Source organism: Methylobacterium sp. WL1, assembly GCF_008000895.1.
Classification (GTDB): Bacteria; Pseudomonadota; Alphaproteobacteria; order Rhizobiales; family Beijerinckiaceae; genus Methylobacterium.
Genome location: NZ_CP042823.1, coordinates 5,454,572 through 5,567,101, shown reverse-complemented (window position 1 = coordinate 5,567,101; position 112,530 = coordinate 5,454,572). Strand labels below are relative to the sequence as shown.

At 70.4% G+C, this 112,530-nt stretch carries 96 protein-coding genes, 1 tRNA gene and 12 pseudogenes (2 of these 109 only partly in view); 53 read left to right on the top strand and 56 right to left on the bottom strand.

The features are described 5' to 3' along the window. From truB to FVA80_RS27130, 7 genes and pseudogenes are all read right to left on the bottom strand, one after another. Positions 1-84: the 5' portion of a tRNA pseudouridine(55) synthase TruB gene (truB, locus tag FVA80_RS27160; RefSeq protein WP_147910547.1), read on the bottom strand. It extends 948 nt beyond the left edge of the window; the window shows 84 of its 1,032 coding nt (coding positions 1-84); its start codon is at positions 82-84; the stop codon falls past the left edge of the window. A gap of 54 nt (positions 85-138) precedes the next feature. Next, positions 139-582 (bottom strand): 30S ribosome-binding factor RbfA, encoded by a 444-nt coding sequence (gene rbfA / locus FVA80_RS27155; RefSeq protein WP_147910546.1) that lies wholly within the window; start codon positions 580-582, stop codon positions 139-141. Positions 583-730: 148 nt separating this feature from the next. After that, positions 731-3,670 (bottom strand): annotated as a pseudogene (gene infB / locus FVA80_RS27150) (translation initiation factor IF-2). Positions 3,671-3,749: 79 nt separating this feature from the next. Continuing rightward, a complete protein-coding gene (locus FVA80_RS27145) occupies positions 3,750-4,484 on the bottom strand; it encodes an RNA-binding protein (RefSeq protein ID WP_147910733.1) in 735 nt (244 codons plus the stop codon). A gap of 24 nt (positions 4,485-4,508) precedes the next feature. After that, positions 4,509-6,146: a transcription termination factor NusA gene (nusA, locus tag FVA80_RS27140; protein WP_147910732.1), complete on the bottom strand. Its 1,638-nt coding sequence runs from the start codon at positions 6,144-6,146 to the stop codon at positions 4,509-4,511. A 75-nt stretch (positions 6,147-6,221) separates the two neighbouring features. Continuing rightward, positions 6,222-7,040: a ribosome maturation factor RimP gene (rimP, locus tag FVA80_RS27135; RefSeq protein WP_147910731.1), complete on the bottom strand. Its 819-nt coding sequence runs from the start codon at positions 7,038-7,040 to the stop codon at positions 6,222-6,224. Between the two features lie 372 nt (positions 7,041-7,412). Next, positions 7,413-8,423: an aldo/keto reductase gene (locus tag FVA80_RS27130; RefSeq protein WP_147910730.1), complete on the bottom strand. Its 1,011-nt coding sequence runs from the start codon at positions 8,421-8,423 to the stop codon at positions 7,413-7,415. Positions 8,424-8,620: 197 nt separating this feature from the next. Here FVA80_RS27130 and FVA80_RS27125 point away from each other — a divergent pair, with 197 nt between their 5' ends. Then, on the top strand, positions 8,621-9,610 hold the full coding sequence (locus FVA80_RS27125; RefSeq protein WP_246692164.1) for a protein-methionine-sulfoxide reductase heme-binding subunit MsrQ: 990 nt from the start codon (positions 8,621-8,623) through the stop codon (positions 9,608-9,610). Positions 9,611-9,800: 190 nt separating this feature from the next. After that, on the top strand, positions 9,801-10,007 hold the full coding sequence (locus FVA80_RS31730) for a hypothetical protein (RefSeq protein ID WP_246692163.1): 207 nt from the start codon (positions 9,801-9,803) through the stop codon (positions 10,005-10,007). Positions 10,008-10,518: 511 nt separating this feature from the next. On the opposite strand, the gene FVA80_RS30785 is transcribed toward FVA80_RS31730, so the two are convergent. Together FVA80_RS30785 and FVA80_RS27115 are read right to left on the bottom strand one after the other, a co-directional pair. Beyond that, positions 10,519-10,695, bottom strand: coding sequence for a hypothetical protein (locus FVA80_RS30785; RefSeq protein ID WP_007569379.1), 177 nt, complete (start codon positions 10,693-10,695; stop codon positions 10,519-10,521). Between the two features lie 149 nt (positions 10,696-10,844). After that, positions 10,845-11,241: pseudogene (locus FVA80_RS27115) on the bottom strand (DUF4174 domain-containing protein). 108 nt (positions 11,242-11,349) lie between these two features. Here FVA80_RS27115 and FVA80_RS27110 point away from each other — a divergent pair. The 4 genes and pseudogenes from FVA80_RS27110 (at position 11,350) to FVA80_RS27095 (ending at position 14,711) form a co-directional block, all read left to right on the top strand. Beyond that, positions 11,350-12,366, top strand: coding sequence for an NADP-dependent oxidoreductase (locus tag FVA80_RS27110; protein WP_147910716.1), 1,017 nt, complete (start codon positions 11,350-11,352; stop codon positions 12,364-12,366). A gap of 168 nt (positions 12,367-12,534) precedes the next feature. Continuing rightward, a pseudogene (gene ssb / locus FVA80_RS27105) lies at positions 12,535-13,112 on the top strand (single-stranded DNA-binding protein). Between the two features lie 732 nt (positions 13,113-13,844). Further along, positions 13,845-14,147, top strand: a complete 303-nt coding sequence (locus tag FVA80_RS27100; protein ID WP_147910718.1) for a hypothetical protein — start codon at positions 13,845-13,847, stop codon at positions 14,145-14,147. Positions 14,148-14,219: 72 nt separating this feature from the next. Further along, the gene (locus FVA80_RS27095; RefSeq protein WP_147910719.1) at positions 14,220-14,711 is read left to right on the top strand and encodes a cache domain-containing protein; all 492 of its coding nucleotides are present in this window, start codon (positions 14,220-14,222) and stop codon (positions 14,709-14,711) included. A gap of 10 nt (positions 14,712-14,721) precedes the next feature. Here the strand turns inward: FVA80_RS27095 and FVA80_RS27090 are convergent, their stop codons facing one another. From FVA80_RS27090 to FVA80_RS31720, 5 genes and pseudogenes are all read right to left on the bottom strand, one after another. Beyond that, a complete protein-coding gene (locus FVA80_RS27090) occupies positions 14,722-15,600 on the bottom strand; it encodes an SDR family oxidoreductase (protein WP_147910720.1) in 879 nt (292 codons plus the stop codon). 347 nt (positions 15,601-15,947) lie between these two features. After that, the gene (gene xth, locus FVA80_RS27085; protein ID WP_147910721.1) at positions 15,948-16,757 is read right to left on the bottom strand and encodes an exodeoxyribonuclease III; all 810 of its coding nucleotides are present in this window, start codon (positions 16,755-16,757) and stop codon (positions 15,948-15,950) included. 27 nt (positions 16,758-16,784) lie between these two features. Continuing rightward, positions 16,785-17,699, bottom strand: a complete 915-nt coding sequence (locus FVA80_RS27080) for an outer-membrane lipoprotein carrier protein LolA (protein ID WP_147957906.1) — start codon at positions 17,697-17,699, stop codon at positions 16,785-16,787. 198 nt (positions 17,700-17,897) lie between these two features. Beyond that, a pseudogene (locus tag FVA80_RS31725) lies at positions 17,898-19,769 on the bottom strand (DNA translocase FtsK); the annotation flags it as partial. A gap of 507 nt (positions 19,770-20,276) precedes the next feature. Continuing rightward, positions 20,277-20,891 carry a hypothetical protein gene (locus FVA80_RS31720; protein WP_246692161.1) on the bottom strand — a complete coding sequence of 205 codons (615 nt, stop codon included), beginning with the start codon at positions 20,889-20,891 and terminating at the stop codon, positions 20,277-20,279. A 62-nt stretch (positions 20,892-20,953) separates the two neighbouring features. On the opposite strand from FVA80_RS31720, the gene FVA80_RS31715 reads away from it, so the two are divergent. From FVA80_RS31715 to FVA80_RS27060, 4 genes are all read left to right on the top strand, one after another. After that, entirely contained in the window at positions 20,954-21,223 is a 270-nt protein-coding gene (locus FVA80_RS31715; RefSeq protein ID WP_246692160.1) for a hypothetical protein, read from the top strand. A gap of 413 nt (positions 21,224-21,636) precedes the next feature. After that, the gene (locus tag FVA80_RS27070) at positions 21,637-23,712 is read left to right on the top strand and encodes an NAD(+) synthase (protein WP_147910162.1); all 2,076 of its coding nucleotides are present in this window, start codon (positions 21,637-21,639) and stop codon (positions 23,710-23,712) included. A 116-nt stretch (positions 23,713-23,828) separates the two neighbouring features. Continuing rightward, entirely contained in the window at positions 23,829-24,059 is a 231-nt protein-coding gene (locus FVA80_RS27065; protein ID WP_147910161.1) for a hypothetical protein, read from the top strand. A 71-nt stretch (positions 24,060-24,130) separates the two neighbouring features. Further along, positions 24,131-24,490, top strand: coding sequence for a PilZ domain-containing protein (locus FVA80_RS27060; protein ID WP_147910160.1), 360 nt, complete (start codon positions 24,131-24,133; stop codon positions 24,488-24,490). A 117-nt stretch (positions 24,491-24,607) separates the two neighbouring features. Here the strand turns inward: FVA80_RS27060 and FVA80_RS27055 are convergent, their stop codons facing one another. Then, positions 24,608-25,045 carry an HIT family protein gene (locus FVA80_RS27055; protein ID WP_147910159.1) on the bottom strand — a complete coding sequence of 146 codons (438 nt, stop codon included), beginning with the start codon at positions 25,043-25,045 and terminating at the stop codon, positions 24,608-24,610. Positions 25,046-25,184: 139 nt separating this feature from the next. Between FVA80_RS27055 and FVA80_RS27050 the strand changes: the two genes are divergently transcribed. The 3 genes from FVA80_RS27050 (at position 25,185) to FVA80_RS27040 (ending at position 27,488) form a co-directional block, all read left to right on the top strand. Next, entirely contained in the window at positions 25,185-26,144 is a 960-nt protein-coding gene (locus FVA80_RS27050) for a cation diffusion facilitator family transporter (protein ID WP_147910158.1), read from the top strand. A 180-nt stretch (positions 26,145-26,324) separates the two neighbouring features. Next, positions 26,325-26,648, top strand: coding sequence for a hypothetical protein (locus FVA80_RS27045; protein WP_187193525.1), 324 nt, complete (start codon positions 26,325-26,327; stop codon positions 26,646-26,648). A 96-nt stretch (positions 26,649-26,744) separates the two neighbouring features. Further along, positions 26,745-27,488: a Crp/Fnr family transcriptional regulator gene (locus tag FVA80_RS27040; RefSeq protein WP_147910157.1), complete on the top strand. Its 744-nt coding sequence runs from the start codon at positions 26,745-26,747 to the stop codon at positions 27,486-27,488. 182 nt (positions 27,489-27,670) lie between these two features. On the opposite strand, the gene FVA80_RS27035 is transcribed toward FVA80_RS27040, so the two are convergent. From FVA80_RS27035 to FVA80_RS27020, 4 genes are all read right to left on the bottom strand, one after another. Continuing rightward, on the bottom strand, positions 27,671-28,525 hold the full coding sequence (locus FVA80_RS27035; protein ID WP_147910164.1) for an SDR family oxidoreductase: 855 nt from the start codon (positions 28,523-28,525) through the stop codon (positions 27,671-27,673). Between the two features lie 17 nt (positions 28,526-28,542). Beyond that, positions 28,543-28,722: a DUF1328 domain-containing protein gene (locus tag FVA80_RS27030; protein ID WP_007566531.1), complete on the bottom strand. Its 180-nt coding sequence runs from the start codon at positions 28,720-28,722 to the stop codon at positions 28,543-28,545. 123 nt (positions 28,723-28,845) lie between these two features. Continuing rightward, positions 28,846-30,219, bottom strand: coding sequence for a chloride channel protein (locus FVA80_RS27025; RefSeq protein ID WP_147910163.1), 1,374 nt, complete (start codon positions 30,217-30,219; stop codon positions 28,846-28,848). Between the two features lie 201 nt (positions 30,220-30,420). Beyond that, positions 30,421-31,809, bottom strand: a complete 1,389-nt coding sequence (locus tag FVA80_RS27020) for a deoxyribodipyrimidine photo-lyase (RefSeq protein ID WP_147910156.1) — start codon at positions 31,807-31,809, stop codon at positions 30,421-30,423. Positions 31,810-32,338: 529 nt separating this feature from the next. Between FVA80_RS27020 and FVA80_RS27015 the strand changes: the two genes are divergently transcribed. Both FVA80_RS27015 and FVA80_RS27010 read left to right on the top strand, forming a co-directional pair. Then, on the top strand, positions 32,339-33,469 hold the full coding sequence (locus FVA80_RS27015) for a hypothetical protein (protein ID WP_147910155.1): 1,131 nt from the start codon (positions 32,339-32,341) through the stop codon (positions 33,467-33,469). Continuing rightward, positions 33,466-34,450, top strand: a pseudogene (locus tag FVA80_RS27010) (NAD(P)H-binding protein). The gene FVA80_RS27015 and the pseudogene FVA80_RS27010 overlap by 4 nt, the downstream one beginning before the upstream one ends. A 20-nt stretch (positions 34,451-34,470) precedes the next feature. Here the strand turns inward: FVA80_RS27010 and FVA80_RS27005 are convergent. Both FVA80_RS27005 and dctP read right to left on the bottom strand, forming a co-directional pair. Beyond that, positions 34,471-35,883 carry a phosphatase PAP2 family protein gene (locus FVA80_RS27005; RefSeq protein ID WP_147910153.1) on the bottom strand — a complete coding sequence of 471 codons (1,413 nt, stop codon included), beginning with the start codon at positions 35,881-35,883 and terminating at the stop codon, positions 34,471-34,473. 160 nt (positions 35,884-36,043) lie between these two features. After that, a complete protein-coding gene (gene dctP, locus FVA80_RS27000) occupies positions 36,044-37,174 on the bottom strand; it encodes a TRAP transporter substrate-binding protein DctP (protein WP_147910152.1) in 1,131 nt (376 codons plus the stop codon). Positions 37,175-37,388: 214 nt separating this feature from the next. Between dctP and FVA80_RS26995 the strand changes: the two genes are divergently transcribed. The 3 genes from FVA80_RS26995 (at position 37,389) to FVA80_RS26985 (ending at position 38,841) form a co-directional block, all read left to right on the top strand. Continuing rightward, a complete protein-coding gene (locus FVA80_RS26995; protein WP_147910951.1) occupies positions 37,389-37,955 on the top strand; it encodes a protein-tyrosine-phosphatase in 567 nt (188 codons plus the stop codon). Between the two features lie 201 nt (positions 37,956-38,156). After that, positions 38,157-38,366 (top strand): type II toxin-antitoxin system HicA family toxin, encoded by a 210-nt coding sequence (locus FVA80_RS26990; RefSeq protein ID WP_147910952.1) that lies wholly within the window; start codon positions 38,157-38,159, stop codon positions 38,364-38,366. 70 nt (positions 38,367-38,436) lie between these two features. Then, positions 38,437-38,841: a type II toxin-antitoxin system HicB family antitoxin gene (locus tag FVA80_RS26985; protein WP_147910953.1), complete on the top strand. Its 405-nt coding sequence runs from the start codon at positions 38,437-38,439 to the stop codon at positions 38,839-38,841. Positions 38,842-38,851: 10 nt separating this feature from the next. On the opposite strand, the gene FVA80_RS26980 is transcribed toward FVA80_RS26985, so the two are convergent. The 4 genes from FVA80_RS26980 to FVA80_RS26965 all read right to left on the bottom strand — a co-directional run bounded on the left by FVA80_RS26980 (position 38,852) and on the right by FVA80_RS26965 (position 42,309). Then, the gene (locus FVA80_RS26980; RefSeq protein WP_147910954.1) at positions 38,852-39,988 is read right to left on the bottom strand and encodes a branched-chain amino acid ABC transporter substrate-binding protein; all 1,137 of its coding nucleotides are present in this window, start codon (positions 39,986-39,988) and stop codon (positions 38,852-38,854) included. Between the two features lie 162 nt (positions 39,989-40,150). After that, positions 40,151-41,320 carry a polysaccharide biosynthesis/export family protein gene (locus FVA80_RS26975; protein WP_147957905.1) on the bottom strand — a complete coding sequence of 390 codons (1,170 nt, stop codon included), beginning with the start codon at positions 41,318-41,320 and terminating at the stop codon, positions 40,151-40,153. A gap of 179 nt (positions 41,321-41,499) precedes the next feature. After that, the gene (locus FVA80_RS26970) at positions 41,500-41,742 is read right to left on the bottom strand and encodes a hypothetical protein (protein WP_147910919.1); all 243 of its coding nucleotides are present in this window, start codon (positions 41,740-41,742) and stop codon (positions 41,500-41,502) included. Between the two features lie 315 nt (positions 41,743-42,057). Continuing rightward, a complete protein-coding gene (locus tag FVA80_RS26965; RefSeq protein ID WP_147910920.1) occupies positions 42,058-42,309 on the bottom strand; it encodes a DUF3072 domain-containing protein in 252 nt (83 codons plus the stop codon). A gap of 195 nt (positions 42,310-42,504) precedes the next feature. Between FVA80_RS26965 and FVA80_RS26960 the strand changes: the two genes are divergently transcribed. The 8 genes and pseudogenes from FVA80_RS26960 to FVA80_RS31710 all read left to right on the top strand — a co-directional run. After that, positions 42,505-43,062, top strand: coding sequence for a gluconokinase (locus FVA80_RS26960; RefSeq protein WP_147910921.1), 558 nt, complete (start codon positions 42,505-42,507; stop codon positions 43,060-43,062). A gap of 3 nt (positions 43,063-43,065) precedes the next feature. Next, positions 43,066-43,887 (top strand): Cof-type HAD-IIB family hydrolase, encoded by an 822-nt coding sequence (locus tag FVA80_RS26955; RefSeq protein WP_147910922.1) that lies wholly within the window; start codon positions 43,066-43,068, stop codon positions 43,885-43,887. A 183-nt stretch (positions 43,888-44,070) separates the two neighbouring features. Then, positions 44,071-45,036, top strand: a pseudogene (locus FVA80_RS26950) (transglycosylase SLT domain-containing protein). 338 nt (positions 45,037-45,374) lie between these two features. Continuing rightward, the gene (locus tag FVA80_RS26945) at positions 45,375-46,256 is read left to right on the top strand and encodes a helix-turn-helix transcriptional regulator (protein WP_147909244.1); all 882 of its coding nucleotides are present in this window, start codon (positions 45,375-45,377) and stop codon (positions 46,254-46,256) included. 337 nt (positions 46,257-46,593) lie between these two features. Next, positions 46,594-47,457: a serine O-acetyltransferase gene (cysE, locus tag FVA80_RS26940; protein ID WP_147909245.1), complete on the top strand. Its 864-nt coding sequence runs from the start codon at positions 46,594-46,596 to the stop codon at positions 47,455-47,457. Positions 47,458-47,561: 104 nt separating this feature from the next. Further along, positions 47,562-47,777 (top strand): DUF3126 family protein, encoded by a 216-nt coding sequence (locus FVA80_RS26935; protein ID WP_147909246.1) that lies wholly within the window; start codon positions 47,562-47,564, stop codon positions 47,775-47,777. Between the two features lie 129 nt (positions 47,778-47,906). After that, positions 47,907-48,236, top strand: a complete 330-nt coding sequence (locus FVA80_RS26930) for a hypothetical protein (protein WP_147909247.1) — start codon at positions 47,907-47,909, stop codon at positions 48,234-48,236. Positions 48,237-48,293: 57 nt separating this feature from the next. Next, a pseudogene (locus FVA80_RS31710) lies at positions 48,294-48,681 on the top strand (LysR family transcriptional regulator); the annotation flags it as partial. A 94-nt stretch (positions 48,682-48,775) separates the two neighbouring features. Here FVA80_RS31710 and FVA80_RS26920 read toward each other — a convergent pair. Next, positions 48,776-49,483 carry a transglutaminase-like cysteine peptidase gene (locus FVA80_RS26920; RefSeq protein WP_147909249.1) on the bottom strand — a complete coding sequence of 236 codons (708 nt, stop codon included), beginning with the start codon at positions 49,481-49,483 and terminating at the stop codon, positions 48,776-48,778. A gap of 299 nt (positions 49,484-49,782) precedes the next feature. Here FVA80_RS26920 and FVA80_RS26915 point away from each other — a divergent pair, with 299 nt between their 5' ends. After that, on the top strand, positions 49,783-50,061 hold the full coding sequence (locus tag FVA80_RS26915) for a hypothetical protein (RefSeq protein ID WP_246692158.1): 279 nt from the start codon (positions 49,783-49,785) through the stop codon (positions 50,059-50,061). Positions 50,062-50,450: 389 nt separating this feature from the next. Here the strand turns inward: FVA80_RS26915 and FVA80_RS26910 are convergent, their stop codons facing one another. The 8 genes from FVA80_RS26910 to FVA80_RS26875 form a co-directional block, all read right to left on the bottom strand. Then, entirely contained in the window at positions 50,451-51,083 is a 633-nt protein-coding gene (locus tag FVA80_RS26910; RefSeq protein WP_147909250.1) for a transglutaminase-like cysteine peptidase, read from the bottom strand. Between the two features lie 208 nt (positions 51,084-51,291). Next, positions 51,292-53,025, bottom strand: coding sequence for an AMP-binding protein (locus tag FVA80_RS26905; RefSeq protein ID WP_147909251.1), 1,734 nt, complete (start codon positions 53,023-53,025; stop codon positions 51,292-51,294). 54 nt (positions 53,026-53,079) lie between these two features. Next, positions 53,080-53,517 carry a hypothetical protein gene (locus tag FVA80_RS26900; protein ID WP_147909252.1) on the bottom strand — a complete coding sequence of 146 codons (438 nt, stop codon included), beginning with the start codon at positions 53,515-53,517 and terminating at the stop codon, positions 53,080-53,082. A gap of 13 nt (positions 53,518-53,530) precedes the next feature. After that, on the bottom strand, positions 53,531-54,307 hold the full coding sequence (locus tag FVA80_RS26895) for an enoyl-CoA hydratase (protein ID WP_187193524.1): 777 nt from the start codon (positions 54,305-54,307) through the stop codon (positions 53,531-53,533). Then, the gene (gene mmsB / locus FVA80_RS26890) at positions 54,307-55,200 is read right to left on the bottom strand and encodes a 3-hydroxyisobutyrate dehydrogenase (protein ID WP_147909254.1); all 894 of its coding nucleotides are present in this window, start codon (positions 55,198-55,200) and stop codon (positions 54,307-54,309) included. Before mmsB ends, FVA80_RS26895 begins: the two co-directional genes overlap by 1 nt. 189 nt (positions 55,201-55,389) lie before the next feature. Further along, positions 55,390-56,451: an enoyl-CoA hydratase/isomerase family protein gene (locus tag FVA80_RS26885; protein ID WP_147909255.1), complete on the bottom strand. Its 1,062-nt coding sequence runs from the start codon at positions 56,449-56,451 to the stop codon at positions 55,390-55,392. Then, a complete protein-coding gene (locus tag FVA80_RS26880) occupies positions 56,451-57,593 on the bottom strand; it encodes an isobutyryl-CoA dehydrogenase (protein ID WP_147909256.1) in 1,143 nt (380 codons plus the stop codon). The genes FVA80_RS26885 and FVA80_RS26880 overlap by 1 nt, the downstream gene beginning before the upstream one ends. Before the next feature lie 225 nt (positions 57,594-57,818). Then, positions 57,819-59,315 (bottom strand): CoA-acylating methylmalonate-semialdehyde dehydrogenase, encoded by a 1,497-nt coding sequence (locus FVA80_RS26875; RefSeq protein WP_147909257.1) that lies wholly within the window; start codon positions 59,313-59,315, stop codon positions 57,819-57,821. A gap of 119 nt (positions 59,316-59,434) precedes the next feature. On the opposite strand from FVA80_RS26875, the gene FVA80_RS26870 reads away from it, so the two are divergent. Beyond that, entirely contained in the window at positions 59,435-60,346 is a 912-nt protein-coding gene (locus FVA80_RS26870) for a LysR family transcriptional regulator (protein WP_246692157.1), read from the top strand. Positions 60,347-60,434: 88 nt separating this feature from the next. Beyond that, the gene (locus FVA80_RS26865) at positions 60,435-61,598 is read left to right on the top strand and encodes an iron-containing alcohol dehydrogenase (RefSeq protein ID WP_147909259.1); all 1,164 of its coding nucleotides are present in this window, start codon (positions 60,435-60,437) and stop codon (positions 61,596-61,598) included. A 412-nt stretch (positions 61,599-62,010) separates the two neighbouring features. Here FVA80_RS26865 and FVA80_RS26860 read toward each other — a convergent pair whose 3' ends face one another. Next, positions 62,011-63,246 (bottom strand): ABC transporter substrate-binding protein, encoded by a 1,236-nt coding sequence (locus FVA80_RS26860; RefSeq protein ID WP_147909260.1) that lies wholly within the window; start codon positions 63,244-63,246, stop codon positions 62,011-62,013. Positions 63,247-63,518: 272 nt separating this feature from the next. Between FVA80_RS26860 and cpaB the strand changes: the two genes are divergently transcribed. The 7 genes and pseudogenes from cpaB (at position 63,519) to FVA80_RS26825 (ending at position 71,467) form a co-directional block, all read left to right on the top strand. Beyond that, positions 63,519-64,349, top strand: coding sequence for a Flp pilus assembly protein CpaB (gene cpaB, locus FVA80_RS26855; protein ID WP_147909261.1), 831 nt, complete (start codon positions 63,519-63,521; stop codon positions 64,347-64,349). A 108-nt stretch (positions 64,350-64,457) separates the two neighbouring features. Continuing rightward, positions 64,458-65,900, top strand: a pseudogene (locus FVA80_RS26850) (type II and III secretion system protein family protein); the annotation flags it as partial. A 24-nt stretch (positions 65,901-65,924) separates the two neighbouring features. Continuing rightward, a complete protein-coding gene (locus tag FVA80_RS26845) occupies positions 65,925-66,671 on the top strand; it encodes a CpaD family pilus assembly protein (protein WP_147909262.1) in 747 nt (248 codons plus the stop codon). A 65-nt stretch (positions 66,672-66,736) separates the two neighbouring features. After that, positions 66,737-67,981: an AAA family ATPase gene (locus FVA80_RS26840; RefSeq protein ID WP_147909263.1), complete on the top strand. Its 1,245-nt coding sequence runs from the start codon at positions 66,737-66,739 to the stop codon at positions 67,979-67,981. Between the two features lie 54 nt (positions 67,982-68,035). Continuing rightward, positions 68,036-69,480, top strand: a pseudogene (locus FVA80_RS26835) (CpaF family protein). Positions 69,481-69,482: 2 nt separating this feature from the next. Then, positions 69,483-70,460 (top strand): type II secretion system F family protein, encoded by a 978-nt coding sequence (locus FVA80_RS26830; protein WP_147909265.1) that lies wholly within the window; start codon positions 69,483-69,485, stop codon positions 70,458-70,460. A 26-nt stretch (positions 70,461-70,486) separates the two neighbouring features. Next, entirely contained in the window at positions 70,487-71,467 is a 981-nt protein-coding gene (locus tag FVA80_RS26825) for a type II secretion system F family protein (protein ID WP_147909266.1), read from the top strand. A gap of 31 nt (positions 71,468-71,498) precedes the next feature. Here the strand turns inward: FVA80_RS26825 and FVA80_RS26820 are convergent, their stop codons facing one another. After that, a complete protein-coding gene (locus FVA80_RS26820) occupies positions 71,499-71,732 on the bottom strand; it encodes a GcrA family cell cycle regulator (protein ID WP_147856381.1) in 234 nt (77 codons plus the stop codon). Between the two features lie 418 nt (positions 71,733-72,150). Here FVA80_RS26820 and sseA point away from each other — a divergent pair, with 418 nt between their 5' ends. Then, positions 72,151-72,996 carry a 3-mercaptopyruvate sulfurtransferase gene (sseA, locus tag FVA80_RS26815; protein WP_147909267.1) on the top strand — a complete coding sequence of 282 codons (846 nt, stop codon included), beginning with the start codon at positions 72,151-72,153 and terminating at the stop codon, positions 72,994-72,996. A gap of 122 nt (positions 72,997-73,118) precedes the next feature. On the opposite strand, the gene FVA80_RS26810 is transcribed toward sseA, so the two are convergent. The 4 genes from FVA80_RS26810 to FVA80_RS26795 are packed head-to-tail and all read right to left on the bottom strand — an operon-like array spanning position 73,119 to position 76,345. Beyond that, positions 73,119-73,943, bottom strand: coding sequence for an FTR1 family protein (locus FVA80_RS26810; RefSeq protein WP_147854223.1), 825 nt, complete (start codon positions 73,941-73,943; stop codon positions 73,119-73,121). 30 nt (positions 73,944-73,973) lie between these two features. Next, on the bottom strand, positions 73,974-75,392 hold the full coding sequence (locus FVA80_RS26805) for a 4Fe-4S binding protein (protein ID WP_147909268.1): 1,419 nt from the start codon (positions 75,390-75,392) through the stop codon (positions 73,974-73,976). Positions 75,393-75,402: 10 nt separating this feature from the next. Continuing rightward, positions 75,403-75,747 carry a cupredoxin domain-containing protein gene (locus tag FVA80_RS26800; RefSeq protein ID WP_147909269.1) on the bottom strand — a complete coding sequence of 115 codons (345 nt, stop codon included), beginning with the start codon at positions 75,745-75,747 and terminating at the stop codon, positions 75,403-75,405. A 34-nt stretch (positions 75,748-75,781) separates the two neighbouring features. Next, positions 75,782-76,345, bottom strand: a complete 564-nt coding sequence (locus tag FVA80_RS26795; protein WP_210248937.1) for an iron transporter — start codon at positions 76,343-76,345, stop codon at positions 75,782-75,784. Positions 76,346-76,739: 394 nt separating this feature from the next. On the opposite strand from FVA80_RS26795, the gene FVA80_RS26790 reads away from it, so the two are divergent. Next, positions 76,740-78,821, top strand: coding sequence for a carbohydrate porin (locus FVA80_RS26790; protein WP_147910667.1), 2,082 nt, complete (start codon positions 76,740-76,742; stop codon positions 78,819-78,821). A gap of 10 nt (positions 78,822-78,831) precedes the next feature. Here FVA80_RS26790 and lipB read toward each other — a convergent pair whose 3' ends face one another. Continuing rightward, entirely contained in the window at positions 78,832-79,551 is a 720-nt protein-coding gene (gene lipB / locus FVA80_RS26785; protein ID WP_147910663.1) for a lipoyl(octanoyl) transferase LipB, read from the bottom strand. Positions 79,552-79,654: 103 nt separating this feature from the next. Between lipB and FVA80_RS26780 the strand changes: the two genes are divergently transcribed. Further along, positions 79,655-79,960, top strand: coding sequence for a FliM/FliN family flagellar motor switch protein (locus FVA80_RS26780; protein ID WP_147910664.1), 306 nt, complete (start codon positions 79,655-79,657; stop codon positions 79,958-79,960). A gap of 122 nt (positions 79,961-80,082) precedes the next feature. Further along, positions 80,083-80,167: transfer RNA gene (locus tag FVA80_RS26775), tRNA-Leu, on the top strand. A 128-nt stretch (positions 80,168-80,295) separates the two neighbouring features. Here FVA80_RS26775 and FVA80_RS26770 read toward each other — a convergent pair. Beyond that, positions 80,296-80,525: pseudogene (locus FVA80_RS26770) on the bottom strand (DUF6429 family protein). 257 nt (positions 80,526-80,782) lie between these two features. On the opposite strand from FVA80_RS26770, the gene FVA80_RS26765 reads away from it, so the two are divergent. From FVA80_RS26765 to FVA80_RS26745, 6 genes and pseudogenes are all read left to right on the top strand, one after another. After that, complete coding sequence (locus tag FVA80_RS26765; protein WP_147910665.1) at positions 80,783-82,729, top strand: oligopeptide transporter, OPT family; 1,947 nt, start codon at positions 80,783-80,785, stop codon at positions 82,727-82,729. Between the two features lie 370 nt (positions 82,730-83,099). Beyond that, positions 83,100-84,651: pseudogene (locus FVA80_RS26760) on the top strand (DEAD/DEAH box helicase). Positions 84,652-84,842: 191 nt separating this feature from the next. Next, on the top strand, positions 84,843-85,028 hold the full coding sequence (locus FVA80_RS26755) for a DUF1508 domain-containing protein (protein WP_147857947.1): 186 nt from the start codon (positions 84,843-84,845) through the stop codon (positions 85,026-85,028). Between the two features lie 208 nt (positions 85,029-85,236). Continuing rightward, positions 85,237-85,506 carry a hypothetical protein gene (locus FVA80_RS26750; protein ID WP_007566004.1) on the top strand — a complete coding sequence of 90 codons (270 nt, stop codon included), beginning with the start codon at positions 85,237-85,239 and terminating at the stop codon, positions 85,504-85,506. A 149-nt stretch (positions 85,507-85,655) separates the two neighbouring features. After that, positions 85,656-85,793 (top strand): hypothetical protein, encoded by a 138-nt coding sequence (locus FVA80_RS30780; protein ID WP_187193523.1) that lies wholly within the window; start codon positions 85,656-85,658, stop codon positions 85,791-85,793. A gap of 124 nt (positions 85,794-85,917) precedes the next feature. After that, the gene (locus FVA80_RS26745; protein ID WP_246692472.1) at positions 85,918-86,274 is read left to right on the top strand and encodes an acyl-CoA thioesterase; all 357 of its coding nucleotides are present in this window, start codon (positions 85,918-85,920) and stop codon (positions 86,272-86,274) included. A 58-nt stretch (positions 86,275-86,332) separates the two neighbouring features. Here FVA80_RS26745 and FVA80_RS26740 read toward each other — a convergent pair whose 3' ends face one another. Then, positions 86,333-86,866 carry a superoxide dismutase family protein gene (locus FVA80_RS26740; protein WP_147897397.1) on the bottom strand — a complete coding sequence of 178 codons (534 nt, stop codon included), beginning with the start codon at positions 86,864-86,866 and terminating at the stop codon, positions 86,333-86,335. A 110-nt stretch (positions 86,867-86,976) separates the two neighbouring features. On the opposite strand from FVA80_RS26740, the gene FVA80_RS26735 reads away from it, so the two are divergent. The 5 genes from FVA80_RS26735 (at position 86,977) to FVA80_RS26715 (ending at position 92,347) form a co-directional block, all read left to right on the top strand. Then, the gene (locus FVA80_RS26735) at positions 86,977-87,759 is read left to right on the top strand and encodes a TlyA family RNA methyltransferase (protein ID WP_246692156.1); all 783 of its coding nucleotides are present in this window, start codon (positions 86,977-86,979) and stop codon (positions 87,757-87,759) included. Beyond that, on the top strand, positions 87,756-88,994 hold the full coding sequence (locus FVA80_RS26730) for a class I SAM-dependent RNA methyltransferase (RefSeq protein ID WP_147908983.1): 1,239 nt from the start codon (positions 87,756-87,758) through the stop codon (positions 88,992-88,994). The genes FVA80_RS26735 and FVA80_RS26730 overlap by 4 nt, the downstream gene beginning before the upstream one ends. Positions 88,995-89,109: 115 nt before the next feature. After that, positions 89,110-89,397, top strand: coding sequence for a hypothetical protein (locus FVA80_RS26725; RefSeq protein WP_147908984.1), 288 nt, complete (start codon positions 89,110-89,112; stop codon positions 89,395-89,397). A gap of 164 nt (positions 89,398-89,561) precedes the next feature. Continuing rightward, on the top strand, positions 89,562-90,566 hold the full coding sequence (locus FVA80_RS26720) for a magnesium transporter CorA family protein (RefSeq protein ID WP_147853632.1): 1,005 nt from the start codon (positions 89,562-89,564) through the stop codon (positions 90,564-90,566). Between the two features lie 95 nt (positions 90,567-90,661). Next, positions 90,662-92,347 (top strand): methyl-accepting chemotaxis protein, encoded by a 1,686-nt coding sequence (locus tag FVA80_RS26715; protein WP_147908985.1) that lies wholly within the window; start codon positions 90,662-90,664, stop codon positions 92,345-92,347. Positions 92,348-92,362: 15 nt separating this feature from the next. On the opposite strand, the gene FVA80_RS26710 is transcribed toward FVA80_RS26715, so the two are convergent. From FVA80_RS26710 to FVA80_RS26695, 4 genes are all read right to left on the bottom strand, one after another. After that, complete coding sequence (locus FVA80_RS26710; protein WP_147908986.1) at positions 92,363-94,051, bottom strand: B12-binding domain-containing radical SAM protein; 1,689 nt, start codon at positions 94,049-94,051, stop codon at positions 92,363-92,365. 137 nt (positions 94,052-94,188) lie between these two features. After that, positions 94,189-95,034, bottom strand: a complete 846-nt coding sequence (locus tag FVA80_RS26705; protein ID WP_187193521.1) for an SDR family NAD(P)-dependent oxidoreductase — start codon at positions 95,032-95,034, stop codon at positions 94,189-94,191. Next, positions 95,031-95,798, bottom strand: a complete 768-nt coding sequence (locus FVA80_RS26700) for an enoyl-CoA hydratase-related protein (protein ID WP_147908987.1) — start codon at positions 95,796-95,798, stop codon at positions 95,031-95,033. Before FVA80_RS26700 ends, FVA80_RS26705 begins: the two co-directional genes overlap by 4 nt. A 10-nt stretch (positions 95,799-95,808) precedes the next feature. Further along, positions 95,809-97,548, bottom strand: a complete 1,740-nt coding sequence (locus FVA80_RS26695) for an acyl-CoA dehydrogenase (protein ID WP_147908988.1) — start codon at positions 97,546-97,548, stop codon at positions 95,809-95,811. 135 nt (positions 97,549-97,683) lie between these two features. Here FVA80_RS26695 and FVA80_RS26690 point away from each other — a divergent pair, with 135 nt between their 5' ends. After that, a complete protein-coding gene (locus FVA80_RS26690; protein WP_147908989.1) occupies positions 97,684-98,682 on the top strand; it encodes an L-threonylcarbamoyladenylate synthase in 999 nt (332 codons plus the stop codon). 142 nt (positions 98,683-98,824) lie between these two features. Here the strand turns inward: FVA80_RS26690 and wrbA are convergent, their stop codons facing one another. Further along, a complete protein-coding gene (gene wrbA, locus FVA80_RS26685; RefSeq protein ID WP_147908990.1) occupies positions 98,825-99,421 on the bottom strand; it encodes an NAD(P)H:quinone oxidoreductase in 597 nt (198 codons plus the stop codon). 140 nt (positions 99,422-99,561) lie between these two features. On the opposite strand from wrbA, the gene FVA80_RS26680 reads away from it, so the two are divergent. Beyond that, positions 99,562-100,434 carry a LysR family transcriptional regulator gene (locus FVA80_RS26680; RefSeq protein WP_187193520.1) on the top strand — a complete coding sequence of 291 codons (873 nt, stop codon included), beginning with the start codon at positions 99,562-99,564 and terminating at the stop codon, positions 100,432-100,434. Positions 100,435-100,437: 3 nt separating this feature from the next. Here the strand turns inward: FVA80_RS26680 and greA are convergent, their stop codons facing one another. From greA to rpoB, 8 genes and pseudogenes are all read right to left on the bottom strand, one after another. Continuing rightward, positions 100,438-100,914, bottom strand: a complete 477-nt coding sequence (gene greA, locus FVA80_RS26675) for a transcription elongation factor GreA (protein WP_147908992.1) — start codon at positions 100,912-100,914, stop codon at positions 100,438-100,440. Between the two features lie 45 nt (positions 100,915-100,959). Then, positions 100,960-101,946, bottom strand: coding sequence for an MDR family oxidoreductase (locus tag FVA80_RS26670; protein ID WP_147908993.1), 987 nt, complete (start codon positions 101,944-101,946; stop codon positions 100,960-100,962). Between the two features lie 121 nt (positions 101,947-102,067). Continuing rightward, positions 102,068-102,667, bottom strand: a complete 600-nt coding sequence (locus tag FVA80_RS26665) for a hypothetical protein (protein ID WP_147908994.1) — start codon at positions 102,665-102,667, stop codon at positions 102,068-102,070. 314 nt (positions 102,668-102,981) lie between these two features. Then, positions 102,982-104,082, bottom strand: coding sequence for a cell wall hydrolase (locus tag FVA80_RS26660; RefSeq protein ID WP_147909002.1), 1,101 nt, complete (start codon positions 104,080-104,082; stop codon positions 102,982-102,984). A 226-nt stretch (positions 104,083-104,308) separates the two neighbouring features. Beyond that, on the bottom strand, positions 104,309-104,536 hold the full coding sequence (locus tag FVA80_RS32075; protein ID WP_281407073.1) for a 3-alpha domain-containing protein: 228 nt from the start codon (positions 104,534-104,536) through the stop codon (positions 104,309-104,311). Beyond that, positions 104,525-104,851 (bottom strand): annotated as a pseudogene (locus tag FVA80_RS32070) (MOSC domain-containing protein); the annotation flags it as partial. The pseudogene FVA80_RS32070 and the gene FVA80_RS32075, both read right to left, overlap by 12 nt. Before the next feature lie 409 nt (positions 104,852-105,260). Then, positions 105,261-109,469, bottom strand: coding sequence for a DNA-directed RNA polymerase subunit beta' (gene rpoC, locus FVA80_RS26645; RefSeq protein ID WP_147908996.1), 4,209 nt, complete (start codon positions 109,467-109,469; stop codon positions 105,261-105,263). Between the two features lie 172 nt (positions 109,470-109,641). Further along, positions 109,642-112,530, bottom strand: partial view of a DNA-directed RNA polymerase subunit beta gene (gene rpoB, locus FVA80_RS26640; RefSeq protein WP_147908997.1) — the 3' portion only. It continues 1,236 nt past the right edge of the window; the window shows 2,889 of its 4,125 coding nt (coding positions 1,237-4,125); its start codon lies beyond the right edge, outside the window; its stop codon occupies positions 109,642-109,644.

Sequence of the window (112,530 nt, the reverse complement as noted above, 5' to 3'; positions counted from 1 at the left end):
GCGCTCCTCCGGGCCCCGGCGCTCGGCGCCGGGACCGGGTACCGCTCGCTCGGCCGGCGGATGATCTTCGATGGAAACGGTCATAGCCTCGTGTCCCCCGGGGTCGTTGCCCCGTTCCTGTCCGTGTGCCGTCGGGGATCAATGCCCCCGACCGGTCTCCGGTTCGTCGTCCTCATGCCCGTCGCCGTCCCGCTCCGGGACGAGGTCGCGCTGCACCCGCTCGTCGCGGAGCAGCTTGTCGATGCGTGCCGCCTCGTCGAAGGTCTCGTCGCGGAGGAAGCGCAGCTCGGGCGCGAATTTCAGGTTCACCCGGCGCGCCACCTCCTGGCGCAGCACCTTGCGGTGGCGGTCCAGGGCGGCGATCACCGGCGCCTCGTCGACACCGCCGAGCGGCATCACGTAGGCGGTGGCGAGCTTCAGGTCCGGCGACATCCGCACCTCCGGCACGGTCACGACATGCGTGTTGAGCACCGGATCCTGGATGTCGCCGCGCTGGAGCACCTCCGCGAGGGCGTGGCGCACGAGTTCGGCCACGCGCTGCTGGCGCTGCGAGGGGCCGCTGGAGGTTGGTTTCTGGGCCATTCTGTCTCGGGCCGGCGGCGCAGGGCAGCCGGTTCACGTCCAAGAGGGATCACGTCCAAGAGGGGCGCGGTGCGCGAAACGACGCGCGAAACGAAAAGACGGCCGCGGCTGACGCCGCGACCGCCCTGTCCGGATCGGGTCCGGGCTCTCAGAGCGTGCGGCGGATCTCTTCGACCCGGTAGCACTCGATCACATCGCCTGCGCGCATGTTCTCGAAGTTCTCGAAGGCCATGCCGCACTCCTGGCCGGAGGTGACTTCCTTCGCGTCGTCCTTGAACCGCTTCAGGGTCTTGAGCTTGCCCTCGTGGATCACGACGCTGTCGCGGATGAGGCGGACATGCGCGCCACGCTCCACGATGCCGTCCTGCACGCGGCAACCCGCGACCTTGCCGACCTTCGAGACCTCGAAGACCTCCTGGATGGTCGCCTCGCCGAGGCGCTCCTCCCGCAGGGTGGGCGGCAGCATCCCCGACAGCGTGGCTTTGATGTCGTCCACGAGGTCGTAGATGATGTTGTAGTAGCGGATATCGATCCCCGCCCGCTCGGCGGCCTCGCGGGCCTCCTTGAGGGCGCGCACGTTGAAGCCGATCACCACCGCCTTCGACGCCTGAGCCAGGGTGATGTCCGACTCGGTGATGCCGCCGACGCCCGACAGGAGGATGCGGGCCGCGACCTCGCCGTTGCCGAGCTTCTCGAGGGCGCCCGAGATCGCCTCGACCGAACCCTGCACGTCGCCCTTGATGACGACCGGCAGCTCCTTGCGGCCGGCGCCTTCCTTGAGGTCGCGCATCATGTCGACCAGCGAGCGGTTGGCACCGCCGGCGCGGGCATTCTGGCGCTCCCGCTTCTGGCGGGCGCGATACTCGGTGACCTCGCGGGCCCGGGCCTCGCTCGGCACCACGGTCACGCGGTCGCCGGCATCGGGGGTGCCGTTGAAGCCGAGGACCTCCACGGGCACCGACGGGCCGGCGTACTGCACGTTCTCGCCGAGGTCGTCGACCAGGGCGCGCACGCGGCCCCACTCGGCGCCGGCCACGACGATGTCGCCGGTGAACAGGGTGCCGCGCTGAACCAGCACGGTCGCCACCGGGCCGCGGCCGCGGTCGAGCTGCGCCTCGATGACCGTACCCTCGCCGTCGCGCTTCTCGTTGGCGCGCAGGTTCATGATCTCGGCCTGGATCTGGATGCCCTCCAGCAGCTCGGGCAGACCGTCGCCGGTCTTGGCCGAAACCTCGAACTCCAGGGTCTCGCCGCCCATCGACTCGACCTGGATGTCGTGCTGCAGCAGCTCCGTGCGGACCCGCTGGGGGTTCGCGTCCGGCTTGTCGATCTTGTTGACCGCGATGATCATCGGGACGCCCGCCGCCTTGGCGTGCTGGATCGCCTCGATGGTCTGCGGCATCACGCCGTCGTCGGCCGCCACCACGACCACCACGATGTCGGTGACCTTGGCGCCGCGGGCGCGCATCGACGTGAACGCCGCGTGGCCCGGGGTATCGATGAAGGTGATCATCTCGCCGGACGGCGAGGCGACCTGATAGGCGCCGATGTGCTGGGTGATGCCGCCGGCCTCGCCCTCCACCACGTTCGCCTTGCGGATCGCGTCGAGCAGCGAGGTCTTGCCGTGATCGACGTGGCCCATGATGGTGACCACCGGCGGACGGGGATCGAGATCCTCCTCCAGATCCGGCTCGTCGGAGGACAGGCCCTCTTCCACGTCGGACTCGGCGACGCGGCGCACGGTGTGGCCGAGCTCCTCGGCGATGAGCTGGGCGGTGTCCGAATCGATCACGTCGGTGATCTTGTGGATCTCGCCCTGCTTCATCAGCAGGCGGATCACGTCCACGGCCCGCTCCGACATGCGGTTGGCGAGTTCCTGGATGGTGATCGTCTCGGGGATCGTCACCTCGCGGGACAGCTTCTCCTTCTGCTCGACCTGCCCGCGGCCGCTCATGCGCTGCTGGCGGCGGCGGAACGAGGCGACCGAGCGGGTCCGCTCGTCCTCACCGGACGTCGCCGTCGCGATGGTGAGGCGGCCGCGGTTGCGGTCACCGCCCGGCGACTTCGGCGTCTTCGGGGGCGCGATGATCTTGAGCGGCATGCCGGGACGGCGGATGACCCGCTTGGTCTCGGACTCGTCCTCGTTGGTCTGGGCACCGCGGCCGGCGGGACGCGCCGCGGCGGTCGCGCCGGCGGGCGGGCGGCCGTGGTCGGCGTCGCGCTCTTTCGGGCTGGGGCGCCGGGCGGGCCGCGCCATGAAGTTGAGGTCGCGGGCTTGCGCGAATCCGCCGTGATGGTCTTGCGCGGCTCGCCGGTGGCGGACGGGCGGTCAGCGGCGGACGCGCCGCGGGGCGGCTGGCGCCGAGGCGGCCGGACGCGCGGGCGGCCGCCGGACGGGCACCCTCGGGCTGACGGCCTGAAACGGTGGTCGGACGTGCCGGCATCGGACGCGTCGCCCCGGCCGGACGGGCGGGGGCGGCAGCCGGAGCGGCGGCCGTGGGCGCAGCAGCGGCGGCGGGGGCATCCGGCGCGGCGGCCGGAGCCTCGGCGGCGGCAGCGGCGCTCGCGGCGGCGGCGGCCTTGGCGGCCTCCTCGGCGGCGCGGGCGGCCTCGGCGGCGGCGGCCTTGCGGGCCTCCTCCTCGCGACGGCGGGCCTCGGCCTCCTCGCGCGCTCGCGGCGGGCCTGCTCCTCGGCCTCCTTGCGGCGCGCCTCGGCTTCGGCCTCGACCTTCTGGCGGGCCTCGGCCTCGCGGCGCTTCGCGTCGGCGAGGGCAGCGGCGCGGGCCGCTTTCTCCTGCTCGCTCAGCGTCCGCAGCACAACGCCCGATGCCGAGCGCTGGGCCGGGCGGGGCGGCGGCGTGGTCGTGGCGGCCGGGGCCGGGCGGGGGCGGGCGCAGGCTCACGAGCAGGAGCGGCCGGCGCCGCGCCGACGCCACGGGCGCTTGACCGTCTCGACCACGACCTGCTTGGAGCGGCCATGGGAGAAGCTCTGACGTACGGTGCCCGCCTCGATGGGCCGCTTGAGGGAAAGCGGCTTCGGAGAAGTCCTGTTCAGAGTCTTGTCGCCCGGGTTGTTCGTGTCGCTCATTCAGCCTGAACCCTGAGGGTTTCCATCGTCCCGTGAACCGACGCCCGGTGGCGCCAGCCAAATTCGTCCTGGTGCGTCGTCAACGTGAGGCTTCGTCGATCCCGCCGATTCGGGCTGGATCGGGCTCCTCGGTCGCCGCGGCGGCGCCCTCGAAGGAGCGTAGCCGACGCCAACGCGACAGGCAGCCGGCAGCTCCGGCTCCTGCGACGAGCGCAGCGTGTATCACATGATCCCGACCTAAGGCCATGTCCAATTCATCTTCGGACAGGTCGTCGATGATTGGTATCCTTGACATGGCCTCACCGTGCCGTCGGTACAAGGCCGCGGCGATCTTGCGCCGGCCGTCCGGACTGGCTTCCGCGGCGTGGATCAGGGCCACCGCGCCGGGCTGGCCGCCGATCGCCGCCTCGACCTTCGAGAAGCCCGCGACCACGCAGCCCGCCTTGTTGGCCATGGCGATCGCCTGCCGCAGGTCGTCGCGCAGGCCTGCGACGATCCGGTCCGGGAGGTCGGCGCCGGCCTGGGCCGGTCCCTTGAACGCCCGCGCGAACAGGTTCTTGCGGACCGCCGTCGCGACGGCATCCCGCTTCGCACTGATCCAAGCGCCGCGCCCGGGGAGCTTGGCCCGCAGGTCCGGCACCACGGCGCCATCCGGGCCGCGCACGAACCGGATCATCGCCTCGGGCGGCTGGACGACGCGCGTGACGATGCAGGTCCGCTGCGGCACGCGCCGGCCGGGGCCACTGTCGAGCCCCCCGGCTTCCAGCGCGTCCTGCGGCCCCTCGTCGGGCAGAGTCTCGCCGACCTCGGCCATGAGCGCGTCCGCCGCGGCCTCCGCTCAGGCCTCGGCCGGGGTGGCGGCGGTCGGCTCGGGCGCCTCGTCGCCCTCGGCAGCCTCTGCATCCTCCTCGGCCTCCGGCTCGGGCAGCGCCTCGATCCAGCCGGCCTTCAGGCGGGCGGCCATGATCAGGCCCTCGGCCTCGGTGCGGGACAGCTCGAAGCCGTCGAGATAGCCTGCGTGGCGCACGGCGTCGGGTCCGCGGCCCTCGGTGTAGCCGACCAGATCGTCGGTGGCGCAGCCCGCCAAGTCCTCGACGGTCTTCACGTCGTTCTCGCCGAGCGCGACCATCATGGGCGTGGTGATGCCCTCGATCTCGCGCAGCTCGTCGGCGACGCCGAGTTCGGTGCGGCGGGTGTCGTGCTCCTGCTCGATCCGGGCGAGGTGATCCTGGGCGCGGGCCTGGATCTCGGCGCCGGTCTCGTCGTCGAGCCCCTGGATGCCGGACAGCTCCTGGATGTCGACGTAGGCGATCTCCTCGACGTTGCGGAAGCCTTCGGCCGCCAGCAGCTGGCCGACGGTCTCGTCGACGTCGAGGGCTTCCATGAACACCTGGGTCCGCTCGGCGAACTCCTTCTGGCGCCGCTCGGATTCCTCGGCCTCGGTCAGGATGTCGATGTCCCAGCCGGTGAGCTGCGAGGCGAGCCGCACGTTCTGGCCGCGGCGGCCGATGGCCAGCGACAGCTGGTCGTCGGGCACCACCACCTCGATGCGGTCGGCCTCCTCGTCGAGCACGACCTTCACGACCTCGGCCGGCTGGAGCGCGTTGACGATGAACGTCGCCTCGTCCTCGGACCACGGGATGATGTCGATCTTCTCGCCCTGGAGCTCTCCGACCACGGCCTGGACGCGCGAGCCGCGCATGCCGACGCAGGCGCCGACCGGGTCGATGCTGCCGTCGCGGGAGATCACGGCGATCTTGGCGCGCGAGCCCGGATCGCGGGCCACGGCCTTCACCTCGACGATGCCGTCATAGATCTCGGGCACTTCCTGGCCGAACAGCTTGGCCATGAATTGCGGGTGCGAGCGCGACAGGAAGATCTGCGGCCCGCGCACTTCCGAGCGCACGTCGAACAGGTAGGAGCGGATCCGGTCGCCCGGCCGGAAGGTCTCGCGCGGGATCATCTCGTCCCGGCGCACGATGCCCTCGCCCCGGCCCAGATCGACGATGACGTTGCCGTACTCGACCCGCTTGACGATGCCGTTGAGGATCTCGCCGATGCGGTCCTTGTACTCGTCGAACTGCCGGGCGCGCTCGGCGTCGCGCACCTTCTGGACGATGACCTGCTTGGCCGACTGGGCGGCGACGCGACCGAAATCGAACGGCGGCAGGGTGTCGGAGATCACGTCGCCCACGAGCGCGCCGGGATTGTAGCGGCGGGCCTGGTCCAGGGTGATCTCGCGGGCGTCGTTCTCGACCTGATCGACCACCAGGAGGTGCCGCGATAGGCGCAGCGCCCCGGTCTTGTTGTCGATCTCGGCGTGCACGTCCGTCTCCGCGCCGTAGCGGGAGCGGGCCGCCTTGGCGATCGCCTCCTCCATCGCGTCGATCACGATGGAGCGATCGATCACCTTCTCGCGGGCGACCGCGTCGGCGATCTGGAGGAGTTCGAGCCTGTTGGCGCTGACGACGGCCATCGGTGTCGGTCCTTCTCTTCCGTCAAGTCCTGGTGCCGGGCGCCCGGAGGCGGCCGGCCCAAACCTCAATTCACGTCAATGCAGGTCGTCGCGGCTCTTGAGCCGGGACGCCTTGGACACGACCGGCTTCTTGGGGCCGGTGCGCGGCGGTTTCTTGTCTTTCGCGGCCTTCGGGGCCGGCTTGCCGCCGACCTTGGCGGCCTTGACGGCCTTGGCCTTCGGACCCTGCGGCCGGGGCGCCGGCCGGGCCGGGACCGCCGGCGCGTCGTCCGCGTCCTCGTCCTCAGCCGCGTCGTCCTCATCCAGCGCGTCCGCATCCGCGTCGTCGGCGGGCGGGCCGCCGCGGCGGAGGGATTCGCGAATCAGCTCGTCGGTGAGGACGAGATGCGCCTCGGCCAGATCCCGCAGCGGCAGGTCGACCCGGCTCGGCAGGCCTTCCTTCACGTCGGGCAGATCGATCGGGACGGTCAGCGCCTCCGGGTCCGGAGCGCCGAGGATCCCGCGAAACCGCTTGCGGCCGTCGAGCGGCGGGCTCAGTTCGACCTTGACCTCGTAGCCGATCCAGCGGGCGAAATCCGAGACCCGCACCAGCGGCCGGTCGATCCCCGGGGAGGAGATCTCCAGGTTGTAGGCGGTGCCGACCGGATCATCGACGTCGAGGACCGGCGAGATCGCGCGGCTGACCGCCTCGCAATCGTCGATCGAGAAGGTGCCGTCGGGCCGCTCCGCCATGATCTGGACGGTGCAGCCGTTGGTGTTGGTGACCTTGACCCGGACCAGCCGGAACCCGAGGCCCTGGACCGGCCCCTCGATCACCTGCACCACGCGCGCGGCGACCCCGGTCTCTCGGACCAGGCGCTTCTCGGACAGATCCGCTTCGATCTCGGACGACATGGATGGGGGCGTAATACCTTCGCGGCGTCCCGGGTGGCACGTCCCGGCCTGCGGCCTCGCGCATCGAACCCGATGCGGCGAAAAAAAAGAGCGGACCCGGTGGGGCCCACTCCCGAACCGCAGCCTTGCGACTGCCATCAGAACTGTTGGTTGGATAGATAGCCGCGGTCGGTCGCGAGCGCAAGGTGGATCGGGGCTTGTCGTGTCGGCACATCTGTTACGGGACGCCGGCCTCCGAGGTGGGCCCGTTCGTCGTGGGCGTGGCAGCACGACCACGGATCCAGATTGAAGTCCTTCCGCCCATCCCGTCATTCCGGGGCGCCGCAGGTGGGCCCGGGATGACGGGGTGGAAGCCTCAGCCCCAGTCGGGAATCAACGGCCGCGCGGCACCCGTCCCTCCAGCGGATAGGCCGGGTCGTTGTAGCCCGGGGTGGTCGGATGCCCGGCCGCCACGAAGCCGTCCACCAGCGCCTCGTCCTCCGGGGTGAAGGCGTAGTCGAGGGCGCCGAGATATTCCTGCCACTGCGCCTCGGTGCGCGGCCCGGCGATGACGCCGGTGATCAGGCGGTTGTTCAGAACCCAGGCGGTGGCGAATTGCCCGGCCGTGATGCCGCGGGCCTCGGCATGCTCCCTCAAGGTGCGGGCGATGCGCAGGGATTCCGGGCGCCACTCGGTCTGCATCATCCGGGTGTCCTGGCGGCCGGCGCGGGATTCGGCCGGCGGCGGGGCGTCCGGGTCGTACTTGCCGGTCAGCACGCCGCGGGCGAGCGGCGAGTACGGGACGACGCCGAGCCCGTAATGGGCGCAGGCCGGCAGGTGCTCGGTCTCGGGCATCCGGTTGAAGGCGTTGTAATAGGGCTGGCTCACCACCGGCCGGTCGATGCCGGCCTCGTCGCAGAGCCGGCAGATCTCGGCGACCCGCCAGGAGCGATGGTTCGAGACGCCGAAATGGCGAATCTTGCCCGCCCGCACCAGGTCGGCCATCGCCCGCACGGTCTCCGCGAGCGGCGTGTCGTGGTCCTCCTTGTGCAGGTAGTAGATGTCGATGAACGGCGTCCCGAGCCGGCGCAGGCTGTCCTCGGCGGCCTTCATCACGTGGACCCGCGACAGGCCGCGGTCGTTGACGCCGGGGCCGGTCGGGTTGGCGACCTTGGTGGCCAGGATCCAGGCGTCGCGCTCGCCCTTGATCGCCCGCCCGGTGATCTCCTCCGAGCGGCCGTCGGTATAGACGTTGGCCGTGTCGATGAAGTTGATGCCCGCCTCCCGGGCGCTGCCGACGATGCGGCCGGCCGTGGCCTCGTCGGTGGGGCCGCCGAACATCATCGTGCCGAGGCAGATCGGCGAGACCTTGAGGCCGGAGCGGCCGAGATTGCGGTACTGCATGGGATCCATCCGGTGTCCATCCGCCCGCAATTTCGGCGCTTGGGCGGCGAGGTCAACCGTGCCGGCGTAACACCGGAGACATCCGCGACGAACCGACCCGCGCGGGGAGCGATCCCCACGAGCGCCGGTTTCGCACCCTGAGACCCTGGCCCGAGGGCCACGCCGGTTCCGATATTCAGAACGCCGAGTCCGAAAGAATGATCGACCGCCTGGCTGTTCCCCTCGGTATCCCCCTCCCCTGGCTCGACCGGGCCGGACGCCTCTCGTGGCTGAAGCTCACGGTGTTCCTGGCCTGCATCGCGCCGGCCCTGTACCTGGCGGGCGCCTACCGGCTCGACGCGCTGGGCGCCAAGCCGATCACCGCGCTGATCCACGCCACCGGCGAGTGGGCGGTGCGCTTCCTGCTGTTCTCGCTCGCGATCTCGCCGCTGCGCCGGATCGCCGACTGGGCGAAGGTGCTGGTGGTCCGGCGCATGCTCGGGGTCACCGTGATGGCCTACGCGGTGGCGCACCTCACCCTCTACGCGGTCGACCAGAACCTGATCCTGACCAAGGTCGTCAGCGAGATCGCCCTGCGGCTCTACCTCACGATCGGCTTCGTGGCGCTGATCGGCCTGATCGCCCTGGGGCTGACCTCCACGGACGCGGCGATCCGCAACCTCGGCCCGAACTGGCACCGGCTGCACCGGCTGGTCTACACGATCGCGGTGCTGGCGCTCGTCCACTATTTTCTGCAATCGAAGATCGACGTCAGCGATCCGGTCTTCTCGGCCGGGCTGTTCCTGCTGCTGATGGGCTGGCGGGCGATGCGGCGGTTCAAGCTGCCGGAGCGGCCGTGGTCGCTGCTGCTGCTCGCGATCCTCGGCGGCCTCGCCACCGCGGGGCTCGAGGCGGCCTGGTACGGGCTGGCCAGCGGCGTCCCGGCGAACCTCGTGCTGGCGGCCAACCTGGATTTCTCCGGCCCGATCCGGCCCGCCTGGTGGGTCGTGGCGACCGGGCTGCTGATGCCCGCGATCGCGCTCCTGCGCGGCGGGCGCACCGCCGGCAAAGCCGCCAAACCGGGGGCCGGCCGGGACCGCGTGGCCGCGCCGCGGGACGGGCCCCGATGCGAGTGCCGCGCAACCCTTGTCGCCGCCCGCCTGATGCCGCAGAACCCGCGGCCGGCGGATCTCGCCGCAGCGGAGTGACCTGGGCTATGCGCGGCACGCTTCTCCTCATCGCGGGTCTGCTCGCCCCGGCCGTCGCCTTGGCTGCGCCCGCCTGCCCGCACCCACCAAGCCGACCCGGACAAGGCCGCGCCGGCCGCCGCCGGCCCGACGGTCACCGCCTGCAAGCCCCCCGGAGGCGCCGCCGGCGGCTTTGCGCCCGACCAAGCCCGTGCTCCCCGAGAAGCCGGCCTGCCTCGACGCCAAGGGCGGCTGCCCCGGCTGGGAGGCCTACAGCTTCAACGACGCGGTGAAGGCCTACAATCTGCAGGCGCAGGCGTTCCGGCCGATCGCCGAGTCCTACGCGCAGAAGCTCAACGCCTACGTCAAGGCGAGCGCGGATTACGCGCAGTGCGAGATCAACGCGATGCAGAACTGAGGTGCGACGCTGAAAGAGGCCGGCTGAACGGCGGCCAACCGGGGACGCGGCGGGGGGTCAGCCGGCGCGGCGCAGTCTCCGGCATCGATGGCTGCGATCCCCGCCGCCGCTTCCTGCCGAGGCCGACCAGTGCCCTTCCGTCATACCATCGGGCGCGCCGGATTCTGCGCCCTGCTGTTCGCCGCCGGACCGGCGCTGGCCGCCGACTTCGACGGCCCGCCTCCACCGCACGACTATGGCGGCCCGGCCGGGGGCTACGAGCAGCGCGACCGGCGGCCCCCGCCTCCGCCCCCGCCGCCGGAACCGGAGTTCCGAAGGCCCCGCTTCGGCGGCGCCGCCCGAGGCGTGCCGGGAGTTCGTCCGGCGCCAGTTCGATCCGGACGGCGCGCCGGTGCTGCGCCGGGTCCGGGTTTGCGACGAGCCCGCCTTCGACCGCGGGCCGCCCCGCCCCCGCCGGAGGACGTTCCGCCCGCCGCTGGGGCGGGCCCCGCTGGTAGGGCGGCGACCCGGATCAGATCCGGGCCGGGGCCTTCTTGAGGGCGGCCGCGAAGGCCTTGAGCTGGCGGTTCAGATCCGCCAGCTCGTTCAGCGCGATGGTCTTGTGACCGTCGCGGACCGCGCGCTCGATGTCCTCGACCTGGAGGCTGACGACGCGGCGGATGGCAGTGGCGACTTGTTCTCGGGTCATCGATGCGAGGGTCTCGTTCGCGCGTCCTGGCGGGCCACAACGGACGGCCGGACCACGGCCGCCGACACCGCCCGGTGATAGGCCGGTAGGCTTAACCGTTGGTGTCCGGAGGCCCCGCCATCCCCGGAAACCGGGTCCGCCGCAGCCCGTCAGCGGCCTCGGATCTCGCCCCGCCGCATCGGCATCGCGTCGATCGTGGCGAACAGTTTTTGGGGCGGGATCGGCGCCGCCTCCGTGAGCTTGGCGCCGCCGTCCTTGCCGACCAGGACCGCCCGGAATTCGCCCGCCGGCAGGGACAGGTGCGCGCGCAAGGCCCGGGCCTCGGCACCGTCCCCGACCGCCTCCAGCGCCACGAGGTCGCGCTCGGCCGCCCCGCCCCGCATCGGGCCGAGCGCCGCCCGTTGCGCCCGCAGGGGCCGCGTCGTCCGGATCGGGGGCCGACAGTACCAGCACCCGGGAGCGCCAGCGATAGGCGTCGAGCGGTCCGGCCGTCGCGGCGCCCGCCGTCAGGGCGGCCAAGCCTAAGCCGATCAGGGTCGCGCGCATCGAGCCTCCTTGCCCGCCGATCCCGGTCAACGCGCGGGGCGCCCCATTGGCCGCCGCCGCCTCGCGCCCCAGATCGGGGGTCGCAGGCAGAACACCCGGGAGCCTTTCATGAACGCCGTGAACCGCCGCATCGTCCTGGCGTCGCGCCCGCACGGGGAGCCGAAACCCGAAAACTTCCGCCTGGACGAGGGGCCGGTGCCGGAGATCGGGCCGGGCCAGATCCTGCTGCGCACGCGCTGGCTGTCGCTCGACCCGTACATGCGCGGCCGGATGAGCGACGCGAAATCCTACGCGACCCCGGTGCAGATCGGCGAGCCGATCACCGCCGAGGTGGTCGGCGAGGTCGTCGCGTCGAAGCATCCGGACATCCCGGTCGGGGAGCTGCGAACGGCCTTCGCGGGCTGGCAAGAATTTTTTGCCAGCGACGGTAAGGGCACCCGCCGGGTCGATCCCGACGCCGCTCCGCCCTCGACGGCGGTCGGCGTCCTCGGGATGCCGGGCATGACCGCCTATACCGGCCTGCTCAACATCGGCCGGCCCAAGCCCGGCGAGACCGTGGTGGTGGCCGCCGCCGCCGGGCCGGTGGGCTCGCTGGTCGGGCAGATCGCCCGGCTGAAGGGGGCCCGCGCTGTCGGGATCGCGGGCGGGCCGGACAAGTGCCGCTACCTCACGGAGGAGCTCGGGTTCGACGCGGCGGTGGACCATCGCGGGGCCGACCTGCCGGGGGCGCTGGCGGAAGCCTGTCCCAAGGGCATCGACGTCTACTTCGAGAATGTCGGAGGCGCCGTGTTCGCCGCCGTGATGCCGCTGCTCAACCCGTTTGCCCGGATCCCGGTCTGCGGCCTGGTCTCCGCCTACAACGCCACCGAGGCGCCCGCCGGGCCGGACCGGCTGCCCGGCCTGATGCGCTCGGTGCTCACCAACCGCCTGCACATCCAGGGCTTCATCGTCTGGGATTTCGCCGACCAGGCCGAGACCTTCCGGACCGAGGTCGGGGCATGGATCCGGGAGGGCAAGGTCCGCTACCGGGAGGACGTGGTCGAGGGCCTCGAGAACGCACCCGACGCGTTCATCGGCCTGCTGAAAGGTCGGAATTTCGGCAAGCTGGTCGTGCATATCCCGTGAGCGCGGCTTGCCGCCGGATTGGAACAGAGATAGAACATCGAGGTTCGACAGCATGCGGATAGCGGGCACAAGCCCGCACCGCAGGTTGCCGCCTCGACGGCCCGGGCGCATGAGTCCCCGGCCGCCGGGTGATGAGCCCAGTGAGATCCGTACGGTAAGGAGAGAGCGATGGCGGGCAGCGTCAACAAGGTGATTCTGGTGGGCAACCTCGGGCGCGACCCGGAGATGCGCCGCCTGGGCTCGGGCGACCCGGTCTGCAACCTGCGGCTGGCGACGTCCGAGTCGTGGAAGGACAAGGCCTCCGGCGAGCGCAAGGAGAAGACCGAGTGGCACTCGGTCGTGATCTACAACGACAACCTCGCCCGGGTGGCCGAGCAGTACCTGCGCAAGGGCTCGAAGGTCTACATCGAGGGCCAGCTCCAGACCCGGAAGTGGACCGACAATTCCGGCGTCGAGAAGTACACCACCGAGGTGGTGCTCCAGCGCTTCCGCGGCGAGATGACGATCCTCGACGGCCGCAGCGGCGGTGGCGGCGGCGACTTCGCGGGCGAGGACGAGGGCGGCGGCCAGATCAGCCGCGGCGGCGAGTCCGGCGGCGGCCGGGGCGGCGACCGCGGCGGTGATTTCGGCGGCGGCCGCGCCCAGGGCGGCGGCGGCGGACGTCCGGCCCCGGCTTCATCCGGCAGCGGTGGCGGCGGCGGTGGCGCCCGCGGCGGTACGACCTGGACGACGATATCCCGTTCTAGGGTTTTCGGGATTTCTTAGACCCGCCGCTCACCGCGGCGGGTTTTTCCTGCGTGATTGTGTAGTTTGCAAACCGACGCACGGTTGCTTGCTCTGGATTGCATCAGGTTCTCCACACGCCCACGACCCATCCAATCGAAGCCAACCAGGGAAACGCCTCGTCCCGAGATCGCACGCCGCCTTGGGTCGCTTCGCTGTGCTCGCAATGTCGGGTGAGCGGCCGACTGATGGCGATCTACGCCGCTCCCCGTATCGGCGCGCCGCCTGTGACCGGCGCCGCGGCCCCTGCCCTCCCGGGAGCTTCCGCCGCAGCGACGTGCCGTCGGTCCCGCCGACCGTCAGGACGACCGGGCGCGGGCCGGCATCGGGGTCGCCCCCATCCTCCAGCCAGGCCAGCCCCTGCCGGAAGGCCCGCCCGGGCGGCGCGCGCTTGGCAGCGCGACGAATTCCATCGGCCGCGGCATGCGACATGGATCTACTGTCGGCTACATGGTATATCCGTCCACTCAGCGCCGTTCGGCGGCGTTCGCGCTATTTGTTTCGCATGAATATTGAATATTATCCGGCCTATCGATTGCAAAATCGACGAAACCGGGATTAAAACTGGGTCCGGACAGGTCCTCGCTCTCGGAGAGGTACCTGCGACGCAAAAAGAACCGCGCGGGGAGACCCGTCGATGCCCGATGTCTAAGCCTGCCAGCGTCGATATCTCCATCGTATCCGGGAGCCGGAAGATGTCAGATCTCTGTGCGATCGAAGAATTCATCACCGAGGCCGAACACCACATCCGACATGCGGAAGCACTGCTGGCTGACCTTGAAGCGATGCAGTCGAGCGAGGGCCGGCGCCTGCGGGCTTGCATGTATCTCACCGCGCTGCAGCGGCTGAAGCGCATGATCGAAACCCACCATCCCGCGGAGGCGGCGGACGATGCCCCGCTTCCGGCCGCCATCCTGGCCGGGCCGAAGCGGCCGCGCTGGTGGCCGGTGCCGCGGATGGCGATCGAGACCGGTTTCTTCCGGCGCCGCGCCGGCTGATGCTCCGGTGATCGACGCCCCCGACCGGGACCGCGATCACCGGACCGAAGGGAGACCGTCAGGGGGGCGACCATGCCCAAGCGAGCGCTGATCGTCAGCCTGCCGATCCTGGTCCTGTTCGTGGTCCTGCCGCTGGGGCGGGTGGCCGGGCGGGATCAGCGCGGCCCCGTCCACCAGGCGGCGGAGATCGAGGCCCTCGTCAACAAAGCGGCCGACCTGATCGAGGGCGAGGGCCGCACCGCCTTCACGGCGTTCCGGCGCAACAACAGCCCGTGGCGCTACGGCGACGTCTACCTGTTCGTCGTCGACATGCACGGGACCGTGCTGTTCAACGCCGCCCATCCGAACCGCGAGGGCCGCGACCTGCTCCAGGAGCACGACGCGGCCGGCAAGCAGTTCCACAAGGACCTCATCGGGATCGTGCGGGAGTCCGGGTCCGGCTGGGTCGACTACATGTTCCCGCGGCCCCGGCGCAGCACGCCCGAGGTGAAGTGGAGCTACGTCTGCGCCACGACGGTCGAGGACGTCCCGGCGCTGGTGGGCGCGGGCGTCTACGTCGAGTGAGGCCCCGCCCTCACAGCATCGGGATGCCGCCGGTCACCGGCACGAGGGCGCCCGACATGAAGCTGCCCTCGCGCGAGGCGAGCAGGACGTAGGCGCCGGCGAGTTCCGCGGGCTGGCCGGCGCGGCCCAGCGGGGTCTGGGTGCCGAGCTCTTCCAGCTCCTCGGGGCTCTTCACGATCGGCTGAATCGGGGTCCAGACCGGGCCGGGCGCCACGCAATTCACCCGGATGCCCTGGGGCGCGAGCAGGTTCGACAGGCCGATGGTCAGGCTGGCGATGGCCCCCTTGGTGGCGGCGTAGATCAGCATGTTCGCGCCCGCGACCTTGGCCCGGACGCTGGTGCTGTTCACGATTGCGCCGCCTGGCTTCATGTGCGGCACCGCGGCCTGGGCGAGGTAGTACATCGCGAACACGTTGGCCCGGAACGAGCCCTCGATGTCGGCGGCCTTGAGGTCGTCGAGCCCTGCGTTCACCACCTGGGCGGCGGCGTTGTTGACCAGGATGTCGAGCCGCCCGAACGCCGCCATCGTTCGGTCCACCAGCGCCCGGCACTGGGCCTCGTCGCGGATGTCGCCCGGCAGGAGCAGGCAGCGGCGGCCGGCCTTCTCGACCCAGGCCTTGGTGTCCTCCGCGTCCGACTGCTCGACCTCCAGGTAGGAGATCGCCACGTCGGCGCCCTCACGGGCATACGCGATCGCCACGGCCCGGCCGATGCCGGAATCGCCGCCGGTGATCAGCGCCGCCTGCCCGGTGAGCATGCCCTTGCCGACGTAGCTCTCCTCGCCATGGTCGGGGCGCGGCGTCATCTTCGAGGTGAGGCCGGGCCGCTCCTGTTGCTGGTTGCCGGGAAAGGGCGGCCGGGGACCGGCCTCGCGGGGATCGTCGGTCATCGGGCGCGGAATCCTGAAGGGCGGGGGATCTCATGCGCGCTCCGCTCGGCCATGGCCGCCGGGCGGGCTGCGCAGCGCCGTCGCGAGCGCACGCAGAACAACCGCCCCTCGCCCTGATCCGAGCCGGATGAGGGGAGAGGTCGGTGCGCGTGGATTTGAAGGATGGTCGTGCGGGACGTCAGAACGCCCGGTCGCGGGCGGTGTGCGGGCCGCCGTAGCGGCGGCGCAGGAAGGAGACGACCTTGGGAAGCAGAAGGGCGATCAGGATCTTGCGCATCGGGCGGGCTCGCATCGCAGGTTCGTGATCCGCCAATGCGCCGTGGTCACCGCAGTTCCGTGACGCGCCGTCACAGCTCCAGGGTCAGGGTCACCGGGGCGTGGTCGGAGGGCCGCTCCCAGCCGCGGGCGTCGCGCAGGACCTCCACCGAGCGGACCGTGCCGGCCAGCTCCGGCGAGACCCAGGCATGGTCGAGGCGCCGGCCCTTGTTGGCCCCCGACCAGTCCGGGGAGCGGTAGCTCCACCAGGTGTAGATCTTCTCCGGCTCGGGGGTGAGATGCCGCGCCGCATCGATCCAGCCGGCCTCGCCGCGCAGCAGTTCCAGCGCCTCGGTCTCCACGGGGGTATGGCTCACCACGTCGAGGAGTTGCTTGTGCGACCAGACATCGTGCTCCAGCGGCGCCACGTTGAGGTCGCCGACCAGGATCGCCGGGCCGGAGACGCGCTTGCCGCCCCAGGCACGCAGCTCACCCAGGAAATCGAGCTTGTGGGCGAACTTCGGATTCAGCGCGCGGTCGGGCACGTCGCCGCCGGCCGGGACGTAGAAATCGTGCAGCACGATGCCGGCGGCGGCCCCCGCCTCCGGCCCGAGCACCGCCGAGATGTGCCGGGCATCCGGCTTCTCGCAGAAGCCCATCACGTCGCGGGTGTGCAGGGGGAAGCGCGACAGGATCGCGACGCCGTTATAGCCCTTCTGGCCGGCGAACATCACGTGCTCGTACCCTGAGCCGCGCAGGGCCTTGAGCGGAAACGCGTCGTCCGGGCACTTGGTCTCCTGGAGGCAGAGCACGTCCGGCTTGTGCTCGGACAGGAAGCGCAGGACCAGGTCGATGCGTAGCCGCACCGAGTTGATGTTCCAGGTGGTGACGGACAGGCGCACGGGCGAGGTCTCGGGTTACGTGTTCGATCAGTTGGGCTGCGATTGCTGGATCTGCTGCTGCATCGCCTTGTCCTCGGCGCGCCCGTAATTGATGAAGAACAGGCTCGCATCGACACTCTTGGGCCGCTGCAGGTTCGAGAGCTGCACCGTGGTGATGTAGCCCTGCGGGTCGGTGATCCGCCATTGCGACAGGGTCTTCATCTCGGCATCGAAGAACAGCTGGATCTTCGAGGTGCCACCCAAGGTCGCCCGGTCCTCCATGCTGATGCGCACGCCGCCCGGATCGTGGGCGACGTCGGTGACCGAGAGGTCGCGGGCGAGGTCGATCTTCTCGCGCAGCAGGAATTTCAGGGGCGTCTGGGCGATGAAGTAGAGGTCCTGGGTGGCGAGCTTGCGGTCGCGCACCGCCACGGAGGTGCCGTCGGCCACCACCTCCAGCGGCGAGGGCTGATCGTAGTCGAAGCGCAGGCGGCCGGGCTTGGCCAGCGTCAGCTTGCCGCCGATCCGGCGCCCGTCGGCGCCGATCTGCATGAAGCTGCCCGTCAGGGTGTTCATGGCGTTGAAGTAGGCGTTGGCTTGGGCCAGCACCGTCGCGGCGTCGGCCGGCTCGGACGGGGCGAGCACCGTGGGCGTGCCCACCGCGGCGACCTTGGGCTCGGCGGCCTTGTGGTCCGCCTTGTCGGACGTCTTGGTACCGGCCTTGGGGCTGCCGGCCTTCGGCGCCTCCTTGGCCGCGGACTCTTTGGCGGGCTTGGCCGCCGGCTTCCGGGGCGCGGGCGCGGGTGCCGCCGGGGCGGCTTCGGGGGCGGGTGCGGGCTCCTCCTTGCGGCCGAACAGGCTGTCGATGAACGCGCCGACCTGTGCCTGCGCCGGGGCGGCGGGGGCGAGCCACAGCCCGGCGGCGATCAGGGAGCCGGCTGTGCGGGTGCGGCGGCCGATCATCGGCAGAACCTCCTGGGCGCCCGGGCGGGCGATCCGGCAGAAACGGGATGGGCGGGCCCGGGATCCGGCCCGCGATGTGACGCGCGCTGACGCCGAACCGGCGTCTAATTCGGCGGCGCGCGCTTTAGACCTCCGCCCTGTGGCGAAGATGCGACGCGAAAGGGCCGCGACCGATCGGATCGCGGCCCTGCGTCGGCCTCACTCGTCGTCGTACATCCCGCTCGAGGCGTGGGGCGCCCCGGCGACCAGGATATCGCGCTTGCCGGCATGGTTGGCCGGGCCGACGATGCCCTCGATCTCCATCCGCTCCATGATCGAGGCGGCGCGGTTGTAGCCGATCTGCAGCCGGCGCTGGATGTAGCTGGTGGACGCCTTCTGGTCCCGCAGCACCACCTCGATCGCCTGCTTGTACAGGTCGTCCGACTCGCCGCCGGTCGCCGCCGCGAAGGCGCCGATGTCGAAGACCGGAGCCTCCTCGTCGGAATCCTCGGAACGCTCGACCTTCTCGGCCTTGGCGCCGCGACCGGACTTGCCCTCCTTGGCCGGCTCCTCCGGCGAGTCGTCGGTGGTGACGGCGTCGAGGTAGCTCGGGCGGCCCTGGCGCTTGAGGTGGGCGACCACGCTCTCGACCTCGCTGTCCGAGCAGAACGGCCCGTGCACCCGGGTCGTGCGCCCGCCGCCGGCCATGAACAGCATGTCGCCCTGGCCGAGCAGCTGCTCGGCGCCCATCTCGCCCAGGATCGTGCGGCTGTCGATCTTGCTGGTGACCTGGAAGGAGATCCGGGTCGGGAAGTTCGCCTTGATCGTGCCGGTGATCACGTCCACCGACGGGCGCTGCGTCGCCATGATCAGGTGGATGCCGGCCGCACGCGCCATCTGGGCGAGCCGCTGGATCGCCCCCTCGATGTCCTTGCCCGCCACCATCATCAGGTCGGCCATCTCGTCGACCACGATCACGATGTAGGGGAGCGCCGACAGGTCCATCGCCTCCTGCTCGAACACCGCCTCGCCGGTCTCGCGGTTGAACCCGGTCTGGACCGTGCGGGTGATGACCTCGCCGCGCTCGCGGGCCTCCTTCATCCGGGCGTTGTAGCCGTCGATGTTGCGGACCGCGATCTTGGACATCTTCTTGTAGCGCTCCTCCATCTCGCGCACGGCCCATTTGAGGGCGATCACCGCCTTCTTGGGGTCGGTCACGACCGGGGAGAGCAGGTGCGGGATGCCGTCGTAGACCGACAGCTCCAGCATCTTGGGATCGACCATGATCAGCCGGCACTCCTCCGGCTTCAGCCGGTAGAGCAGCGACAGGATCATGGTGTTGATCGCCACCGACTTGCCCGAGCCGGTGGTGCCGGCCACCAGCAGGTGCGGCATCCGGGCGAGGTCGGCGATGATCGGCTCGCCGCCGATGTTCTTGCCGAGGCAGAGGGCGAGCTTGTGCTTGCTCTCATAGAAATCCGGCACCGAGAGCAGCTCCCGGAGGTAGACCGTCTCGCGGGTCTCGTTCGGCAGTTCGATACCGATCACGTTGCGGCCGGGGACGACCGCCACGCGGGCCGAGACCGCCGACATCGAGCGGGCGATGTCGTCCGACAGGCCGATGACGCGGCTGGACTTGGTGCCGGGTGCGGGCTCCAGCTCGTAGAGCGTGACGACCGGGCCGGGGCGCACCGCCAGGATGTCGCCGCGCACGCCGAAATCCTGCACCGTCTGCTGGAGGTTGAGCGCGTTCTGCTCCAGCACGTCGGCGTCGACTTCCTCGGCGCCGCTCTCGTCCGGCAGGGCGAGCAGGCCGAGCGAGGGCAGCTCGTAATCGGCGTTCTCGACGCTGGCGATCTCCAGGTGACGGCCGGCCGGGATCAGGTGCGCCCGGGGCGCGACCAGCGGCAGGGCGGGGGCGGCGGGCACTGCGGCCAGCTGGGCGGCCGGCGCCTCGACCGGCTCCAGGGCGGCTTCGGCAGAGACGGGCTCGGCGTGAACCGGCTCGGGCTCGGCGGCAACGGGCTCGGCGGCTGGCTCGGCGGCGGGCTCGGGCTGCGGCGCCATCTTGCCGCGCAGCAGCACGGTGCGGGGTCATCGGGATCACCACCCGGTCGGCGTCCGAGGGAACCCGGACCGGATCGGCGGACGCAGGCGTCATCGTGTCCGAGACCGGCCGGTGCTCGGGCAGACGCTCGGGCAGATGCTCGGGCATGGCCACAGGGGCAGCCACGACCGGTTGTCCGGCGGCGCGGATCGCCGCCCGGGCCGCCATGGCGCAGAGCGCGGGGGCGCGGCGGGGCGCCTCGGTGGCGGCGCTGCCGGGACCGAACACCAGCGCGAGGGCGGGCTTGGCCGGCAGGAACGCGTCCCGGATCGCCGCCGTCTCCGCATTCTGCGGGTCGGCCGGCCGATCGTGATCCCGAACGGTGTCCTGCGTGCCCTCGCGCCCGTTGTCCTGGCCGTCCGCCGGACGCGGGGGCTGATCGAACCGCACCAGCCGGTCGAGAACGTAGACCGGGCGCGGCGGCTGCGGGTGCGCGGCCTCGTACAGCGGCTCGGCCACCGGCAGGTCGGGCACCGCGTGGACCGCCGCGATCACCGGAACGGCCGCGACCGCCGCGGCAGGCCGGCCGCCATGGGCTGGGTCGCCAGCGCGGCCCAGGCCTCCACGGACGACCCGTCGCCGGCATTCCAATCGCTGCCGTCGAACCAGGGCTGGACCTCGGACCAGTCCGGCAGGTCGGACCAGTCGCGCGCCGGCGCCTCGGCGGCAGCCGAGGGCATGGCCGGCTCCGGCACAAGAGCCTGGACCGGGACTGGGCCCTGGACCGGCATGGGTTCCAGGACGGGGGCGATCGCCGCCGTCGAGGTGGACAGCTCGACGCTCGGCCGAACCGGGCGCCGGTCGGGGGTACGGAAATAGCGGACGCCCGGGGGCGCCACGAAGGGCTGGCGCCACAGCGGCACCACACCGCCATCCTCGGCGAACTCGGTCGGCACGATCTCGGGCATGGCGGAAAGGGTCGCGACCCGCGCCTGCTCGGCCTGCTCCCGCTCGGCCTGCTCCCGCTCGGCCAGATCCCGGGCCTCCTGCTCGCGGGCTTTGCGCTCGGTCTCGACGGCCTGCGCGGCCGCATGGGCCTCGGCGCGGGCACGCTCCAGGGCGACCCGCTCGGCCTCCAGGGCCCGCTGGCGACGCTCCTGCAGCACCGAATCGGGCGTCCGGGTCCAGCGCGCCGCCGGGGCGGCGGCGGCCTGGACCGGAGACGCGGGTGCGAATCCTCCGGGCGATCGAGGCGGGCCGGCGCGGCTGGCGCACCAGCACGCCCGGGGTCGAGGCGCTGCGGTCGATCCGGCTCTCGAAGCGCGGCTCGTCGAGCGCGTCGAGGCTCGCCCGGTCGTCGAAGACCTGGTCCGGCCAGACGTGCTCGGGGGCGCCGAGGCGCCGGCGCGCGCGGCCGCGCTCGAAGCCGTCCCGTCCGACCATGGCGGCCGGGGCGGTCAGCCAGCTCGGCTCCGCGCGGCGGCCGGGGATACCGTAGGCCGGGCGGGCGGGCAGCCCGGCCGGAGTGCCGGACAGGCGGCGGGCGAGGCTCGCCCGCAAAGCCATCAGCCGGTGCGCCAGGGCGCCGAGCGACAGGCCCGAACGGTCGCCGCCGCGGACGGGGCGGGCAGGGTCACGGTGAGAGTACGGAGGCCGTCCCGATGCGCGCATGGGTTCTCGAACGATACTCGAAACAGGGATCCGCCGGTGGCCGGCGGGCTGCCCCGAGTTAGGCCAATTGTCGTTAACGGAGGCTTGTCGGCCCCCCTCGGGCCGGACACCACGATGGGATTTTCGGCCTGTGGCGCGGGGGCGAGCGAATGCGGCATTGCAGTGGAGGGATGCGCGTCGCCGGGGCGTGGCCGCGCTCCATATGATACCGGCAGCCACCCCTCACCCGGACAGGCGCCCGTGACCCAGCCGACTTCCGCCTCCCCCACCGATCCGACGGCGCGCTTCCGGTCCCTGTACCGCCACGGCTTCGCCCGGGTGGCGGCCTGCACCGGGCGCAGCCATCCCGGCGATCCCCCCCGCAACGCCGACACGGTGCTCGACCTCGCCCGGACCTGCCACGAGGCCGGGGCGGCGCTCGCGGTCTTCACCGAGCTCGGGCTTTCGGCCTACGCGATCGAGGACCTGCTGCTGCAGCAGACCCTGCTCGACGCGGTCGAGGCCGCCGCCGCCCGGGTGGTCGCCGGATCGGCCGCCTTACGCCCGCTGCTGCTGGTCGGCGCGCCCCTGCGCTGGCGCCACCGGATCTACAATTGCGCGCTGGCGATCCAGGGCGGCCGGCTGCTCGGCGTGATCCCGAAGACGTTCCTGCCGAACTACCGGGAGTTCTACGAGAAGCGCCACTTCGCCTCCGGCGCCGGGATCGTAGGGGAGACCATCCGGGTCGCGGGCCACGACGCGCCGTTCGGCACCGACCTGCTGTTCCCGGCCGAGGACCTGCCCGGCCTCGTGGTCGGGGTCGAGATCTGCGAGGACCTGTGGGTGCCGGAATCCCCCGGCATGCGGGCCGCGCTCGCGGGCGCCACGGTGCTCGCCAACCTCTCGGGCAGCCCGATCACCGTGGGCCGGGCCGAGTCGCGGGCGCTGCTGTCCCGCGCGGCCTCGATGCGGGGCGCCTGCGCCTACGTGTACGCCGCCGCCGGCCAGGGGGAATCCACCACCGACCTGTCCTGGGACGGCCAGACCAGCGTGGACGAGCTGGGGGTGCGGCTGGCCGAGGGCCAGCGCTTCCCCACCGGCCCGGTGGCGACGCTCGCCGACATCGACCTCGACCTGATCGCGCAGGACCGTCTCCAGGCCGGCAGCTTCGACGACAACGTGTCGGGCAGCCCCCTCCCCTATCGCCGCGTCGCGTTCCGGCTCGACCCGCCCGGACACGACCTCGGCCTGATCCGGCGGATCGAGCGCTTCCCGTTCGTGCCCACCGACCCGTCCCGGCTCGCCCAGGATTGCTACGAGGCCTACAATATCCAGGTCGCCGGGCTCGCCCAGCGGCTGGAGGCCACCGGCACCCGCAAGGCGGTGATCGGCGTCTCCGGCGGCCTCGATTCGACCCACGCGCTGATCGTGATCGCCAAGGCGTTCGACCGCTTGGGCTATCCCCGCTCGGACATCCTAGCCTACACGCTGCCGGGCTTCGCCACCTCGAACGCCACCAAGACCAACGCCCACGCGCTGATGAAGGCGCTCGGCTGCACCGCGGCCGAGATCGACATCCGGCCGGCGGCCAAGCAGATGCTCGCCGACATGGGCCACCCGTTCGCCCGGGGCGAGGCGGTCTACGACGTGACCTTCGAGAACGTGCAGGCGGGCTTGCGCACCGATTACCTGTTCCGTCTCGCCAACCAGGCGGGCGGGCTGGTGATCGGCACCGGCGACCTCTCGGAGCTGGCGCTCGGCTGGTGCACCTACGGCGTCGGCGACCAGATGAGCCACTACGCGGTCAACACCGGCGTGCCCAAGACCCTGATCCAGCACCTGATCCGCTGGGTGATCGGCAACGGCGAGGTCGATCCCGGGGCGAGCCACACCCTCCAGGCGATCCTCGACACCGAGATCTCCCCCGAGCTGGTGCCGGTGGACCAGGACGACAGCCCGCAGAGCACCGAGGCCACGATCGGCCCCTACGCGCTCCAGGACTTCAACCTGTTCTACACGCTGCGCTACGGGTTCCGGCCGTCGAAGATCGCCTTCCTGGCGCTGCACGCCTGGGGCGACAAGGCGCGCGGCCACTGGGCGCCGGACTTCCCCGAGACCAAGCGGGTCGCCTACGACCTGCCCGAGATCCGGCGCTGGCTCGGGGTGTTCCTGAAGCGGTTCTTCGGCTTCAGCCAGTTCAAGCGCTCGGCCCTGCCCAACGGCCCGAAGGTGTCGGCGGGGGGCTCGCTGTCGCCCCGGGGCGACTGGCGTGCGCCGTCCGACGGCTCGGCGCGGATCTGGATCGCGGAGCTGGAGCGAAACGTCCCTGAAACTTGACCGTCACAAACTCGACCGATTGTGCCATTATGAGCACGGTCAAGCCGAATCTATCCAGTCTTCGATCTGGTATTGGATGCATTCGGCAGGCGGGGCGGCCAAGCGGAGGGACTCCGATGCGAAGCTACAACCTGTTCCAGCTGAAGGCCGTCGAGGGCCTGTGCTGCGCGGTGCCGGAGGCCAGCACCGTGCCGCCGTTCATCGGTGCCGGCCGCTGGACCTTCGGAGGCAAGCTCGACGGCGCCAGCCGGCCGCCCCTGGATTTCGACGACCGGGCCGCCGACACCGCCGTGCGCTTCAACGGCTTCTACCTGTTCCAGACGGTGGACCGGCGCTTCATCGCGTGATCCTCGGGAATAGGCGCCAAGACCGTATTGCAGCCAGGAATCCTTAAGGGCTGGCCGGCAGACTGGCCCGCATGACGGATCATCGCAAAGAGACGCGCCAGCGGGTCTTCCTCAAGGGGCGCATCGTCTTCAACAACGGCTCGTCGAGCTTCGACTGCCTGGTGCGCGACCTCTCGGCCTCGGGCGCCCGGCTGGTCCTGAGCGACGCCACGACCCTGCCGCAGGTGTTCGACCTCTACATCCCGCAGCGGGACCGGACCTACCGGGCCAGCCTGTGCTGGCGCCGGGAGGACGGAATCGGCGTCGTGTTCGAGGAGCCAGCCCGGGCGGCCCCGTCCGCCCTCGATACCGAGGCCGCCCTACGGCAGCGGATCAGCGAACTCGAGGCCGAGAACGCCGCCCTGCGCCGGCTCATCGCCAGCGCGGCCTGAACCGGGTTCCCGAAGGGCAAGCCCTACGCCGGCGCCCTCGATCCATCGGGCGAAGCCCGGCGGCAGGACGCCACCCTGCACCCGCGAGAGGTCACGGACCTGTCGAACTCGGCGGTCTCAGCGACCGGCCTGCAACGCCGTCCGGATGCGCGCGGCGTACTCGGCCAGCACCGCGTTGTCGGCCATCCCGCCCTCGTGGCGCTTCAGCGGAACGCCCTCGAACCGGGGGATGACGTGGACGTGCAGGTGGAACACGGTCTGCCCGCCCGCCGGCTCGTTGAACTGGAACACCGTCAGGCCGTCCGCCTCGAACGCCGCCTTCACGGCCCGGGCCACCGTCTGGACGCTCGCCATCAGGGTCGCCAGGGCGGCCGGGTCGGCATCGAGCAACCCGCGGGACGGCGCCTTGGGGATCACCAGGGTGTGCCCCTCGCCCTGGGGCATCACGTCCATGAAGGCCAGCGTGTCCGCATCCTCGTGGACGCGGTGGCACGGGATCTCGCCCCGCAGGATCTTGGCGAAGATGTTGTCGGGATCGTACTGCGCGTCGGCCATGCGTGCTCCAAGGCGTCCTGATCGATCTCAGCTTGCACGGGGCACCGCCACGCGTCCACACGGGAACCGGTGCCGCACGGCAACGCTTGGGGGGCGAGGCTTGGGCGGCGAGGCTTGGGCGGCGGACACGGAGGCCGGGATGGCGCACGAGAGCACGGGAGCGATCTACGCGGCGGCGGGGGCGAACCTCGCCATCGCGGCGGCGAAGTTCGTCGGCGGCGCGCTCACCGGCTCGACCGCGATGCTCGCCGAGGGCGTGCACTCGGTGGTCGACACGGCCAACCAGGTGCTGCTGCTCGTCGGGATGAAGCGGGCCAAGCGGCCGGCCGATGCCCGGCACCCGTTCGGCTACGGGCGCGAGATCTATTTCTACGCCTTCGTGGTCGCGCTGATGATCTTTCTCGGTGGCGGCGTCTTCGCGGTCTACGAGGGCGTCGAGCGGATCCGCCACCCCTCGCCGGACGCGGACGCGCACCTGTTCGGCTACACCCTGCCGGGGATCTGGGTGAACGTCGCGATCCTCGGCTTCGCCATCGTGGCCGAGGGGATCTCGTGGTTCGTGGCGATGCGCCAGTTCTGGGCCGAGAAGGGCAAGCACTCGGCGATGCGGGCGATCCGGCGCAGCAAGGATCCGACCCTGTTCACGATCCTGGCCGAGGACACCGCGGCGCTGATCGGCCTGCTGATCGCCCTGGCGGGCGTCGTCCTGGCCCATTGGCTCGACAGGCCGAGCCTCGACGGCTGGGCCTCGGTGGGGATCGGCCTGGTGCTGGTCGGGATGGCGGTGTTCCTGATGATCGAGACCCACGGCCTGCTGATCGGCGAGGCCGCCGACCCCGCCGTGGTGGCGGCGATCTCGGACCTCGTGCGCGCCGAGCCCGGCGTGCTCCACCTCAACGAGGTGCTGACCCAGCATCTCGGGCCGACCGACATCCTGGTGAATGTCAGCATCGACATGGCCGACGACCTCAGCGCCGGGGAGGTCGAGGGCCTCGTCACCCGCCTCGACAAAGCTCTGAAGCAGCGCAACCCGCAGGTCACGCGGGTGTTCATCGAGATCCAGCCCCAGGCCGACCACGCGGTGCGGGCGGCGGCGTGACGCGGGCGTGACCGCCCAACCGACCCGCCTCGCCGTCGGGACCGAGCCCGCGAGTCGACGCGTTCATTGGCGCCGTCCCGGCATCTCCTTCGAAGATGGCGGCTCTAACGTGCGTTGTTGCGGGTAAATTCGCCCACCAGCAAAACGTTTACAGGCCTCGCTACTTCTTCGACATCTATAATGGCGGCTTGGCCCGCGCATTATGGCCGCGATGACGAAGGCACCGCGCTCGAGGACTTCCCGGCTGTCCGCCAGCACGTCTTGCGCCTGCTGCCGGACATCGCGCGCGACGAGGTGCCGGACGACGGCGACCGATGCGCGTTCTCGGTGGTCGTGACGGACGAGGACGGCAAGCCGATCTACACCGCCACCTTGAACTGGACTGGCCTGTGGCTGCTCCGCCGAAGCGGTCCCCGTTCTCGGGCACTGGCTGGCGCCGACCCGGTATCGGCGTCGGGCGCTCCAAGCCCGTGCGCAAAAATCGCTTTCACGGGGTCGAGTTGATCTATGTGAATTTCTCTCCCGAAGCTTCCGCTCAAGCTCAGACCTCGATGACTGGCAGAGGCGTGCGCTTCCGTCGAGCAGACGTGACGGGGCGAGATGCAGCTCACGACGACCCATCCGCTTGCGACGCTCGTGGCGCGGCTGTCCCGGGACATGCCGATCTCCGATGAGGCGCAGCGCGCCATCATGGCGCTGCCGGTCTCCGTGCAGGCGCTGGAGCCGAACACCGACCTTATCCATCCCGGCGATCGCTCGGCGAGCTGCTGCTTCGTCCTGAGCGGCTGGATGGGGCGCTTCAAGCTGCTGCAGAAAGGGGAGCGTCAGTTCCTGGCGTTCCACATCGCGGGCGACATCCCCGACCTGCAGAGCCTGCATCTGCCCACCGCCGACCTGGGCATCGGCGCCTTCACACAGGTGACCGTCGCCCTGATCCCGCACGGCGCCCTCCACGACCTGATAGTGCACTACCCCGATGTCACGGCGGCGCTCTGGCGCGAGGTGCTGGTGACCGCCTCGATCACCAACGAGTGGATGATCGGGCTCGGCCGCCGGTCCGGTCCCAGGCGCTTGGCGCACCTGTTCTGCGAACTGTACGTCCGGCAGAAGGCGGCTGGCCTGGTCAAGGAGGAAGGACGCTGCCCCCTCCCGATCACCCAGACGGTCATGGCCGACGCGCTGGGCCTCACCCCCGTGCACGTCAACCGAATCCTGAGGGACCTGCGTGCCGAGAAGATGATCCAGCATCGACAGCGCACGCTGACGATCCTGGACTGGGGGCGCTTGAAGGTCTTCGCGGAGTTCGATGCGCACTACCTGCACGTTGAGCCGCAGCTGATGTGAGGGACGCCCGTCGGAACCGCGCATCCCGACGATGCGGCGCCGGGCCATGTGCAGCACCGGAGCGCGAACCCCCGGATCCCCCGCCGCGCGCCGTCCCGCCATTTTGACCTTGGCGACGACCGAGGCGGCCGGCCTGACCCTGCAGAGCGGAGCACGCCCCCGGCCGGCGCCTCGAAGGCTGCTCAGCCGCCCCGCCCGACCTGCGCGAGGCTCAGCGCCCAGACGCGCTCCTGAACGGCTTCGTCGCGGCTCTCGGCCGACGACGCCTTTGGCCGGGACCGTGAAAAGTAGCGGCCGGTGACGCCGTCGAGTTCGGGGGCGGTCGCCACGTGGAGCGAGGTCTCGGCGCCCTTTTCGGGCCTGGCTAGGAACGGGCGCATCAGCGACCACGCGGTGCCGAACAGGCCGCCGGTGTTCTTGGCGAAGCCGGTGTCGATCACCCCGGGATGCAGGGCGTTGACCGTGATGCCGTCGGCCCGCACCCGCCGGGCCAGCGCGTAGGTGAACAGCACGTTGCCAAGCTTGGCCTGGGAATAGGCCCGCATCGCGCCGTAGCGCCGGGCGCCCTCGATGTCGGCGAAGTCGACATGCCCGCGTTCATGGGCCGCCGAGGCGACGTTGACGATGCGCGGGCCAGCCCCGGCGGACGCCGAGGCCTTCAGGGTGTCGAGGAGTTCCACCGTCAGCAGCACGTAGCCGAGATGGTCGAGCGCCCAGGTGCGCTCGATGCCGTCGACCGTGAGGACGCGCCGGTCGAAGATCGCACCGGCATTGTTCACCAGCACGTCGAGGCGGGGATACGTCGCGCGAAGGGACCCGGCGAGCCGCCGGATCTCCCCCTGGCTGGACAGGTCCGCGACGTGCGGGTCCACGACGGCGCCCGGGACCGCCGAACGGATCCGCTCCGCGCAGGCCCGCGTCTTGTCGGCATCGCGGCCGACGATGGCGACCCGGGCGCCATCGCGCGCGAGCCCCAGGGCCGTCTCGTAGCCGATGCCGTTGGTCGCCCCGGTGACGAGGCAGACCCTGTCCCGCATCGCGTCCGCCATGCGGCTTAGAACACCGCTTGGCCGACCGCGAAGGCGATGACCACGATCACGATGGCGACCAGCAGGAACAGGCCGAACAGGATGCGCGCCAGCGAGCCGGCGCCCGAGGCGATGCCGGTAAAGCCGAGGCCGCCCGCGATCAGCGAGATCACGAAGCAGATGAGGGCCCATTTCAGCAAGGTCATCGCGTCACTCCGGATGCGCCCGAGACACGGGCGAACTACAATCGATCCCTCAACCGGCCGCAAGCGAGACCGTTCCGCGCGCGCGCGATTCCGACAGCCTTTTAGTCTCAGGCTTTTTCAGCCTCACGCAGTCTTGGCCACCGGCTGGGCCGGTACGTCGGCACGCTCCAGCATCATCTCGGCCAGCGTGTGATAGAGCCCGCCCCGGCAGATCGCCTTCGAGGCGGCGTCGGCGATGACGGCCGCGATCATCAGCGGGATCATCATCGTGTGGTTCTGGGTCATCTCGGTGACGATGACGAAGCTGGTGATCGGCGCCTGCAGCACGCCGGTCAGGTAGGCGACCATCCCGATCAGCACGAGGGCGCCCACCGGCATGTCCGGCAGAAGGCCGTGCACCGTGCCGCCGATCCCGGCCCCGACCGCAAGCGAGGGCGCGAACAGGCCGCCCGGGATGCCGCTGATCGAGCTGAGCACCGTGGCGGCGAATTTCAGCGGCGCGTAGGTCCAGGACGTGGCCGCATCGCCGTGCAGGAACGCCCGGGCCTCCTCGTAGCCGGTGCCGTACGCGGTGCCGTTCGAGGCCAGCCCGCATAGGGCGACGCACAGGCCGCAGAGCGCCGCGAAGACCACCGGCCGCGCCTTGATCAGGCGCCCGGCCGCCCCCGGCAGGCCGCGGGCGAACAGGATGATCAGCCGGCTGAACACCCCACCCGCGAAGCCGCCCAACGCGGCCAGCAGCGGCACGATCCAGCTGGCCGCCAGGGGCAGATCCGCCTGGCTGGTCCCGAAATACGTGTAGTTGCCGAGCAGCCAGAGGGAGGTGAGGCCCGCGGCCACGATCCCGGCGACGATCAGGCCGGACGAGCGGGCCTCGTAGGCCCGGCCCAGCTCCTCGATGCCGAACACGATGCCGGCGAGCGGCGTGTTGAACGCCGCCGCGACCCCGGCCGCGCCGCCCGCGAGTAACAGCCCCGGCAGGCGGTCCGGCGTCAGGCGGCCGAAGGCGGCCATGATCGCGGCGCCGACCTGCACGGTCGGCCCCTCGCGGCCCGCGGAGGCGCCGCAGAGGAGGCCCAGGAACAGCACCAGCACCTTTCCGCACGCGACCCGGGGGGAGATCAGCGAGAACCGGAAGCGCGCGTCCCGGGCGTGCCGGGCCGCGATCACCTGCGGGATGCCCGAGCCTTGGGAGTTCGGGAACACCGTCCGGGCGAGCAGGGCCGCGAGCGCGAAGCCCGCCGGCGTGAGCACCAGCGCGATCAGCGGCGAGGGCGCGGTGAGCCGCCGGAACCCATCCTGCGCGAGGTCGGCGCCCTTGGCCATCAGCACCGCGGCCAGGCCGACGCAGATGCCGCCCGCGAGGAACAGCAGCCGCCCCCGCCAGAGCGGATAAGCCTCCCGCGACGCCGAGCGCAGGCGCGTGATCGAGCGGCGATACCGGGAGCGTTTCGGGCCCGACGCGGCCGGCTCCCTGGTCGTCGGTGCGTCCCGCATCTCGGTCATGAAAAGGCACTTCGTCCGCACAGCCGGAGCCTGCGGTATAGCGTGGCTTGCGGGGAATGGGGGATCGCCGAGCAGACACAGTCGATCGGCAGATGTCCAAATCGCCCCCTCATCCCGAGGTGCTGCGTATCAGCCTCGCTCAGACCTCAGGATGAGGCAGAGGATGGGACTGCACCGGAGCGAGCAGGCCCCTCACCCCTCGGCCTCGCACAGCCGCTCGACCGCCTTCACGTAGGCCTTCGCGTCGAACTTCTTCAGCGAGTTCTCGCTCTGGTAGCGGACCGTGCCGAAGATCGGGCGACGCTGCCAGGGGCGGTCATGGAGGCCGTACACCCAGGCGACGTTGGTGAAGGAGTTCGCGTCGCGCCCGTCCAAGAAATAACGGTTGTTGAGCCGCAGCGTCCGGGCAAAACCCTCCTTCGGCGAGGGCGACCATTCCAGGATCTTCTTGCCCCAGTACATGCGCAGCTGGTTGTGCATGTAGCCGGTCTCGCGCATCTCGCGCATGGCGGCGTTCCAATAGAGGTCGTGGGTCTCGCCGGCCGCGAGCTGGTCCTCCGAATAGAGGTTCGGTCGCTCGTCCTCGGCCTGCTCGGAGAGCGTCTTGCGCGCCCAGTCCGGCACCGCCGTGTCGTAGTCGTCGTAGCCCTCCGTGAAGAACACGTGGTTCATCGCGAGCTCGCGCCGGACGATCAGCTCCTCCAGGTAGGCGCCGCGGTCGTCGTCGTCGCCGGCCTTGGCCTCCCGCACCGCCAGGGCGATCTCCACGGGCGAGATCTGGCCGAAATGCAGGAACGGGCTCATGTGCGAGGCGGCCGCCGCCTCCGGCATGTTGCGCCCGGCGCCGTAGCCTTCGAACCCGTCCTTCAGGAACGCCTTGAGCCGCTTGCGCGCCTCGGTCTCGCCGCCGACGAAGCGCTTCACCGGGCCGACCTCCCGGTCGAGGCTCATGCTGGCGAGCACCGCCTCCGGATCCGAGACGTCGATCTCACCGTCGGGCGTCACGCCTTTGGCCGCATGCTTGGGCTTGCGCGGCTTCAGGTCGGCGATGAACGGGTCCCAGAGCCGGTTCAGCTTCGGCCGGAGCGTGCGGGCGGCGAATTCGTGCTTGTTCGAGGCCGTCTCGACGGGGACGACCACGTCGCCCTCGACCTGGACGATCCGGGTCTTCACCGCTTTCGTGATCTCCCGGTACCAGCCCTTCTGGATCGCGAGGTAACCCCGGTCCAGCACCAGCAGCGCGGCCTCGGCGGCCAGGTCGATGGCGATCCTGGCGGGCGAGCACTTGCGCATCACGAACCCGATGCCGCGCTTCTCCAGCCCGGCCTTCGCATCCGCGAGACCCTGGAGCAGGAAGGCGTAGTGCCGGGCGTTGGCCTCCGGGAAACCGCTGGCGCCGTCGAGCAGGCCGAAGCAGGCGACCACCGGCAGGCCCAGACGGTTCGCCTCCTCGATGGCGAGTTCCAGGGCCGGGTTGAACTGGGCGCGGTTGGCCTGCTGGAGGAGATACAGGACATAACGCCCGTCCTTGGCCGGCTCCACGTCGTTGAGAACCCGGATCCGCTCGTCCTGGATCGCCATACCCGCTCGCAGTCCTTCTTTGTCCGTCCCAATGGAGACTTGGCCGGACAGCTAGCGCGGGTAACGAATTCGTCCCTTCACGCGGCCGTCATGAATTGCCGCAGTGGAACGGGATCGCGGGGCCGCGGTTCCGCGCGGCGAAATCCGTGTTTCTCGACGGTTTACGGTGCGCTTTGCCGTCCGGCACCGCGGGAAGTCTGTCCCGCCGGGCCCCGATGCGAATGCGACATTTTCGACACAGCCGGATCGCGATGCGTGTGCGGCCGCACGAAAGGCCAGCCTTTCCGCCCCGACGGGCTTGTAATTTTTCGCGGCGCGCGCAGATTGTGCAGCGCGGGATGGCGATGGCGTCGCGATCCCGCTGCCCTTCTTGGGCGTTTCCTCCCTAGACTTCGGGCCGCTCCTTCGGGAGTGGCCTTTTTTCTGTTCGGTCCCCGGTGTCACCGAACCGGGGCGGGAGCGCTGGCCCCCAGCCGCGCGGGACGCCATGCTGCCTGCGAGCGCCGGGACAGGCGCCGGAGGACACGCCATGAGGATGCTTTCCACCGCGCTGCCGGCTTTGGCCTGCCTGCTCGCCCTCGCAGGGGCCGGGGCCGGGGCGGCCGCGGCGGCCGAGGCGCCGCAGTTCCAGGTCGACCCGTCCTGGCCGAAGCCGCTGCCGAACGACTGGATCCTGGGCCAGGCCGCGGGCGTCGCTGTCGACGCGCAGGACCATGTCTGGGTGGTCCAGCGACCCCGCACCCTCACCGACGACGAGAAGGCCGCAAGCCTCGATCCGCCGCGCAGCAAGTGCTGCAAGCCGGCCCCGCCGGTGCTGGAATTTTCCCAGGACGGAACCCTGCTGCGCAGCTGGGGCGGCCCCGGCGAGGGCTACGACTGGCCGACCAACGAGCACGGCATCCAGATCGACGGCCAGGGCTTCGTCTGGATCGCCGGCAACGGCGACCAGGACGGCCAGCTCCTCAAGTTCACGGCCGACGGCAAGTTCGTCCTGCAGATCGGCAAGTCCGGGCCGCAGACCGACAGCCAGGACACCAGCCGCCTGGGCAAGCCCGCCAACGTCGATTTCGACATGGCGGCCAACGAGGTCTACGTGGCGGACGGCTACTACAACCACCGCATCATCGTGTTCGACCGGGAGACCGGGGCGTTCAAGCGGATGTGGGGCGCCTACGGCAAGCCGCCCACCGACGACAAGCTCGGCCCCTACGACCCGGCCGCCGCCCCGCGCCAGCAATTCGCCAACCCGGTCCATTGCGTGCGCATCGCCCGGGACGGGCTGGTCTACGTCTGCGACCGCACCAACAACCGCATCCAGGTGTTCCGGAAGGACGGCAGCTTCGTGAAGGAGTTCGTCGTCGAGAAGAACACCCGGGCCAACGGCTCAGTCTGGGAGCTGGCCCTGTGGCCGGACGCCGACGAGACCTTTTTGCTCAACGCCGACGGCGCCAACAACGAGGTCCGCACCCTCGACCGTGCCACCGGCGCGACGGTGGGCGCCTTCGGCCGGAACGGCCGCATGGCGGGCCAGTTCCACTGGGTCCACAACCTCGCGGTCGATTCCAAGGGCAACGTGTTCACCACCGAGGTCGACACCGGCAAGCGGGCGCAGAAATTCCTGGCGGTGGGGAATTTCGTGCTGCGCAAGCGGGTGCCGTGACGGCGGATCGGCCGAACGGCCCGGTCCCGCGGCGCGTCCTCGTCCTCGGCGGCACCGGCACGATCGGCCGCGCGACGGTTCGGGCGTTGGTGTCGCGCGGGCACGCGGTCGTCGTCTGCCTGGTCAGGCGGCCCGCCCCCGTTGCCCGCGGGCGCCACCGCCCGGGTCGCGGCCGTGACCGACCCGGCCGCGCTCGCCCGCGACGGCATCCGGGGCGAGACGTTCGACGTCCTGGTCTCGTGCCTCGCCTCGCGCACCGGATTGCCCGACGATGCCTGGGCGATCGACTATCAGGCGCAGCTGAACGCGCTGGAGGCCGCAAAGGCGGCCGGCATCACGCAGGTCGTCCTGCTCTCGGCGATCTGCGTCCAGAAGCCGGTCCTCGCGTTCCAGCATGCCAAGCTGGCGTTCGAGCAGGCGCTGATCGGGTCGGGCCTCGCATACACGATCGTGCGGCCGACCGCCTTCTTCAAATCGCTCTCGGGGCAGATCGACCGCGTGAGGCGCGGCAAGCCGTTCCTGGTCTTCGGCGACGGCCTGCTGACCGCCTGCAAGCCGATCAGCGACGACGATCTCGGCCAGTACCTCGCCGACTGCATCGACGACGAAGGCCGGCGCAACCGCGTGCTCCCGATCGGGGGGCCGGGCTCGGCGATCACCCCCAGGGCGCAGGGCGAGCACCTGTTCGCGCTGCTCGGGCGCGAGCCACGCTTCCGGCACGTGCCGGTGGCGCTGCTGGACGCGATCATCGCCGTCCTGGCCACGCTCGGGCGCTGGGTCCCGGCGCTCGCCGCCAAGGCCGAGCTCGCCCGCATCGGGCGCTACTACGCCACGGAGTCGATGCTCGTCCTGGATCCGGCCACGGGCCGCTACGATGCGCAGGCCACGCCGTCGACGGGGTCGGAAACCCTGTTCGCCTACTATGGGCGTCTGGTCCGGGGCGAGGCCGTGGCCGAGCGCGGCGACCACGCCGTGTTCTGACGCCCCTCAGTCGCACCCCGTCAGCGCGTCGCGCTCGCCCCCGCCCGGCTCGCCGCCAGGGCCGCCGCCTTGCCGGAAGCCGCGTAGAGGTTGATCCGCGAATAGACCCCGAACTCCGAGCCGTCGTCGAGGAAGCCGCCGCCGGGGCCCTGCGTCTCGGTCAGGATCGCGTTCGCCTCCGCGAGCGTGAGCGTCGGGAAGGCCGCGGTCAGCAGGTGGCCGGCCTCCGGGGCGATCGTGCCGACATCCTCCCGGGCGTTGGCGGTGACGTCGTGCACGACCGGCAACCCGTAGGTCTGCGTCGCCTCGTAGAAGGCCGCGTTGGCGGCCGGGTCCTTGAACCGGCCGGTATCCTGCGCCGCGCAGGCCGCCACCGTGCCGCCGCAGCCGGCCGCGAGGGCTTCCGTCATCGCGGCGCGCGCCTCCGTCAGGAGCGCCCGGTAATCGGTGACGCCGACGCGCTTGTCCGCGTCGGCCGCGTTCGCGTCGATCACCGCCGGGTTCCTGCGGATCTGGCCGACATAGGCCGGATCGTTGGCGAGCAGATGCGCCACCGCGTGCAGCGAGGTCGTGCGCCCGCCGATCACGTCCATGGCGTAATGCGCGCCGACGATGATCCGGTCGTTGCCGTATTCGGCCGCGCGGGCGACCATCTGCTGGTAGCGCTCCGGCACCAGCAGGGCGAGGATCAGCGACTCGGTGTAGCCGTAGGTCGTGTGCCCGCTGGGATAGGACGGGCTGTCGACGAGATCCTGCTTGGGACCGCGCAGCCAGTCGAACGAGTGGGACGCCGCGCCGAAATAATCCGCGCCGCGATAGGCCTGGAGATGCGGCAGGGTCTGGAACGGGCGCGAATTGCCGAACCGGTCGGCCCCCGGGCTGCCCGCCGGCCGGCCGTAGGCCTTGCCGAACACGTCGGTGACGGTGCCGTCCGTGAGCAGCGCGGCGGCCTCGGCCGAGACCGCGTGCGTGCCGTGGATCGTGCCGTTGGCGAAGAAGTACTTGCCGGAATTCGAGTCCGACTTGGTGACGTTGTTGGTGTAGCCGATCAGGTCGGCCACCGGCTGCGCGACGCTGGTGAAGGTCTTGGAGTCGCTGTAGCGCGCCCGGCCCTGATAGGCGGTGGCGAGCGCCGTGCCGAGGCCGTCGGCGAGGCCCGAGGCGTTGCCGTCGGTGATGAAGCAGTCCCGCAGCGCCAGTTGCTGCTGCTCGGGGAACGGCAGCAGGGTCGGCTGCTTGAGGGCACCAGTCTGGATGTCCCCGGTCACCCGCAGGTTGGCGTCGAGCGCCGCCTTGCCGGCCGGGCTCCCCTGAAGCCGGGCCACCGGGGCCAGCCCGCGCAGGGCGGTGAGGTTGGCGGGCGATTGCGCCAGCGCCGGGAGCGGCAGCGCTGCCCCGAGCAGCGCCAGGCCGAGTCTCAAGGTCCCCATCATGCCGTCTCCTCCCCTGGTCGGCGCGCCCGGATAGCAACAGCAAAGGCCGGGTTTCCAAAGGGCTCAGCCCTTTGGCAGGGTTTGGGGCGGAGCCCCGAAGAAGGAAGGGCTGCGCCCTTCGCCCGCAAAAGGTCGACGACCTTTTGAAACCGAGATTTCGCTATCCTCTGGCCCGGGCCCGAATCATGAAGTTATCGTAGGTGTATTCGGCGACCTGGAACCAGAGATATTCTTCGTTCCGGAAGGTCCGCATCGCCTCGTAGACCCGGCGGAAATCGGCGTTCTTGGCGGCGATCTCGGCATAGACGTCGTTGGCGTTCTTGAGCGCGCCCTCCATCACGTCCTGCGGGAACGGCCGCAGCTGCGCGCCGCCGGCGACCAGCCGGCGCAGGGCCTGCGGGTTGCGCGCATCGTACTTGGCCTGGACCTCGGCCCCGACCTCGGCGGCGGCGGAGCGCAGGATCGCCTGATAGGCTTTCGGCAGGGCCTTCCACTTCTCGGCATTGAACCAGAAGTGCAGCATCGCACCGCCCTCCCAGAAGCCGGGATAATGGTAGACCGGGGCGACCTTCTGCAGTCCGAGCCGTTCGTCGTCGTAGGGGCCGATCCACTCGGCGGCGTCGAGCTTCTTGGTCTCGAGAGCCTGGTAGATCTCGGGGCCGGGGATCGCCTGCGGCTGGACGCCGAACTTCGTCAGCACCTGCCCACCCATGCCGCCGATGCGGAACTTGAGGCCCTGGAGGTCGGCCACGCTCTTGATCTCGCGCCGGAACCAGCCGCCCATCTGCGCGCCGGTATTGCCGCCGGGCAGGCAGACCAGGCCGGACTTCGCGAAGACCTCGGCGAACAGCTCCGCCGCGCCCCCCGCCAGCCACCAGGCGGCGGCGCCCCGTGCGTTGAGGCCGAACGGAATCGCGGTGGCGAGCGCGAAGGTCGGGTCCTTGGCCTGGCCGAGGGTCGCCGGTCCGTGGCCCATCTCGACCGTGCCGGCCGACACGGCATCGAGCAGGGTCTCGGCCGGGACCGGCTCGCCGGGGCCGAGCACCTGGATCTGGAACCGCCCGTCGGTGGCCTCGGCGACGATCCGGCTGAGCGCCTCGGGGGCGCCGAACAGGATGTCGAGGCTCTTGGCGTAGGCCGAGGACAGGCGCCAGCGCAGCTCGGGAGCGCCCTGGGCCAGGGCCGGCGCCGCCAGCGGCGCGGCGATCGCCGCGCCGAGGCCGGCGGTCAGGACCGCGCGGCGGGTTCCGGCGGTACGGGAGGGCGCATCATGGGGCTCGTCCAACGGCATCTCGTCTCAGCGTGTCCAATCCGGCCGGCGGAAGGTCGGCGCGCAGGTAGCACGTCCGCGGCCGTTCTCGAAAGCACCCGCGGCATGCGGAGCTGCCGCCGTGGCGCCATGGCGCCTCGAAACCGCACCGCCCCCGTGATAGGCGCCCGACCATGCGAGCCGATCCCGACATGCCACTCCCCGACATGCCACTCCCCGATATGCCCCTCCCGATATGCCCCTCCCCGACGTCACCCTGCACACCGTGTGCGGCCTGGAGGAGCTGGCCGGGCACGGCGCGAGCGGGGTCAGCCACGTCCTGTCGCTGCTCGATCCCGGCACGCCCGAGCCGGAGGCGTTCGCCGCCTACGGCGCCCATGCCCGCACGACCCTGCACTTCCACGATTGCCTCGGCCCCGGCGACGGCCTCGTGCCGCCCGAGCCCGAACATATCGCGGCGATCCTCGGCTTCGGGCGCGACCTCGACGGTGCCGGCCACCTCCTGGTCCATTGCCATTACGGCCTGTCGCGCTCCACCGCAGCGCTGCTGATGCTGTTCGCCCAGGCCGAACCCGACGTTTCCGCCGAGGCCCTGGTCGCCCGCCTGCACGCCCTGCGCGAGCCGGCCTGGCCCAACGCCCGGATGATCGGCTTCGCGGATGAGAGGCTCGGCCGCGAGGGCCGGCTCAGCGAGGCGGTCCGCCAGCTCCACGCGCTGCAGCTGCGGGTGCGGCCGCACCTGGCCGAGCTTCTGCGCGGGCTCGGGCGCGGTGCGGAGGTCGATGCCGCCGAGCGGGGGTAGGAGGCTCCCCACCTCGGATTGATCGCAGGCTGATGCCAATCGCTATCGTCACGTTCAGCCAGAACGGCTCAAACTCGTTGCGCACACATACACACGTCTGTTGCGCTGCGCGGTGCGTTGTGTAATCTTGTGCCTGTCGGAACTATGAGAGCCCCTCCTGTAGCAGCAAGCGCGGCGAGAGGGGCAGAGAGTGTTCCAGGCATGTCGAAGAAGGTGCGTGACCGCACAACACGCGGGGTGATCGCGGCGCTTCAGAGGGACGGTTGGTTCGTCGCTCGGAAGGGACCCGGCGATCACGTCCAGTTCAAGTATCCGAGAAAGCCCGGAAAAGTCACAGTCGATACCGGCGAGCCGGAAATACCGACTGGAACCCTACGTAGTATCTATCGGCAGGCTGGATGGACTTGGTGACAGATCAGGCCGCGACCTCTTGGGACTGCGGCCTGATCCCTCGATGGTGATAGCGACCGAGATGGCGGAAATGGCTCACGTTGTCATGCTGGTGCACCAGGAGGACGGCCGGTTCGGCGCCTCCTTCCCGGACTTCCCGGGAGCGACGACGGTCGCGGGCGATCTCGACACGCTCTATCGGAAGGCCGCCGAGATGTTGGCCTTCCACGTCGCCGGAATGGCGAAGGACGGTGAAGAGATCCCGCGCCTGCGGGCACTGGAGGAATTGCGCGGCGACCCGGGCTTTTGCGAGGACAGCGCCGACGCGATGGTCGCGCTCATGCAGGTCGAGCTTCCAGGCCGGGCCGTGCGCGTCAACATCTCAATGGAGGAAGGCCTCCTCCGACGGATCGACCGGGCCGCCGAGGCGACCGGCGAGAGCCGATCCGCCTTTCTGGCTCAAGCCGCGAAGGCGCGGCTATCGGCCGGGGCTTGAGAGCGAGAACTCACTTCCCGGCGGGCGTGAAGCTGCCGTCCTTCCAGACGTAGAGGACGTAGCCCTGGGCGGTGACGTCGCCCTTGGAATCGAACCCGACCGTGCCGAGCACGACGTCGAACCGCTCCGTGTGGAGCGCCTGGGCGATCGGCCTCGGCTCGACCGAATGGGCGAAGTTGCCGGCCGCGACCAGCGCCTGCAGGGCCGCGTAGCCGTAGACGGTCGAGCCGGTGGGATCGACGCCCTCGGCCTTGAACGCCTTCACGACGGCGGCGGCGGCGGGCTGGCGGCTCGGATCGAGGTAGAAGGTCATCAGCACGCCGTTGCTGGCCGAGCCCGCGACCTTGGCGAAGTCCGGCGTCGCGATCGCCGAGGTGCCGAACCATTGCGGGCGGTAGCCGCGATCGGCGGCGACCTTCACGAGGCGGCCCATCTCGGCGGCGTCGCCGCCGTAATACACCACCTCGATCCCCGCGCCCTTGAGCCGGTCCACCAGGGCGGCGTCGTCGGCGTCGCTCGGCGCGAACGACAGGGACAGGGCCTCGTTGATGCCGATCCGGTTGAGGTTGTCCTTAGTGGCGGCCGCCAGCGTCCGGGAGGCCGGGGTCTGGTCCTGGATCAGCGCGATCTTACGGTCGCGGAACCGCTCGGCGAGCACCGCGGCGGAGAGCCGGGCCTGGTCGTCGTCGCGCCCGCAGACCCGGAAGACGTTCGGCAGGCCCCGGTCCGTGAGCCGGGCCGAGACCGAGGCCGCGCTGATCATCACGATGCCGTTCTGGGCGTAGATGTCGGAGGCCGCGATCGAGGCGTTCGAGCAGACATGGCCGACCACGAGGCGCACGTTGGAGCGCACGAAGTGGTTGGCGACCGCGGTCGCGGTGTTCGAGTCGCAGGCATCGTCCTGCACGTCGAGGGTGACGGGCTGCCCATCGAGCCCGCCCATGGCGTTGGCATCCCGGGCCGCGGCCTCGACGCCGCGCAGCACCTGCTCGCCCACCGCCACGTAGGGGCCCGAGCGCGGAACCGCGACGCCGACCACGACATCGGCCGCCGCCGGCCCGGCCGACAGGAGCGCGAGACACAGGCTCAAGGGGAACAGCGTGGGCCGGAACAGCCCGCGGGCGGAGACGACGCGTCCGATCTTCATCGGGCTCTTCTAGGCATCCTTGCGCGAGGCAGCCACCGGCGCGGGTGGGTCGCGGCTTCGTCCGGGCGCTCCCGCGCCGCACCAAACCGCACGGGAAGCCCATACGCGAGGACGCAGCGGAACGCGATTGTTTTCCGCCGACGCGCGAAAGTCGTCCCGCGCTTACTTCGCGTAATAGTAGGCGGTCGCCACCGAGGAGACCGGGCCGGTAACGGAGGTGAAGACCGACAGCACCTTCGAGACCTCGGTGAACGGGGCGTTCGAGACGTAGATCAGGTCGCGGTTGCGCATGCGGAACGCCTGGGTGGTGAACAGGCTGTTGGGGTCGCGCATGTTGATCCGGTACACCACCGGCACCAGCGGGGTGCCGGTGAGCTTGGTGGCCGGGTTGAGGCGGCGCACCACGCTGGCGGGCTCGAACCGGAAGATGAAGGTGCCGGCCGGGTCGGCGGCGAAGTCCGAGAGGCCGCGCGCCTTGGCGAGCGCCTGGGCCAGGGTGATCCCGTCGGCCTGGAACGGCAGCTCGGTCGCCTGGCCGAGCGCGCCCACCGCCAGGAAGGTCTGCGGATCGCGCACCAGGGTCAGCACGTCGTTGGGCCGCAGGTAGATGTTCTCCTTAGGGTTCGACACCACCGTGGTCAGCGGCACCGTGGCGGTGACCGGCCCGCGCGACAGGCGCACGAAGGTCTCCGAGACCGGCGAGCGGTTGCCGCCCGCCGACGCGATGACGTCGAGGATGCGGTCGCCGTGGCCCGACAACGGCAGGCGCGCGCCGGCGGCGCCCTCGCCGGTGACGGTCACCGCCTGGCTGATCGGCCGGGTGACCGAGACCAGCACCTGCGGCTGGATCGCCTTGCCGGCGAGCTCGTTCTCGATCAGGCCCTGGACGTCCTGGGGCCGGCGGCCGGCGACCTTGATGCGCCCGGCATAGGGCACCGAGATCGCGCCGTCGCGGCCGACCGGCTGCTCGGGGATGAGGGCGGACTTGGAGCCGGCGGAGAAGCGGTCGGCCACCAGCGGGCCGGAGAACAGGCCGCCGGAGCCGGCCTCCCAGACCGAGACCGAGACCATGTCGCCGATGCCGATCACCGGCTCGGTGGAGGGGCGGTGGTCGCCGAAGGAGGCGAGCAGGCTGTCGAGGGGCCGGCCGCGCAGGGCCTCGACCACGGATGGGGTGACGTCGATGATTTCGTAGCGGGCGAGCACGCCGCCGTCGGCGGTGGCGACTTCCGCGCCGGCCTGGATCGCGCTCGCCGTCGGACCCGCCGAAGGCAGATACGAGCAGCCCGACATCGCCGTCGCGGCGAGCAGAGCGAGGGAAAGTTTGCGCATCCAGATGTTGCCCATCGGTTTTGCCGAGCCCGTGCCTAGCCCATAGCGGCCGGGGTGTCCGTAGCGGGTGGGCCACACTGCGCCCGCGACGGCCGAGCGGGCGGTTTCATCCTCACTAAGCACAGCTTTTTCGGGGCAGGCGGACGAAAACTTTACGGCCGGGGCGGGAACGGAGCCCCTCAATTGGCCTGGCTCACCGTCGTGCTGATGCGCTCGTAGATCGGGGTCATCCGGGAGCCGTAATACCGGATGCTGCCGGCCGCGACGATGAAGATCAGCGCGCCGATCAGGGCGTACTCCATGGCGGTGGACCCGCGCGCGTTCGCGGCAAAGCGCGACAACGCCTGCCGGGCGAGGTCGGCCCCACGGAGGCGGGATCGTCCGGAAGCCGCCCTCGATCCCTCGCAGCTCGGCTCCGCCATCCGTGACTCCGACTTCCGCTGCGCCTGGAACCGCACCCGATCGTATCACGATCGGGCCCGCCTCCAGGCCCCTGGTTCGACGTGCCTGCGCACGCATCCACCGGTATCCGCGCCGACGATGAGCGCTCTCGTCGCCCGGCGCGATGCGAACGTCTAACCGGGCTCCCATTGCCGCCGGCTTAATAGTGTCTTCGAAACATGCCTTCGAGACGTGGGTCCGAACGCCGAAAGGCCGGCGCCCGTGACGGCACCGACCTTTCGACATGTCCGATGACGCGGCCCGGCTTGGTCCAGGACGCGGTGTGCCCGGGTCGCTCAGGCGTGGCCGGCCTTGTGGCGCAGGTCGTCGATCCGCTTGGACGCCTCGGCCTTGTCGATGTCCGAGTCGAAGGCCTCCGGCTCCTTGGCCTCTTCCGACAAGGTCTTGAGATACGAAGCCTGCGCCCCGGTCATCGGCTCACCGCCGGTGGTCCACTGATCCGGATCCTTGATCTGGTTCGAGACGTCCTTCGGATCGGTCTTCGGGTTTTCCTGGGTCGCGTCGTGCTTGTCGGCTGCCTTGGCCATGGGACCCTCGTTCCTGAAATGTTCTGTCGTCGCCGGGGAGAACGTGCCGCCCCATCCGGGGTTCCACGGGATGTCGGCGCATTGCCCCCTGTTCCCCAGAAACCTTTCCTTCCCGCCCGCCGAGCCTATTGATGAAGCCCACGGCGCAGCGTTGCGCCCCGGAGCGGCATGGTCCGGATGAGCTCGGATGGGCGGATGCAGAACGAAGCCGGAGCGGCCGCGCGGGCGGCGCAGGTCCTGGTGGTCATGGGTGTCTCGGGCTCGGGCAAGAGCACCGTCGGCGCGCTGATCGCCGAGCGGCTCGGCTGGATCTTCGTGGACGGCGACAGCTTCCACACCCCCGAGCACGTGGCCAAGATGCATGCGGGCCACGCGCTGGACGACGAGGACCGCGCGCCGTGGCTCGCCCGGATCGCGGTCTGGATCCAGCATCGGCTGGAGGCCGGCGAATCCGGCGTGGTGGTCTGCTCGGCCCTGCGCCGGGCGTACCGGGACGTGCTCACCCGCGGGAGCCGGCGCGTCCGCATCGTCTACCTGGACGGCGACAGGGCCCTCGTGTCCGAGCGCCTCGCCGAGCGCCATGGCCACTTCATGTCGCCCCGGCTGCTGGACAGCCAGTTCGCCACCCTGGAAATCCCCGGCCCCGACGAGCACCCGGTCATCGTGGGGATCGACGCGGCGCCGGTGACCGTCGCCGACCGCGTCGTGGCGCAGCTCGCCGCGGAGCCCCCCCTCCCCGCCGGAAGGACCTGAGCGATGGCGTCCGACGCACCCAAGGCGAGCGGCATCGCCCTGGTGATCTCCGATGTCGATGGCACGCTGGTAACCGACGACAAGCAGCTCGCCCCCTCGACGATCGCGGCGGTGAAGCGCCTGCGCGCGGCCGGGATCGGATTCAGCATCGCGTCGGCCCGGCCGCCTTTGGGCCTGCGGGGCCTCGTCGACGCCCTCGGCCTCGACCTGCCGATGGGGGCGTTCAACGGCGCCAGCGTGGTCCGGCCCGATCTCTCGACCCTCGCGGAGCGGCTGATCCCGGAAGCCGCCGCGCGGGCGGCGCTGGAACGCCTTCAGGCCGAGGGTCTCGACGTCTGGGTCTTCGCCGAGGGGGCCTGGTGCCTGCGCGACCCGGAGGGCCCCTACACGGATCTCGAGCGCCGGACGATCGGCGCCGAGCCGCGCGTGGTGGCCGATCTTAGCAGCCTGATGGGGGCAGCCTCGAAGATCGTCGGGGTCAGCCGGGACCACGCGCACCTGGCCGATTGCGAGACCCGGATCGGGACCGCGCTGGCCGGGCGCGCCACGGTGCACCGCTCCCAGGCCTACTATCTCGACGTGACGCCGCCCGGGCTCGACAAGGGGCAGTTCGTGGCCTGGTTGAGCGCGCATCTGCGCATCCCGCCCGAGCGGATCGCCACCTTCGGGGATGCCGGGAACGACCAGCCGATGTTCGCCCGCAGCGGATTCTCGGTAGCGATGGGCAATGCCGACCCGGGTGTGAAGGCGGCCGCCAGCGCCGTGACGGACGGCAACGGCGCGGACGGGTTCGCCCACGGGGTGGCGCGCTTCATTTTGCCCTGACTGTCCAGGCCCGCACGCTGTGGATAACCGGGATGGTTAACCGACGGCGCCGCCCTGTGACCGACAAGGCACAGGGGTGCCCGACACTCCACGCGCCCACAGGCTGCCGGATCCGGGCCCCTTTACGGCCTCATTTCCCCGCGACCTAGCTTGACTACAGAACAAGCAGGACCGGGTCTCGGAATGCATCGCCTCTTCCTGGCTGCCGCTCTCGCGGTCGTGCCCGTGGCCGCCTTCGGGCAGGGCGCGCGCGACAACATCGATGCGCTGATCGAGCAGCAGGCCAAGGCGAACGGCGTCCCGGCGAGCTTCGTCCACGCGGTGGTGAAGCGCGAGAGCAATTACAACCCGAAGGCCAAGGGCGGCAGCGCCCTCGGGCTGATGCAGATCAAGCACGCGACGGCGCGCAGCCTCGGCTACACCGGCGACGCGGCGGGCCTCTACGATCCGGCGACCAACCTGCGCTACGGCGTCGCCTACCTGGCGGGCGCCTATCGCACCGCCCAAGGCAACGTCAGCCAAGCCTACCAGTACTACAACCGCGGCTATTACTACGCGGCCAAGCGCCAGGGCATCTCCACCGAGGTCGCCGCGGTGGTGGCCCCCGTCGCGGCCTCGGCCAGCGCGTTGGCGAGCCTGTTCGGCGGCGGCGTCACGGATCCCGGCGCCGCCTCGGGGGCCCTGGCCTACGCCCCCACCGCGGCCGCCGTCGCGGCGGTGCCGAGCGAGACGGTCGAGGTCCCGCTCCCGCCCCGGCGTCCGGACGCCCTCAGCGGCTCCGTCACGTATGCAAAGCCTGTCCGTCGAGCCCGCCGCCGCGGGTGCCGCGCCGGCCGCCGCCGTGCAGGTGGCCGCGGTCGAGACCGTGGAGGTTCCGCTTCCGCCGCGCCGCCCGGCAGGCCTTGGCAGCGCGGAGGCCGCGCCGGCCCAGCTCGCCGAATTGCGCCTCTCACCGCAGGCCGAGCCGGCCGGAGCGTTCCAGGGCGCCGCGATGACGCAAGCGGCGGCGACCAGCGGGGTGACCGAGACCGTCGACGTGCCGCTGCCGCCGCGCCGCCCGTCGATCCAGCTGCTGGCCGCCGCCCGTTGCGCCGCGCGCCGCCCGCGGCGGCACCCGTCCGCGAGGCCACGGCCATCCCGGTCGAGTGAGGCGGAGCCGGTCCGATCGGGGCCGGACAACCACTGCTTGTCCAAAATCTGCCCACACGAGGATCCTGCTCAAGGCTTGACCACTGGGCCGATCCGCAACACATAGACGATACGCCAGCAACAGGGTTGGGCCGGTGCGGCCATGGCCCGTGGACCGGTCGAAGCGGCCGGATACAGGCGGCGCAATACAGACTTCAGGGTAGGGTACGCCAGGCTTCGCACGAACGGTCGAGCAAGCACCCGCTCGATCCTAGGTTGCGAATCACAATGCATCTTGAAGTGGCAGACATGCAGGGCAAGCACTCTGCTTTCGGGCTGGCAGGAAAGCGGACGACGCCATGAGCGGCGTGTTGGAACAGGAATCGCTCTTTCTCACGGATCTCGGGCGCCGCGTCAGGCACGCGCGCACCGTGCGTGGCTTGTCGCGCAAGGTGCTGTCCCAGACCTCGGGCCTCTCCGAGCGCTACATCGCGCAGCTCGAGGGCGGACAGGGCAACGTCTCGATCATCCTGCTGCGGCGGGTCGCCAACGCCATGGGCGTGCGCCTCGACGATTTGATCACCGGCAATGACGGCCTGCCCGACTGGCCCGTGGTGCGCGACCTGCTCGGCCAGGCGAATCCGGCCCAGATCGCCGCCGCCAAGGAGGCGCTCTCCGGCGGCAGCCGCTCCGAATCGAGCGGGCGCCTGCGCGTCGCGGTGATCGGACTGCGCGGCGCCGGCAAGTCGACGCTCGGCAAGCTCGCGGCCGAGCGCCTGGGCTGGACTTTCGTGGAGTTGAACGCCGAGATCGAGCGGGAGAACGCGCTCTCGGTGCAGGAGATCTTCGCGATCTACGGCCAGGAGGGCTACCGCCGCCTGGAGCAGGCGGCCCTGCGCCGCCTCACCGAGCATCCCGGCCCGTTGATCCTGGCGACGAGCGGCGGCATCGTGGCCGAGCCGCTGACCTACGACCTGCTGCTCCAGGCGTTCTACACGGTCTGGCTCCGCGCCCGGCCGGAGGAGCACATGAGCCGCGTGCGCGAGCAGGGGCACCTCGCCACCACCGGCGACCATGCCTCGGCGATGCAGGAGCTGCGGGCGGTGCTGGCGAGCCGGGAGCCGCTATACGCCCGGGCCTCGGCCACGGTCGACACCTCCGACATCCCGCTCCAGACCATGGTCGACCGCCTCGTTTCGACGATCGAGGCGCGGTTCGGCGAAGTGGCCGTCGCCGGCTGAAACAAGCCCGCGCCCGCGACGGAACCGCTGACAGCGACAAAGGCGCGGCCTCTCCCGCACGCCTGCCACCCTTGATCGCTGCGCTGCGGCGCACCACGCTATGGTAGGCGCCGTCACGGGCGGCCACTTGCCGGAACGCACGATGCCCCAGACCAAGCGCCCCGCGCATAGCTCACCCTGTAGGACGACGTGCTAGGATGACCCGCAACGGCGCGGTCGTTCACCGCGTCGGCCGGGATGCCGGAGCTTCGCCGCAGCGCCCGGCTCCACCCGGCCATGAGGCCGGATCCGCGGCAGCGAAGCGCGCACCAGACACCTCGATCGCGAGCCACCGTTCATGAGTGCCAGTCCAGCCCTCAGCCCAGCCTTCGGCCGCGACGCAGGGGACCTCGCCGTCTGCGATCCGGTCTGGTCGCGGCTGCGCGCCGAGGCCGAGGACGTCTTGCGCACGGAGCCGCAGCTCGCCTCGTTCATCGTCGCGACCATCCTGAATCACGCCACCTTGGAGGGCGCGGTCGGCCACCGGGTCGCGGCCCGGCTCGGGCACCCGTCGCTGCCCGCCGAACTGGTCGCGCACGCGTTCCACGAGGCGATCGCGGCCGACTCCACCATCGGAGACGCGTTTCGCGCCGATATCGGGGCCGTGATCGACCGGGATCCCGCGACGCTGCGGGCCCTGGAGCCCGTCCTGTACTTCAAGGGCTTCCACGCGCTCCAGGCCTACCGCCTCGCCCACCACGTCTGGACCCGGGGGCGGCGCGACCTCGCGCTCTACCTGCAGAGCCGGGTCTCCGAGGTGTTCCAGTGCGACATCCACCCGGCCGCCCGCATCGGCCGGGGCGTGTTCCTCGACCACGCCACCGGCCTCGTGGTCGGCTCGACCGCGGTGGTCGAGGACGACGTCTCGATCCTCCACGGGGTGACGCTGGGCGGCACCGGCAAGCAGCGCGGCGACCGCCACCCCAAGATCCGCCGCGGCGTGATGATCGGCGCCGGCGCCAAGATCCTGGGCAATATCGAGGTCGGCGCCTGCGCCCGGGTCGCGGCCGGCTCCGTGGTCCTGCGGCCGGTCCCGGCCAACACCACGGTGGTGGGTGTGCCGGCCCGCGTCGTCGGCACCGCCGGCTGCGACGATCCGGCCCGGGCCATGGACCAGCTGGTCGCCCTCGATCAGTTCATCCACGTGGGCGACGGCATCTGACCCACCGCCGCCGCGCTCGGCCGATGCGCTTGCTGCTCCGCCGCGGGCGTGGCAAGCCCTCCGCCGATCCGGGGCGCCAACGCCGACAGGGGAGGCAAGACAGCGTGACCAAAGCCGAGACCGCGAAGCTGCAGGATTACCTGCGCCGCAAGTTCGCCAACAACAACATCCGCCTGACCGCGATGAAGACGGGCGATACCGCCGAGGTGTTCATCGGCGAGGAGTCGATCGGCGTGATCGCCGACGACAAGGAGGACGGCGACGATTCCTTCGTCTTCCGCATGGCGATCCTCGACATCGATCTCGAGGACGAGGCCTGAGGCACGGCCCGCGGGCCGGGTTCCACCGGCCCGCGCCTGTGCACAGGTTAACGCTAACCCGGGTGATTGCTTAACATCGGGTAAATCGTGTGGCTAAACTCCGCGCAACCTGTTTTAGGAGCGCGAATAATGGTCCTCACGCCCGCCGCCCTGGAGTCGATCCGGACGCTGTGCATCGGCCTGGCGCTGTCCGGGCTGATCGCCAGCGCCTTCGAGTTGTTCGCGGCGCGGCGGGCGAGTTTCAGCCTGCTGGAGCGGGGCGGCCTGCCCGCGGTGGCGGCCCTGCCGATGCTAGCCTTCTCGGCCCCCTTCATCATCCTGCGCAACACCGTGCGCGGCCGGAGGATCGAGGGCCGCCCGATGCCGTTCGTGATGCTGGCGACCGTGATCGCCTGCGGCTGGGGCCTGCTGTCGGGCCGGGTCGCCCTCGATCTGGCGGCGATGCTGGTCGGGGCGTGAGACCGCGGGCGACCGGGGCCGCACGTGGGCGTCCAGCCGCTTGAAAGCCCGGACGGGTCCGATGGCGGGCCCCTGTGGAACGGAGCGGGAGGCGAGCCGCTGCCGCTCATCGCCCTCGAGGCACCCTGCCTGCTGCGCACGCTCGCCTGCGAGCACCTGGACAGGCACGGATTGAGCTGGCGTATCCGCCTTCGTCAGTCCGAGCCTCGGAGGCCTCTGGGCGGCCACGGCGGCCGGCCTGGGAATCGCTGTGCGGACCCCGATCGGCCTGCCCTCCTCGGTCGGCATGCTCGAGGCCGCCGGGCATGGTCTTCCATCCTCGCCGTCCCTGGGCCTCATGCTCCGCCGGTCCGACCGGGGAGCCAGACCGCTCGTCGACGATCTCGCCGCCGCCATCCGGCAGGCCCTGCGCGAGGCTCGCGACGACGCCTGGCTGACGCCCTGACGCACCGGGGTCGGCCCCCATGTTCGGCGGTTTTCCCGATGGGTCGGGTCGACTCGATGGGGTGGACTGCCCTCCGCCTCGGCGAGCGCGCGGTTCACGGCTCCGCGGTGGCCACCTGGGCGGCGCCCTCCTTGCCCTCCAGCGAGACCCAGGCCTGACCGTCCTGGCCCGCGCGCTTGATGAAGCTGTAGCCGGTGCGCCGCCACGGGCGGATCGCGTCGGTCTTGTTGTCGAGGATGAAGTCGCCGTGGTCGGTGCGCACCGTCAGCACCGCGTGGCCGGCATTGGTCTCGTCGATCACGACGGTCATCAGCAGGGCCCGCCGCGAGAGGCCGCGCTCGGCCAGCATCCGGCGCTTCAACAGCTGGTAATCCTCGCAGTCGCCGAAGCCGTCGTCCGGGAAGTCCCAGCGATCGACGACGCCCCAATGCGCCTGATCGGTGATCGGCCGGATGCGCGCGTTGACCCGGCGGTTGACGCTCCGCAGGGTCCGCCACACCGCCACGGTGAGCGGGATTGCGGCGGGCTGCGCGACATCGAGGGTACATTCCTCCGGCAGGCGCCGGCAGAACTCCGTCCAGCCCGCGATCGCACCGACCGGGCCGCTGGCTTCGGGAGCCGGAGTGCCATCGGGGAGGTTCAAGCGGGCATGGGCGCGGGTGTTGGCGCCCCCGAGCATCAGGATCGTGCCCACCAGGGCGAGGCTCGCGGCCTGCCGGGCTCGGCGCAGCGGGGCGGACCATCCGCGCCAGTGGGGCGCCAGGAACGCGAGAGCCGGAATCCCACCATCCGCGTGCCGCATGGATCACGCCCCATCGCCCGATGATGACGGGAGGGTGACACGCGGGCGTGCAACGCACAATGGTTAAAGACGATGTGATCAACGCGCGAGCCTTCGGATCGGTTCCCATTGAGGGCTGTGTTGCATCCGCGTTGCTGTAGCCCAGAGCATGCGCTGGCGGAATGGCCGCCCTGCTCCCCTCTGGAAAGCCTTGATTCGACCGAGCTTTGCCGGCTTGAGACAGGGGTGGCCCGCTTCGAGATTCGCGGGCGGATCGATCACCTCGCAAGAACCCAGCCATCCCCCTGCGGGATCGCCCCATGCCAGAGAAGGATTTCACGATGCAGCCCGCCATCCAGCAGGTGATCAGAGCGCTCGCCGAGGATGGTCGGGCCGGTGCCATCGGCATCGCCGAGCACGCCGTGGAAGCCTACCTGGCCGGCTCGCCCACCGAGGGCGACCGTGCCTTGTCGCGCGACATCCTGGTCCGCGACCTCGCCAGCCTTCGGGGCATCGCCCCGCACCTCGCCGGCTTCATCGGCCGGATCGAGTCCTTCGTGGCCACCCTTGCTCAGCCGTCGCTGAGCCGCGCCGCCTGAACGGGCTCTTTCGAATCTAGGTTTCGAGGTCCGGGGCTCGGGTGTTCCGGGTCCCTAGGGCGGGCAGCGCACTGTCGGACACGCCTTACGGCGCGTAGCCGGTGCATGCAGGCCCTCGATACAATTCCGTCATCCCGGGGCCGCGAAGCGGAGCCCGGGACCCAGACCCGCCGCAACATCCGGATTTTTCGCCGTCGGCGGCTCTAAATCCTAGGCTCGCTTCCGGAGCCGCGGGATGACGGAGTGCTGTTTCGGCCTTGGACGTCGGGCAGCCGTGGCGGGACGGTCGCATTGCCACGCGTTTCCCGATCCCGCGTCCCCGCCCCTGAACCTCGCCACAGGGCCGAGCCTTCTGGGCAACCGCGACCGGCTGGAGATCGAAATCCCGATCAGCGGTTGGCGGTGGTGACCGGCGAGGTGACGCCGCCGAGCGAGACCCACGCGGTCGCATCCTGGCTCTCGCGCTTGATGAACACGTAGCCGGTCTTGTGCCAGGCCTCGATCACACTGGTCTTGTTGTCGAGGATCAGGTCGCCGCGGTCGGTGATCAGGGTCAGGACGGCGTGGCCCTCACCCTTCTCGTCGATCACCACGGTCATGCGCATCGCCCGGCGGGGCAGCCCGGCCTCGGCCAGCAGGTGGCGCTTGAGCAGCTGGAAGTCTTCGCAGTCGCCGATGCCGTCCTCGGCCAGGTCCCAGCGGTCGGCGACATGGAGATGATCCATGTCGGTCATCGGCTCGACCGTCCTGTTCACCCGGCGGTTGACCGAGACGATGGTGGCCCAGACCGCCGGGGTCAGGGTGATGCGCGCCGGCTCGCTCCGGTCCACGGCGCATTCCGCCGCGTAGGACTGGCAGAACGTCACCCAGGCCGCGATCGGCCGCGCGTCGCTGAGCACCTTCGCGCCGGATTCCACCGGGAGGCTCGCCAGGGTCTGGGCCTCCGCGGTGGCCGCGAGGCCGAGCAGCACCAGCGCGCCGGCGAGCGTCACCCGAACCGTCTTGAGAAGCCCCGCGCCCATCGAACCCGTCCTCGTTGTTGAGGACAGGATTGCGCCGCAGAGCCTCCGCGGCGCTGAAGCGGATCTGCGCAATTTTATCGATTCGCCCGCCGCGGCGGGTTCTAGCGCGACAACGTCGACGGGGGACTTGGGAACATCGGCAAATCCGTGGCTTCCGGTTCGGAAATCGGAAACCTTGAGGGCCCCTTACGGCCCCGGCACCCCCGAATCACCCCGCCGTCTGGTCGAGCTTGCGCTCCGTCTCGCCCTTCAGCTCGGGAAAATCCGCCTGCGTATAGGCCCGGCCCCGGTGCGGGTCCTCGGTGACGCCGTCATGCTCCAGCCGGCGCAGCTGAACCCGGCGGATCTTGCCCGAGATGGTCTTCGGCAGCTCGGTGACGAATTCGAGACCGCGCAGGCGCTTGAACGTCGCCAGCCGGGCATTGGTGAAGCGGAAGATGTCCAGCGCCGTCTCCGGGCCGGCCGAGGCGCCCGCCACCAGCGAGACGTAGGCCTTCGGGATCGTGTGGCGCATCGGATCGGGGATCGGCACCACCGCGGCCTCGGCCACGGCCGGATGCTCGATCAGCACGCTCTCCAGCTCGAACGGGCTGATGCGGTACCCCGACGACTTAAACACGTCGTCGGCCCGCCCCACGAACGTGTAGCAGCCCTGGTCGTCCACGAAGGCGACGTCGCCGGTGCGGTAGAGCGCGCCCTCGGCCCCCGACAGGGCGCCGGTGCCGTCGTCGTAGCCCTGCATCAGGCCGGCGGGGCGGTGCGTCCCGAGTTCGAGGCAGACCTCGCCCTCGCTGGCCGGCGCGCCGTCGGCGTCGAGCACGCGCACGCGATAGCCGGGCAGCGGCCGGCCGAGGGCGCCCGGCACCACCGGCTGACCGGGGGTGTTGGCCATCAGGGCCGTGGTCTCGGTCTGGCCGTAACCGTCGCGGATCGTGACGCCCCAGGCGTCCTTCACCCGCTCGATCACCTCGGGGTTCAGCGGCTCGCCGGCGGCGCAGACCTCGCGCAAAGCCAGCGTCCGGCCGGTCAGGTCCTCCTGGATGATCATCCGCCAGACGGTGGGCGGCGCGCAGAGCGTGGTGGCGCCGGTGCGCTCCAGCTGCGCGAGCAGGGCGGAGGCGTTGAACGGGGCCTGGTTGATCACCAGGATGGTCGCGCCGGCATTCCACGGTGCGAAGAACGACGACCACGCGTGCTTGGCCCAGCCGGGCGAGGACACGTTGCAATGCACGTCCCCGGGCTTGAGCCCGAGCCAGTACATCGTCGAGAGCGCTCCGACCGGATAGGAGCGGTGGCTGTGGCGGACCAGCTTCGGCTTCGCGGTGGTGCCGGAGGTGAAGTAGAGCAGCAGCGGGTCGTCGGCCGCGGTCGGCCCGTCGGGCGTGAAGGTCTCGGGTGCGCCGGACGCGTCGTCGAAGGCGCTCCAGCCCGCCGTCGCCGCGCCGGTGACGATGCGGATCGCCTCGCCGGTCTCCAGCCCGGCGAAGCGCCCGAGCTGCTCCGGCCCGGCCACGATCGCCCGGGGCCGGCCGCGGGCCAGGCGGTCGGCGAGTTCGTCCGCCGTGAGCAGGGTGGTGGCCGGGATGACCACGGCCCCGAGCTTCATCGCGGCCAGCATGGTCTCCCACAGGGCCGGGACGTTGCCGAGCAGCAGGAGCAGGTGGTCGCCGCGCTTCAGCCCGAGCCCGCGCAGGTGGTTGGCGACCTGGTTGGACCGGCGCGCCATCTGCCCGAAGGTCAGGCTCTGCTCGGCGCCGCTGGCGGCCTCGACGATGTGGAGCGCGGTGCGGTCGCGGCTCTCGGGGGCTGCGAGCTCGGCGTCGAACCAGTCGAGCGCCCAGTTGAACGGCACCGGGTCCGGCCAGGCGAAGGCCGAAACCGCCGCTGCGTAGTCGGTGCGATGGGCCAGCAACAGATCGCGGGCCTCCCGGAAGCTGGGCATGGTCGTTCCCCCCGTCGTTCTTGTTCGGCCGGCAGATCCGACCGCATCCCGCCCTCAGGCGGGAATCAGGTCCTCGCCGGCCTGGCCGCGCGCGAGGCGCTGCACCATGCCGGCGTGGAAATGGCGGATCTCCTCGGCGATCGCCTCCACCGCGCGGCCGTTGCGGGGAAAGTCGTCAGCGTTGAGCCCGATCAGGCCGGCCGTGTAGCCGGTCTCGTTGTTCTCGAACGGGTCGGCATAGAGCCAGGCCCACCAGTCCCGCGCCGGGACGAGGCTCGCGCCGGGCTTGACCCGCAGCGCCGCCAGGAACCGGAAGTGCCGGACCAGCTCCTTGCGCCAGACCGCCCGGGTCTCCGGAGCCACGTCGAAGGCCAACAGCGTCACGAGATGCTCGTTGATGGTCTCCTCGCGCCCGCGCGCCTTCTGGGCAACGATCGCGCGTGGGAACGCCATCTCGAAGCGCGCTTCGCTATCGCGGTCCAGGACGTCCATCGCCCATCCTCGCTCAGGTGTTCTCGAACCGGGCCGGCCGCTTCTCCACGAAGGCGGCCATGCCCTCCTTCTGGTCCTGGGTGGCGAACATCGCGTGGAAGACCCGGCGCTCGAAGCGCACGCCCTCGGTCAGCGTGGTCTCGTACGAGCGGTTGACCGCCTCCTTGGTCATCATGGCGATCGGCAGCGACATGGACGCGATGATCTCGGCCGCCTTGAGCGCCTCGTCGAGCAGCCGGTCCGCCGGGACCACCCGCGAGACCAGGCCGGCGCGCTCGGCCTCGGCGGAATCCATCATCCGGCCGGTCAGGCACATCTCCATGGCCTTCGACTTGCCGACGAACCGCGTGAGCCGCTGGCTGCCGCCGATCCCCGGCATGACGCCGAGCTTGATCTCGGGCTGGCCGAACTGCGCCGTGTCGGCGGCCAGGATGAAGTCGCACATCATGGCGAGTTCGCAGCCGCCGCCGAGCGCGTAGCCCGCCACCGCGGCGACGATCGGCGTGCGCACGGACGTGAACCGCTCCCAGTCGGCGAAGCGGTCTTGCGCATACATCTCGGCGTAGGTCGCGTGCTGCATCTCCTTGATGTCGGCGCCCGCCGCGAAGGCCTTGGCCGAACCGGTGATGACGATGCAGCCGACGCCCGGATCGGCATCCGCCTCGGTCGCGGCCCGGATCACCTCACGGGTGAGCTGCGCGTTGATGGCGTTGAGCGCCTTCGGGCGGTTGAGGGTGATGAGCAGGACCCGCCCGCGCGTCTCCGTCAGGATCGTCTCGTACGCGTCCATCACGACTCACTCCCCGATCCGCGAAGCATACGGATGATCGCGGAAAAGTCCTCTCCCCCGTGGCCGAGGCCCTCGAACAGACCGTAGATCTGTGCGGCCTCGGCGCCCAGCGGCGTCGCGGCCCCCGATGCGAGGGCGGCGGCCTGCGCCAGCCGGAGATCCTTGAGCATCAGCGCGGCGGCGAAGCCCGGCTTGTAGCCGGAATTCGCCGGCGAGGTCGGCACCGGGCCCGGGACCGGGCAATAGGTGGTCAGCGACCAGCACTGGCCGGAGGAGACCGAGGCGACGTCGTAGAGCGCCTGATGCGACAGCCCGAGCTTCTCGCCCAGCGCGAAAGCCTCGCTGACGCCGATCATCGAGATCCCGAGGATCATGTTGTTGCAGATCTTGGCCGCCTGCCCGGCGCCGGCCGCGCCGCAATGGAACACGTTCTTGCCCATGGCCTTGAGCAGCGGCTCGGCACGTCCGAAGGCGTCCTCGCTGCCGCCGGCCATGAAGGTCAGCGTCCCGGCCTTGGCGCCCCCGGTGCCGCCGGAGACCGGCGCATCCACGGAGAGGCAGCCGCGCGCCTCGGCGAGGCCGTGGGCCTTGCGCGAACTCTCGACGTCCACGGTCGAGGAATCGATCAGCAGGGTGCCGGCCGGCAGGGCGTCGGCGAGCTGGGTCCAGACCTCGACCACGTGACGCCCGGCGGGCAGCATGGTGACCACCACCTCCGCGCCCTCGGCGGCCTCCAGGGCCGAGCCCGCCACCGCGATCCCCGCGGCACGGGCCGCCTCCAGGGAGGCCGGCGCGAGGTCGAACCCGCGCACCGTGTGCCCCGCCTTCACGAGATTGGCCGCCATGGGGCCGCCCATGTTTCCGAGACCGATGAACCCGATGGTCTGTGCCATCATACCCCTCCCGTTCGCTTGTTACTGCCCCCCCCAACCATCCCCTCATCCTGAGGTGCGGCGAAGCCGCCTCGAAGGAGGGCTCCAGGGATCGCGCGGCGACTGGAGGGCTCCTTCGAGGCCCGGCGATCCTATGGATCGCTGGGCACCTTAAGGGTGAGGTGGGTGGTGGCAGAGGCCGCGCTCACATCACACCGGCCCCGTGCGCGAGCCCGGAAAAACCGGGTCCGCCCGCGTCTCCAGCCAGCGGGCGATGCAGGCCGGATCGACCGCGTCGAGGCGCGGCGGGTTCCAGCGTGGAGACTTGTCCTTGTCGATCACCGCCGCGCGGATGCCCTCGCGGAAATCGCCCTCCTCCAGCAGCGCCAGCGAGGCGTGGAACTCGCGCTCCAGACAGGCTTCGAGGTTGGGCGAGCGCCGGCCGAGGCGCAGCAGGCAGAGAGTCAGGACCAGGCTCGACGGGGACTTGGCCAGCAGGGTCTTCCGGGCCGCCGCCGCGAAATACGAGCCGTCCGCCGCCAGGGCAGACAGGATCTCGTCGACCATGTCGAAGGCGAAGCACCGGTCGATGAGTGCGCGATGCTGCGCCAGGGGCGGTTCGCCGGGGTCGCGCGCCAACCGGCCGAGCACGTCGCGCACGCCCGCGTCGCCGGCCTCGGGCTGCAGAGCCGACAGCGCGTCGATCAGGTCGGGCAGCGCCTGCACGGGCACCAGCAGGTCGGCGAGCCCGCAGTAAATCGCATCGGCGGCGCCGACCGGCTCTCCGGTCAGGCCGAGATAGGTGCCGACCTGTCCGGGCGCCCGGGGCAGCAGCCAAGTGCCGCCGACATCCGGCAGGTAGCCGATGCCGGTCTCCGGCATGGCCACGCGCGAGCGCTCGGTGACGATCCGGTGGGCGGCATGCCCCGCGAGGCCGACGCCGCCGCCCATGGTGATGCCGTCCATCACCGCCACGAACGGTTTTTCATAGGCGGCGATGCGGGAATCCAGCCGGTACTCGTCCCGCCAGAAGGCTTCGGCGAAGGCGGTGCCGGCGTTATCGTAGAGGCCGCGCAGGTCGCCGCCGGCACACAGACCGCGCTCGCCCTCGCCGGTGAGCAGCACCGCGGCGATGCCGGGATCGGCGGAGAACTGGTTCAAGGCGGCGTCGATCTCCAGGACCATGCCGTGGGTCAGGGCGTTCAGGGCCTTCGGCCGGTCGAGGCGCAGGCGCCCCAGCGCGCCGACGCGCTCGACGATCACATCGCTCATCAGCGTCCCCCGGTCAGCGCGCGGGCGATGATCACCCGCATGATCTCGTTGGTGCCTTCGAGGATCTGGTGCACCCGCAGGTCGCGGACGATCTTCTCGATGCCGTACTCGGCGAGATAGCCGTAACCGCCGTGGAGCTGCAGGGCCTGGTTCGCGACCTCGAAGGCGGCATCCGTCACGTGGCGCTTGGCCATGGCGCAGAGCTGCGTGGCGGCCGGATCCTTGGCGTCGAGCGCCGCGGCGGCGTGGCGCAGGAAGGTGCGCGAGACTTCCAGCGACGTGGCCATGTCGGCCAGCCGGAACTGGAGCGCCTGGAAGTCTGTGAGCTTCGCCCCGAAGGCGCGCCGGTCGGCCATGTAGGCCAGGCTCTTGTCGAGGGCCGACTGGGCGCCGCCCAGCGCGCAAGCCGCGATGTTGAGCCGGCCGCCGTCGAGGCCGCTCATGGCGATGCGGAAGCCCTGGCCCTCCGCGCCCAGGCGGTTGGCCACCGGGACCCGGCAGCCGTCGAACCGCACGGCCCGGGTCGGCTGGGCGTTCCAGCCCATCTTGCGCTCCTCCGCGCCGAAGGAGAGGCCGGGTGTCCCCTTCTCGACCACGATCGCCGAGATGCCCTTCGGCCCCGCCTCGCCGGTGCGGACCATGCAGACGTAGAGGTCGCTGACGCCGGCGCCCGAGATGAACTGCTTCTCGCCGGTCAGCACGTAATCGTCGCCGTCCCGCTCGGCGCGGGTGCGCAGCGCCGCCGCGTCCGAGCCCGAGCCCGGCTCGGTCAGGCAGTAGCTGGCGATCGTCTCCATGCCCATCAGGCCCGGAATCCAGCGCCGGCGCTGGTCCGCGTCGCCGTAGGCGTCGATCATCCAGGCGCACATGTTGTGGATCGACAGGAACGCCGCCACGGTCGGGCAGCCGGTGCTCAGCGCCTCGAAGATCAGGGCGGCGTCGAGCCGCGACAGGCCCGAGCCGCCGACATCCTCGCGGACGTAGATGCCGGCCATGCCGAGCGCCGCGGCGGCCCGCAGGGTCTCGACCGGGAAGGTCTTGTCCCTGTCCCAGTCCAGGGCATGCGGCGCGATGTGCTCGGCCGCGAAGCCGAGCGCCATCTCGCGGATCGCGGTCCGGTCCTCATCGAGCCCGAAACTCATGGGCATCACTCCAATAGGTCAGAACGGACGCTTCCCTCCTCCTCTGCGGGGGAGGGTGGCCCCTGCGTCAGCAGGGGTCGGGTCGGGACGAAGTCCCGCAAGAGGGGAGCGACGTTTCCGGACAGGTCGCGACGGGCGCGAGATCCTGCACCGTCGCGTTGCCCCTCTCCCGCCGCGCCTCCGCGCGGCACCCTCCCCCGCAGAGGGGGGAGGGTTGAAATGCCCCTACCGCATCGTCGGGATGGAGAACTCTGCCCCGCTCTTGATGCCGCTCGGCCAGCGCTGCGTGACGGTCTTGGTCTTGGTGTAGAAGCGGATCGAGTCCGGCCCGTGCTGGTTCAGGTCGCCGAAGCCCGAGCGCTTCCAGCCGCCGAAGGTGTGGTAGGCGATCGGGACCGGGATCGGCACGTTGACGCCGACCATGCCGACGTTGACCCGGGCGGTGAAGTCGCGCGCCGCGTCGCCGTCCTGGGTGAAGATCGCGACGCCGTTGCCGTACTGATGGGTCGAGGGCAGCGCCAGCGCCTCCTCGTAGTTCTGCGCCCGCACCACCGAGAGGACCGGACCGAAGATCTCCTCCTTGTAGATCGTCATGTCGGGGGTGACGCGGTCGAACAGCGAGCCGCCCATGTAGAAGCCGTTCTCGTAGCCCTGGAGCTTGAAGCCGCGGCCGTCGACGGCCAGATGCGCGCCCTCGGCGACGCCCTGGTCGATGTATCCCGCGACCTTCCGGACCGCCTCGGCTGTGACCAGCGGGCCGTAATCGGCCGAGCCGTCATGCGACGGGCCGATCTTGAGTGACTCGACCCGCGGGATCAGCTTCTCCATCAGGCGGTCGGCGGTGGCCTCGCCCACCGGCACCGCCACCGAGATCGCCATGCAGCGCTCGCCGGCCGAGCCGTAGCCGGCGCCGATCAGCGCATCGACCGCCTGCCCCATGTCGGCGTCCGGCATGATGATCATGTGGTTCTTGGCGCCGCCGAAGCACTGGGCGCGCTTCCCCGTCTGGGCGGAGCGGACGTAGATGTACTCGGCGATCTGCGAGGAGCCGACGAAGCCCACCGCGCGGATGTCCTCGTCGTCGAGGATCGCGTCGACCGCTTCCTTGTCGCCGTTGACGACGTTGAGGATGCCCGGCGGCAGCCCGGCCTCCAGGAAGATCTCGGCGATGCGCAGCGGCACGCTCGGGTCGCGCTCGGACGGCTTCAGGATGAAGGCGTTGCCGCACGCGATGGCGGGGGCGCATTTCCACAGCGGGATCATGGCCGGGAAATTGAACGGCGTGATGCCGGCCACGACGCCGAGCGGCTGGCGCAGGGAGTAGACGTCGATGCCGGGGCCGGCGCCCTCGGTGTACTCGCCCTTGAGCAGGTGCGGGATGCCGCAGGCGAACTCGACCACCTCGACGCCGCGCTGGATGTCGCCCTTGGCGTCGGGGACGGTCTTGCCGTGCTCGGAGGCGAGCAGCTCCGCCAGCGCGTCGTGCTCGCCGCGGATCAGCTCCAGGAAGCGCATCATTACCCGGGCGCGCTTCTGCGGGTTGGTGGCCGCCCAGGCCGGCTGAGCCGCCGCGGCGTTCTCGATGGCGGCCCGCATCTCGGCCTTACTGGCCAGCGCGACCTGGGCCTGGACCTCCCCGGTCGAGGGGTGGAACACGTCGGCGAATCGCCCGCTCTCGCCGCCCACGGTACGGCCGCCGATGAAGTGCCCGATCTTGCGCATGCGCGCCTCCCTGATGTCGTGTTGGGTTTGGTTTTGGCGCAGCCTAACAGGATCGCTTGAACGATAAAGCCGGATGCGCTTACATCCGTCGTGCATCGATGCACAGCGGGTTTGCGACCATGAGCCGGGCTGGACGCAACTGGGACGATCTGCGCTTCTTCCTGGCGGTGGCGCGCACCGGCACCCTGAGCGCCGCCGCGACCCGGACCGGCACCGAGCACACCACCGTGGGGCGTCGGATCCGCGCGCTGGAGGAAGGCCTCGGCGCCCGCCTGTTCCACCGCAGCAACGTCGGCTACGCGCTCACCGAGGACGGCGCCAACCTGATGGCCGTGGCCGAGGCCATGGAGAGCGCCTTCCTGTCCGCCAGCGCCGCCACGGAGGCCGGCGCGCAATCCGTCTCCGGCACCGTGCGGATCGGGGCCCCGGACGGGTTCGGCAGCGTGTTCCTGGCCTCGCGGATGCACCGGCTGACCGAGCGTCACCCGGGGCTGGAGGTCGAGATCATGGCCACAGCCCGGATCTTCAGCCTGTCGAAGCGCGAGGCTGACATCGTCATCGGGCTGTCGACCCCGCAGCAGGCCCGGGTGGTGGCGCGCCGCCTCACCGATTACCGGCTGTTCGTCTACGGATCCGAGGCTTACCTCGCGGCAGCGCCCGCGATCGCCGGCATCCCGGACCTCACGGCGCATCCGTTCGTCGGCTATATCGAGGACATGCTGTTCGCGCGCGAGCTGAACTATCTCGGCGCGCTCGAACCGGCTGTCTCGGCGCGGCTGCGCTCGACCAACCTGCTCGCCCAGGTCCACGCGACCCTGAACGGCGCCGGCTTGTGCATCCTGCCGGCCTTCATCGCGGCGGCCCATCCCGGGCTGGCGCCGGTCCTGCCCGGGGCGGTGTCGCTGACCCGCTCGTTCCACATGCACATCCACGAGGACCACCGGAAGGCGGCCCATATCCGGGCGGTGGCGGGCTTCATCGCCGGCGAGGTCGAGGCGGCGGGCGCGCTGTTCGCCGGGCCGTCCGTGTAAGCACCGGCGGTTTCGCGGCGGCGGCCCAAGTCCTAAGATCGACAGTTACCGGAAGGCCCGAACCGTCTCTAAGCCAAGGATCAATAACATGGTTGCCTCGATCGCCCTGCCGCGGCTGATGCGCATCGGCGCCGGCGCCTCGCGGCTGCTGCCGGAGATCCTGGGCCAGCTCGGCCTGTCCCGCCCCTTCGTGGTCACCGACCCCTATCTCGTCAGCAGCGGCCGCACCGACACGCTGCTCGAACGGCTCGCCAGCGCGGGGGCCCGCGGAACCATCTTCTCCGAGACCGTGCCGGACCCGACCGTGGCTTCCGTGGAGGCGGCGCTCGCCGCGCTCAAGGCCGGCGACTTCGACTGCGTGGTCGGCTTCGGCGGCGGCAGCCCGATGGACACCGCGAAGGCGGTGGCGGTGCTCGGCCGCCACGGGGGCCACATGCGCAACTACAAGGCGCCCCGCCTGCAGGACGAGCCCGGCCTGCCGATCGTGGCGATCCCCACCACGGCCGGCACCGGCTCGGAGGCGACCCGCTTCACCATCGTCACCGACGAGACCTCGGACGAGAAGATGCTCTGCATCGGGCTGGCCTACCTGCCGGTGGCCGCGCTGGTCGACTACGAACTGACCCTGACCAAGCCCAAGCGCCTCTCCGCCGATACCGGCATCGATGCGCTGACCCACGCCATCGAGGCCTACGTCTCGCGCAAATCCAACCTGTTCTCGGACGGGCTCGCGCTCCAGGCGATGCGCCTGATCGCGCCGAACCTGCGCCGGGTCTGGACCGACCCCAGCGACCGGGCGGCCCGGGAGGCGATGATGCTCGGCGCGACCCAGGCCGGCATCGCCTTCTCGAACGCGTCGGTGGCGCTGGTCCACGGCATGAGCCGGCCGATCGGCGCGCATTTCCACGTGGCGCACGGGCTCTCGAACGCGATGCTGCTGCCGGTGGTGACGGCCTTCTCGGCCCCCGCCGCGGTGGCGCGCTACGCCGCCTGCGCCCGGGCCATGGGCATCCCCGGCCTCGACGGCGATGACCGGGCCGCCGTCAACGCCCTGGTGGCGGAACTCGAGGCCCTCAACGACGACCTCGACGTGCCCGGACCCCGGGAATACGGGATCGACCCGGCCCGCTGGGAAGCCCTAATCCCGACCATGGCCGCGCAGGCGCTCGCCTCCGGGTCCCCCGCCAACAACCCGGTCGAGCCGAGCGCGGAGGAGATCCAGGCGCTGTACCGGCGGGTCTGGGCGGCCTAATCGTCGCTGGTGAAAAGCGCTGGTCTCCTCGCCCGTACGAGCTTGCGGATTCACACATCGGGTCGGCAGAACACACGGGAGACACCGCGGCTCTCCCTCCCCCCTTTGCGGGGGAGAGTGGCCCCCGAAGGGGGTCGGGAGAGGGGAGCGACGGTGCAGGAGAAAGCGCCGGCCTTCACCCCTGCGCGGCCTTCTTCCGGAAGCCGGGTTCCCCTCTCCCGACCCGGCCTGACGGCCGGCCCACCCTCCCCCGCGGAGGGGGGAGGGAGACGCGTCTGGGGTTAGCCTTGGCCCAAATCCGGCAGCGATGTGAGAATATCGTAGCCCGTGCGGGGAAGGGAGCGCGTCGCGTTCTGCAAGAGCAAGGGCCTTCAAATCCTTGACGGCCCTCGCCTCACGATAAGAGCGCCTATTACTTCGCCGCCGCCGTCAGCGGGCAGCCGCTCTCGGCCGGGCTCGCGTAGGCTTCCTTGCCCGGGATGGTCGCGAGTTGCTTGTAGAGGTCCCACGGGCCCTTCGACTCGGCCGGCTTCTTGACCTCGAACAGGTACATGTCGTGCACCATGCGGCCGTTCGGCTGCACCGTGCCGCCGTGGGCGAACACGTCGTCCACCGGGAGCGCCTTGAGCTTGGCGTTGACCGCCTCGGTCTCGTCGGTGCCGGCGGCCTTGACGGCCTTCAGGTAGGACAGCACGGCCGAGTAGGTGCCGGCCTGGATCATGTTGGGCATCCGGCCGGTGCGCTTCATGTAGCGCTGGCCGAAGGCGCGGGTCTCGTCGTTGGCATCCCAGTACCAGCCCTCGGTCAGGGTCAGGCCCTGCGCGACCTTGAGGCCGAGCCCCTCCACCTCCGAGAGGGTGAACAGCAGGGCCGCGAGCTTCTGGCCGCCCTCGACGATGCCGTACTCGGCCGCCTGCTTGATCGCGTTGGAGGTGTCCAGCCCAGCATTGGCGAGCCCGATCACCTTGGCCTTCGAGCCCTGCGCCTGAAGCAGGAACGAGGAGAAGTCCTGGTTCGAGAGCGGGTGGCGGACGCTGCCCAGCACCTTGCCGTTGTTGGCCAGCACGACGCGGCTGGTATCGGCCTCCAGCGCCGAGCCGAAGGCGTAGTCGGCGGTGAGGAAGAACCAGGTGTCGCCGCCGGCCCGGGTCAGCGCGCCGCCGGTGCCGACCGCCAGCGCGCGGGTGTCGTAGGCCCAGTGGTAGCCGTAGGGCGTGCACGCCTTGCCGGTGAGGTCGCTGGAGGCCGCCCCGGTGGTGATCGTGATCTTCTTCTTCTCGCGGGACAGGCCCTGGACCGCCAGCGCCACCGACGAGGTGGTCAATTCCATGATCGCGTCGACGCCGTCGCGGTCGTACCATTGCCGGGCGATGCCCGAGGCGATGTCCGGCTTGTTCTGGTGGTCGGCCGCGAGGATCTCGATCGGCACGCCGTCGACCTTGCCGCCGAAATCCTCCACCGCCATGCGGGCGGCCTCCACGGAGCCCTGGCCGCCGAACTGGGCATAGAGGCCGGACTGGTCGTTGAGCACGCCGATGCGCAGCGCGTTGCCCGAGAAGGCGCCGGCCGCGGCACCCTGGGCGGCCGCCGGGCCCGAGCCCAGAGCCAGGGCGGTGACCAGCACCGCACCGCCAAATGTCCTGATCATGTCACTCCCCGGCATGTTTTGCCCGGATGATCCGAGCACCCGATTCTGACGCGGGTTCGGGCGAAGACTATTGCAGCCGCGGATGCTGCGCCACGGCCAGGATTGGGCCGCAGGTGAGAGATCGCGCCGGTTGTGACAGGCCCTGCAACCGCCCCGTTTCCGGACCGTATCCGACCGGCGCAGTTATAATACCTTAACCATAAGTACACGAATGGCCCCCCAGGGTCCGGGGATGGACGGCAATTCGGCCGTCTCCGGCGCGTGGCGATGCGATGAATCCAGCCCGTCTCGCCGTCCTCGGCATCGCCCTCGCAGCGGGCAGCGGGGCGGCCTTCCTGATGAGCGGCGGCGACCCGCCTCCGCCGCCGCCGGCCCCGAAGGCCGAGCAACCGCCGCCGGCCCCGACGACCGAGGTGCTGGTGGCCGCCGCCGACATGCCCATGGGCCAGGTGCTACGGGCCGCGGACCTGCGCTGGCAGCCCTGGCCGGATGCCGCCATGACGGCGGGCTACATCAGCCGCAAGGACAACGCGAAGGCGCTGGACGAGACGGTCGGCGCCTCCGTGCGTTCGAGCTTCCTCGCCGGCGAGCCGATCCGGGCGCAGAAGCTGGTCCGGCCCGACAGCGGGTTCATGGCCGCGATCCTGCCCTCCGGGATGCGCGCGGTCGCCATCGTCACCGACAGCCGCGGCACCAACTCCGCCGGCGGCTTCATCCTGCCCAACGACCGCATCGACGTGATCCGCACCTTTCGCGACGACGCGAACTCGCGCGCCAACAACAGCGAGGTGCAGCTCTCCCAGACGATCCTGACCGATATCCGCGTCCTCGCGATCGGTCAGCTGATCCAGGAGAAGAACGGCACCAACGTCGTCACCGGCGAGACCGCCACGCTCGCCGTCACCCCCGCCCAGGCCGAGACGCTGACGCTCGCCCAGAAGGTCGGCACGCTGTCGCTGTCGCTGCGCAGCCTCGCGGATGCGGGACGCCCCCCCGAGGCCCAGCCGGTCGAAGCCCATCCGGGCGAGGCCGCGATGGCGCAGACGCCCGAACCCGGATTGACCGTCGTGCGCTTCGGCGTCGCGCGGCAGCAGACGCCGTGACCCCCATGACCGACCTGCCGACCCTCCTCCGCCCGGCGCGCGTCCTCGCGCTGCTCGCCCTGGTGGCCGGGGCCCCGCCCTCGGCAGGAACGGCCGACGCTCGGGCCCGCGCCGGTGCTCACCGTCGGCTCGGCGGAGGCCGCCTCGTCCCGCCGGGTCGAGCTGACCGCGGGCCGCTCGGTGATCGTCGACCTGCCGCGGGACGCCAAGGAGGTGTTCGTCGCCAACCCGGCGGTGGCCAACGCGGTGGTCCGCTCGACCCGGAAGGTGTTCGTGATCGGCATGGCCGACGGCGCGACCTCGATCTTCATCCTCGACGCCGAGGGCCGCCAGATCGCCGCCCTCGACGTGACCGTGGCCCGGGACCTGAACCTCGGGACTTTGCGCGAACTGCTCGGCCAGAGCATCCCGGGCGGTCGCTTCGACGTGCGCTCGTCGGGCGCCTCGGTGCTGCTGTCGGGCTCGGTCAACTCCTCCTCGGACGCCCAGCAGGCGATCGACATCGCCAACGCCTTCGTCGGCCTGGGCGGGGCCGCGGCCGCCACCGGTGCGCTGAGCGGCGGCGTCTCGGCCGGGGCGCGGGGCGCGGTGATCAACAACCTGACGATCCGCAACAAGGACCAGGTGATGCTGCGCGTCACCGTGGTCGAGGTGTCCCGCACCGTACTGAAGCAGTTCGGGATCAACATGACCGGCAATTGGTCGGCGTTGAATCCGCTGAGCGGTATCTACGATGTGGCGAGCGGCAAGCAGACCGGAGTGTCCAACCTCATCTCGAACTCGTTGCCGTTCCCGATCAACGGCAACATCGCCGGCACCAATCAGATCGCGGTATCGGCCCAAGGCGCAGGCTTCTCGCTGCAGGCGACGTTGAAAGCTTTCGAGCAAGCGGGCGTATCGCGCATTCTCGCCGAGCCGACACTGACAGCGATCTCCGGCGAAGCCGCAAAGTTCCTGGCCGGCGGCGAATTCCCGGTGCCGTCGTCGGCCACCTGCGCAGTCGGCGGCGTATGCACACCGGGAATCACCTTCAAGCCCTACGGCGTCGCCTTGTCCTTCACGCCCGTGGTTCTGGCCGACAATCGGATCTCGATCCGCGTCGCCACGGACGTAACTGAGATCGATCCGCAGCAGAGCTTCAACTACACGGTCGGCAACTCGACGGTAGCTGTCCCCGGCACTCGGGTGCGCCGCTCCGAGACCACGGTCGAGCTGCCGTCGGGCGGCGTGATGATGACCGCCGGCCTGATCCAGCAGGTCAACAAGCAGGCGATCACCGGCCTGCCCGGCCTGGTGAACTTGCCGATCCTCGGCGCGCTGTTCCGGTCCCGGGACTACCAGCGCATGGAGACCGAGCTGATGATCATGTGCACCCCGTTCATCGCCCGAGCGATGGAGCCCAAGCAGGTGACCCGGCCCGACGACAACTTCGTCGACGCCACCGACGGGCAGGCGGTGCTGCTCGGGCAGGTCAACCGCCTCTACGGCAAGGTCGGCGCCGCCCCGCTCGGGCGCACCTATCGTGGCCGCGTCGGCTTCATCGTCGAGTAGCGCCCCGCTTCCAGGACCGGATCCATGACCCGACGTTCCCTGCCCCGACGTTCCCTGCCCGCCCAGTCCAACCTCCTGGCCGCCTGCGCGCTCGGATTGCTGGCCGCCGCCTGCAAGGGCGAGCCCGCCACCACCGGGGGGATCGACCTGTCGGATTACCGGGCGCGCCACCCGATCGTCCTGGCCGACGGCACCCGCAGTCTCGACGTGTTCGCCACCGGGCCGGGCCATCTCGACCCGCGCCAGGCCGGCGACATCGACGCCTTCATGCTGGAATACCGCCGCTACGGCCGCGGCGGGATCCTGATCGAGGTGCCCCGGGGCCTGCCGCCGGCGCAGGCCGCCGCCGTGGAGCGCACGGCCGCGGCCTTGAGCCGGCGCGGCACCGAGGACGGCGTCGGCGCCCGCGAGGTCACCCTGTCGGCCTATCCGGTCGCGGCCCCCGGCCTCGCCGCGCCGATTCGCCTAAGCTTCCAGCGCATGCAGGCCAAGGTCGCCGACCAGTGCGGATTATGGCCCCAGGATCTCGGCACCTCGAACTTCGCGTCCGATTACGGCAACCGCCCGAGCTGGAATCTCGGTTGCGCCACCCAGGCCACGCTCGCCGCCCAGGTGGCCGATCCCGTCGACTTGGTGCGCGGCCGGCCGGAGGGCCGGATCGACACGGTCAAGCGCGTCCGGGACATCGGCCAGTTGCGGGAAGGCAAGGATCCGTCAACCACATGGCGGCAAGATGGGACCAACGCCGTCAAGTCCCAAGTCACCAACTAGGACGAACGGTGCGCGCCCCCTGGTCCCCGACGCCGCGACTCGACCACGAACCCGAAAGTGCCGTCATGGCGGACCCGTCCGAGACATCCGAGCGCACGATCGCCCCGGTGCCCCGGATCACGATCCAGGCCTTCTGCGAGACCGGCGAGACCGCCGCGATGATCGAGGGCGCAGCCCTCGACCGGCGCATGCAGAAGGCCCAGGTCAAGGTCCGCATGGGCGGCGGTGCCGCCGCGATCGAGGCCTACCGGCACGCGCCGACCCCCAACGTCGTCGTCATCGAGACGCAGGGCGTGCGCTCGAAGCCGGTCGAGTGCCTCGATGCCCTGGCCGAAGTCTGCGACGAGGGCACCCGCGTCCTGGTGATCGGCCACGTCAACGACGTGACCCTGTACCGGCAGCTGATCCAGCGCGGCGTCTCCGACTACCTGATGGCGCCGGTGGATCCGCTGACCCTGATCGCGGCGATCTCCGACCTGTTCACGGCGCCGGGCGTCAAACCGGTGGGCCGCACCGTGGCGGTCTACGGCGTCAAGGGCGGCATCGGGGCCTCCACGGTGGCGCACAACTTCGCCTGGTCGGTCGCCCGCAACCAGGGCGTCCAGACCGTGATCGCCGACCTCGACATCGCCTTCGGCACCGCCTCGCTCAACTTCAACCAGGACCCGCCGCAGGGCATCGCCGAGGCGGTATTCGCCCCCGAGCGCCTGGATTCAGCCCTGGTCGAGCGGCTGCTGTCGAAGTGCAGCGACAACCTGAGCCTGCTCTCGGCCCCGGCGAGCCTCGACCGGACCATCGACCTGTCCGAGCCGGCCTTCGATTCTCTGATCGAGTACCTGCGCGCCAGCGTGCCCTGCGTCGTCCTCGACATCCCGCACCAGTGGAACGCGTGGTCGAAGCGCGTGCTCACCGCGGCCGACGAGATCCTGATCGTCGCCGGGCCCGACCTCGCCTGCCTGCGCAACGCCAAGAACCTGCTCGGGGCGCTCAAGCACGGTCGCCCGAACGACCAGCCGCCCCGGATCCTGCTCAACGGCGTCGGCATGGCCAAGCGGCCGGAGATCGGCACGGCCGAGTTCGCCAAGGCCCTGGACGCGCCGATCGCGGCCACGATCCCGTTTGAGCCGACCCTGTTCGGCACCGCTGCCAACAACGGCCAGATGATCGCCGAGATCCAGGCCGGCTCGAAGGTGGCGGAGCTGTTCAACGACCTGGCGGCGGTCACCCTCGGGCGCCCGGAGACCCGGCGCAGCAAGTCGAGCCTGCTGGAGCCGCTGCTGGCCAAGCTCGCCGGCCGCAAGGCCTCGTGATGCGCGAGACCGTCGCCGGGACGATGCCACGCGCGGGCGCCTTGGAGCTGACCCATGTTTGGTAGGCGACAATCCGGAGCCGCCCCGACGGCGCCCGCACCGGTCCCGCACGCGCGGGCCGCCGTGCCGACGGCGCCGGTGCTGCGCGATTCCGCCCCGGCGCCCAAGCCGCCGCCAAGCCCGCCGCCCCGGTGGCGGTCGAGAACCCGCGCTCCGAGGATTATTACCGGACCAAGAGCCTGATCTTCGGCGCCCTGATCGAGGCGATCGACCTCACGCAGCTCTCGCGCCTCGACGCCGAGACCGCCCGTGAGGAGATCCGCGACATCGTCACGGAGATCATCGGGCTCAAGAACATCGTCCTGTCGATCGCCGAGCAGGAAGAGCTGCTCGACGACATCTGCAACGACGTGCTCGGCTACGGCCCGCTGGAGCCGCTGCTCGCCCGCGACGACATCGCCGACATCATGGTCAACGGCGCCAACCGGACCTTCATCGAGGTCGACGGCAAGATCCAGCTGACCAATGTCCGCTTCCGCGACAACCAGCAGCTGATGAACATCTGCCAGCGGATCGTCAGCCAAGTCGGCCGCCGGGTCGACGACGCCTCGCCGATCTGCGACGCGCGCCTGCCGGACGGCTCCCGCGTCAACGTCATCGCACCGCCGCTGTCCATCGACGGACCGGCGCTCACGATCCGCAAGTTCAAGAAGGACAAGCTGACCCTCGAACAGCTCGTGCGCTTCGGGGCGATCTCCCCGGAGGGTGCCGAGGTCCTGAAGATCATCGGCCAGTCGCGCTGCAACGTGGTCATCTCGGGCGGCACCGGCTCGGGCAAGACCACCCTGCTGAACTGCCTCACGGCCTTCATCGAGCACGACGAGCGGGTCATCACCTGCGAGGACGCGGCCGAATTGCAGCTCCAGCAGCCCCACGTCGTCCGCCTGGAGACGCGCCCGCCCAACATGGAGGGCCAGGGGCAGGTCACCATGCGCGACCTCGTCAAGAACTGCCTGCGCATGCGGCCCGAGCGGATCATCGTCGGCGAGGTCCGCGGCCCCGAGGCGTTCGACCTGCTGCAGGCGATGAACACCGGCCATGACGGCTCGATGGGCACGCTCCACGCCAACAGCCCGCGCGAATGCCTGTCGCGCATCGAGTCGATGATCTCGATGGGCGGGTTCACGCTGCCGTCGAAGACCCTGCGCGAGATGATCTGCGGCTCGATCGACGTGGTGATCCAGGCCATGCGCCTGCGCGACGGCTCCCGCCGCATCACCCACATCACCGAGGTGCTGGGGATGGAGGGCGACGTCATCACCACGCAGGACATCTTCCTCTACGACATCGTCGGCGAGGACCCGAACGGCAAGCTGATCGGGCGCCATCGCTCCACCGGCGTCGGCCGGCCGAAATTCTGGGAGCGCGCCCGCTACTACGGCCTCGACCGCCGGCTCGGCGAGGCGCTCGACGCCGCCGAGATCGTCGACGGGGCGTGACCATGGCGGATTCGTCCCAGCTCCCGCTCGCCGCCGGCCTGATCGGCATCGCCGTGGCGGCCGTGGCCTACGTGGCGGTGCTGCCGCTGCTCGGCGGTCAGCGCCGGGCGAGCAAGCGGTTGAAGTCGATCGGCGTCACGGCCTCCGGGGCGGCGGTGCGCGGGGTCGCGGTCAACCGGCGGGAGCAGGTCGCCAAGACGCTGAGCGAGATCGAGGCGAAGGCCAAGAACGCCAACACGGCGACGCTGGAGCTGAAGCTCGCCCGCGCCGGCCTGAGCTGGACCAAGCGGACCTTCTACACGGTCTCGGGGGCCAGCGCCGCGATCCTCGGCCTGCTGCTGTTCATCGTCACCGACAGCCCCGTGGCGGCGGCCGGCGCTGCCTTCGCGGGGGGCTTCGGCGTCCCCGCCTGGCTGCTGCGCCACCTGCGGCTCCGGCGCATCGCGAAGTTCAACAAGGAGCTGCCCAACGCGGTGGACGTGGTGGTGCGCGGCATCCGCACCGGCATCCCGGTGGGCGACTGCTTCCGCATGGTCTCGCGCGAGGCCGAGGAGCCGGTGCGCAGCGAGTTCCGGACGGTGATCGAGACCCAGGCGATGGGGCTCTCGCTCGGCGAGGCGGTCTCGCGCCTGTTCGAGCGGGTGCCGACCGCGGAGGTCAACTTCTTCGCGATCGTGATCAACATCCAGCAGCAATCGGGCGGCAACCTGTCGGAGGCGTTGAACAACCTCTCGGTGGTGCTGCGCGACCGGGCCAAGATGCGCGGCAAGGTCCAGGCGATGAGCATGGAAGCCAAGGCCTCGGCCTCGATCATCGCGTGCCTGCCCTTCGGCGTGGCGGGCATCACCACGCTCACCAGCCCGGATTACATCTCGCTGCTCTGGACGACGGATGTCGGCACGATCGCGCTGGTGGGGGCGGCGATCTGGATGTCGATCGGCGTCTTCACGATCAAGAAGATGATCGCCTTCGACTTCTGAGCCCCGTTGGATCCGGATCCCGTCCCATGATCGACGCCATCGCGGAGAAGCTGTTCGATCCCCGCTTCATGGGCACGCTGCTGACCGCCGTCGCGGCGGGCGCGACCGCCTTCGCGGTGGCACAGCCCTTCTTCGAGTCGGACAAGCTCGCCAAGCGGATGAAGATCGTCAGCGACGAGCGCGAGCTCATCCGGCGGCGGGAGCGCCAGGCGGACCGGGCCCGGCCGAACGACCGGGCGACCCTGCGCGTGGCGCCCAAGGCCTACATGAAGTCCATCGTCGACCGGTATCAGCTGCACCGCTGGCTCGGCACCGATACCGCCAAGCGCAAGCTGATGATGGCGGGCTATCGCGGCCAGGGCGCCGAGACGACGTTCCTGTTCTTCCGCCTGATCGTCCCGGTGGCCTCGGTGATCGCGGCCGTATTCTACCTGTTCGTGCTCGAGGCGATCGACGCCACCTACCTGATGCGGATCGGGATGGTGATCGGCGCGGCCTATATCGGCATCAAGGCGCCGGAGCTGTTCCTGGTCAACACCGCCAAGAAGCGGCAGGCCGAGATCAAGCGGGCCTGGCCGGATGCCCTCGACCTGACGCTGATCTGCGTCGAATCGGGGATGGCGGTCGAGAACGCGTTCCGGAAGGTCAGCACCGAGATCGCCACGTCCTCGGTGGTGCTGGCCGAAGAGCTGGCCCTGATGACGGCCGAGATGTCGTTCCTGCCCGACAGGCGGCAGGCCTACGAGAACCTGTCGCTGCGCACCGGGCTGGAGCCGGTCAAGTCGGTCGCGACCGCCCTGATCCAGGCCGAGCGCTACGGCACGCCGATCGGCCAAGCGCTCCGGGTGCTGAGCCAGGAGAGCCGCGACCAGCGCATGAACGACGCGGAGAAGAAGGCGGCCAGCCTGCCACCCAAGCTGACCGTGCCGATGATCCTGTTCTTCCTGCCGGTGCTGTTCGTCGTCATCATCACGCCCGCCGTCATCCAGGTCATGCGGACGCAGTGACGGCCGGCGCGGAGCCTGATCGATCAGACGCTCAGCGGATACGGCCGGGGCGGGTCGGCTCGAACACGATGCGCCGGTGGAACGCGCACCAGCTCTTGCCGTCGGAGACCGGCGCGCCGCAGCAGACGGCGCGGTCGTTCGGCTCGCCGATGATGTACTTGCACACGAAGGCACCGGATTGCGCGAAGGGCACGCGCAGGTCCGCCGACGGCTCCTGGACGCCCTCGGCATCACCGATCTGAGACATGCGGACGAGTTGATTCATGGGGGTGATCGGCTCAATAAGCAGGCTGCACGGTCGGCGCGGGCGCCTCGGCAGAGAGGGAGGATCGAACGCTCCTCCTTCAGGCGGCGGCCCCGTCTCGCGTGTCCGGGACTGGCGTCTCGCGGAACGGCATCGGGGGCGACCCGCCCGAGCCGGCCTCGACGGCTGGCGCGGTGAGCGTCATCGTGTTGTCGTAACTGGGGTTACAACGATTGAAAACAAGACCAGCGTGCATTCGCTGCATCGGACCACGGTGCCGGGTGCGTAGCTGGCCGCGGGATCGCGGCCCCGCGCCGGTCCGCCCGGGGGCCTGACGAAACCGCCCGACCGCGAAGTCTCCGGCCGGCGACCGGGCGTGCAACAGGCTCCGGCCTGTGGTTTGGTGGCCCCTCGCGCGAACAGAGCCGGATAGCGGATTATGGCCCACCCGCCCCTCGTCACCCCCGAATGGCTGCACGAGCGCCTCGCGGCGCCCGACATCGTGGTGCTCGACGCCTCGTGGTACCTGCCCGCCGCCGGTCGCGACGCCGCGGCCGAGTATCGGGCCGCGCACATCCCGGGGGCTCTGCGCTTCGACCTCGACGCCATGAGCGACACCGAATCGAGCCTGCCGCACATGCTGCCGCGCTCCGACGTGTTCGCCTCGCGGATGCGGGCGCTGGGCGTCGGCGACGGCATGCAGATCGTCGTCTATGACGGCCAGGGCCTGTTCTCGGCACCGCGGGTCTGGTGGATGCTCAAGACCTTCGGGGTGCGCGACGCGCTGGTGCTGGATGGCGGCCTGCCCGCCTGGACCGCCGCAGGCTACGCCACGGAGGACGGCGACCCGGCCCCGCGCGAGCGGCGCCACTTCACCGCCCGGCTCGACCACGGCGCCGTGGCGGACGCCAACGACGTCGCCCGGGCCCTGGAGTCCGGCTCGGCCCAAGTGGTCGACGCCCGCTCGGCCACCCGCTTCCGCGGCGAGGAGCCGGAGCCGCGGCCGGGGGTGCGGCCCGGGCACATGCCCGGCGCACACAACCTGCACTACGCGTCGCTTCAACGGGACGGCCGGCTGAAGAGCCCGGAAGAGTTGGAGACAGTGTTCGCAGAGGCCGGCATCGATCCCGACCGGCCGATCGTGACCACCTGCGGTTCCGGCGTGACCGCGGCGATCATCGCACTGGCACTGGAGACCCTGGGCCAGCCCGCCCGCGGCCTCTACGACGGTTCGTGGTCGGAATGGGGCGCGGACACCGCGCGCCCGGTCGCGACGGGCGGATAACGCCAAAGCCGGGTTTCAAAAGGTCGGCGATCTTTTGCGGGTCCAGGGCGGAGCCCTGGTCCATCATCAGGGCTCTGCCCTGACGACCCGCCAAAGGGCTGAGCCCTTTGGGAACCCGGACCTCAGGCGGTGCGCACCGTCCGGCGCTTGTCGGCGGAACTCCACTGCATCAGCCCGACCATCACCGCGATGGTGCCGAGATAGACCAGCCCCTGCAGGGCGGTCGGCCGGTCGGTGTAGCCGACCAGGGCGTGCAGCACCCGGCCCGGCCAGGAATTCTCCGCGATCACCCCGGAGCTGTTCCACAGGGTCTGGCCGAGGACATCCACCACACCGGCATTGGCCAGGAACTGTGCCGCCTGCGCGGCGAGCCCTGCGGCGAGGAAGATGATCAGCACGCTGGTGATCGAGAACACGTAGCGGCTCGGGATCGCGGCGAGGCCGAGATAGGTCACCGCGGAGAGGAGGATCCCGGCGCCGATGCCGGCGAAGGCGCCGAACTGGATGTCCGCGCCCGAGGTGCCCGACGCCACGAGGCCGTAGAGGAACAGCACGAGTTCGGCGCCCTCGCGCAGGATCGCGGCGCCGACGACGATCGAGAGCGCGGCCGCCTCGCGCTCGCCCGAGCGCACCGCAGCGCCGGCCGCCCGCAATTCGCCCGCGAGCTCCTTCCCGTGCTTGCTCATCCAGGTGTTGTGCCAGATCAGCAGCAGCACCGCGACGATCAGCACCGCGGCGTTGAGGATGTCCTGGCCGCTGCCCTCGAAGGCGTCGGAGATCTTTTCCGCGAACAGCGCCACGAGGCCGGCCCCGGCGAGGCCGCCGACGACGCCCAGCAGGACCCAGCGCATCCGCCCGGGGATGCCCCGCGTGGCCGCCAGCACGATCGAGATGATCAGGCCCGCCTCGATGACTTCGCGGAAGGCGATGATGAACGCGCCGATCATGGCGTTCTCCTCAGTTGAACGCGGACCGCGCTACCAGACCCAGAACAGAAGCACCCAGTTGGCGACCGAGAGGGTCACCGCGGAGGCGATGCAGGCCGTGGCCGCGGCCCGCTGAAGGCCACCCGCCCCGAGGCCGGCGACCCGCCAGGCGAGCCACACGCTCCAGAGGCCGGCCCCGATCAGCATGGCGGCCCGGATTTCCGACACGTACGGGATCACGATGCCGTCGCCGCGCAGGAACGTGACGGTCAGCGCCGAGAGGCCCAGGAAGACGCCGCAGCCCGCCACCGGGATCAGCGTCTGCGTCAGGTGATGGAAGCGCCGGAGCGACCATCCACCGAGCGCCACGGTCGCGAGCGCCACGATCCCCGACACCGCAAGCCCGAGAAACACGGTCGCGGCGCCGATGTAGGCCAGGAGCAACCCGCCGTCGAGGAGGGTCATCACGTCGCTGTGGTCGGGGTAGTTCGTCAGGATGAACCACGGCGCGGACATCTCCAGCGGCCATGTCGTCCCGTGCTCGATCAGCCAGGTGGCGGCCAGCTGCTTGGCCTCGACGAACCACGGGCTCGACGACCATTGGAACGCGCCCACCGCGAGGGCCAGCATGCCGAACAGGATCAGCACGGTCTGTTCCAGGCTCGGCTCGCTCCCGGCGACGTGGACGATCTCGTGGTTGGGCGAGCGCAGGGCCAAGCGCACCGCGCCGCGATGGCCGCTGCAGCGGCCGCACATGTGGCAGGAGCCCGCGCCGCGCATGACCTTGACCGGAACCAGCGGGGCGCAGTTGAACGTCTCGGCGCCCTGTGCGGGCTTGGGCGAGGCGGCCCAGGCGGCGCGGTCGACCTGGAAGCTCACCGGCGCCAGCTTCGAGAGCACGGCGAAGACGCCGTTGACCGGGCAGAGGTAGCGGCACCAGACCCGCTTGTTGCGGCCGTAGAGCAGGCCCACGATGATCGCCGCGACGGTCGAGCCGCCGAGCACGGCCAGCACCGGCTTCGGATAGCCGTAGACGCTGGTCATCTGCCCGTAGACCGTGGTGCCGGCGAACGCCAGGAACGGCCAGCCCTGCCACGTGATCCAGCGCGGCACGGCGTAGCCCCGGCTCCAGCGGCTGGCGAACTCGCTCAGGGCGCCCTCGGGGCAGAGCACGCCGCACCAGGCCCGGCCGACCAGCACCATGCTCAGGAGCACGAACGGCCACCAGATGCCCCAGAATGCGAACTGCGCGGCCAGCGTCAGGTTGGTCCAGATATGCGCGGTGTTGTCGGGCAGCGGCAGCAGCGCGGGCACGATCACCAGCACCCCGTAGACGCCGACGATCACCCACTGCACGGCCCGGATCATCCAACCGTGCTGCCGCAGCCAGTCGCCGAAGCGGGCGAGCCGCTCGTCGAGCAGGTCCCGGCGCGAGGGCACCTCGGCGAGGAGGGTCGGGGCAGTCACCATCGGGACCCGCTCACCTGGCCACCAGGGTGGCCTTCGCCTCGGGATGGAAGTCGTCGAACACCTGGTAGGTGCCGGGATCGAGGGTGCGGAACACGATCGACGAGGTCGAGCCGGCGGCCAGAGCCTTCTCGCGCTTGAGCTCCGTGCTCTCGAACTCCACCGGCGACTGCCCGGTATTCGAGATCTCCAGCTTGAACCGGGTGTTGGCCGGAACCTCGATGGTCGCCGGCAGGATCACGCCGTCGCGCATCTCCACCTTGATGACCGGCATGTCCTCGGCGCGCGCGGGGAGAGCCGCGCAGGAGACGGCGAGGAACGCGGCGGCGAAGCGGACGGGGCGCGACGAGTGTGACACGGATATCCTTACGGTTCAGGAGGCGCCCGCCTTGTCAGTAGGCGCCCTTCTTGCCGACGCCGGCGAAGGTGAAGTCCTGGGTCACGTCGAAGGGCTCGAACCAGGGGCCGACCCCGGTCTCCTTGTCGACGTGGCGGCCGAAGTGACTGTCCTTGCCGGGGGGGGCCACCGTGACCGTCAGGCGGTAGCGGCCGGGACCGAACAGCTTGACGTTGTCGCCGTAATGCGGGCCGTCGTTGGCGACCATCGGCATCAGCTGGCCCGCGACCTTCTGGTCCGTGGGCTTGTCGCCGTCGAGCTTCACCGCCTCGAACCGGACGTCGAGGGCCGGCACCCAATCGCCCTCCGCGAAACCGTTCCGGTTGTCCTTGGCGGCGCGGATGTCGGTCTCGAGATGCAGGTCCGACTGCGCGGCTTGGCGCATCATGCCGGGCGGGTCCATCTCGATCGGCTGCAGGTAGACGGCCGCGACCTCGAGGCCGTTCTTGGTCACGTGCGGACCGATCGGCACCTCCTTGGCCGCGGCGGCCCCCGCCGTCGCCAGGAGGGCACCCGCAGCCAGGCCGCGGAGAATCGGGAAGAGAGTCGGAGCGCGCATGCCGATGCACATAACGCTCCCACGAGGCATTTCAAAGAGGCAAACCGGCACAGATCAAATGATAACAATTCTAATCTGACGCCATTACAGCGCTGACGAGTGATAGTTCTTGGTCTTTACCTGTAGACGTATCAAGTTTCTGCGCGTGGAGCGAAGTTATTCCGCCGGCTGTGTCCGCGCGTATCTTGACCGCCGGAGAGACGTGGAGATCGTCACGGCACTGCCATGCACGGCATCGACAATACGACGCGGGACGAGAAACGATGTGGCCTGTGGTCGAGGCGACCCGAAACGGCTTGCATGTCCGCGAACCTCATTATAGCAAGTGCTATATCTTGTCTGCGAGTCCGATGTCGCCCCGTCCCGCGCCCTCCTCCGTGCCGCCGCCCTCGTCTTGGCCGCGCCCCTGATCGCGTCCGTTCCGGCGGCCGCGGCCGACCTCGCCGGGCGCCGCCCGGCGCCCGACCTGCCCGCCTATACCGACTGGTCGGGGGGCTATATCGGCCTCCAGGGCAGCGCGGGCGGGTCCTACGGAGCCTATAATTTCGGGCCGACGGCGATCGGGAACCGCGCTGTCCCGGCGTTCAAGAGCGGCGATTCCACCGGCCGCAGCGACCAGGGCCGCAACGCCACCACGGCGGTCGGGGGCCTGTTCGGCGGCTGGAACTGGCAGGCCGGCCCCTGGGTCTACGGAGCCGAGGCGACCCTCGACGTGGCGAACCTGAAGCGGCCGGTGCCCTCGACCATCACGGGCTTCGGGTACGAGGACGCCGACCAGCCCTTCAACATCGTGCGCGCCAAGACCGACCTGTACGGCACCCTCCGGGCCCGGATCGGCTACAGCTTCGACCGGTACCTCGTCTACGGGTCGTTCGGGCTCGCCGGCGCCAACGCGCGGTTCCTGGCGAACTACCCGGATCTCGACGCGGGCGGCCAGAACACGGCGCGTCGCGAACTCGGCTATCTCGGCTTCACCCTGGGCGCGGGCATCCAGTACGCGATCAGCGATTCGCTCGCCCTGGGGATCGACTACCGCTACATCGACCTCGGCGGCAGCCGGCGCTTCTCGCTGGGCAGCGTGCCGGGGGACGACGGCGGTCCGGTCACGTCCCGGGCGCGCTTCACCTCGAACCAGCTGTTCGCGCGGCTGATGTGGTTCCCGGGCGGCCTGAAGGCTCCGCCCGATCCGGACGAGACCGCACCGCACGATCCCGACAACGGCGAGACCGGGCGCTTCTCGCTGCACGGGCAGACGACGCTGATCGCCCAGGGGGTGCCGGGCTTCCGCTCGCCCTACGAGGGTGCGCAGAGCCTGATCCCGCACCAGGCCCGGCAGACCACCACGGCCACCATCTTCCTCGGGCTCAAGCTCACCGACAGCACCGAGCTCTACTACAACCCCGAGTTCAGCCAGGGCTTCGGCCTGTCGCGGACGCTGGGCGTCGCGGGCTTCGTCAACGGAGAGGCGCAGAAGGCCGGCGCCCCGTTCCCGAAGCTGCGCTCGAACCGCTATTACGTGAAGCAGACGATCGGCCTCGGCGGCGAGACCGTGGAGGTGCCGGACGGGCCGAACCAGGTCGCCACCCGGTACGATGCGGAGCGGATCACCCTGATCGCCGGCAAGTTCGCCCTGGGCGACTTCTTCGACGGCAACGTCTACGCCCACGACCCGCGGGTCGACTTCTTCAACTGGTCGCTGTGGGGGGCTTCGGCCTGGGACTTCCCGGCCAACCTCCCGGGTTTCACGCAAGGGGTCTACGCCGAATACAACCGGCCGGAGTTCGCGATCCGCGCCGCCTACACGCAGGTGCCCAAGGAGCCGTCGAGCGACGTGCTCGATCCGCGGGTGTTCCGGCGCGCCGGCCTGAACGCCGAGTTCGAGGAGCGCCACGTGCTCCCGTGGCTCGAGCAGCCCGGCAAGATCCGCATCGGCCTGTTCTCGAATGTCGGGGTTTCGGCCAACAACCGCGAGCTCGTCACCCTCACGCAACTCGGCCTGTTCGACAACGGCAGCGATGCCGCCCTCGCGACCCGCAAGCCGCGCCGGAAGACCGGCGGCTACATCAACCTCGAGCAGGCGCTGACGCCCGAACTCGGCCTGTTCGCCCGGGCCAGCCTGAACGACGGGCGCACGGAGAACATCTCCTTCACCGACATCGACCAGAGCTTCTCCGGCGGCCTGTCGCTGAAGGGCAAGGCCTGGGACCGGCCGGACGACACGGTCGCCATCGGCACGGCGATGAACCGGCTCTCGCCCTCTCACCGCGCCGCCTTCGCGGCCGGCTATTACGGCCTGCTGGTCGGGGACGGGCGGCTCAACTACGGCAGCGAGCGGGCGCTGGAGACCTACTACGCCCTGAACCTGACCAAGTTCGTGACCCTGACCTTCGACTACCAGTTCGTGAACAACCCCGGCTACAACCGCGACCGCGGGCCGGCGCACTTCTTCGCGTCGCGATTGCACGCGGATTTCTGATCGCCGGTAGCTACTCCGCCGCCTCGCTCACCGTGGCCCCGAAAATCTCTTCGAACGCGGCGCGCAGCTGCATGTCCACCTCCGCCAGGCTCAGGGGCAGGCCGAGATCGACCAGGCTCGTCACCCCGTGCTCGCGCACGCCGCACGGCACGATGCCGGCGAAGTGCGACAGGTCCGGCTCGACGTTCAGGCTGATCCCGTGGAAGCTGACCCAGCGGCGCACCCGGATGCCGATGGCCGCGATCTTGTCCTCCACCCCCGGCCCCTTCTCGGGGCGGCGCACCCAGACGCCGACCCGGTCCTCCCGGCGCTCGGCCCGGACGTTGAAGGCCGCCAGCGTCTCGATCAGCCAGCCCTCCAGGCTCGCCACGTAGGCGCGCAGATCCCGGCTCCGGCGGTCGAGGTCCAGCATCACGTAGGCGACCCGCTGGCCCGGGCCGTGATAGGTGTACTGGCCGCCCCGGCCCGTGACGTGGACCGGGAACCGATCGGGCGCCACGAGGTCCTCGGACCGCGCCGAGGTGCCCGCCGTGTAAAGCGGCGGGTGCTCGAGCAGCCAGACGCATTCGGGCGCCGCGCCCCGGGCGATCCGCTCGACGCGCGCCTCCATCCAGGCCACCGCGTCCGCGTAGCCCACGGGCGCGTCGCTCACGCGCCAGCCCACCGGATCCGAGCCGGGCCGCGTCGGGAAGGCATGGGGCGAGACCGTGAGACGGGGCGCGTTTACCAAGGGTTCACCATCCTGCGTCGATGGTCGAAGCCTTCAACATCCGCGGCCGGCGGTTGCAAGCTTTGGGTGCACCAGGTCGGCGGCGAGACGGGATGGGCGAGCGGTGGCGGTCTTCGAGACCCTGAAGGTCGATCTGACGGTGGTGCTGGGCCGGGCCCGGATGCCGCTGCACATGCTCCTGCGCATGGGCCGCGGCGCGGTGATCGAGCTGGAATCCAGCGACAGCGACATGGTGGAGATCCTGGCCAACGACCACCCGATCGCCCGCGGCCAGATCGTGGTCACCGGCGACCGCATCTCCGTCGAGGTGACCGAGCTGATCCGCAAGGCGGCGGCGATCATCGAGCCCGGCACCACGATCGGCGACAGCGCGACGCCGTTCCTGGACGACAACTACGCGTCCGTTTGAGCGCGGCGCTTGTCGGCGGCGGATCGATCTGTTATCCGCTGCGCCGCCCGACATGACGGCGACCCGAGGGTTTCCCCGGAGGTCGCATCGGTCGGGCGAACGGGCGGATCTTCGCGTCCGATGCGGCCATGGCGGAATTGGTAGACGCGCTAGCTTGAGGTGCTAGTCCCGCGAGGGGTGGAGGTTCGAGTCCTCTTGGCCGCACCACACGTTTGTTGTGGTGTTTTTTCTCCGATCGCTCGGCGCTCCGCCGGGTTCACGGCTTCAGCCGTTGATTGTGTCGGACCTTCGTTTTGCGGCCAGCAGCCCTGCGCTCGGCCGCAGAGGCGAACCGTTCAATCTTTGCGGGTGAACAGCGCTTCGGATCGGCGCAGGCCTTCCCCAGTCAGCACCACGCCAGCACCACGGACTTGGCCCGGCCGACCGGATCGGCGCTCGGCCCCTTCGCGTGCAGGCGGCCGAGCGACTCACAGTCGAACCCTTTCCAGGCCCGGCATCCGTGGTGGAACGTCAACCACAGACGGGCGGACACCGCCTCGGCAAGGCGCTCGTCATCGTCCGGCAGTCTCGATGCTCCCACACCGCTCCGACCACGCCCACGGTGCGGGGTGTTCGCGCGAGGCTAGATGTTCGATCGCATAAAATATCGATCGTCCAATATCGGAACCATAATTTTTGTCTTTCGGCGTATTTTTTGATTTTTCTGATATAATTAATTACATCGATATCGAATAAATGCTTACACGGACACGGGAAGAACGGTTGCATATCTCAGCCGCCTACCGATAAAATCGGGACCTTGGCTTCCGGAACCCGATTCGCATGTCCAGCGGCGCTCAACCGGCCGAACTGACCTGGCGCGGCCTCCTGCTCGGCGGCGCGCTGACGCTGCTGTTCACCGCCGCCAACGTCTATCTCGGCCTCAAAATCGGGCTCACCTTCGCCACATCGATCCCGGCCGCGGTCATCTCCATGGCGGTGCTGCGGCACCTGCCCGGCGCGACGGTGCTGGAGAACAACATCGTCCAGACTGTCGCCTCGGCGGCCGGCACGCTCTCGTGCATCATCTTCGTGCTGCCGGGCCTGGTGATGATCGGCTGGTGGCACGGGTTCCCGTGGCTCACCACTGCGGGGATCACCGCCACGGGCGGGATCCTGGGCGTGATGCTGTCCGTGCCGCTGCGCCGCGCCCTCGTGGTCGATTCGGACCTCCCCTACCCCGAGGGGCGAGCCGCCGCGGAGGTGCTGGCGCTCGGCACCCAGGGCGCCGCCGGGCAGGCGGACAGCGCGCTGGGCCTGCGCATCCTGGTCTGGAACAGCCTGGCCTCGGCCGGCTTCGCGGCGCTGGCGCAGACCCGGCTGGTGCTCGACAGCGCCGCGCTCTGGTTCCGCGTCGGCGCGGGCGCGACCGGGATCGCCGGCAACCTGTCCCTCGCGCTGCTGGGCGTCGGCCATTTGGTCGGCCTGTCGGTGGGGGCCGCGATGGCGCTCGGGCTGGCGATCGGCTGGGCCGTGCTGGTCCCGATCCTGACCGCGCAGCAGCCGATGCCGGACGTCAGTGTCGAGGCCTGGGTCGGCGCGGCGTTCCGGCAGGAGGTGCGGTTCTTCGGCGCCGGCGTGATGGGCGTGGCCGCGCTCTGGACGCTGATCCGGATCGCGCGCCCGGTGCTGGGCGGCATCCGCTCGGCCTTCGCGACCGGGCGGGCGCGCCACGCCGGCGCGACGCTGGCGCTCGAGGAGCGCGACCTGCCGATCGCGGTCGTCCTCGTGGTCTCGGCGAGCCTTCTGCTGCCGATCGGCTGGCTGCTGTGGGACGTCCTCGGCGGCACGAGCCTGGAGCGCTATGGCGTCCTGCTAGTCGCGGGCGGCCTGCTGTTCGTCCTGGTGATCGGGCTCGTGGTGGCCGCCGTGACCGGCTACATGGCCGGGCTGATCGGCTCGTCCAACTCGCCCCTCTCGGGGATCGGCATCCTGGCCGCGCTGGCGAGCTCGGCGATGCTGCTGGGGCTGCTCGGCCGCGACGGGGATGCGCAGAGCGGCGGGGCGCTCGTCGCCTACGTGCTGACCGTCACCGGCATCGTGTTCAGCATCTGCGCCATCGCGAACGACAACCTGCAGGATCTCAAGACCGGCCAATTGGTCGGGGCGACGCCGTGGAAGCAGCAGGCGGCGCTGGTCGTCGGGGTGGTGTTCGGGTCGGCGATCATCCCGCCGGTACTCAACGTGCTGGCGACGAGCTTCGGCTTCGTCGGGACGCCCGGGGCCGGGCCGAACGCGCTGGCCGCGCCGCAGGCCGGCCTGATCTCGACCCTGGCCAAGGGCGTGCTCTCGGGCGAGGGCAACTGGCGCATGCTGGGCTGGGGCGCGGCCGCCGGCCTGGGGCTGGTCGCGCTGGACGAGACCCTCGGCCGGCTGAAGCGTCTCCGCCTGCCCCCGCTGGCCACCGCCTTCGGGATCTACCTGCCCATGACGCTGGTCGTGCCCCTGGTGGCCGGCGCGGTGATCGGCACGGTCTACGAGCGCTGGGCGCGCCGCCGGGCCGATCCGGAGCGGGCGGTCCGGCTGGGCATCCTGACGGCGACCGGCCTGATCGTCGGCGAGAGCCTGTGGGGCGTCGCCTTCGCGCTGATCGTCTACATCGCGGGCAACGATGCCGTCCTGGCGCTGGCGGGCGATGGGTTCGCGGGCCCCGCGCTGATCGGCGGCCTGGTGCTGTTCGCGGGTCTGACGGCGGGCCTCTACCATCAGACGCGGCGCAAAGCGGCCTGAGCCTGCCCGGCATTGCGGGATCCGGCAGCGATCGCGCGAGCGATCCACCTCGGACAGGCCTAGCGGCGGCGCCGAGCCGTGCACCCAGGCGATCGGTGCCATGTCATCCCGCGCCAAGCGATGCATTGACTTCGCAGGCGCACACCCGCATATCGGCGGTGCAGCGTCAGCGGCCGTCATGGCCCGCTTGAGGGGGCTGCGTGACGGATCGGGCGCCTTCCGGCGTGATCCGGCCCCCCTCTTCATAACGTGCATGCACCCGGGCCGCCCCATCACGCGGGCTGCCCCCTGCCAACGGACCGACCAGATTTCTGCGCTGCTCGCACCGAACGCGAAGCGCCCGGCCGGCCCTGCTGCATCGGATATTTCTTTGACCCAATTCACCGATTTCGGCCTTGCCCAGCCCGTGCTGCGGGCGCTCGGCGAGGCTGGCTACGTCACGCCGACCCCGATCCAGGCCCAGGCGATCCCGCCGGCCATGGAGGGCCGCGACCTCTGCGGCATCGCCCAGACCGGCACCGGCAAGACCGCGGCCTTCGCGCTGCCGATCCTGCACCGCCTCTCGCTCTCGGACCGCCGGGCCCCGCGCCGCGGCTGCCGCGTGCTGGTGCTCTCGCCGACCCGCGAGCTCGCCAACCAGATCGCCGAGTCCTTCTCGGATTACGGGCGCCACCTGTCCTACACCACCACGGTGGTGTTCGGCGGCGTCACCATCAGCCGCCAGGAGCGGGCGCTGGCTCCGGGCGTCGACATCCTGGTCGCCACCCCGGGCCGCCTGATCGACCTGATCGAGCGCCGCTCCCTGACCCTCGAGGGCGTCGAGATCCTGGTCCTCGACGAGGCCGACCAGATGCTCGACCTCGGCTTCATCCACGCCCTCAAGCGCATCGTGAAGCTGCTGCCGGCCCAGCGCCAGAGCCTGTTCTTCTCGGCGACCATGCCGAAGAACATCGCCGGGCTCGCCAGCCAGTACCTGAAGGATCCGGTGCAGGTCGCCGTGACCCCGGTCGCCACCACGGCCGAGCGCGTCGAGCAGACGGTCATCTTCGCCCATACCGGCGCGAAGCAGGCGCTGCTCGCCCACATCCTGCGGGATCCGGCCATCGACCGCGTCCTGGTCTTCACCCGCACCAAGCATGGCGCGGATCGGGTCGTGCGCGGCCTCGACAAGGCCGGCATCGCCGGCGCCGCGATCCACGGCAACAAGAGCCAGCCGCAGCGCGAGCGGGCGCTCCAGGCCTTCCGGGACGGCGATTGCCGGGTTCTGGTGGCCACCGACATCGCGGCCCGCGGCATCGATGTCGACGGCGTCAGCCACGTAATCAACTTCGATCTGCCGAACGTGCCGGAGAGCTACGTCCACCGCATCGGCCGCACCGCGCGCGCCGGGGCGACCGGTCTGGCGATCTCGTTCTGCAACGACGAGGAGCGGGCCTACCTGCGCGACATCGAGCGGCTGACCCGCCAGAGCGTGCCGGTCGCCGGCTTCCCCGAGGGCTTCTCGCCGCCGTCCCGTCAGGAAGCGGCCGAGATCGCCCGCGAGGAGGAGCGTCGGCCCGAGCGCCAGCAGCAGCGTCCGGCCGGTGGCCGTCCGGGTCAGCGGTCCCGTCCGCAGCAGGGCCGTCCCAGCAGGGCCGTCCGGAAGGCGGCCGCGGCTTCGGCGGCGGCGGCCAGGGTCAGGGTGCGCCGCGCCAGGGCCGTCCGGAAGGCGGCCGCGGCGACGGTCGCGGTCCCGCCCGCAGGGACGCGAGGCCCGTTCGGACCGGCCCGCCCGTCCGCAGGGCGAGCGCCCGGCCCAGCAGCAGGCGCGCCCGGCGCGGGACAGCCGGCCCCAGCGGGCCGATGCCCGCCCGCGCAGCGCCGGCGGCGGCAACGGCGAAGGCCGCACCATCGGCTGGCTGGAGCGGTCGCCCCGCTCCTGACGACAGGGTTCCACGCCGGAACCACTGAGAGATCCGCAGGGCTCTGCCCTGCTCCCGCGAAAGGTCTCGACCTTTTGAGACCGGGATTCGTCTAGACCGGTACGGACGCCGCCTCGGGGAACCTCCCGGGGCGGCTTCTTTTTTGCGCGGGGCGTCCCATCTCACCGACACGTCGGACGAGAGGCTGCACCATGCGGTTCGAACTCTATCGGGATGCCAAGGGCGAGTGGCGCTGGCGCCTGCGCGCGCGCAACGGCGAGGTGATCGCGGATTCCGGAGAGGGCTACCTTCGCCGCGAGGATTGCGAGCACGGCATCGCCCTCGTCCGCCAGAGCACAGAGGCCCGCATCGAGGACATGACCACCAAGATCGCCTGATCGCGGGGTCGGCGCGGCACGCTGCGTCCCGGCGCAGCGTGCCGCCTACGGGGCCGGGATAAAAATAAACCCTGTCCGAATCTCCGTAGCGGTTACGCTGCAACGCTTCCCATCGCCCGTGCGTTGCAGCGTTTCGGACCGCCGACCGGGCTCTCGTCCCGCGTGCGGTTCGTCGTCGAAGACGCAATCACGCGAAGGGAGTCGAGACGTGCTGAGGAAATTCCTGCTCGCGGCCCTGCTGGTGCTGGGCTTTGCGGCCGCGGCGCCGCAGGGCGCATCGGCCGCGCCGGTCGGTCCGGGCATCGCCCTGCCCGCCGACGCCGCGCCGGCCGTAGCCCAGAAGGCCCAGTACTACTACCGCCGTCGGTTCTATGGCCCGCGCCCGTTCTACCGCCGTCCGTACTACCGCCGCCGGTTCTATTACGGCCCGCGCCCGTTCTACCGTCGCCCCTATTACCGTCGCCGGTTCTTCTACTGAGCGGTCCACGACGCTGACAGGCCCGGCGGCTCCCACGAGCCGCCGGGCTTTTCCATGCGCTGATTCGAGATGCGTAGCTGGTTTCCATGCCGTATAATGCAGGAACGGGACGCGCCGGCGACAGATCGGCCTGCCCGGGAGGAAACCCGATGAACGATATCGCGCAGCGCGCCGAGCCCACGGCCGCGACGCCGGACCTCTGGCAATCGATCCCGTTCGAATGCATCCTGGGCGCAGCCGCCATCTTGCTGGCGGCCGGGCTCAAGCTCGCCGGCATCCTTTCCTGACGGCGCGCGAGACAGGCGGATGGACGGCATGCAGCACGTCGCACGCGCGAAACTCGAGGTTGAGCAGGCGCCGCCCCCCGACGCGGACCTGCCGCGGGGGGACCTGACGGTCCGGACCATCGCGATGCCGGCCGACACCAACGCCAACGGCGACATCTTCGGCGGCTGGGTGCTGACCCAGATGGATCAGGCGGGCGGCATCGCCGGCGTGGACCGGGCCCAGGGCCGGGTCGTCACCGTGGCCCTCGACGCGATGACCTTCATCCGCCCGGTCCGGGTCGGCGACGTGCTGTGCGTCTACACCCGGGTCTCGCATGTCGGCCGCACCTCGATGAAGATCGAGGTCGAGGCCTGGGCGCGCCGGTTCTGCACCCAGGTCCGCGAGAGGGTGACGCAGGCCACCCTCACCTTCGTGGCGATCGACGAGGCCGGGCGCCCGCGCCCGATCCCGCCCCTGGTGCCCTCGCCGAACGCCGCCTGACCGGCGCTCGCGCATCGCCGCGTCCCGAAAGCCGAAATCCGCCGTTCTGGACGAGGCCCTACTTGATCACCGCGCAGGCGACCCGGTCGCCGGCGCCGCCGATCGGCTGGGTCGTGTGGTCGTCCTCGTTGGCGTGGATGATCAGCGCCGAGCCGTCGCCGTCCTTGAGGCCGCCCTCGCCGGTGAGCGGCGTCTCGCTGGTCACCTCGGCATTCCCCGAGCCGTCCTGCGCCACGTAGAGGTTCGGCAGGTCGCCCTCGTCGGGTCCATCCGGATTGAGCAGGCCGTGCTTGCTCTGGTCGTGGTTCACGTGGGCCTTCGAATTCAGGAATTTCGGATCCGAGCAATCGCCGACCGCGTGGAAATGCATGCCGTGCCAGCCGGGCGGCAATCCGCCGGGCTGGATGGCGACGCGCAACACGAGGCTGTTGGCGCCGTCGCGGATCGCGATCGTGCCGATCGGGTCGCCCTTGGCGTTCTTGACCGGCGCCTGGAACGTCTCGGTCGGCTTGGGGGCTGCCGGCTCCTGGGCGAAGGCGCCGCTCGCCGCGAAGGGTCCCAGCAGCGCGAGCAGCGGCAGGATGCGTGTCATACGGTGGCTCTCCTCTCCAGCCCGGTCTAGGTAGGGGGCACGCCGCCCCTTCGACAGGGCCGGCCCCCGAAACCTTTGCCGTAGCCCTGACGCGAGCCTGTAAAGCCCTGATGACCGGAGAACGGCCCATACCGGCAGGCGGAGCGCCCGCGCACCGCGCGCCTGCGCCAAAGCGGGCCGACCTGTTCCTGGTGGAGCACGGCCATTTCGAGAGCCGCGCGCGGGCGCAGGCCGCGATCCGGGCCGGGCTGGTGCGGGTGGACGGCCGGCCGCTGGCACGGCCCTCGGAGGCGATCCCCCCGGGGGCGCGGATCGAGGCCGCCCCCGAGCACCCTTACGCTTCCCGGGGCGGGCTGAAGCTCGCGGCGGCGCTGGACGCGTTCCGGCTGGATCCCGCGGGCCTCGTCTGCCTCGACGTCGGCGCCTCGACCGGCGGCTTCACGGACGTGCTGCTCGCCCGTGGCGCCGCCCATGTCCACGCGGTCGATGTCGGCCGCGGGCAGCTGCATCCGCGGCTGGCCGCGGATACCCGCGTCACCAGCCTGGAGGGCACCGATATCCGCGCGCTCGATCCGGCGCGGCTCGTGCCGCGGCCCGCAATGGCGAGCGTCGACGTGAGCTTCATCGGCCTGCGGCTGGTGCTGCCGGCCCTGCCGGCGCTGCTCGCTCCCGGCGCCACGATCGTCGCGCTGGTCAAGCCGCAATTCGAGGCCGGGCGCGAGCGCGTCGGGCGCGGCGGCCTCGTGCGCGATCCGGCCGTCCACGCGGAGGTCTGCGATGCCGTCCGCTTCGTGCTGGAGGGGCTCGGCGCGACGATTCTGGGCCTGATCGATTCGCCCGTGCCGGGTCGCGACGGCAATTCCGAATTTTTGATCGGCGCAAACCTGTCATGAGCGAAACGGTCACGATCCGGGAGCTCGGTGCCCGTGGCGACGGCATCGCGGAGGACGGGATCCTCGTCCCCTACACGCTGCCCGGCGAGCGGGTGACGATCCGCCGGGAGGGAAAGCGAGCCGAGCTGGTCGGCATCGTGCAGCCCTCCCCCGACCGGGTCGAGCCGTTCTGCCCCTATTACATGCGCTGCGGCGGCTGCCGGACGCAGCATCTCGCGCCCGCCGCGGAGCTGTCCTGGAAGCGCGGCCTCGTCGCGCAGGCCCTGTCGCAGGCCCGTCTCGGCGTCGAGCCGGGGGCCGCGATCGACGCGCACGGGGCCGGGCGCCGCCGCATCACGTTGCACGTCCGGGAGATCGACGGACAGGGCGAGGCCGGCCTGATGGCGGCGCGCAGCCACGCGCTCGTGCCGATCGACCATTGTCCGATCACGGTGCCGGCCCTGCATCCGGCCCCCGCGGTGGCGCGCCGGCTCGCCGGGCCGCTGGGCCACGGCCGTAAGCCCCTGGACGTCGCCGTGACCGCCACCGACCAGGGCCTCGACATCGACCTGCGTGGACACGGCCCGGTGACCGGCGGTGTTGCCTCCGCGCTGGTTCGGATCGCGGGCGAGCTGGGCTTGGCCCGGCTGTCGCTCCACGGCGAGCGCCTGATGGAGGCCGAGCCGGTCTCGGTCACGGATGCCGAAAGCCGCCTCTATCCGGCGCCCGGGGGCTTCCTGCAGGCGACTGCGGCCGGGCAGGCCATCCTCACCGCGCTGAGCGTGGCGGCCTTGGGGCGCCGTCCGCGGCGGGTCGCCGACCTGTTCTCGGGCTGCGGGCCCCTCGCCCTGGCGATGGCGCGGACAGCCGCGGTCCACGCCGTCGAGGCGGATGCGGCGGCGCTCGGCGGGCTCGACCGGTCGGCCCGGGTCGCGACGGGCCTGCGCCAGATCACCACCGAGCGCCGGGACCTGTTCCGCCGGCCGCTGCTGCCCACGGAACTCGACGGGTTCGACGCGGTCGTGTTCGACCCGCCCCGCGCCGGCGCCGAGGCCCAGGCCCGGCAGATCGCCGCCTCGCGGGTGCCGGTGGCGATCGGCGTGTCCTGCGATACCGGCACCTTCGCGAGGGACGCGGCGACGCTCACGGCCGGCGGGTTCCAGCTCGAATCGGTGACGCCGGTCGACCAGTTCCGGCATTCGGACCATGTCGAGATGGTCGGCGTGTTCCGGCGCGAGGCCCCGCGCCGTCGCTGAGGCGAGCAAGATCGAGAGGCTCACAAGATCGAGAAGCTTGCGGCGGGAAGGATTGCGGATTGCAGGCTTGCAACTTGCTGTAGATTCTGACCTTCTCACGATGACTGGAGGTGTCATGACCACAGCCTCGATCCGCCTGTTCGCCCTCGTCGTGCTGAGCCTCCCCGCGCTGAGCCTCGCCTTGCCGGCCACGCTGGCGGCTCAGCCGCGCGCCGCCGATGAGACCGGCATCGGCGGAGGGCCGCAATCGACGATCACGGCGCCGAACACCAACAGCCTCGGCGTGACGATGCCGCCCGGTACGTCGCTGGGCGCGGGCGAGGTTCCGTCGCGGCGGGAGCAGCGGCGCGAGCGCGCCCTGACCGACAAGATCGAGGGCAGCGTCTGCGAAGGCTGCAACTGAACGTCGGGCCTGACGGCACCGCTTCGTCGATGCAGGCCGCGATGTCACGGAAGCGTCAGAAAACAACGCCACACCCACGGCACAGCTTGCGCTTGGAGCCGCCGTGCCGGATGCGGATCGGACCCGGCGCCGCCCAGTGACCGTTTTGCACCCGAGACACCGTCGTGATTTTCATCCACCAGCCCTCAACCGGCGCCGGATCCTCGCTGCTTGAGCGCCGAATCGTCGATCTCCAGGACACGATCCCCGAGGACACCGTCTGGCTCGACCTGATTCGCCCGAGCCGCGAGGAGGAACTCAAGGTCGAGGCCTTCGCCGGCATCGAGGTGCCGACCCGCGAGGAGATGAAGGACATCGAGCCCTCGGAGCTGCTCTACGTCGAGGAGGGTGCCCGCTACATGACCGGGCGGGTGCTCTCGAAGGTCAGCGATGCCGAGGAGCCCGGGCTGGCCGGCATCACCTTCATCCTGCGCGGCAGCCGCCTCGTGACCGTGCGCCACGAGGAACCCCAGGCCTTCCGGATGTACACCCAGCGGGCCGGCCGCACGACCGGCAACGGCAGCGCCTCCGCGGTCTCCGGCGAGGCCATCCTGGCCGGGCTGATCGAGGCGGTGATCGACCGGGCCGCGGACGTGCTCCAGCTCCAGGGCGAGCGGATCGACCGGCTGTCGGGCAAGATCTTCGAAGTGCAGGACGACCCGTCCGCCCGCAACACCGCCCTTCAGGATACCCTGCGGGCGCTCGGACGCCATGGTGACCTGATCTCGAAGCAGCGCGAGAGCCTGGTCTCGATGGAGCGGATCCTGCTTTCGCTGTCGGCGACCTATCGGACCAACAAGGCACCCCGCGACCTTCGGGAGGATGTCCGCTCGACCCTGCGCGATCTTCAATCGCTGGAAGAGCACGCCACCTTCCTGTCCACGAAAATTCAATTCCTGCTTGATGCGACGCTCGGCCTAGTCAACCTCGAGCAGAATAACATCATCAAGCTGTTCTCGGTCATGGCCGTCGTATTCATGCCGCCGACGCTGATCGCCTCGATCTACGGCATGAACTTCAAGTCCATGCCGGAACTGGAACTGCCGTTCGGCTACCCCATGGCCGTGGTGATGATGTTCGTTGCCGCGATCCTGCCCTACGTTTTCTTTCGCTGGAAGAAGTGGCTTTAGTCGCGAATAGTTTCCGGCCGCAGATAAAACGTTAAGATATATCCCGGAGATCCTTGCACCCGGAAGCGCGGCTGGCCGCGACGACGGAAGCCCCGATGCGATTCTCTCTGAAGACCGTCCTTTGCGGAGCCATCGGCCTGCTGGCCCTCGCGGCTGCGGGCCAGGGGGTCGTCAGCGTCGTCCGCCTGTCCGAGATCGAACAGGACGCCAAGGAGGTCTCGCAGGTCTGGCTTCCGGCCCAGAACGAGGCCGAGGCCATCGGCATGGCGGTGCGCGACGTGCGGCTGAAGCTGTACCGGCTGGTCGCGGGATCGCCGGACTTCGCGACCCTCGACAAGAACCAGACGGCGCTGACCGACGGCCTCGGGGCGTTGTCCGAACTGCGCCAGGCCTACCAGGGCCGCCTCGCGACTCCGAAGGCGCGCGAGACCTACGAGCGGTTCACCGGCGCCTGGAACGCCTACCAGAACATCCAGCTCCAGGTTGTCGAGCTGATGATCGCCGGCGACCGGGACGGCGCCCTCAAGCTCGTCCTCGACCCGGAGACGGGCGCCCAGAACGATGCGGCGGTCGGCAGCCTCACCGAGGCGATCGCGCTGGCCCGGTCGCAGACCGACGGGAACGTCGCCGCCACCGCCGACAATGCGACCTCGGCCAAGCTCACCGCCCTGGTCGCGACCGCGGTGGCGCTGGCGGTCGCGGCGGCGGCGATGCTGTTCGCCCTGTTCGGCATCGCCCGCCCGATCCAGCGGATGACCGGCGCCATGGGCCGCCTGGCCGAGGGCGACGCCGCCGTGGCGATCCCCGGCACCGGCCGCCGGGACGAGATCGGCGCGATGGCGGCGGCCGTCCAGGTGTTCAAGGACAACCTGATTCACACCCGCGCCCTCGAGCAGGAGACGGCGCTCGCCCGGGCCGGCGCCGAGGCGCAGCGGCGGCGGGCCGTCCAGGAGATGGCCGATGGCTTCGAGGCCGCGATCGGTGGCGTCCTGGCGGCGGTGACGGAGGCGGCGCTCGATCTCCGCTCCAATGCCGAGGCCATGACCAGCACGGCGACCCGCACGGCCGAGCGCTCGGCCACGGTGGCGAGCGCCGCACAGGAGGCGACCGCCCATGTCGGCACGGTGGCGGTGGCGGCCGAGGAGCTCGGCGCCTCGGTGCAGGAGATCGGCCGCCAGGTCGACGGCTCCGCCGACCTGGCCCGGGGCGCGGTCGGTCAGGCCGGCCGGACCGCCGGCCTGGTTCAGGAGCTGAGGGAGGCCGCGGGCCGGATCGGCGACGTGGTGCGGCTGATCTCCGACATCGCCGGCCAGACCAACTTGCTGGCCCTGAACGCCACGATCGAGGCAGCCCGGGCCGGCGAGGCCGGGCGCGGCTTCGCGGTCGTGGCGTCCGAGGTGAAGGCGCTGGCCGCGCAGACCGCCAAGGCGACCGACGAGATCACCGCGCAGGTCGGCCGGATCCAGGGCGCGACCGGCCAGACCGTGGACGCCATCGACGGCATCACCGGCCGGATCCGCGAGATCGACGGGGTGGCGACGTCCATCGCGGCGGCGGTCGAGCAGCAGGGCGCGGCGACCCAGGAAATCGCCCGCAGCATCGCCGACGCGGCCGCCGGGACCGGTTCGGTCACCGGCACGATCGACGCGGTCGCCCGCGCCGCCGACGAGACCGGCACGGCCGCCACCCGGATGCTCGCCTCGGCCGAGAGCCTGTCGGCGCAATCCGAGGCCTTGCGCCGGGAGATCGGCGCCTTCCTGCAGACGGTGCGCGCCGCGTGAGGCCGGCGCGGCCGGTCAGGCCACCGCGGCGAGGTGCTTGACCTCGGCGCGGGCGACCACCTTGCCGACCGGGGCGGCCTTGGCGCCGCTGTCTTTTTCGGGGGCCAGGATCGGGGGCGACACCCAGCGGCCGGCTTCGAGTTCGGCGATCCGGCCGTTGATCTCGCGGATTACGTAGCGCGAGAACGGGTAGACGTGGAGGTAGATCACCATGTTGGTGACCACGGCCTCCAGGGCCGCCGGATTGTGGCGGGCGGTCTGCAGGAACACGCCCCAGAAGTGCTTGGCCAGCTCGGGCCGTCGCACGGTCATCCGCCAGCAGATCCGCAGCAGCGACCCCAGATCGCGCGCGATGTGGCGCCAGTCGAGCTTGTGGGCCGCGAATTTGGGCCGCTTCACCCGGCGGGAGATCTCGCGGACGCGCGCGAAGAAGTTCGGCGGGTCGTAGATCTCGGCCAGCACGTCCCGGTAATCGGCGAGCACGTCCTGCTGCGGGCGCAGGGTCACGAAGTTGAGCCCTTGCGTGCAGTGGTCGCCTTGCTCGGCGGTGGTGTAGGCGAAGTTCTCGAACAGGCGGCCTTCCTTGCGCAAGCGCCGCGAGAGCTGGGTGTTCGGCATCGCGTAGAGGAGGCCGACCATCGCGATCGGGATGCCGGTCTGGCTGATGCACAGCGACATCGCCTTGCTGATGCTGTCCTTCTCGGTGTCGAAGCCGACGATGAATCCGGCGGTGACGAACATGCCGTGCTCGTAGAGCTTGTGCACGCTGTCGGCGATCGACCGCTTGGTGTTCTGCTTCTTCTGGGTCTGGATCAGCGTCGCCTCGTCGGGCGTCTCGATCCCGGTGAACAGGGCGAAGAAGTTCGCGTCCCGCATCATCCCGAGCAGCTCGTCGTCGTCCGCGAGGTTCAGCGAGGCCTCGGTGGAGAACTTGAACGGGTAGCCGTGCGCCTCCTGCCATTTGATGAGGTGCGGCAGGAACAGCTTGATCGCCTTTTTGTTGCCGATCAGGTTGTCGTCCACGAAGTCGACATGGCCGCGATGGCCGAGGCTGTGGAGCCGGTCGAGTTCCGCCAGCATCTGCGGCGTGGTCTTGGTGCGCGGCGAGCGACCGTACAACTCGATGATGTCGCAGAACTCGCAGGTGAACGGGCAGCCGCGCGAGAACTGGACACCGATATACAGGTAGTGGCTGAAATTCAGGAGGTCGAAGCGCGGGATCGGGCTGGTCGTGACGTCCGCCTTGAACTTCTCCGCGGTGAACCGGCCGCGGCGGGCGCCAGATTCCCAGGCCTCCACGAAGGTGGCGAGGATGCCTTCGGCCTCGCCCAGCACCAGGAAGTCGGCCTTGTCGTAGATCTCCGGGGTCGAGGTCGGGGCCGGGCCGCCGACGCAGACCGGGACGCCGAGCGCCGCGCATTTGTCGATCACGACGAGGCAGTCCGGCTCCTGGGGGAGCATGCCGCCGGTCATCACCAGGTCGGCCGCCAGGATCTGCGCGTCGGTGAGGTCCTCGCAATTGCGGTTGACCAAGCTCACCTGCCAGGCCGGCGGCAGCATCGCGGCCAGTGTGATCAGGCCCAGCGGCGGCGCGGGTGCGCGGGCGCCCTGCAGCTCCATGGCCTCCTTGAAGTTCCACATCGAGTTTTCGTAGAACTTGGGGAATACCATCAGCACGCGCGGGGCTGTATTCGCATCCGACATGCTTGTTTTCCTCGTCGCACCGAAGTGAGCCGGCTCAAACACCGAAGTGCCGAAGCGGCCAATTACGGACGAGCGTGCCGGAGAATTAAGGCCGTTTTTCGCTCCCGCGGCGGGTCGAACCGGTTTCGGCGGGGCGGTCAGGGCCCGACGCGGAAGCGCTCCGGCTGGGTGCCGTCGGCATCGCTGAAGCCGTAGATCCGGGCGAGGTCGCCCGCGTGCAGCACGGCTCCGGCCCGGGTGGCGACGTCTGGGTCGGCGGCCAAGGCGGCGAGCGCCCGGCCGGCATAGAGCGGCCCCTCGGTGGCCCGCTCGTCCTGCCCGAGATCCCGGGCGCGCTCGGTGGCGACGAAGCCCGGCGAGAGGCCGAGCGCGGTCACGCCGTAGGGCGCGAGGTCCTGCCCGAAGGCGAGCGCCAGCCGGTTGGTCGCAGCCTTGGCGGAATCGTAGAACACGTCGCCGAGGTAATCCTCGGTCCCGAACGAGACCAGCGCGATCAAGCCGGACCGCGCCGCCACCATGGACGGGGCGACCGCCCGGGCGAGCAGCAGCGCCGGCAGCGGCCCGGCCTGGAGGAACCCCAGATACGGTTCGGCCGACCGGCGCCAGAACGGCGTGCCCCAGCCGGCCCCGTCCGGGTAGCGCTCGCCGTCGTAGCCCTCGTTGCCGCCCCAGACGCTGCAGGCCGCGACATCGATGCGCCCGAACCGGCGCAGCGCCCAATGAATCAGCTCATCCGTGGCTCGCTCCGAGCGGTGGTCGCAGAGGTAGTGATGGCCGCGCCCGCCGGCTGCATCGACCAGGCGGGCGGTGTCCTCGATCGATTCCGGCCGCATCTCGGTGCGCGGGCCGGTCTCGCTGGAGCGGGCGGTGACGATCACGGTGGCCCCGGCCTCGCCGAGGGCCCGGGCCAGGCCCCGCCCGACGCCCCGGGAGGCGCCGGCGACCAGGCAGATCTTGTGGGACAGATCGGGGGGCGTGCTCACGCCGACGCGGCGGGCTTGGCACGCGTCAGGAAGGCCGCGAGCCGCTCCTGGGATTCGGGCGAGCGCAGCTGCGCGTCGAAGGCCCGCGCCTCCGCCTCCAGGGCCGCTTCGACCTGCGCCTGGTCACCGCGGATCAGCGCCCGGGACGCCGCCAGCGCGCCGCGCGGCAGGGCCGCGAGCTTGGCCGCCTGGGCGATGGCCTGCTCCAGAAGCATGTCGGCCGGCAGCACCGCGTTGACGAGGCCCAGTGCCAGCGCCTCGTCGGCGTCGAGCGGGCTGGACAGGAGCAGCAGCTCCGTCGCCTTGAGGCGCCCGACCCGCCGGGGCAGCAGGTAGCTCGAGGCCGCCTCCGGCACGAGGCCGAGTTCCACGAACGGCATGCGCAGCCGCGCCGCCGGGCTGGCATAGACGAGGTCGCAATGCAGGCTGAGCGTCGCCCCGATGCCGACCGCAATCCCGTCGATCGCCGCCACCATCGGCGTGCGGGTGCGGGCGAGCTGGCGGATGAAGGCCAGGGCCGGCGAGGCGCTGAAACCGCCCGCGGCGCTGCCCATGAAGTCGGCAAGGTCGTTGCCGGCGCTGAACATCCCGGGTTGCCCGGCGAAGACCACGGCGCCGATGCCCTCGGACGCATCCGCCTCCGCCAGGGCCGCGCGCATCGCGTCGTACATCGCCCCCGTGAGGGCGTTCTTCTTCTCCGGCCGGTTCAGGGTGATCAGGCGGACGCCGCCTTCGAGGTCGGTGATCGCGATGGTGTCGGCCATGTCCGCCCCCTCAAACCGCCAGCGCCAGCGCGGCATCGTCGGTGAAGGTCCCGCCTTCGACGACGCTCTGCTCAAGCCCACCCGAGGCTACCAGAAGATTCTCGGCGTAGAACCGGGCCAGCGCGATCCGGGCGGCCAGGGCCGGGTCCGTCTCGCCGGCCTTCAGATCGGCGGCGGCCGCGAGCGCGCTGCGGGCGAGGCAGGCGCCGCCGAGGGCGAGGCCGAACAGGCGCAGATACGGGGTCGCGCCGGCGAGCGCCGCGTTCGGGCGGTTGGAGGTCAGCGCCGCGAGCTGGTGGCTGGTCGCCCGGTCGAGGCTGCCGATCCCGTCGCGCAGCCGCGCCGCCATGTGGCCGAAGGCGGGATCGCCCGCTTTAAGCAGCCCCTCCGCGGCCCGCCGCATCCAGGCGATCTGCGACCGGACTGTCGCGCCGCCGTTCAGAGGCAGCTTGCGGGCGGTGAGGTCGATGGCCTGGACACCGTTGGTACCCTCGTAGATGCCGAGGATGCGGGCGTCGCGCATCAGCTGGGCCGCGCCGGTCTCCTCGACGAAGCCCATGCCGCCATGGACCTGCACGCCGAGCGAGGTCACCTCGTTGGCGAGATCCGTCGAGAAGGCCTTGGCCACCGGGGTCAGCAGGGAGGCCCGGTCGAGGGCGGCCTGCCCCTCCGGGCCCCGGGAAGCGTCGAGCGCGGCGGCCGTGAGGTAGCAGATCCCGCGCGCCGCCGCCGTATAGGCCTTCATGGTCAGCAGCATCCGCTGCACGTCCGGATGCGCGACGATCGGGCTCGTCGGCTCGGCCGCGCCCACCGCCCGGCCCTGCCGGCGCTCCTGCGCGTAGGCGAGCGCCCGCTGGGTCGCGGCCTCGGCGACGCCGACGCCCTGCAGGCCGACATTGAGCCGGGCCGCGTTCATCATCGTGAACATGCAGGCCAGCCCCTTGTTCTCCTGCCCGATCAGCCAGCCGACTGCGCCGCCGGTGTCGCCGAAGGCCATCGAGCAGGTGGGCGAGGCGTGGATGCCGAGCTTGTGCTCGACGCCGGAGCAGCGCAGGTCGTTGACGGACCCGTCCGGCAGCACCTTGGGCACAAGGAACAACGAGATGCCGCGGGTGCCGGCCGGCGCGTCGGGCAGGCGGGCCAGCACGAGGTGGACGATGTTGTCCGCCAGGTCGTGCTCGCCGTAGGTGATGTAGATCTTGGCTCCGGTGATCCGGTAGGTGCCGTCGCCGGCGCGCTCGGCCCGGGTGCGCAGCAGGGCGAGGTCCGAGCCCGCCTGCGGCTCGGTCAGGTTCATGGTGGCGGGCCATTCGCCGGTGATGAGCTTTTCCAGGTAGCGCGCCTTCAGGTCCTCGGAGCCGTGGGCCGCGAGTGCCTCGATGCCGCCCTGGGTGAGCAGCGGGCAGAGGCCGAAGGCGAGGTTGGCGCCGTTCCACATCTCGGTGCAGGCGGCCTCGACCAGCTTCGGCAGGCCCTGGCCGCCATGGTCGGCCTCGGCCGAGAGGCCGTTCCAGCCCCCGTCCGTGAAGGTGCGGTAGGCCGCGCGCCAGCCGGGGGGCGTGGTGACGGATCCGTCGGCAAACGGGGTGCCGTGCCGGTCGCCGACCCGGTTCAGCGGCGCCAGCACCTGTCCGGCGATCCGCCCCGCCTCGGTGAGGATCGCCTCGGCGTCGGCCGGGTCGAATCCGTCCAGCCCGGCCACGTGCCGGAGGGTGAACAGCATCTCGGGAACGGGGGCGCGGTAGCTCATCGGGTCGTCGCTCCTCTCGGCCCGCCCGCTTCATATCCCGGGGCGGGTTTGACCGCGCCCGGGCACCGGGGCTACGGCGGCCCCAGGATAGGCGCGCGACGGGCGCGCCGCCATCACTTCGCCACGGCTTCCCGCATGAACGATCCCGGGTCAACGGTCCCGGCCGCGACCCGGCGGCTCGACCCCGACACCGCCGGCCTCGCCCAGGCCGCGGCGCTACTGCGGGCGGGCGAGCTCGTGGCCTTCCCCACCGAGACGGTCTACGGGCTCGGCGCCGACGCCACCGACGCCGCCGCGGTGGCGCGGATCTTCGCCGCCAAGGAGCGGCCGCGCTTCAACCCGTTGATCGCCCACCTGGCCGACATCGATGCGGCGCTCGCCGAGGGCCGCTTCGACGGATCCGCGCAGCGCCTCGCCGCGGCGTTCTGGCCGGGGCCCCTGACCCTCGTGGTTCCGGCCGGACCGGGTACGCGGGTCTGCGACCTCGCCCGGGCCGGCCTGTCCAGCGTCGCCCTGCGGGTCCCCGGACATCCGACCGCCCGCGCCCTGCTGGAGGCCGTCGGCCGTCCGGTGGCGGCGCCCTCGGCCAACCGCTCGGGCCGCGTCAGCCCGACCCGGGCCGATCACGTGCTCGACGACCTCGCCGGGCGGATCGCCGCCCTGCTCGATGGCGGGGACACGCAGGTGGGCGTCGAATCGACGGTCGTGGCGTGTCTCGACGGCATCCCGCGCCTGCTGCGCCCGGGCGGGATCACCCGGGCGGCGCTGCGCGCCGTGCTGGGCTTCGAGCCGGTGGGTCCCGTGATGGACGAGGCCGAGCGGCCGGCGGGCCCCGGCATGCTCGCCTCGCATTACGCGCCCCGGGCGCGGGTGCGCCTCGACGTGACGCGCGTGGAACCGGGTGAGGCCCTGCTGCTGTTCGGGGCCGGGCGGCCCGAGGGTCACGCGGAGGCCCGCGTGAGCCTGAACCTGAGCCCGGCAGGCGATCCGGCGGAGGCGGCATCCCGCCTCTTCGGGGCGCTGCGCACGCTCGATACCTCCGGGGCCGCCACCATCGCGGTGGTGCCGATCCCCCCGGACGGCCTGGGCGAGGCGATCCGCGACCGCCTTGCCCGCGCCGCCGCACCCCGTTGAGGGCGACGGTTATTTTTATCGGCGCCGTGGAACGGATGACGCCGCGACCCGTTCACTGCTCACGAAGGCCTTCTCAGCCCCCAAATGGCCTTTTTCCTTCAAGGCTCGGAGCAATCCGAGCCTTTTTTCTTGCGCTGTCCTGTCAGGCCAGCTTGGCCGCGATCCCGGCCACGTGGCGGCCCTGGAACCGGGCCCCGTCCAGCTCCACCGCGCTCGGCTGGCGCGAGCCGTCGCCGTCCGCGATCGTGCTGGCGCCGTAGGGCGTGTTGCCCTTGACCGCCTCGACGCCCACCTGGCCCGGGAACGCGTAGGGCAGGCCGACCACCACCATGCCGTGGTGGAACAGCACGGTGTGGAAGCTCGTCAGCGTCGTCTCCTGGCCGCCGTGCTGCGAGGCCGTGGAGGTGAAGACCGAGCCGACCTTGCCGACCAGCGCACCCTTCATCCACAGGCCGCCGGTCTGGTCGATGAACTGCTTCATCTGCGCGGCCATGTTGCCGTAGCGGGTCGGCGTCCCGAAGATGATCGCATCGTACTGGGGCAGCTCATCCACAGTGGCGATCGGCGCGGTCTGATCGAGCTTGAAGTGGTTCTGCCGGGCGACATCCTCGGGCACCAGCTCCGGCACGCGCTTCACAACCGCCTCGGCGCCGGCCTCCCGGGCGCCCTCGGCGACGGCATACGCCATCTGCTCCACGTGTCCGTAGGTCGAGTAGTACAGCACCAGGACCTTGGCCATCGAACGATCTCCCGTCTCGGGTTGCGGAGCGCCGCCGAGATCCTCCGGGCGGCGCGGTGGCATCTCCATCGCGCGTTTTGTGCTTTGCAAAAATGCCCCGCCACGCAAGAACGCCCTTGCAGGGATGCAAGGAGGCGGGCGTGTCGCTCGACTGGGACGAGTTCCGCTTCGTGAAAGCCGTCGCCGAGCGGGGCGGCCTGACCGCGGCCGCGATGCAGCTCGGGATCAATCATTCCACGGCGTTCCGGCGCCTCGGTTCGATCGAGGCCCGGCTCGACGTGCGCCTGTTCGAGCGCCTGCGCACCGGCTACGTGCCGACCCCGGCCGGCGTGGCGATGATCGAGGCGGCCGGCCGGATCGAGACCGACGTGACCCGGTTCTCCCGCACGGTCGCCGGCCAAGGGCAGACGCCCTCCGGGGAGTTGCGCGTGACGGCGCCGGTGAACTTCGCGACCGGGATCCTGATGCCGATCCTGGCGTCGTTCTGCGCACGCTACCCGGAGATCCGTATCGACCTGATCCTGGCCGAGGAAGCGCTGAACCTATCGCGCCGGGACGCCGACGTGGCGATCCGCGCGAGCCGGAGCCCGAGCGAGTCCCTGGTCGGGCGCCGTCTCACCGGTCTCGCTTGGGCCATCTACGGACGCGCCGGGCAGACCTATGGCGATCTCGCCGACGAAGCCTGGGTGGTTCCAGGTTCGACGGTGGGGGGCGGCCTGTTCGCATCCTTCCTCCAGACGCGGGCACCGCCGGAGAAAGTTCGCCTGCGGATCAACACGGTGACGGGGCTGAAGGAAGCGGTGACGACCGGACTGGGGATCGGGCCGCTGCCGTGTTTCGAGGCGGATACCGATCCCGCCCTGCGCCGGCTCTCCGGCCCACACCCGGAGATCGGGGCGGACCTCTGGGTTCTGACCCACCCCGACCTGCGCCATGCCGGACGGGTCCGGGCCTTCATGGAGCATCTCGCCGAGGCGATCCTGCCGCTCCGGGCCCGCTTCGAGGGCCGGTAAGGTTCAGGCGCGGATCTCGACGACCTCGACTTCGCTGCCGTTGACCTCGACCACGTCACCCACGCTCTTGCCGGTGATCGCCTGAGCGAGCGGGGCCACGTAGGAGATCGAGCCCTTGTGCGGGTCGGCCTCGTCCTCGCCGACGATGCGGAAGGTCTGCTTCGTCTCTTTCCCGGATTCGTCCTCGCGCAGGATCGTGACGGTAGCGCCGAAATGCACCGTCTGGCCGTCGATCGGCTCGACCACCTGCGCGGTGTTCTTGCGGGCGAGCCAGTACCGCAGATCCCGCCCGATCCGGGAATCCTCCGCCTTGTCGGCGTGATCCAGGGTGCCGAGTTCCCGCTCCAGACGCGCGACCTCGGCCTCGATCTGCGTCAGGCCGTCCGGCGTGACGAAGTTCGTGTGCGGCGAGATGGGACGGTCGGGCAGATTCTCGAAGGCTTCCCCGCCCTCGGGCTCTTTGACGAATGCTACGCTCATAAGAGATGCAATGCGGCGGGAACGGCAAGGGTTCCAGGCGAAGCTTCAGCCGACCTCCACCACGGTCCGCCCGCGGATCCGGCCGGCCAGGATCTCCGGCCCGAGCCGGCCGACCTCCTCCAGGCTGACCCGGCGCGTCATGCTGGCGAGCGTGTCGAGATCAAGGTCCCGGGCCAGGCGCGCCCAGGCCGCGCGGCGCTTCGCCTGCGGGGTGGTGACGCTGTTGATCCCGAGGAGCGAGACGCCGCGCAGGATGAACGGCGCCACGGAGGTCGGCAGGTCCATGCCTTGGGCCAGCCCGCAGGCCGCGACTGCGCCGTCGGAGCGGGTCTGGGCCAGCACGTTGGCCAGGGTGGTGGAGCCGACCGCGTCGATGCCGGCCGCCCACCGCTCCTTGCCCAGCGGCTTGCCGGGCTTGGACAGTTCCGTGCGGTCGAGGATCTCGGCGGCGCCGAGGCCCTTGAGGTAATCGGCCTCGCCGTCCCGCCCCGTGGAGGCGATCACGTGCCAGCCGGCCCGCGCCAGGAGCGCCACCGCCACCGATCCGACACCGCCCGACGCCCCGGTGACGATCGCCGGCCCGTGCGCCGGCGTCAGCCCGTGGGCGTCGAGGGCCATCCGGGCCAGCATCGCGGTGTAACCGGCCGTACCGATCGCCATGGCCTGTTCGGAGCTGAGCCCCTCGGGCAGCGGCACCAGCCAGTCGCCCTTGACCCGGGCACGCTGCGCATAGGCGCCGAGATGCGTCTCGCCGACACCCCAGCCGGTGAGGACCACGGCGTCGCCGGGCTTGTACTCCGGGTGATCCGAGGTCTCGACCACCCCGGAGAAATCGATCCCCGGGATCATGGGGAAGCGGCGCACCACCGGTGATGTCCCGGTGAGGGCGAGCCCGTCCTTGTAGTTGAGGGTCGAGTGGGTCACCCGGACGGTGACGTCACCGTCCATCAGCTCGGACTCGTCGACATCGCGGAACGCGAGGCTCTGCCCAGCCTCGCCCTTGTCGACCACCCAGGCCTTGAACGTCCCCATCGTCACCTCCCGTCTATCCACGGTTAGGTGTCGCCGGGATGCCCGGAATCAAGGCAGCCCCGTCAAACGCCGAGGCCTCGTCCCGGGGGCGCGCTCCAGGACGAGGGCGTCGATCGACCGATCAGTAGCCGTCGTAGCGGCTGCCCGTGGAGAAGCCGAGGCCGACGCCGATATCGGCGGAGCTCGCACCGGTGATGCCGACGGCATCCGGGATCGAGCCGACCAAGGGACCGCCATAGGCGGCTGAGCGGTAGCCACCCGCATAACCGCCGTACCCGCCGCCGGCCGGCACCCAGCCGGAGCGGGCCGGCGCCACCAGGACGCGCCGGCTGACGGTGGCGTATTCCGGCGGGATGGTCTCGGGGATCGACTGCGCGGGCCGCACGAGGACGGTCCGGCTGCGCACGGCGAAGCGCGGCGGCGTATCGATCCAGCAGCCGATCAGCTCGCCGCCGGGGCCGCGGCTCGTCTGCCAGACGCGGCCGCCGGGGGCGACCATCACGCGCTCGGACACGGTGTCGTAGACCGGCGGCGTGGTGCGATAGACCGTGCGTGGCGGCCGGACCAGCACGTTCTCCTGCACGGTATCGAAGACCGGCGGGGTCGTGACGTGGCGGTAGCATGCGGAGCCGTAGCAGCCGCCGGCCTGCGCGGGGGCTGCGAACAGCAGGCCGCCGAAGGCGGCGGCGAGAAGGGTGGAGCGTGCGACCGGCGCGGTCATGGAAGTCCTCTGGTACGCGGTACGGGCGAGATGCTGCGCAAAGGCGGCGCTGGTCTCGACGCACTACAGGCCAGAGTCGTTGCCCGACTCGCAAGCAGAGTTCGGAATGAAGGTAAAATTAACCCTCGGTTTGGACTGCTTAGCGATCCACTACCTAGGTAAGATGCGATCGAAGATCGGTGCTAATCCTTAACGCTGCCCCAGAAGCGGCGCCACGGGGTCCGGCAGCGGCTCGCCCCGAGCCTGATCAGCGCTCCACCAGCCCATTGCGCCTCAGTATGAGGGCGAGGACCGGCATTCCGGCCGACAGACCCTCACGTCTGCCCAGGCTTGAGCTGGTAAAAAATGTGCCGCCCGATGACGTCCATCTTGCGCAGGCGGCGCGCCCAGCCCGGCCGCACGTAGTCGGCGTGATAGTGGGTCGCCGCCCCGACCTCGGCGAGGTAGGTCCGGCCCTCGATCACCGAGCGGGCGATCCGGGTGGCGGATTCCCATGCGCCCGCGTCGGTGATGCGCAGGGACTTGCCCTCGCAGGCGAAGGAGAACTGGCAGCCCATGTAGTGGTGCCGGTTCTGGTAGACGACGCCGCAGACGCTGCTCGGATAGAGGCCGCTCTTCACGCGGTTCAACACCACCTGAGCCACGGCGGCCCGGCCGGCCTCGGATTCGCTTCGGGCCTCGAAATAGACCGCCTCCGACAGGCAGCGCTGCTCCTTGTCGAGGGATTCCGGGTCGATCAGGTCGGCGTAGCGCCGGCTGGCATCCTCAGGGACCGACTGAAGGATCCCGGGTCGCTCGGGGCGGATCGCGAAGTCGGGCAGCGCCAGGCTTGCGGCCGCCACCTCGATCGGGATCGCGTCCGCGGGCGCAGGTGTGGTCGACGACAGGGCGACCGCCCGGGGTACCGGCGGGGTCGAGCCGTCGTAGCGGCGCTCGGTTTCGCCATCCCCGGTCAGGTCGGCGCTGCTCTCGCCCGTGGAGGCGGCGCTGCCGGACCCCGTGGTCAAGCCGAGATCGGGCACCGGCACGAAGCCGGCCTCCGGCTCGGCCTCCGGATCCCAGACCGCCGAACCCGCGCTCAGCACGCCGCTGACGCTGCCGGTCACGTCGCCGAACACCAGGGCGGCCCCGGTCTCGCGCAAGGCGGCGGCGCGGCTGGCGAAACTCGCGGCCGGCGGCCGGAACGGGTCACCCTTGGTCTGGCGTTGCACAACCGGGAAGACGTGGGCGCCGGTCTTGAACACGCCCTGGAGTGGCTCGTCGGCGCTGCGCCGCAGGGCGGACCCGATCAGCGCGGTGCCGGGCGGCAGGGCCGGCACCGTGAAGGCGTCGATCGCCCCGAGCCGGCTCGAGCCGATGGCGTTCTCGGTTCCGGCATCGGCCGTGAACGAGACCAGCAGGCCGAGCCCCGCCATCCAGGGCGTCAGGGCGGCCGAGAGCCAGCGCAGGCTCGATTCCCGTCGTCCTCGTCTCACGCCCACGGCTACAGACCTGTCTTACTCAACCCCATCCGCGATCCCGCCCACCGATGACGGCGGTTCCGGTGCGGTCCGGGATTTATCCGCCGGCATGGTTGAGGTCGGGTTAAGCGCGACTTTGGACGCACACCCGAATGGGGACGGCATTCCGACCCGCGCCCCCTCAACCGCGGGGCGTTTCGATCCACCCCGTCCAATCCTCGGCCCTGCCGCTGTCGAGACGCCGCCGGGCCAGCTCCCGCCAAGACGGCGACAGCGCAGCGAGATCGGCGATGCCCACGAGGGCATCGCGATCCAGCCGGTCCACGTAGAAGACGCGCAGAAGCCGGGCGAGCGGCCAGACCGGATGCGGACGTTCGATCAGGCGCAGGCGATCACCCGGCACAATCATCCCCGGTTCGGCGATGCGGGAGTACCAGCCGGTCCGCCCGCTCGCCTGGACCCGGTGGGCCATGTCGGCGATGGCGAAGCGGTGATTGAGCTTCCAGCAGGGCTGCAGGGCCTGGCTGACTTGCAGCAGGGCCGAACCGGCGCGCCACAGGTCGCCGACGCAGATGTGGCGTTCGGTCAGGCCGGACGTCGACAGGTTCTCGCCAAAGGCACCGGGCCGCACGAGGAGCGACGGCTCCGCCTCCGGCAGTTCCAGCCGACAGCCGATGTAATGATCGAACGCGTACTGGTGCACGGCCTTCTCGGGACCGCCGTGATGGCGCCGGTCTGCTTGCTTGTCGCCGTCGCGCCTTCCGCCACCGCCGCGGTCTGACCCTCAAAGCGCTGGCGGCCGCCGCCGGCACCCACAAGGGGCACCCGTCCCGGATCGAGCGCGGCGAGAAAGCGCCCTCGGTCGGGACGCTGGAGGCGATCGCCCAGGCGCTCGGTACCCAGATGGCGGAACTGTTCGGGAAATCGGCCGCCGCCGACTTGGCGGTAGCCGACCGCCTCATCGCGCTGGGGGCGGGCGATTGCGCACCTACGATGGCAGCCTGCCCCATCGCTTGCGCGGAAACGGCGCGCAGGTGGCGTCCGTGCTGATCTTCGTGGCCGGCTGATCGAAGCCGGCAAAAGAAAGGGCGGCCTCTCGGCCGCCCCTCCTTGCGTCTGCGCTCCCGTACCGATCACTCGGCGGCGGGCGGCAGGCCTTCCATCGGATCCGCGGCGCTGCCGGCCTGCTTCTGCTGCAGGATCATCGCGTCGCGACGGCGCGCCACAGCGCGGATGTCGGCCACCATCGAGCCCGTGCCCGCCGGGATGAGCGAGCCGACGATGACGTTCTCCTTGAGGCCTTCCAGATGGTCGACCTTGCCGTTGACCGCCGCCTCGGTGAGCACCCGGGTCGTCTCCTGGAACGAGGCCGCCGAGATGAACGACTTCGTCTGTAGGGACGCCTTGGTGATGCCGAGCAGGACGGGGACGCCCTGGATCGGCTTCTTGCCCTCGGCGAGCAGCTTCTCGTTGAACTCGGTCAGCTCCGTGCGGTCGATCTGGTCGCCCGCCAGGATGTCCGAGTCGCCGCCGTCGGTCACTTCGACCTTCTGCAGCATCTGCCGGACGATCACCTCGATGTGCTTGTCGTTGATCGACACGCCCTGGAGCCGGTAGACCTCCTGGATCTCGTTGACGAGGTAGGCCGCGAGTTCCTCCACGCCCTTGATCGCCAGGATGTCGTGCGGCGCCGGGTTTCCGTCGACGATGTAGTCGCCGAGCTCCACCACGTCGCCGTCCTGCAGGTGGATGTGCTTGCCCTTCGGGATCAAGTATTCCACCGCCTCCGAGCCGTCATGCGGCGTCAGCGTGAGCCGGCGCTTGTTCTTGTAGTCGCGGCCGAACGCGATGGTGCCCGACTTCTCGGCGATGATCGCCGCGTCCTTCGGGCGCCGTGCCTCGAACAGCTCCGCCACCCGCGGCAGACCGCCGGTGATGTCGCGGGTCTTGGCCGAGTCGGTCGAGACGCGGGCCAGGATGTCGCCGGCCTGCACCTTGCCGCCCGGATCGAAGCCGATGATGGCGTCGACGGGCAGGAAGTAGCGGGCATCCGAGCCGCGCGGCAGCTTCACGGGCTTTCCGTCCCGGTCCACCACCACCATGGCGGGCTTCAAGTCCGAGGTCCGGGCAGAACCGCGCCAGTCGACGACGACGCGCTTGGCGATGCCGGTCGATTCGTCGGTTGTCTCGGTCATGGACTGGCCATCGACCAGATCCTCGTAGGCCACGATGCCGTCGACCTCGGTGAGGATCGGACGGGTGTAGGGGTCCCACTCGGCGATCCGCTGGCCGCGCTTGATCTTGTCGCCCTCGTCGACCCGGAGCTTGGCGCCGTACTGCAGGCGGTGGACCGCCCGCTCGACCCCGTCCGACCCGACGATCACGACCGCCACGTTCCGGCCGGTGGCGATCAAGTCGCCATCGGTGTTCTTGGCGATCGCGCGGTTGCGGATCTTGATCGTGCCCTCGAAGCTCGACTCGATGAACGACGAGTCGGCGATCTGCGCCGCACCACCGATGTGGAAGGTGCGCATGGTGAGCTGGGTGCCCGGCTCGCCGATCGACTGCGCCGCGATGACGCCGACTGCCTCGCCCATGTTGACGGGCGTGCCGCGGGCGAGATCGCGCCCGTAGCAGGTGGCGCAGACGCCGCTCCGTGTGGCGCAGACCAGCACGGAGCGGATTTTCACCTCCTGGATGCCCGCAGCCTGGATGGCCGGCAGGTGCCGCTCCTCGATGGTCTCGCCGGTCTTCACGATCACCGTGCCGTCGGCCGAGACCAGATCTTCGGCCGTGGCGCGGCCGAGGATGCGGGTCGCCAGCGTCGCCACGACCTGGCCGGCATCCACGATGGCGCGCATCTTGATGCCGTTGGTCGTGCCGCAATCGACCTCGCGGATGACCGCGTCCTGAGCCACGTCGACGAGGCGGCGGGTCAGGTAGCCGGAGTTGGCGGTCTTCAGGGCGGTGTCGGCGAGGCCCTTACGGGCACCATGCGTGGAGTTGAAGTACTCCAGCACGTCCAGACCTTCCTTGAAGTTCGAGATGATCGGCGTCTCGATGATCTCGCCCGACGGCTTGGCCATCAGGCCGCGCATGGCGGCGAGCTGCTTCATCTGGGCGGGCGAACCACGGGCGCCCGAGTGGCTCATCATGTAGATCGAGTTGACCTGCTTGTCGGCGCCGTTCTCGTCCTTCTGGACGCTCGAGATGCGGTTCATCATCTCGGCGGCCAGCTTGTCCGAGCACTTGGCCCAGGCATCCACGACCTTGTTGTACTTCTCGCCCTGGGTGATCAGGCCGTCGTTGTACTGCTGCTCGTAGTCCTTCACGAGCGTGCGCGTGGTGTCGACGATCGACCACTTGTTGTCCGGCACGACCATGTCGTCCTTGCCGAACGAGATGCCGGCCTTGAACGCGTGGTTGAAGCCGAGGCCCATGATCCGATCACAGAAGATCACCGACTCCTTCTGACCGCAGTGGCGGTAGACGGTGTCGATCATCGCCGAGATCTCCTTCTTGGTCATCAGCTTGTTGACGACGTCGTAGGGAACCTTGGCGTGCTTCGGCAGCGCGCCGGACAGGATCACCCGGCCGGGCGTGGTGTCGTAGGTCTTGGTCAGCGGCTCGCCGTCCGGGCCGATACCGGTCCAGCGCCACTTGATCTTGGTGTGCAGCGACACGGTCTTGGCCGCGAGCGCATGCTCCAGCTCGCCCATGTCCCCGAAGACGCCCTGCATCGGGTTCTTGGGATTGTCCGGATTGAACGCCCCCTTCGAGCCCTCGGCCACGATCGACAGGTAGTAGAGGCCGAGCACGATATCCTGCGACGGCACGATGATCGGCTGACCGTTGGCCGGGTGCAGGATGTTGTTGGTCGACATCATCAGGACGCGGGCTTCCAGCTGCGCCTCGAGCGACAGCGGAACGTGCACGGCCATCTGGTCGCCGTCGAAGTCGGCGTTGAACGCGGCGCAGACCAGCGGGTGCAGCTGGATCGCCTTGCCCTCGATTAGCTTCGGCTCGAAGGCCTGGATGCCGAGGCGGTGCAGGGTCGGCGCGCGGTTCAGCATCACCGGGTGCTCGCGGATCACCTCATCGAGGATGTCCCAGACCTCCGGCTTCTCCTTCTCGACCAGCTTCTTCGCCTGCTTCACCGTTGCGGAGAAGCCCTTGGCGTCCAGCCGCGCGTAGATGAACGGCTTGAACAGCTCGAGCGCCATCTTCTTCGGCAGGCCGCACTGGTGCAGCTTCAGCTCGGGGCCGACCACGATGACCGAACGACCCGAGTAATCGACGCGCTTGCCGAGCAGGTTCTGGCGGAACCGGCCCTGCTTGCCCTTCAGCATGTCGGCGAGCGACTTCAGCGGGCGCTTGTTGGCACCCGTGATGACCCGGCCGCGGCGGCCGTTGTCGAACAGCGCGTCCACCGCCTCCTGCAGCATCCGCTTCTCGTTGCGGATGATGATGTCGGGGGCGCGCAGTTCGATCAGCCGCTTCAGGCGGTTGTTGCGGTTGATGACGCGGCGGTAGAGGTCGTTCAGGTCGGAGGTGGCGAAGCGGCCGCCATCCAGCGGGACCAGCGGGCGCAGGTCCGGCGGGATCACCGGGACGACGGTGAGGATCATCCACTCCGGCTTGTTGCCGGACATCTGGAACGCCTCGATGATCTTGAGGCGCTTCAGGAGCTTCTTCGGCTTCAGCTCCGAGGTGGTGACCGCGATCTCCTCGCGCAGATCGTTGGCGATCTTGTCGAGGTCGAGTTCCTGAAGGATCCGGCGGATGGCCTCGGCGCCGATCATGGCGGTGAAGCTGTCCTCGCCGTACTCCTCCTGGGCGCGCAGGTACTCCTCCTCCGACAGGAGCTGACGCTCCTTGAGGGGGGTGAGGCCCGGCTCGATGACGCAGTAGGACTCGAAGTACAGGATCCGCTCGAGGTCCTTGAGGGCCATGTCGAGCAGGAGGCCGATGCGCGAGGGCAGCGACTTCAGGAACCAGATATGGGCGACCGGGGCGGCCAGCTCGATATGGCCCATGCGGTCGCGCCGGACGCGCGCCAGCGTCACCTCGACGCCGCACTTCTCACAGATGACGCCCTTGTACTTCATGCGCTTGTACTTGCCGCACAAGCACTCGTAATCCTTGATCGGCCCGAAGATGCGCGCGCAGAACAGGCCGTCGCGCTCGGGCTTGAAGGTCCGGTAGTTGATGGTCTCGGGCTTCTTGATCTCACCGTACGACCAGGAGAGGATCTTCTCCGGCGACGAGATCGAAATCTTGATCTGATCGAAGCTGACCGGTGTGGCCTGCTGGTTGAAAAGGTTCATGACCTCTTGGTTCATGATCCGCTCCTTGTTGACGCCGATCGCCCCGCGCCGGGCCATCGTGTCCTGAAAAAGATCCGGCGCCGCGCCCCGTTCGAGCGCCGCTGGCCGTCGTCATGGGAGGCCCCGCCCCTCCCCGCTCGACCGTGGCGGCCCGACGCCGCCACGGGAGGTTGTCGTGCGACCGCCGCTACTCGGCGGCGTCGGCCGGCGGCTCGAGCTGGTCGTTCGCGGCCTTCTTGGAGGACGTCAGCTCGACGTTGAGGCCGAGCGAGCGCATCTCCTTGACGAGCACGTTGAACGATTCCGGGATGCCGGCCTCGAAGGTGTCGTCGCCGCGGACGATCGCCTCGTAGACCTTGGTGCGGCCGGCCACGTCGTCCGACTTAACCGTGAGCATCTCCTGCAGCGTGTAGGCCGCGCCGTAGGCCTCCAGCGCCCAGACCTCCATCTCGCCGAAGCGCTGACCGCCGAACTGCGCCTTGCCGCCCAGCGGCTGCTGGGTGACGAGCGAGTACGGGCCGATCGACCGGGCGTGGATCTTGTCGTCCACCAGGTGGTGCAGCTTCAGCATGTAGATGTAGCCCATCGTCACCTTGCGGTCGAAGGGCTCGCCGGACCGCCCGTCGTAGAGCGTCGACTGCGCCGAGCGGTCGAGGCCGGCCATCTCGAGCATCTGTTCGATGTCGGCCTCCTTGGCACCGTTGAACACCGGAGTGGCCATCGGCACGCCGCGACGGACGTTGTTGCCGGCCTCGGCCAGCTCCTCGTCGGTCAGGCCATCGAGTTCACCCGGGGAGTAGATCGCCTCCATCTCTTGACGCAGCGGCGCGATGTCGTGCGACTTCAGATAGGCATCCACCGCCTTGGACACCTTGCGACCCAGGCCCGCAGCCGCCCAGCCCAGGTGCGTCTCCAGGATCTGGCCGACGTTCATGCGCGAGGGCACGCCCAGCGGGTTGAGCACGATGTCGGCATGGGTCCCGTCCTCCAGGAACGGCATGTCCTCGATCGGCACGATCCGCGACACGACACCCTTGTTGCCGTGCCGACCGGCCATCTTGTCGCCCGGCTGGATCTTGCGCTTCACCGCCACGAAGACCTTGACCATCTTCATGACGCCGGGGGGCAGCTCGTCGCCGCGCTGCAGCTTCTCGACCTTGTCGAGGAAGCGCTGCTCGAGGCGCTTCTTCGACTCGTCGTACTGCTTCTGCATCGCCTCCATCTCGGTCATGAGACGGTCCTCGATGACGGCGAACTGCCACCATTGCGAGCGCGGGTAGTCGTTGATCAGCTCACGGGTGAGCGTGGTGTCCTTCTTGAAGCCCTTCGGGCCGGCCACCGGCGCCTGACCGATCAGCACGTCCGCCAGGCGGGCGTAGGTGTTGCGGTCGAGGATCGCCTGCTCGTCGTCGCGATCCTTGGCGAGCCGCTCGATCTCCTCGCGCTCGATCGCCTGGGCGCGCTCGTCCTTGTCGACGCCGTGGCGGTTGAACACCCGGACCTCGACGATCGTGCCCGTGACGCCCGGCGGCACCCGCAGGGAGGTGTCGCGCACGTCCGAGGCCTTCTCGCCGAAGATGGCGCGCAGGAGCTTCTCCTCCGGCGTCATCGGGCTTTCACCCTTCGGGGTGATCTTGCCGACCAGGATGTCGCCGGCATTCACCTCGGCACCGATGTAGACGATGCCGGCCTCGTCGAGGTTCTTCAGCGCCTCCTCGGAGACGTTCGGGATGTCGCGGGTGATTTCCTCCGGCCCGAGCTTGGTGTCGCGGGCCATCACCTCGAACTCCTCGATGTGGATCGAGGTGAACACGTCATCCTTCACGATCCGCTCGGAGAGCAGGATCGAGTCTTCGAAGTTGTAGCCGTTCCACGGCATGAACGCGACGAGCACGTTCCGGCCGAGCGCCAGCTCGCCGAACTCGGTCGAGGGACCGTCGGCGATGATCTCGCCCTTCTTCACCGGCTCGCCGACGCGGACCAGCGGCTTCTGCGTGATGCAGGTCGACTGGTTGGAGCGCTGGAACTTCTGCAGGCGGTAGATGTCGACGCCCGGCTTGGTGGCGTCGGCCTCCTCGGTGGCCCGGATGACGATACGGGTGGCGTCCACCTGATCGACGATGCCGGAGCGGCGCGCCGCGATAGCGGCACCGGAATCGCGGGCGACCACCGCCTCCATGCCGGTTCCGACGAACGGTGCGTCGGCGCGGACCAGCGGCACGGCCTGCCGCTGCATGTTCGAGCCCATGAGGGCGCGGTTGGCGTCGTCGTTCTCGAGGAACGGGATCAGGGCCGCGGCCACCGAGACGAGCTGCTTGGGCGAGACGTCCATGAGATCGACGCGCTCGGGACCGACGACGATCACGTCGCCGGCGCGGCGGCAGACCACGAGGTCCTCCGTCAGCTTCTTGTTCTCGTCCATCTGGGCGTTGGCCTGGGCGACGTAGTACTTCGCCTCCTCCATGGCCGAGAGGTAGGCGACCTCATTGGTGACCACGCCGTCGCGCACGCGGCGGAACGGGGTCTCGATGAAGCCGTACTTGTTCACCCGGGCGAAGGTCGCCAGCGAGTTGATCAGACCGATGTTCGGGCCTTCCGGCGTCTCGATCGGGCAGATGCGGCCGTAATGCGTCGGGTGCACGTCGCGCACCTCGAAGCCGGCGCGCTCGCGGGTCAGACCGCCTGGGCCGAGCGCCGACAGGCGGCGCTTGTGCGTCACCTCGGAGAGCGGGTTGGTCTGATCCATGAACTGCGAGAGCTGCGACGAGCCGAAGAACTCGCGCACCGCCGCCGCCGCGGGCTTCGCGTTGATGAGGTCCTGCGGCATCACCGTGTCGATATCGACCTGGCTCATGCGCTCGCGGATCGCGCGCTCCATGCGGAGCAGCCCGAGGCGGTACTGGTTCTCCATCAGCTCGCCGACCGAGCGCACCCGGCGGTTGCCGAGGTGATCGATGTCGTCGATCTCGCCCTTGCCGTCGCGCAGCTCGACCAGCGCCTTGACGACCGCGAGCATGTCCTCCTTGCGGAGGGTGCGGACGGTGTCGGCAGCGTCGAGGTCGAGACGCATGTTCAT

Excerpts from the sequence above, each read along its gene's own strand:
- FVA80_RS26960 (WP_147910921.1), top strand. The coding sequence starts at position 42,505 with ATGCAGAACGAAGCCGGAGCGGCCGCGCGGGCGGCGCAGGTCCTGGTG.
- FVA80_RS26745 (WP_246692472.1), top strand. The coding sequence starts at position 85,918 with ATGCCGGCCGACACCAACGCCAACGGCGACATCTTCGGCGGCTGGGTG.
- FVA80_RS26755 (WP_147857947.1), top strand. The coding sequence starts at position 84,843 with ATGCGGTTCGAACTCTATCGGGATGCCAAGGGCGAGTGGCGCTGGCGC.
- FVA80_RS26710 (WP_147908986.1), bottom strand. The coding sequence starts at position 94,051 with ATGTCGGATGCGAATACAGCCCCGCGCGTGCTGATGGTATTCCCCAAG.
- cysE (WP_147909245.1), top strand. The coding sequence starts at position 46,594 with ATGAGTGCCAGTCCAGCCCTCAGCCCAGCCTTCGGCCGCGACGCAGGG.
- FVA80_RS26905 (WP_147909251.1), bottom strand. The coding sequence starts at position 53,025 with ATGCCCAGCTTCCGGGAGGCCCGCGATCTGTTGCTGGCCCATCGCACC.
- FVA80_RS26690 (WP_147908989.1), top strand. The coding sequence starts at position 97,684 with ATGAACGATCCCGGGTCAACGGTCCCGGCCGCGACCCGGCGGCTCGAC.
- FVA80_RS26695 (WP_147908988.1), bottom strand. The coding sequence starts at position 97,548 with ATGAGCTACCGCGCCCCCGTTCCCGAGATGCTGTTCACCCTCCGGCAC.
- FVA80_RS26970 (WP_147910919.1), bottom strand. The coding sequence starts at position 41,742 with ATGGCGGAGCCGAGCTGCGAGGGATCGAGGGCGGCTTCCGGACGATCC.
- nusA (WP_147910732.1), bottom strand. The coding sequence starts at position 6,146 with ATGGCCGTCGTCAGCGCCAACAGGCTCGAACTCCTCCAGATCGCCGAC.
- FVA80_RS26865 (WP_147909259.1), top strand. The coding sequence starts at position 60,435 with ATGGTTGCCTCGATCGCCCTGCCGCGGCTGATGCGCATCGGCGCCGGC.
- FVA80_RS27080 (WP_147957906.1), bottom strand. The coding sequence starts at position 17,699 with ATGATCGGCCGCCGCACCCGCACAGCCGGCTCCCTGATCGCCGCCGGG.
- FVA80_RS26895 (WP_187193524.1), bottom strand. The coding sequence starts at position 54,307 with ATGGACGCGTACGAGACGATCCTGACGGAGACGCGCGGGCGGGTCCTG.
- FVA80_RS26900 (WP_147909252.1), bottom strand. The coding sequence starts at position 53,517 with ATGGACGTCCTGGACCGCGATAGCGAAGCGCGCTTCGAGATGGCGTTC.
- FVA80_RS26965 (WP_147910920.1), bottom strand. The coding sequence starts at position 42,309 with ATGGCCAAGGCAGCCGACAAGCACGACGCGACCCAGGAAAACCCGAAG.
- FVA80_RS27095 (WP_147910719.1), top strand. The coding sequence starts at position 14,220 with ATGCCCAAGCGAGCGCTGATCGTCAGCCTGCCGATCCTGGTCCTGTTC.
- wrbA (WP_147908990.1), bottom strand. The coding sequence starts at position 99,421 with ATGGCCAAGGTCCTGGTGCTGTACTACTCGACCTACGGACACGTGGAG.
- FVA80_RS27065 (WP_147910161.1), top strand. The coding sequence starts at position 23,829 with ATGCGAAGCTACAACCTGTTCCAGCTGAAGGCCGTCGAGGGCCTGTGC.
- FVA80_RS26830 (WP_147909265.1), top strand. The coding sequence starts at position 69,483 with ATGGCGGATTCGTCCCAGCTCCCGCTCGCCGCCGGCCTGATCGGCATC.
- FVA80_RS27145 (WP_147910733.1), bottom strand. The coding sequence starts at position 4,484 with ATGGCCGAGGTCGGCGAGACTCTGCCCGACGAGGGGCCGCAGGACGCG.
- FVA80_RS27015 (WP_147910155.1), top strand. The coding sequence starts at position 32,339 with ATGAGGATGCTTTCCACCGCGCTGCCGGCTTTGGCCTGCCTGCTCGCC.
- FVA80_RS27020 (WP_147910156.1), bottom strand. The coding sequence starts at position 31,809 with ATGGCGATCCAGGACGAGCGGATCCGGGTTCTCAACGACGTGGAGCCG.
- rimP (WP_147910731.1), bottom strand. The coding sequence starts at position 7,040 with ATGTCGTCCGAGATCGAAGCGGATCTGTCCGAGAAGCGCCTGGTCCGA.
- FVA80_RS27045 (WP_187193525.1), top strand. The coding sequence starts at position 26,325 with ATGGCGGCTTGGCCCGCGCATTATGGCCGCGATGACGAAGGCACCGCG.
- FVA80_RS26915 (WP_246692158.1), top strand. The coding sequence starts at position 49,783 with ATGCCAGAGAAGGATTTCACGATGCAGCCCGCCATCCAGCAGGTGATC.
- FVA80_RS26875 (WP_147909257.1), bottom strand. The coding sequence starts at position 59,315 with ATGCGCAAGATCGGGCACTTCATCGGCGGCCGTACCGTGGGCGGCGAG.
- FVA80_RS26700 (WP_147908987.1), bottom strand. The coding sequence starts at position 95,798 with ATGGCCGACACCATCGCGATCACCGACCTCGAAGGCGGCGTCCGCCTG.
- FVA80_RS26955 (WP_147910922.1), top strand. The coding sequence starts at position 43,066 with ATGGCGTCCGACGCACCCAAGGCGAGCGGCATCGCCCTGGTGATCTCC.
- FVA80_RS27035 (WP_147910164.1), bottom strand. The coding sequence starts at position 28,525 with ATGCGGGACAGGGTCTGCCTCGTCACCGGGGCGACCAACGGCATCGGC.
- rbfA (WP_147910546.1), bottom strand. The coding sequence starts at position 582 with ATGGCCCAGAAACCAACCTCCAGCGGCCCCTCGCAGCGCCAGCAGCGC.
- FVA80_RS27050 (WP_147910158.1), top strand. The coding sequence starts at position 25,185 with ATGGCGCACGAGAGCACGGGAGCGATCTACGCGGCGGCGGGGGCGAAC.
- FVA80_RS26840 (WP_147909263.1), top strand. The coding sequence starts at position 66,737 with ATGGCGGACCCGTCCGAGACATCCGAGCGCACGATCGCCCCGGTGCCC.
- FVA80_RS26670 (WP_147908993.1), bottom strand. The coding sequence starts at position 101,946 with ATGGGGACGTTCAAGGCCTGGGTGGTCGACAAGGGCGAGGCTGGGCAG.
- FVA80_RS26795 (WP_210248937.1), bottom strand. The coding sequence starts at position 76,345 with ATGCGCGCTCCGACTCTCTTCCCGATTCTCCGCGGCCTGGCTGCGGGT.
- FVA80_RS27100 (WP_147910718.1), top strand. The coding sequence starts at position 13,845 with ATGTCAGATCTCTGTGCGATCGAAGAATTCATCACCGAGGCCGAACAC.
- FVA80_RS26995 (WP_147910951.1), top strand. The coding sequence starts at position 37,389 with ATGCCCCTCCCCGACGTCACCCTGCACACCGTGTGCGGCCTGGAGGAG.
- mmsB (WP_147909254.1), bottom strand. The coding sequence starts at position 55,200 with ATGGCACAGACCATCGGGTTCATCGGTCTCGGAAACATGGGCGGCCCC.
- FVA80_RS26910 (WP_147909250.1), bottom strand. The coding sequence starts at position 51,083 with ATGGGCGCGGGGCTTCTCAAGACGGTTCGGGTGACGCTCGCCGGCGCG.
- FVA80_RS27025 (WP_147910163.1), bottom strand. The coding sequence starts at position 30,219 with ATGCGGGACGCACCGACGACCAGGGAGCCGGCCGCGTCGGGCCCGAAA.
- FVA80_RS26740 (WP_147897397.1), bottom strand. The coding sequence starts at position 86,866 with ATGACACGCATCCTGCCGCTGCTCGCGCTGCTGGGACCCTTCGCGGCG.
- FVA80_RS27030 (WP_007566531.1), bottom strand. The coding sequence starts at position 28,722 with ATGACCTTGCTGAAATGGGCCCTCATCTGCTTCGTGATCTCGCTGATC.
- FVA80_RS26725 (WP_147908984.1), top strand. The coding sequence starts at position 89,110 with ATGACCACAGCCTCGATCCGCCTGTTCGCCCTCGTCGTGCTGAGCCTC.
- FVA80_RS27005 (WP_147910153.1), bottom strand. The coding sequence starts at position 35,883 with ATGATGGGGACCTTGAGACTCGGCCTGGCGCTGCTCGGGGCAGCGCTG.
- FVA80_RS26930 (WP_147909247.1), top strand. The coding sequence starts at position 47,907 with ATGGTCCTCACGCCCGCCGCCCTGGAGTCGATCCGGACGCTGTGCATC.
- FVA80_RS27130 (WP_147910730.1), bottom strand. The coding sequence starts at position 8,423 with ATGCAGTACCGCAATCTCGGCCGCTCCGGCCTCAAGGTCTCGCCGATC.
- FVA80_RS26880 (WP_147909256.1), bottom strand. The coding sequence starts at position 57,593 with ATGAGTTTCGGGCTCGATGAGGACCGGACCGCGATCCGCGAGATGGCG.
- FVA80_RS27060 (WP_147910160.1), top strand. The coding sequence starts at position 24,131 with ATGACGGATCATCGCAAAGAGACGCGCCAGCGGGTCTTCCTCAAGGGG.
- FVA80_RS30780 (WP_187193523.1), top strand. The coding sequence starts at position 85,656 with ATGAACGATATCGCGCAGCGCGCCGAGCCCACGGCCGCGACGCCGGAC.
- FVA80_RS27110 (WP_147910716.1), top strand. The coding sequence starts at position 11,350 with ATGAACGCCGTGAACCGCCGCATCGTCCTGGCGTCGCGCCCGCACGGG.
- FVA80_RS26660 (WP_147909002.1), bottom strand. The coding sequence starts at position 104,082 with ATGGCGGGGCTCGGCCTGCTGGTCTCGTTCACGGCCGATGCCGGAACC.
- FVA80_RS26665 (WP_147908994.1), bottom strand. The coding sequence starts at position 102,667 with ATGACCGCGCCGGTCGCACGCTCCACCCTTCTCGCCGCCGCCTTCGGC.
- FVA80_RS26990 (WP_147910952.1), top strand. The coding sequence starts at position 38,157 with ATGTCGAAGAAGGTGCGTGACCGCACAACACGCGGGGTGATCGCGGCG.
- FVA80_RS30785 (WP_007569379.1), bottom strand. The coding sequence starts at position 10,695 with ATGACCCGAGAACAAGTCGCCACTGCCATCCGCCGCGTCGTCAGCCTC.
- FVA80_RS27055 (WP_147910159.1), bottom strand. The coding sequence starts at position 25,045 with ATGGCCGACGCGCAGTACGATCCCGACAACATCTTCGCCAAGATCCTG.
- FVA80_RS26860 (WP_147909260.1), bottom strand. The coding sequence starts at position 63,246 with ATGATCAGGACATTTGGCGGTGCGGTGCTGGTCACCGCCCTGGCTCTG.
- FVA80_RS26985 (WP_147910953.1), top strand. The coding sequence starts at position 38,437 with ATGGCTCACGTTGTCATGCTGGTGCACCAGGAGGACGGCCGGTTCGGC.
- FVA80_RS27040 (WP_147910157.1), top strand. The coding sequence starts at position 26,745 with ATGCAGCTCACGACGACCCATCCGCTTGCGACGCTCGTGGCGCGGCTG.
- FVA80_RS26820 (WP_147856381.1), bottom strand. The coding sequence starts at position 71,732 with ATGAATCAACTCGTCCGCATGTCTCAGATCGGTGATGCCGAGGGCGTC.
- FVA80_RS26920 (WP_147909249.1), bottom strand. The coding sequence starts at position 49,483 with ATGCGGCACGCGGATGGTGGGATTCCGGCTCTCGCGTTCCTGGCGCCC.
- FVA80_RS32075 (WP_281407073.1), bottom strand. The coding sequence starts at position 104,536 with ATGATTGTGCCGGGTGATCGCCTGCGCCTGATCGAACGTCCGCATCCG.
- cpaB (WP_147909261.1), top strand. The coding sequence starts at position 63,519 with ATGAATCCAGCCCGTCTCGCCGTCCTCGGCATCGCCCTCGCAGCGGGC.
- FVA80_RS26730 (WP_147908983.1), top strand. The coding sequence starts at position 87,756 with ATGAGCGAAACGGTCACGATCCGGGAGCTCGGTGCCCGTGGCGACGGC.
- FVA80_RS26825 (WP_147909266.1), top strand. The coding sequence starts at position 70,487 with ATGATCGACGCCATCGCGGAGAAGCTGTTCGATCCCCGCTTCATGGGC.
- FVA80_RS26715 (WP_147908985.1), top strand. The coding sequence starts at position 90,662 with ATGCGATTCTCTCTGAAGACCGTCCTTTGCGGAGCCATCGGCCTGCTG.
- FVA80_RS26805 (WP_147909268.1), bottom strand. The coding sequence starts at position 75,392 with ATGGTGACTGCCCCGACCCTCCTCGCCGAGGTGCCCTCGCGCCGGGAC.
- sseA (WP_147909267.1), top strand. The coding sequence starts at position 72,151 with ATGGCCCACCCGCCCCTCGTCACCCCCGAATGGCTGCACGAGCGCCTC.
- FVA80_RS26810 (WP_147854223.1), bottom strand. The coding sequence starts at position 73,943 with ATGATCGGCGCGTTCATCATCGCCTTCCGCGAAGTCATCGAGGCGGGC.
- rpoC (WP_147908996.1), bottom strand. The coding sequence starts at position 109,469 with ATGAACCAAGAGGTCATGAACCTTTTCAACCAGCAGGCCACACCGGTC.
- FVA80_RS26735 (WP_246692156.1), top strand. The coding sequence starts at position 86,977 with ATGACCGGAGAACGGCCCATACCGGCAGGCGGAGCGCCCGCGCACCGC.
- FVA80_RS26845 (WP_147909262.1), top strand. The coding sequence starts at position 65,925 with ATGACCCGACGTTCCCTGCCCCGACGTTCCCTGCCCGCCCAGTCCAAC.
- dctP (WP_147910152.1), bottom strand. The coding sequence starts at position 37,174 with ATGCCGTTGGACGAGCCCCATGATGCGCCCTCCCGTACCGCCGGAACC.
- FVA80_RS27090 (WP_147910720.1), bottom strand. The coding sequence starts at position 15,600 with ATGACCGACGATCCCCGCGAGGCCGGTCCCCGGCCGCCCTTTCCCGGC.
- FVA80_RS26885 (WP_147909255.1), bottom strand. The coding sequence starts at position 56,451 with ATGAGCGATGTGATCGTCGAGCGCGTCGGCGCGCTGGGGCGCCTGCGC.
- FVA80_RS26765 (WP_147910665.1), top strand. The coding sequence starts at position 80,783 with ATGTCCAGCGGCGCTCAACCGGCCGAACTGACCTGGCGCGGCCTCCTG.
- greA (WP_147908992.1), bottom strand. The coding sequence starts at position 100,914 with ATGAGCGTAGCATTCGTCAAAGAGCCCGAGGGCGGGGAAGCCTTCGAG.
- FVA80_RS26945 (WP_147909244.1), top strand. The coding sequence starts at position 45,375 with ATGAGCGGCGTGTTGGAACAGGAATCGCTCTTTCTCACGGATCTCGGG.
- FVA80_RS26975 (WP_147957905.1), bottom strand. The coding sequence starts at position 41,320 with ATGCGCAAACTTTCCCTCGCTCTGCTCGCCGCGACGGCGATGTCGGGC.
- FVA80_RS27125 (WP_246692164.1), top strand. The coding sequence starts at position 8,621 with ATGATCGACCGCCTGGCTGTTCCCCTCGGTATCCCCCTCCCCTGGCTC.
- FVA80_RS26980 (WP_147910954.1), bottom strand. The coding sequence starts at position 39,988 with ATGAAGATCGGACGCGTCGTCTCCGCCCGCGGGCTGTTCCGGCCCACG.
- FVA80_RS26870 (WP_246692157.1), top strand. The coding sequence starts at position 59,435 with ATGAGCCGGGCTGGACGCAACTGGGACGATCTGCGCTTCTTCCTGGCG.